The organism is Hydrogenophaga sp. ZJX-1 (assembly GCF_048590325.1).
GTDB lineage: Bacteria > Pseudomonadota > Gammaproteobacteria > Burkholderiales > Burkholderiaceae_C > Hydrogenophaga.
This window is the reverse complement of record NZ_JBMBRA010000007.1, coordinates 166,706-250,000: the sequence shown is the minus strand read 5'-3', so window position 1 is coordinate 250,000 and position 83,295 is coordinate 166,706. Positions and strand designations below refer to the sequence as shown.

General features: G+C 66.4%; 73 protein-coding genes, 1 tRNA gene and 1 pseudogene (2 of these 75 only partly in view). 31 read left to right on the top strand and 44 right to left on the bottom strand.

Features of this window, described 5'->3' with window-relative positions; translation table 11 throughout:
- Window positions 1-1,744: the 5' portion of a SurA N-terminal domain-containing protein gene (locus ACN5W5_RS19935; protein WP_420050195.1), read on the bottom strand. 158 nt of this gene lie to the left of the window's left edge; only the first 1,744 of its 1,902 coding nucleotides appear in the window; it begins with the start codon at window positions 1,742-1,744; its stop codon lies off the left edge, out of view.
- 748 nt (window positions 1,745-2,492) lie between these two features.
- Here ACN5W5_RS19935 and ACN5W5_RS19930 point away from each other — a divergent pair.
- Complete coding sequence (locus ACN5W5_RS19930; protein ID WP_420050194.1) at window positions 2,493-2,894, top strand: GreA/GreB family elongation factor; 402 nt, start codon at window positions 2,493-2,495, stop codon at window positions 2,892-2,894.
- A 75-nt stretch (window positions 2,895-2,969) separates the two neighbouring features.
- The gene (locus ACN5W5_RS19925) at window positions 2,970-3,170 is read left to right on the top strand and encodes a universal stress protein (RefSeq protein WP_420050193.1); all 201 of its coding nucleotides are present in this window, start codon (window positions 2,970-2,972) and stop codon (window positions 3,168-3,170) included.
- A 21-nt stretch (window positions 3,171-3,191) separates the two neighbouring features.
- On the opposite strand, the gene ACN5W5_RS19920 is transcribed toward ACN5W5_RS19925, so the two are convergent.
- The 3 genes from ACN5W5_RS19920 to ACN5W5_RS19910 all read right to left on the bottom strand — a co-directional run bounded on the left by ACN5W5_RS19920 (window position 3,192) and on the right by ACN5W5_RS19910 (window position 5,792).
- Window positions 3,192-4,628, bottom strand: coding sequence for a PLP-dependent aminotransferase family protein (locus tag ACN5W5_RS19920; RefSeq protein WP_420050192.1), 1,437 nt, complete (start codon window positions 4,626-4,628; stop codon window positions 3,192-3,194).
- Window positions 4,629-4,725: 97 nt separating this feature from the next.
- Entirely contained in the window at window positions 4,726-5,406 is a 681-nt protein-coding gene (locus ACN5W5_RS19915) for an LrgB family protein (RefSeq protein WP_420050191.1), read from the bottom strand.
- Window positions 5,406-5,792, bottom strand: coding sequence for a CidA/LrgA family protein (locus tag ACN5W5_RS19910; RefSeq protein ID WP_420050190.1), 387 nt, complete (start codon window positions 5,790-5,792; stop codon window positions 5,406-5,408). Before ACN5W5_RS19910 ends, ACN5W5_RS19915 begins: the two co-directional genes overlap by 1 nt.
- 153 nt (window positions 5,793-5,945) lie before the next feature.
- Between ACN5W5_RS19910 and ACN5W5_RS19905 the strand changes: the two genes are divergently transcribed.
- Both ACN5W5_RS19905 and ccoG read left to right on the top strand, forming a co-directional pair.
- Window positions 5,946-6,605, top strand: coding sequence for a hypothetical protein (locus ACN5W5_RS19905; RefSeq protein ID WP_420050189.1), 660 nt, complete (start codon window positions 5,946-5,948; stop codon window positions 6,603-6,605).
- 17 nt (window positions 6,606-6,622) lie between these two features.
- Entirely contained in the window at window positions 6,623-8,041 is a 1,419-nt protein-coding gene (ccoG, locus tag ACN5W5_RS19900; protein WP_420050188.1) for a cytochrome c oxidase accessory protein CcoG, read from the top strand.
- An 87-nt stretch (window positions 8,042-8,128) separates the two neighbouring features.
- On the opposite strand, the gene ACN5W5_RS19895 is transcribed toward ccoG, so the two are convergent.
- The 4 genes from ACN5W5_RS19895 to ACN5W5_RS19880 all read right to left on the bottom strand — a co-directional run bounded on the left by ACN5W5_RS19895 (window position 8,129) and on the right by ACN5W5_RS19880 (window position 10,778).
- Window positions 8,129-8,204, bottom strand: a tRNA-Val gene (locus ACN5W5_RS19895).
- A gap of 23 nt (window positions 8,205-8,227) precedes the next feature.
- Window positions 8,228-8,500, bottom strand: coding sequence for an HU family DNA-binding protein (locus tag ACN5W5_RS19890; protein ID WP_177139628.1), 273 nt, complete (start codon window positions 8,498-8,500; stop codon window positions 8,228-8,230).
- 288 nt (window positions 8,501-8,788) lie between these two features.
- Entirely contained in the window at window positions 8,789-9,883 is a 1,095-nt protein-coding gene (locus ACN5W5_RS19885) for a tartrate dehydrogenase (RefSeq protein ID WP_420050187.1), read from the bottom strand.
- Between the two features lie 16 nt (window positions 9,884-9,899).
- The gene (locus ACN5W5_RS19880; protein WP_420050186.1) at window positions 9,900-10,778 is read right to left on the bottom strand and encodes an alpha/beta fold hydrolase; all 879 of its coding nucleotides are present in this window, start codon (window positions 10,776-10,778) and stop codon (window positions 9,900-9,902) included.
- Between the two features lie 65 nt (window positions 10,779-10,843).
- On the opposite strand from ACN5W5_RS19880, the gene ACN5W5_RS19875 reads away from it, so the two are divergent.
- The gene (locus ACN5W5_RS19875) at window positions 10,844-11,812 is read left to right on the top strand and encodes a LysR family transcriptional regulator (RefSeq protein ID WP_420050185.1); all 969 of its coding nucleotides are present in this window, start codon (window positions 10,844-10,846) and stop codon (window positions 11,810-11,812) included.
- Here ACN5W5_RS19875 and ACN5W5_RS19870 read toward each other — a convergent pair.
- On the bottom strand, window positions 11,769-12,662 hold the full coding sequence (locus tag ACN5W5_RS19870) for a DMT family transporter (RefSeq protein ID WP_420050184.1): 894 nt from the start codon (window positions 12,660-12,662) through the stop codon (window positions 11,769-11,771). The two genes, ACN5W5_RS19875 and ACN5W5_RS19870, sit on opposite strands and share 44 nt — an antisense overlap.
- A complete protein-coding gene (gene pgsA / locus ACN5W5_RS19865) occupies window positions 12,662-13,231 on the bottom strand; it encodes a CDP-diacylglycerol--glycerol-3-phosphate 3-phosphatidyltransferase (RefSeq protein ID WP_177139618.1) in 570 nt (189 codons plus the stop codon). The genes ACN5W5_RS19870 and pgsA overlap by 1 nt, the downstream gene beginning before the upstream one ends.
- A gap of 217 nt (window positions 13,232-13,448) precedes the next feature.
- Here pgsA and ACN5W5_RS19860 point away from each other — a divergent pair, with 217 nt between their 5' ends.
- The gene (locus ACN5W5_RS19860) at window positions 13,449-15,149 is read left to right on the top strand and encodes an adenylate/guanylate cyclase domain-containing protein (protein WP_420050183.1); all 1,701 of its coding nucleotides are present in this window, start codon (window positions 13,449-13,451) and stop codon (window positions 15,147-15,149) included.
- A 20-nt stretch (window positions 15,150-15,169) separates the two neighbouring features.
- Here the strand turns inward: ACN5W5_RS19860 and uvrC are convergent, their stop codons facing one another.
- Window positions 15,170-17,221: an excinuclease ABC subunit UvrC gene (gene uvrC, locus ACN5W5_RS19855; RefSeq protein ID WP_420050182.1), complete on the bottom strand. Its 2,052-nt coding sequence runs from the start codon at window positions 17,219-17,221 to the stop codon at window positions 15,170-15,172.
- 62 nt (window positions 17,222-17,283) lie between these two features.
- On the opposite strand from uvrC, the gene earP reads away from it, so the two are divergent.
- From earP to ACN5W5_RS19835, 4 genes are all read left to right on the top strand, one after another.
- Window positions 17,284-18,414, top strand: a complete 1,131-nt coding sequence (gene earP, locus ACN5W5_RS19850; RefSeq protein WP_420050181.1) for an elongation factor P maturation arginine rhamnosyltransferase EarP — start codon at window positions 17,284-17,286, stop codon at window positions 18,412-18,414.
- Between the two features lie 149 nt (window positions 18,415-18,563).
- Window positions 18,564-19,118 carry an elongation factor P gene (gene efp, locus ACN5W5_RS19845; protein ID WP_420050180.1) on the top strand — a complete coding sequence of 185 codons (555 nt, stop codon included), beginning with the start codon at window positions 18,564-18,566 and terminating at the stop codon, window positions 19,116-19,118.
- Window positions 19,119-19,182: 64 nt separating this feature from the next.
- Complete coding sequence (locus tag ACN5W5_RS19840) at window positions 19,183-20,061, top strand: AEC family transporter (protein ID WP_420050179.1); 879 nt, start codon at window positions 19,183-19,185, stop codon at window positions 20,059-20,061.
- A 62-nt stretch (window positions 20,062-20,123) separates the two neighbouring features.
- The gene (locus ACN5W5_RS19835) at window positions 20,124-20,996 is read left to right on the top strand and encodes a TIGR00730 family Rossman fold protein (RefSeq protein ID WP_420050178.1); all 873 of its coding nucleotides are present in this window, start codon (window positions 20,124-20,126) and stop codon (window positions 20,994-20,996) included.
- A gap of 111 nt (window positions 20,997-21,107) precedes the next feature.
- On the opposite strand, the gene ACN5W5_RS19830 is transcribed toward ACN5W5_RS19835, so the two are convergent.
- The 3 genes from ACN5W5_RS19830 to ACN5W5_RS19820 form a co-directional block, all read right to left on the bottom strand.
- Window positions 21,108-22,496, bottom strand: a complete 1,389-nt coding sequence (locus tag ACN5W5_RS19830; protein WP_420050177.1) for an efflux transporter outer membrane subunit — start codon at window positions 22,494-22,496, stop codon at window positions 21,108-21,110.
- A gap of 144 nt (window positions 22,497-22,640) precedes the next feature.
- Window positions 22,641-25,787 carry an efflux RND transporter permease subunit gene (locus ACN5W5_RS19825; protein WP_420050176.1) on the bottom strand — a complete coding sequence of 1,049 codons (3,147 nt, stop codon included), beginning with the start codon at window positions 25,785-25,787 and terminating at the stop codon, window positions 22,641-22,643.
- 94 nt (window positions 25,788-25,881) lie between these two features.
- Window positions 25,882-27,159, bottom strand: coding sequence for an efflux RND transporter periplasmic adaptor subunit (locus tag ACN5W5_RS19820; RefSeq protein ID WP_420050175.1), 1,278 nt, complete (start codon window positions 27,157-27,159; stop codon window positions 25,882-25,884).
- A 179-nt stretch (window positions 27,160-27,338) separates the two neighbouring features.
- Between ACN5W5_RS19820 and ACN5W5_RS19815 the strand changes: the two genes are divergently transcribed.
- Window positions 27,339-28,082, top strand: coding sequence for a TetR family transcriptional regulator (locus ACN5W5_RS19815; protein ID WP_420050174.1), 744 nt, complete (start codon window positions 27,339-27,341; stop codon window positions 28,080-28,082).
- On the opposite strand, the pseudogene mnhG reads toward ACN5W5_RS19815, so the two are convergent.
- The 8 genes and pseudogenes from mnhG to rmuC form a co-directional block, all read right to left on the bottom strand.
- Window positions 28,045-28,296 (bottom strand): annotated as a pseudogene (gene mnhG, locus ACN5W5_RS19810) (monovalent cation/H(+) antiporter subunit G); the annotation flags it as partial. The gene ACN5W5_RS19815 and the pseudogene mnhG sit on opposite strands and share 38 nt — an antisense overlap.
- Before the next feature lie 13 nt (window positions 28,297-28,309).
- Window positions 28,310-28,585 (bottom strand): K+/H+ antiporter subunit F, encoded by a 276-nt coding sequence (locus ACN5W5_RS19805; RefSeq protein ID WP_420050173.1) that lies wholly within the window; start codon window positions 28,583-28,585, stop codon window positions 28,310-28,312.
- Entirely contained in the window at window positions 28,582-29,133 is a 552-nt protein-coding gene (locus ACN5W5_RS19800) for a Na+/H+ antiporter subunit E (RefSeq protein WP_420050172.1), read from the bottom strand. The genes ACN5W5_RS19805 and ACN5W5_RS19800 overlap by 4 nt, the downstream gene beginning before the upstream one ends.
- Window positions 29,130-30,806: a monovalent cation/H+ antiporter subunit D gene (locus tag ACN5W5_RS19795; protein WP_420050171.1), complete on the bottom strand. Its 1,677-nt coding sequence runs from the start codon at window positions 30,804-30,806 to the stop codon at window positions 29,130-29,132. Before ACN5W5_RS19795 ends, ACN5W5_RS19800 begins: the two co-directional genes overlap by 4 nt.
- Window positions 30,806-31,186, bottom strand: coding sequence for a Na+/H+ antiporter subunit C (locus ACN5W5_RS19790; protein WP_420050207.1), 381 nt, complete (start codon window positions 31,184-31,186; stop codon window positions 30,806-30,808). Before ACN5W5_RS19790 ends, ACN5W5_RS19795 begins: the two co-directional genes overlap by 1 nt.
- A 5-nt stretch (window positions 31,187-31,191) precedes the next feature.
- On the bottom strand, window positions 31,192-34,032 hold the full coding sequence (locus ACN5W5_RS19785) for a monovalent cation/H+ antiporter subunit A (RefSeq protein ID WP_420050170.1): 2,841 nt from the start codon (window positions 34,030-34,032) through the stop codon (window positions 31,192-31,194).
- An 88-nt stretch (window positions 34,033-34,120) separates the two neighbouring features.
- A complete protein-coding gene (locus tag ACN5W5_RS19780) occupies window positions 34,121-35,281 on the bottom strand; it encodes an MFS transporter (RefSeq protein ID WP_420050206.1) in 1,161 nt (386 codons plus the stop codon).
- An 8-nt stretch (window positions 35,282-35,289) separates the two neighbouring features.
- On the bottom strand, window positions 35,290-36,642 hold the full coding sequence (gene rmuC / locus ACN5W5_RS19775; RefSeq protein WP_420050205.1) for a DNA recombination protein RmuC: 1,353 nt from the start codon (window positions 36,640-36,642) through the stop codon (window positions 35,290-35,292).
- 263 nt (window positions 36,643-36,905) lie between these two features.
- Between rmuC and ACN5W5_RS19770 the strand changes: the two genes are divergently transcribed.
- Window positions 36,906-37,376 (top strand): RidA family protein, encoded by a 471-nt coding sequence (locus tag ACN5W5_RS19770; RefSeq protein WP_177139585.1) that lies wholly within the window; start codon window positions 36,906-36,908, stop codon window positions 37,374-37,376.
- 98 nt (window positions 37,377-37,474) lie between these two features.
- Here ACN5W5_RS19770 and ACN5W5_RS19765 read toward each other — a convergent pair whose 3' ends face one another.
- From ACN5W5_RS19765 to ACN5W5_RS19740, 6 genes are all read right to left on the bottom strand, one after another.
- Window positions 37,475-38,017: a phasin family protein gene (locus ACN5W5_RS19765; protein ID WP_420050169.1), complete on the bottom strand. Its 543-nt coding sequence runs from the start codon at window positions 38,015-38,017 to the stop codon at window positions 37,475-37,477.
- Window positions 38,018-38,199: 182 nt separating this feature from the next.
- Complete coding sequence (locus ACN5W5_RS19760) at window positions 38,200-39,492, bottom strand: alanine racemase (RefSeq protein ID WP_420050168.1); 1,293 nt, start codon at window positions 39,490-39,492, stop codon at window positions 38,200-38,202.
- 26 nt (window positions 39,493-39,518) lie between these two features.
- Window positions 39,519-39,698, bottom strand: coding sequence for a hypothetical protein (locus ACN5W5_RS19755; RefSeq protein WP_420050167.1), 180 nt, complete (start codon window positions 39,696-39,698; stop codon window positions 39,519-39,521).
- Window positions 39,698-42,043, bottom strand: coding sequence for a DNA topoisomerase IV subunit A (gene parC, locus ACN5W5_RS19750; protein ID WP_420050166.1), 2,346 nt, complete (start codon window positions 42,041-42,043; stop codon window positions 39,698-39,700). The genes ACN5W5_RS19755 and parC overlap by 1 nt, the downstream gene beginning before the upstream one ends.
- Window positions 42,044-42,061: 18 nt before the next feature.
- On the bottom strand, window positions 42,062-42,817 hold the full coding sequence (locus tag ACN5W5_RS19745) for a lytic transglycosylase domain-containing protein (protein WP_420050165.1): 756 nt from the start codon (window positions 42,815-42,817) through the stop codon (window positions 42,062-42,064).
- Window positions 42,814-44,784, bottom strand: a complete 1,971-nt coding sequence (locus ACN5W5_RS19740) for a DNA topoisomerase IV subunit B (protein WP_420050164.1) — start codon at window positions 44,782-44,784, stop codon at window positions 42,814-42,816. Before ACN5W5_RS19740 ends, ACN5W5_RS19745 begins: the two co-directional genes overlap by 4 nt.
- Window positions 44,785-44,950: 166 nt before the next feature.
- Here ACN5W5_RS19740 and ACN5W5_RS19735 point away from each other — a divergent pair, with 166 nt between their 5' ends.
- The 5 genes from ACN5W5_RS19735 (at window position 44,951) to bamC (ending at window position 49,029) form a co-directional block, all read left to right on the top strand.
- Window positions 44,951-46,192 (top strand): MFS transporter, encoded by a 1,242-nt coding sequence (locus ACN5W5_RS19735; RefSeq protein WP_420050163.1) that lies wholly within the window; start codon window positions 44,951-44,953, stop codon window positions 46,190-46,192.
- Window positions 46,189-46,317, top strand: coding sequence for a hypothetical protein (locus ACN5W5_RS19730; protein ID WP_420050162.1), 129 nt, complete (start codon window positions 46,189-46,191; stop codon window positions 46,315-46,317). The genes ACN5W5_RS19735 and ACN5W5_RS19730 overlap by 4 nt, the downstream gene beginning before the upstream one ends.
- Window positions 46,317-46,871, top strand: a complete 555-nt coding sequence (locus ACN5W5_RS19725) for a class I SAM-dependent methyltransferase (protein ID WP_420050161.1) — start codon at window positions 46,317-46,319, stop codon at window positions 46,869-46,871. The genes ACN5W5_RS19730 and ACN5W5_RS19725 overlap by 1 nt, the downstream gene beginning before the upstream one ends.
- 83 nt (window positions 46,872-46,954) lie before the next feature.
- Window positions 46,955-47,842: a 4-hydroxy-tetrahydrodipicolinate synthase gene (gene dapA / locus ACN5W5_RS19720; RefSeq protein WP_420050160.1), complete on the top strand. Its 888-nt coding sequence runs from the start codon at window positions 46,955-46,957 to the stop codon at window positions 47,840-47,842.
- A gap of 140 nt (window positions 47,843-47,982) precedes the next feature.
- Window positions 47,983-49,029, top strand: coding sequence for an outer membrane protein assembly factor BamC (gene bamC / locus ACN5W5_RS19715; RefSeq protein ID WP_420050204.1), 1,047 nt, complete (start codon window positions 47,983-47,985; stop codon window positions 49,027-49,029).
- 89 nt (window positions 49,030-49,118) lie between these two features.
- Here bamC and ACN5W5_RS19710 read toward each other — a convergent pair whose 3' ends face one another.
- The 3 genes from ACN5W5_RS19710 to ACN5W5_RS19700 form a co-directional block, all read right to left on the bottom strand.
- A complete protein-coding gene (locus tag ACN5W5_RS19710) occupies window positions 49,119-49,448 on the bottom strand; it encodes a hypothetical protein (protein WP_420050159.1) in 330 nt (109 codons plus the stop codon).
- A gap of 234 nt (window positions 49,449-49,682) precedes the next feature.
- Window positions 49,683-50,204, bottom strand: coding sequence for a hypothetical protein (locus ACN5W5_RS19705; protein ID WP_420050158.1), 522 nt, complete (start codon window positions 50,202-50,204; stop codon window positions 49,683-49,685).
- Window positions 50,205-50,238: 34 nt separating this feature from the next.
- Window positions 50,239-51,393 (bottom strand): JmjC domain-containing protein, encoded by a 1,155-nt coding sequence (locus ACN5W5_RS19700; RefSeq protein ID WP_420050157.1) that lies wholly within the window; start codon window positions 51,391-51,393, stop codon window positions 50,239-50,241.
- Between the two features lie 26 nt (window positions 51,394-51,419).
- Between ACN5W5_RS19700 and ACN5W5_RS19695 the strand changes: the two genes are divergently transcribed.
- Window positions 51,420-51,968: an FKBP-type peptidyl-prolyl cis-trans isomerase gene (locus ACN5W5_RS19695; protein ID WP_420050156.1), complete on the top strand. Its 549-nt coding sequence runs from the start codon at window positions 51,420-51,422 to the stop codon at window positions 51,966-51,968.
- An 85-nt stretch (window positions 51,969-52,053) separates the two neighbouring features.
- Here the strand turns inward: ACN5W5_RS19695 and dut are convergent, their stop codons facing one another.
- The 8 genes from dut to xseB form a co-directional block, all read right to left on the bottom strand.
- Window positions 52,054-52,503 (bottom strand): dUTP diphosphatase, encoded by a 450-nt coding sequence (dut, locus tag ACN5W5_RS19690; RefSeq protein ID WP_420050155.1) that lies wholly within the window; start codon window positions 52,501-52,503, stop codon window positions 52,054-52,056.
- On the bottom strand, window positions 52,503-54,305 hold the full coding sequence (locus tag ACN5W5_RS19685) for a TRAP transporter large permease (protein ID WP_420050154.1): 1,803 nt from the start codon (window positions 54,303-54,305) through the stop codon (window positions 52,503-52,505). The genes dut and ACN5W5_RS19685 overlap by 1 nt, the downstream gene beginning before the upstream one ends.
- Complete coding sequence (locus ACN5W5_RS19680; protein ID WP_420050153.1) at window positions 54,302-54,904, bottom strand: TRAP transporter small permease subunit; 603 nt, start codon at window positions 54,902-54,904, stop codon at window positions 54,302-54,304. The genes ACN5W5_RS19685 and ACN5W5_RS19680 overlap by 4 nt, the downstream gene beginning before the upstream one ends.
- 194 nt (window positions 54,905-55,098) lie before the next feature.
- Complete coding sequence (locus ACN5W5_RS19675; protein ID WP_420050152.1) at window positions 55,099-56,178, bottom strand: TRAP transporter substrate-binding protein; 1,080 nt, start codon at window positions 56,176-56,178, stop codon at window positions 55,099-55,101.
- Window positions 56,179-56,417: 239 nt separating this feature from the next.
- Complete coding sequence (gene folE2, locus ACN5W5_RS19670) at window positions 56,418-57,239, bottom strand: GTP cyclohydrolase FolE2 (RefSeq protein WP_420050151.1); 822 nt, start codon at window positions 57,237-57,239, stop codon at window positions 56,418-56,420.
- A complete protein-coding gene (gene dxs / locus ACN5W5_RS19665) occupies window positions 57,239-59,134 on the bottom strand; it encodes a 1-deoxy-D-xylulose-5-phosphate synthase (protein ID WP_420050150.1) in 1,896 nt (631 codons plus the stop codon). Before dxs ends, folE2 begins: the two co-directional genes overlap by 1 nt.
- Before the next feature lie 36 nt (window positions 59,135-59,170).
- Window positions 59,171-60,064, bottom strand: coding sequence for a polyprenyl synthetase family protein (locus tag ACN5W5_RS19660; RefSeq protein ID WP_420050203.1), 894 nt, complete (start codon window positions 60,062-60,064; stop codon window positions 59,171-59,173).
- Between the two features lie 8 nt (window positions 60,065-60,072).
- Window positions 60,073-60,342: an exodeoxyribonuclease VII small subunit gene (gene xseB / locus ACN5W5_RS19655; RefSeq protein WP_420050149.1), complete on the bottom strand. Its 270-nt coding sequence runs from the start codon at window positions 60,340-60,342 to the stop codon at window positions 60,073-60,075.
- Between the two features lie 358 nt (window positions 60,343-60,700).
- On the opposite strand from xseB, the gene ACN5W5_RS19650 reads away from it, so the two are divergent.
- The 5 genes from ACN5W5_RS19650 to ACN5W5_RS19630 all read left to right on the top strand — a co-directional run bounded on the left by ACN5W5_RS19650 (window position 60,701) and on the right by ACN5W5_RS19630 (window position 68,995).
- Window positions 60,701-61,846, top strand: a complete 1,146-nt coding sequence (locus ACN5W5_RS19650; RefSeq protein ID WP_420050148.1) for an aromatic ring-hydroxylating oxygenase subunit alpha — start codon at window positions 60,701-60,703, stop codon at window positions 61,844-61,846.
- Between the two features lie 104 nt (window positions 61,847-61,950).
- The gene (locus ACN5W5_RS19645; protein ID WP_420050147.1) at window positions 61,951-62,841 is read left to right on the top strand and encodes a DMT family transporter; all 891 of its coding nucleotides are present in this window, start codon (window positions 61,951-61,953) and stop codon (window positions 62,839-62,841) included.
- Window positions 62,842-62,933: 92 nt separating this feature from the next.
- Window positions 62,934-63,815: a sulfurtransferase gene (locus ACN5W5_RS19640; protein ID WP_420050146.1), complete on the top strand. Its 882-nt coding sequence runs from the start codon at window positions 62,934-62,936 to the stop codon at window positions 63,813-63,815.
- A 78-nt stretch (window positions 63,816-63,893) separates the two neighbouring features.
- Window positions 63,894-66,434, top strand: coding sequence for a PAS domain-containing sensor histidine kinase (locus ACN5W5_RS19635; RefSeq protein WP_420050145.1), 2,541 nt, complete (start codon window positions 63,894-63,896; stop codon window positions 66,432-66,434).
- On the top strand, window positions 66,431-68,995 hold the full coding sequence (locus tag ACN5W5_RS19630; protein WP_420050144.1) for a PAS domain-containing sensor histidine kinase: 2,565 nt from the start codon (window positions 66,431-66,433) through the stop codon (window positions 68,993-68,995). The genes ACN5W5_RS19635 and ACN5W5_RS19630 overlap by 4 nt, the downstream gene beginning before the upstream one ends.
- 20 nt (window positions 68,996-69,015) lie before the next feature.
- Here the strand turns inward: ACN5W5_RS19630 and ACN5W5_RS19625 are convergent, their stop codons facing one another.
- Window positions 69,016-69,837 carry a ZIP family metal transporter gene (locus ACN5W5_RS19625; RefSeq protein ID WP_420050143.1) on the bottom strand — a complete coding sequence of 274 codons (822 nt, stop codon included), beginning with the start codon at window positions 69,835-69,837 and terminating at the stop codon, window positions 69,016-69,018.
- Window positions 69,838-69,904: 67 nt separating this feature from the next.
- Window positions 69,905-70,804: a dienelactone hydrolase family protein gene (locus ACN5W5_RS19620; RefSeq protein ID WP_420050142.1), complete on the bottom strand. Its 900-nt coding sequence runs from the start codon at window positions 70,802-70,804 to the stop codon at window positions 69,905-69,907.
- A gap of 187 nt (window positions 70,805-70,991) precedes the next feature.
- Here ACN5W5_RS19620 and ACN5W5_RS19615 point away from each other — a divergent pair, with 187 nt between their 5' ends.
- Complete coding sequence (locus ACN5W5_RS19615) at window positions 70,992-72,548, top strand: alkaline phosphatase D family protein (protein ID WP_420050141.1); 1,557 nt, start codon at window positions 70,992-70,994, stop codon at window positions 72,546-72,548.
- Between the two features lie 10 nt (window positions 72,549-72,558).
- Here ACN5W5_RS19615 and polA read toward each other — a convergent pair whose 3' ends face one another.
- Entirely contained in the window at window positions 72,559-75,390 is a 2,832-nt protein-coding gene (gene polA / locus ACN5W5_RS19610; RefSeq protein WP_420050140.1) for a DNA polymerase I, read from the bottom strand.
- Window positions 75,391-75,460: 70 nt separating this feature from the next.
- Here polA and ACN5W5_RS19605 point away from each other — a divergent pair, with 70 nt between their 5' ends.
- The 6 genes from ACN5W5_RS19605 to ACN5W5_RS19580 all read left to right on the top strand — a co-directional run bounded on the left by ACN5W5_RS19605 (window position 75,461) and on the right by ACN5W5_RS19580 (window position 81,077).
- Window positions 75,461-75,814, top strand: coding sequence for a hypothetical protein (locus tag ACN5W5_RS19605; RefSeq protein ID WP_420050139.1), 354 nt, complete (start codon window positions 75,461-75,463; stop codon window positions 75,812-75,814).
- Between the two features lie 15 nt (window positions 75,815-75,829).
- Window positions 75,830-76,840, top strand: coding sequence for a homoserine kinase (locus ACN5W5_RS19600; RefSeq protein WP_420050138.1), 1,011 nt, complete (start codon window positions 75,830-75,832; stop codon window positions 76,838-76,840).
- 18 nt (window positions 76,841-76,858) lie between these two features.
- Window positions 76,859-77,659 carry a BPSS1780 family membrane protein gene (locus tag ACN5W5_RS19595; protein ID WP_420050137.1) on the top strand — a complete coding sequence of 267 codons (801 nt, stop codon included), beginning with the start codon at window positions 76,859-76,861 and terminating at the stop codon, window positions 77,657-77,659.
- On the top strand, window positions 77,656-78,411 hold the full coding sequence (locus ACN5W5_RS19590) for an iron dicitrate transport regulator FecR (RefSeq protein WP_420050136.1): 756 nt from the start codon (window positions 77,656-77,658) through the stop codon (window positions 78,409-78,411). Before ACN5W5_RS19595 ends, ACN5W5_RS19590 begins: the two co-directional genes overlap by 4 nt.
- A gap of 102 nt (window positions 78,412-78,513) precedes the next feature.
- Window positions 78,514-80,691 carry a PhoX family protein gene (locus tag ACN5W5_RS19585; protein WP_420050202.1) on the top strand — a complete coding sequence of 726 codons (2,178 nt, stop codon included), beginning with the start codon at window positions 78,514-78,516 and terminating at the stop codon, window positions 80,689-80,691.
- A 176-nt stretch (window positions 80,692-80,867) separates the two neighbouring features.
- The gene (locus ACN5W5_RS19580) at window positions 80,868-81,077 is read left to right on the top strand and encodes a hypothetical protein (protein ID WP_420050135.1); all 210 of its coding nucleotides are present in this window, start codon (window positions 80,868-80,870) and stop codon (window positions 81,075-81,077) included.
- Window positions 81,078-81,090: 13 nt separating this feature from the next.
- On the opposite strand, the gene ACN5W5_RS19575 is transcribed toward ACN5W5_RS19580, so the two are convergent.
- A complete protein-coding gene (locus tag ACN5W5_RS19575) occupies window positions 81,091-82,326 on the bottom strand; it encodes a glycosyltransferase family 4 protein (RefSeq protein WP_420050134.1) in 1,236 nt (411 codons plus the stop codon).
- Between the two features lie 164 nt (window positions 82,327-82,490).
- Between ACN5W5_RS19575 and ACN5W5_RS19570 the strand changes: the two genes are divergently transcribed.
- Window positions 82,491-83,096: a hypothetical protein gene (locus tag ACN5W5_RS19570; protein WP_420050133.1), complete on the top strand. Its 606-nt coding sequence runs from the start codon at window positions 82,491-82,493 to the stop codon at window positions 83,094-83,096.
- Between the two features lie 35 nt (window positions 83,097-83,131).
- Here the strand turns inward: ACN5W5_RS19570 and ACN5W5_RS19565 are convergent, their stop codons facing one another.
- Window positions 83,132-83,295 carry the 3' portion of an aminotransferase class III-fold pyridoxal phosphate-dependent enzyme gene (locus tag ACN5W5_RS19565; protein WP_420050132.1) on the bottom strand. The gene runs 1,492 nt beyond the window's last position, so 164 of the gene's 1,656 nt are visible here — the last part of the coding sequence; the start codon falls outside the window, past its right edge — the gene reads right to left on this strand; the stop codon is at window positions 83,132-83,134.

Here is an 83,295-nt window from a genome sequence, read left to right as displayed (position 1 = left end):
CGACCTTCACCACCGCGTAACCCTGATCACCCAGGCTCACACCGGCCCAGGCCGGCAATTGCGCAGGGTCAGCGCTCAGGGCCACCTTGAGCAGCGCTGCAGGCATTCCTTTGGGGTCTTCGCGCGAAATGATCACCGAAGCCGGCATGCCCGAGGCGTCCGCGCCAGCCTTCCAGGCGGCCAGTTGCTTGGCGCCTTCTTCGCTGGCGAGTTCGGCCGCGCGCTGGGCCACCAGGCGAGCGCGCACACTGTCGCGCACTTCGGCCAGGGGCTTGGTGCGGGCAGGGGTGTGACTCACCACGCGTGCTGCGGCCAGCTGACCGGATCCGGTTTCCACCGCTTCGGTGTTGCGCTTGCTTTGCACCGCCTCGGACGCGAAGATGGCATCGAGCATCCGCGGATTGGCCAGCACGCCAGCGTCCGCACCGGGCTGACGCGTCAGCCCCTTGAATGTCTTCACTTCAAGTTTCAGGCGCTCGGCCGCGGGCTGAAGGCTGTCTGCCTGCTCGTAGACCAGGTTGCCGAACGTGTCTGCGGATTCGGCGAACAGCTTTTGCGCCTGTTGCTGTTTGAGATCGGTTTCGATCTGCACGCGCATTTCGTCAAAACTGCGCGGCTTGGGTGCCTTGATATCGGTCAGCTGGATGATGTGAAAACCGAAGTCGGTCTCGACCACGTCGGAGATCGCGCCTTTTTCCAGCGCAAACACCGCGTCTTCAAAGGGCTTGACCATGGCGCCACGCCCGAAATAGTCCAGGTCGCCGCCATTGGCCGCAGAGCCTGGATCTTTCGATTCGGCCTTGGCCACGGCCGCGAAGGTTTGCGGGGCTTTGCGAACCTGTTCGAGCAGCGCCTGCGCACGCTGGCGCACGGCATCTTTTTCTGGCGCAGGCGCTCCCGCGGGCACGCTCAGGAGGATGTGGCTGGCACGGCGCTCTTCGTTGCCCGACAGGCGGGAAACGTTCTGCTCGTAGTACGAGCGCACATCGGCTTCGTTGAGGGTCACAGACTGCTGCAGGGCCGCTGCGTCCAGCACCAGGTATTCCACGTCGGCCTGCTCGGGCGCCTGGAACAGGGCCGGGTTCTCCTGGTAGAAGCGCTCGATGTCGGCATCGGCGGGCTGAACGCGGCTGGCCTGATCGGCAGCGGCAAAGCGCTGCACGCGAACCTCGCGCCGTTCGAAGAAGGCATTGAGCGTCAGCTGGGCCAGATCGGCCGGAACGAAACCGGAACCCGTCACGCCCTGCCCCACCTGCTGTTTCGACAGGTCGGCCCGAACGCTGGCCTCGTACATCTCGGGCGTCATGCCCTGGCGGCCCACGAGCTGCTTGTAGGCCTCGACATCGAGCGTGCCGTCGGCGCGGCGCAGGGCGGCAATGGTCGGGTCTTGCTGCAGCGCGCGGGCCAGGTGCTGGTCGCTGGTGTAGAGCTTGAATTTTTCGGCCGCTGTCACCAGCAGACGGTCACGCACCAGACGCTCCAGCGCGGCGTAGCGAAACTCTTCGCTGTCGAGCAGCTTGGCGTCGAGGGTCGGATTGGCATCGCGCAGGCGCTGCGACTCCACACGATGAGCCTGGTCCCATTCGGCCTGGGTGATGTCCTTGCCGTCAACCGACGCCACCGCCTCACCGCCCGGGTTGGGGTCGGAAAAGCCCTGGACACCGAAGAGGACGAACCCGGGAACGATCAGGATCAGCAAAAAGCCCATGAGGTACTTCTTGTGATTGCGGATGGATTCGAACATGCCTTGAATTCCTGAAACAACAAACGGCAACAGACTCTGCTCTGCCTGCGCCGGCAACAAAAAAGGCGAACCCGGGTTCGCCTTTTCGATGGTGGTGGGTGCTGACGGGTCAAACCGCCGGTCTACGCCTTGCAAGGGGTTATGAAACCCTTAAAAATCAACAACTTACAAGAAAAAACCAGCTTGACTTACCAACTCGCGAAAGGAAGTGACCTCGAATTTTACTCGGATCACGCAAGGGAATGCTCCTCGGCCAGAACCAGCTTCCCGGACAACAGGGTTCTGACCCATCCGCTCTCTGCTGTTATCCCTCATCCCTCATCCCCAGTCATGTGCAGGGGAACACGGAATCCTGCCTGCAGCGTGGAGGTTCTGCGCAGTCTGTCCCGACGATCACGAAAGAGGAGCCGTCAAGTACCGTCGCACCAGCGCACAGTTGTTTGAGAGAGCAGAGAGCACCCGGCTTCGGGATGCAACGTTGCATGACGCTGCGTCTTACAATGGCCGCATGGCTCTCCATCCAACCATCACTGCCCACCCGGCAGCTCGCCTGTGCCTCGCGGCAGGCGGCGCCGTGGCCGGTCGCAAGCTGATGGGCTCGGCGGGACTGCGCCAGCCGGCCGCACATTCTTAAGCCCGGCGATACCCCTTCCTCCTTTTTTGCGCAATCCATCTATCGCCGGGCCCCAGCCCAGCGCGATAGCGGGCGTCGCCTTTTCGCGGCACGCCTGCACCAGTTGGAGTGCACATGCACAAGCCCCAGGATGGTGAGCGACTGCTCACCGAGATCGATTTCGCACGCCTGAACAACCTGCACAGCGAACAACTTCCGCCCGAGCTGGTTGACACCCTCGATTCGCTGGACCTCGTCCCCTCGCGCGAGATCCCGCCCGACATCGTCACGATGTACTCGCAGGTCATCGTCGAAGACCTGGCGTCGAAGAAGCGGCGGAAGCTCACGCTGTGCTACCCGAACGACGCCGAACCGCACCAGGGTTTCATCTCCGTGCTCTCGCCGGTGGGCGCCAGCCTGCTTGGCCAGCGCGTGGGTGCCATCGCCCGCTGGCGAACCCCCAATGGGGATGGGTGCGCGGCCGAGATCGTCACGCTGCTGTTCCAGCCTGAAGCCAGCGGCGACTACACCACCTAGCGGTTCATCACCACCGATCTCACGCTCCGCGTGCCTTGTGCCGCGGCGCGGGCCTTCGTCCGTCCAGGAATTCCCATGCACTTCGACTCCATCCTCGCCGTCTCCGATTTCACGGTGCTGTCCGCGCACGCGCTGGAGCGCACAGCCCTGCTGGCCAGACAACACCAGACCCCACTGCGGCTCGTCCATTTCGCCGACAGCCCGAAGACCTATCTGACCGCCCCCTCGCGCGCCTGGGTCAGCGTGCGCGCCAGCTGGCCAGGCGCCATGGGCTGAGCAGGTCCGCCGGCGGCACCATCACCGGCCCGCCTGCAGATCCACCGCCAGCCGCCCCAGCGTCCTGATCGCCCCGTCAAAACGCACATCGCCCGGATGCCCCACGTTCAACCGCAGGTGGTGGGTGAAGCGGTGGTCGGCCGAGAACAGCACGCCTGGCGCGGTGCTGATGGAGCAGGCGCGCGCGCGGTGGTGCAGCGCCAGGGCGCCCACCTCGGGCGGCAGTTCCAGCCAGAGGAAATACCCGCCTTCTGGCCGGGTGACGCGGGTGCCGGCCGGGAAGTGCCGCTCCACCAGCTTCAGCGCGTGGGCCTGCTGCGTGGCCAGCGCCTCGCGCAAGCGGCGCAGGTGGCGGTCATAGCCCCCCTGGGCCAGGTAGTCGGCCACCGCCAGCTGCGGCGGAATGGCCGTGGCCAGCGAGGTCATCATCTTCAGCCGCTCGACCTGGGGCGCGTAGCGTCCTGCGGCGGCCCAGCCGACGCGGTAGCCGGGTGCCAGGCACTTGGAGAACGACGAGCAGTGCAGCACCCCGCCCTGCTGGTCAAAGGCCTTGGCCGGTGGTGGGCGGCGCGTGCCCGCGTGCAGCTCGCCGTACACATCGTCCTCGATCAGCGGCACGCGGTGCTGCGCCAGCAGCGCCACCAGCGCCTGCCGCCGGGCGGTGGGCATGAGCGCGCCGAGCGGGTTCTGGAACGTGGGCATGAACCAACAAGCCGCCACCGTCTGCCTGGCCAGCAGCTCGCCGAGCGCTTCGATGTCCACGCCCTCCTTCGGGTCGGTGGCCACCTCCACCGCCTTCAGGTGCAGGCGCTCCAGGGCCTGCAGCGCGGCGTAGAACGTGGGCGACTCCACCACCACCACGTCACCCGGCTTAGTGACCGCCTGCAGGCACAGGTTGAGCGCCTCCATGGCGCCGTTGGTGATGATGAGTTCGTTGTCGGCCAGCGCTACGCCCTGCAGCGCGTAGCGCTTGCGCAGCGCCAGGCGCAGGCCCTCGTCGCCCGCGGTCAGCGCACCCGTGATCTGGCTGGCCTTCAGGCGGCGCATGGCGCGCGCACCGCTGCGCGCGAGTTCGTCGAAAGGGAACAGGTGTGGTGCCGGAAAGGCCGAGCCCAGCGGCACCACGTCGGCATCGCGTGTGCTGCCGAGCAGGTCGAACACCAGTTCGCTGATGGCCACCGGCGTGGCTTCGCTGCGCGGTGGCGCCACCTCGGGTCCGGCCCGCACCGGCCGGCGCGTGGCGCGCACAAAAAAACCGGAGCGCGCGCGCGCCTCGATGAGCCCGATCGATTCCAGGTGGCCATAGGCCTGGAACACGGTGGACGGGCTCACGCCGCGCTGCGCGCAGGTGGCCCGCACCGAAGGCAGGCGCTCGCCCGGGCGCAGCAGGCCGCCACGGATCGCCTCGGCCATGTCTTCGGCCAACTGCTGGTAACGGGTCAGGCGCAAGCCGGTCATCTGATCTTCCCAGGTCCAAATTCCTGGGCATGTTACAGCGCAGACGGTCGGACCAGCGCCCCCGGCTCCATCGGACGATCCGACGGGTGCTGCGTGGTCAAAGCCAGCCCGACAGCAGGGCCAGCACCAGTGCGGTGGCGATCCCATTCAGCCCCATGGCCAAGGCCGCGAAAGCCACGCTGCCCGGGTGCGTCTGCAAGACCCGCGCGACGCCGATGGCGTGTGCCACCAGGCCGAGCGTGAAGCTGCTCACGACCTCGCCCTGCGGCCCCTCATCCACGCGCAGCCAGCGCAACAGCGGCCCGGCCAGACAGGTGCCCAGCACGCCGGTGGCCACCACCGCCATGGCCGCCACGGCGGGTACACCACCTGCGCGCTCGGCCGCCAGCATGGCCATGGGCATGGTGGCGGCCTTGGGCGCCAGCGACAGCGCAAAAGCCATCGGCGTGCCCATGAGCCCGCACAGCAGCAGAGTGCCCAGCACCGACGCCAGGCAACCCGCCGCCAGCGCGACGAGCAGGGGTGCGGCCAGCCGCCGCAACAAGGCCGCCTGCCGGTAGAGAGGCACGGCCAGGGCGATGATGGCCGGCCCCGTGAGCCAGCGCAGCACGCGGGTGGCCTCGGCGTACACCGGGTAGCCGCTGTCGGCCAGCGCCAGTGCAGCGAGCACCAGGGCCGTGCCGGTGAGCACGGGCAGGCACAGCAGGTGGTGGCCGCTGCGCCGGTACATCCACAGCGCGGCCAGGTAGGCCGCCAGCGTGATCGCCGACCAGAGCATCAGCGCGACGACCGCCGGATCAGCCGCTGCAGCGTCCAGGCGGTAACGACCAGCGTCAGGGCCGTGACCACCACCGCCACGAGCAGGAACGCTGCGGCGTGTTGTAACAGCACGCCGGCGTACAGGCCCACGGCGGCCACCGACGGAATGAGCAGGAGCATCAGGTGGCGCAGCAACGGCGTGCTCACATCGTCCAGCGCCTGCGGCACCCCGCCCGCCATGAACAAGGCGCCGAGCAGGAGCAGCAGGCCCACCAACGCGCCGGGAACCGGCCAGCCCCACCAGCCCACCACAGCATCGCCGAGCCACTGCAGGCCCACCAGGCCGCTGGCGGCCAGCAAGGCCCGGAAGGTGCGCGGTCCGTCCGACAACAATTTGAACAACATGGGACGAGTATCCCGCGCGAACGCCCGGCGCCACAGATCAGATTCGGGCACTTTCAGACGGGTCAGACCGTCTGGGAAAACGCATCTGATCCGGTCAAATATCAATATATCTGGTTCTTGGCCATCAGATGTCTCGCGGCCACCATACGTTGCATGCGCACTGAACCCCTGGCCGCCGGTCCGACCATCCATGCCAATACCCCGTTTTCCTGCCGCGCCCTGCCGCGGGTGGTGGACACCGGTCTGCTGCGCTGCGCCGTGCCTCCCGCCCTGGGCGGCACGGGCGGAACCCTGCACGACCTGGCTGCGAGAGCCCGGCGCCTGCGCGAGCACGACGCCGAAGCCGCCGACATCCTGCTGGCCCAGCGTCTGGCCATCGAGGCGCTGGTGCGTTCGCGCAACGTGGCCCTGCGTGAGCTGTGGCTGCCCGATCTGCTCGCCGGCCTTCGCGCCGGCACGGTGGCCCTGGACGGCCCGCCGCTGAGCGGCCACGACACGGGCCGCGGCTGGCTGCTGAGAGGTCGATTCGAGCACATCGCCAACCTGCCCTGGGAAGGTTTCTCCCTGGTGGCACCGGCTCACCTGGGCGAGGGTCCGGCGAGCTGGGTGCTGCTGCGCAGCGAGGAGGACGGTCTGTCGGTCGAAGCCCCACAGGCCACGGCCGTCCAGGGTTCGGGCGACGGCCTGCGCACGCTGCACCTGAACCCGGTCTTCTTTCGCGAGGACGAGTGGCTCGGCGGCCCCGAACTGCGCACCCACCTGGCCCCGGTGGCCGCGGCCCTCTCGGGCGGCCAGCCGGGTGTCCCCACCTGAACCCCTTCATCCAGACCATGTCGACCCCCACCCGCACCATCCCCATCGTGTCCGCCGCGTGCGGCCCCTCCGAAGACAAGATCCAGATGCGCTCGATCACGGGCGTGTTCACGCGCTGGCGCTGGGCCATGGTCTGGCTCACGCAGGCGCTGTTCTACGGTCTGCCCTGGCTGACGCTGCACGGACGCCAGGCCGTGCTGTTCGACCTGCAAGCCGACCGCTTTTTCCTGTTCGGCGCTGTGCTGTATCCGCAGGACCTGATCTACCTGGCGGGCCTGCTGGTGATCAGCGCCCTGCTACTGTTCTTTGCCACCACGCTGACCGGGCGCGTCTGGTGCGGCTTCGCCTGTCCGCAGACGGTGTACACCGAGCTGTTCCAGTGGATCGAGCACCGCACGGAAGGCGACCGCCAGGCGCGCCTGCGGCTCGACCGCAGCCCGTGGAACGGCCAGAAGCTGCTGCGGCGCGGCGGTAAACACCTGGCCTGGGCGCTGCTGGCGCTCTGGACCGGCTTCACGCTGGTGGGCTACTTCACACCCATCCGCGAACTGGCCCAGGCGGTGCCACACCAGCTCGGCCCTTGGGAAAGTTTCTGGATCGGCTTCTATGGACTGGCCACCTACGGCAACGCGGGCTTCCTGCGCGAGAGCGTGTGCCAGCACATGTGCCCGTATGGCCGCTTCCAGGGCTCGCTGATGGACGCCAGCACCCTGTACGTGGCCTACGACGAGCGCCGGGGCGAGCCCCGCGCACCGCGCCCCCGCGGCAGCGACCCGGCGCAGCGCGGCAGCGGCGCCTGTGTGGACTGCACCCTCTGCGTGCAGGTGTGCCCGGTGGGCATCGACATCCGCCAGGGCCTGCAGGCGGCCTGCATCAGCTGCGGCCTGTGCATCGACGCCTGCAACCAGGTGATGGACAAGCTGCGCGCGCCACGGGGATTGATCCGTCTGGCGTCGGAGCGCGAGCTGTCCCGCGCAGACACGCCGGCCCTGACGTTGCGCGCGCACCTGGGGCGGCGCAGGGTCATCGTCTACGGCGGTCTGATCACCCTGGCCTCCACGCTGATGGTGCTCAGCTTCATCCACCGCCCCACCCTGCGCCTGAACGCGGTGCGCGACCGCGCGGTGCTGGCGCGCCAGGTCGAGAGCGGCGCGGTCGAGAACGTGTACCGGCTGCAGCTGATGAACGCGAGCGAACGGGCGCGCGATGTGCAGGTGGACGTGGCCGGCGCCGACGGTCTGAGCCTCACCGCCCCCGCGCGCGTGCACCTCGCGGCGGCGGGCGCCCAGATGCAGACGGTGACGCTGCGCTTGTCCCCCGAACAGGCCCGGATGCTGGCCGGCCAGGTGCTGCCGATCCGCATCGGCGTCACCGGGACCGACGGTCATGCCATCGAGCGCGCCGAGACATCGTCCACCTTCATGGTGCCGCGTTGAAACCACCGGAACCCCTGTTCGGCGGGCTCTCGGACAAGAAAAAAGGGCCTGGATTTCTCCAGGCCCTTTTTTCTGTCTGAGTTTCTTTGGTGGGTGCTGACGGGGTCGAACCGCCGACCTACGCCGTGTAAAGGCGCCGCTCTGCCAACTGAGCTAAGCACCCCACCGGAAAACCGGTATGGCGCTTCAGTTCAGCGCATCCTTCAATGCTTTGCCCGGGCGGAACTTCGGCACCTTGGCGGACTTGATCTTGATCTCTTCGCCGGTGCGCGGGTTGCGGCCCTTGCGCGCAGGACGCTTGGTCACGGCAAACGAACCGAAGCCCACCAGAGAAACGGTGCCGCCCTTCTTCAGGGTGGTGCGGATGGCGGTGATGGTGGAGTCCAGTGCACGCGTGGCAGCCGCTTTGGAAATATCGGCGTGCTTGGCGATGTGTTCGACGAGTTCTGTTTTGTTCACAAATAGCCCCTCTTGAAGTGATTGAAATTTCTTGTGGACCGTTCAGCCGCCCTGTTCAGAAGTCTGTCTGACGACGCACTGACTGTATCGCTTGTGTTCGCAATAGCCGGGCAACGAGGTCCGACCGGTGCCCGTGGATTAGACCCATGGGTCAAGTTCCCTGTCAACACGTCAGCCCGCGCGAGTGGCAGCTGGCTGAACGAAAGCGCAGATTCTATGCGCTTTGTCAGAGGTCAATCGGTTGCTTCGTGAAATTTGGCACGCATGCCGGAACGGTCACACACCGTTTCAACCGCGCAGTGCATTTTCGATCGCTCGCCCCACATCGGCGGTGCTCGCGGAGCCCCCCAGATCGGGTGTGCGCGGGCCACCGCTGCCGGGCTGCAACACCGCTTCAATGGCCTGCATCACCGCATCGTGTGCCGCGCGGCAGCCCAGGTGGTCGAGCATCATGGCGCCGCACCAGATCTGGCCAATCGGGTTGGCAATCCCTTTGCCCGCGATGTCGGGCGCCGAGCCGTGCACCGGTTCGAACAGCGAAGGGTGCTGGCGCGTGGGATTGAGGTTGGCACTGGGCGCGATGCCGATGGTGCCGGTGCAGGCCGGGCCCAGGTCGGACAGGATGTCGCCGAACAGGTTGCTGCCCACCACCACGTCGAAAAAATCGGGGCGCTGCACGAAGTGCGCGGTGAGGATGTCGATGTGGAACTTGTCGACCTTCACGTCCGGGTACTGCTTCGCCATCTCGGCCACGCGCTCGTCCCAGTAGGGCATGGTGATCGCGATGCCGTTGGACTTGGTCGCGCTGGTCAGGTGCTTCTTGGGTCGCGAGCGCGCCACTTCGAAGGCGTGACGCAGCACACGGTCCACACCGATGCGGGACATCACCGTTTCCTGCACCACGATCTCGCGCTCGGTGCCGGCGTACATGCGCCCGCCGATGCTGGAGTATTCGCCCTCGGTGTTCTCGCGCACGATCACCATGTCGATCTCGCCAGGCTGGCGCGGGCTGCCGTCGCGACGCACCACCGGCGCGGTCACGCCGGGCATCAAGCGCGCGGGACGGATGTTGACGTACTGGTCGAACTCACGGCGGAACATCAGCAGCGAACCCCAGAGCGAGACGTGGTCGGGCACCTTGTCGGGCCAGCCCACGGCGCCGAAGTAGATCGCGTCGTGCCCACCGATCTGTTCCTTCCAGTCGTCGGGGAGCATCTTGCCGTGCTTCTCGAAATAGTCACAGCTCGAAAAATCGAAGTGGTCGAACCGCAGCGGGATGTTGAACTTCGAGGCCGCGGCTTCCAGCACGCGGATGCCCTCGGGCATGACTTCGGTGCCGATGCCGTCGCCAGCGATGACCGCGATGCGGTGGGTGGTGCTCATGGGTGTCTCCTGAGGGTCAAGGGGTGAAAAAATCGAGGGCCTCGGCGACCACCCGCTCGGGCGACTCCTCGGCGAGGTAGTGGCCGCATGGCAGGGCCTGACCAGCCACCTGTTCTGCGCGCTCGCGCCACAGCGACAACACATCGAAGCAGCGTCCCACGGTGCCGTGTTCGCCCCAGAGCACGCGCAGCGGCTGTGTCAGGCGACGGCCCGCGGCAATGTCCGTTCGGTCGTGATCCAGGTCGATACCCGCGCTGGCGCGGTAGTCCTCGCAAATCGACGTCGCGGTGCCGGGTAGCGCGATGCAGCGCTCGTATTCCGCGAGGGCTTCAGGATCGAACGGCGCCAGACCCGCGTGACGGCTGCCCATCACGCTGCGCACGTAGCGCACAGGGTCGGACGCGATGAGGGCTTCGGGCAACGGCGGCGGCTGGATCAGGAAGAACCAGTGCCAGTAGGCGCGCGCAAAGACCTCATTCGTCTGCGCGTACATGGCCAAGGTGGGCGCGATGTCGAGCAGCATCAGGCACTGCACGGCCTGCGGGTGGTCGGCCGCCAGCCGGTGCGCGACACGGGCACCGCGGTCGTGCGCCAGCACACCGAAACGCTCGAAGCCGTGTTGCGCCATCACGGCCAGTGCGTCGAGCGCCATCTCGCGCTTGCTGTGCGCGGTGTGCCCGGCGTCGGGTTCAGGGCGGGACGAGTCGCCGTAACCGCGCAGGTCCATCAGCACCACGGTGAAACGCTGAGCCAGCGCTGGCGCCACCCGGTGCCACATGGCCTGCGTCTGCGGATGGCCGTGCAGCAACAGCAGCGGCGGTCCTTCGCCGGCCACGCGCGTGTGCAGGTGCACGCCATCGCGCGTCACTGGGTGGGTCTGAAAGCCGTTGAACATGGGCGCAAGCTTATCCCGCATTGGAGCAATAATCTGGCAATTGATTCGTTCTTCAAAGGAAACAATTGGACCGCCCCGATCTCGAACTGGTGCTCGCGGTGCGCCAACACGGCAGCCTGGTGATGGCCGCGCGGGCGCTGCGGGTGGCGCCTTCGGCCGTGACCAAACGCCTGGCCGCGCTGGAGGCCCAACTCGGCCTGCGCCTGTTTCAGCGCACGACCCGCCGCGTGAGCCCCACGGCCGAAGGCGAGACCCTGTGCGAACGCGCCAGCGAGCTGCTGCGCGGCTTCGACGCGCTGGAGGCCGAACTGCGCGAGCGACAGTCCGAACCGGCCGGGCCGATCCGGCTCGCGGCCACCTTCGGCTTCGGCCGCCTGTGGCTGGGCCCGGCGCTGGCCGACTTCCAGGCCCGGCACCCGGCGGTGACGGTCCAGCTGCAGCTGACCGAACAGCTGCCCGACCTGGCGGTGGACGGTTTTGATGGCGCCATCTGGCTGTGGAACGCCCCGGGGCACCGCGCGGCCGAATGGGTGTCGCGCCGGCTCGCCGCCAACCAGCGGGTGCTGGTGGCGGCCCCCGCCTACCTGCAGGCCCATGGCGAGCCGCGCTCGCTGACCGACCTGGCGGCCCACGCCTGCCTGGTGGTGCGCGAAAACGGAGGCGGGCCGGGGCAGCGTTTTGACCACTGGCGGCTGCAGCGCGAGGGTGAGCCCGAGGTGCAGCACACGCCGGTGCGCGGGCCGCTCTCCAGCAACTCGGGCGAGATGGTCCGCGACTGGTGTCTGGCCGGCCACGGCATCATGCTGCGCAGCCTGTGGGACATCGCGCCGCAACTGGAAAGCGGTGCGCTGGTGCGGGTGCTGCGCGACCACGCCATGCCCGACGCCGACATCCACTGGCTCGCGCCCTACCGCGCACAGGTGCCGCGGCGCATCCGTTTGCTGGTGGACTTTCTGGCCGATCGGTTCAAGGACGAACCGTGGCGAAGGGTCAGCGCGCTGGCCGCACCACCAGGCTCACGCCGAAAGCGGTGAGCGCGGTGCCCGCCAGCGTCACGGCGGTGATCGGCTCGGCAAACAGCAGCCAGGCGATCAGCGCCGTGCACGGAGGCACCAGGTACATCAGGCTGGTGACCGAGGCCGCCGCACCGCGCTGGATCAGCATGTACAGCAACGAACTGCCGCCCAGCGTGAGCCCGAGCACCGACCAGGCCATGGCGCCCATCAGTTCGGCGTTCCAGCGCATGCTCTCGGTTTCCACCAGAGCCAGCGGCAGCGTGACCAGCAGCGCCGCCATCAGCTGCACGGTGTTCGCGCTGCGCACGTCGCAGGGCATCACAAAGCGCTTCTGGTAGAGCGTGCCGGCGGTGATGGCAAACAGCGCCATGACGGCGAACGAGAGGTTGAGCCAGGTGGCCTGGTCGCCCGGTCCACCGGCGCCGAACTTGCGCGAGACCACCAGCACCAGACCGGCAAAGCCCAGCAGCAGGCCGACCCACTGGCGACGCGACACATGCTGCCCGCCCACGCTGGTGAGCCATATGGCGGTGAGCACCGGCTGGATACCGACGATCAGAGACGACAGGCCCGAGCCCATGCCCGCCTTCACCGCGGCCCACACACCGCCCAGGTAGCCCGCGTGCATCAGCACACCGGTCACCGCCAGATGCAAAGCCTGGCGCCGGTCGGACGGCCACTTCACGCCAGCGACCACGATCCAGGGCAGGAAACAGAGGATGGACAGTGCGTAGCGCACCGCCAGAAAAGACATGGGCGGCGCGTGCGGCATGCCGTAGCGCGCGACGATGAAACCCGTGCTCCAGATCAGCACGAACACCCAGGGCATGGCGCGCAGCCACGCGTTGTCTCGGATCGCTGGCGTCATCAGCGCGAGCGGGCGCGGATCTCGGGCAGCGCCTTCTGCAGGTAATACACCATGGACCAGATCGTCAGCACCGCCGAGATCCAGATCAGCCAGGTGCCCCACAGGTGGGTGTCGATCACGCCGAACAGCTGGCCATTGAACAGCAGGAACGGAATCGCGGTCATCTGCACCGCCGTCTTGAGTTTGCCCACCATGTGCACCGCGACGCTCTTGGTGGCGCCGATGATGGCCATCCACTCGCGCAGCGACGAAATGGCGATCTCGCGGCCGATGATGATGAGGGCCACGAACACGTCGGCCCGCTCCAGATGCACCAGCACCAGCAGGCTGGCGCAGACCAGGAACTTGTCGGCCACCGGGTCGAGAAATGCACCAAAAGCCGAAGTCTGGTTGAGCCGGCGGGCCAGGTAGCCGTCGGCCCAGTCGGTGGCGGCAAACACCACGAACATCACCGTCGCGATCAGGTTCTGTTCTTTGGCACTCATGCCTTCCAGATAGAACACCCCAATGATCAGCGGGATGGCGACGATGCGCGCCCAGGTCAGCAAGGTGGGAAGGTTGAAAAACATGGAGGGATTATGGAGGGATGTCCGGGCCGCCCGAAAAAGACCGGCTGGCCAGCGCCTGCCGTGAAGGGTCAAGGCCCGCAATGGTTACATTTGTACACTGCTTCAAACACCGGCAAAAACCAGACCAGGGTTTCACCACCGCCCCCCGATCCCGGGGACCCCGTGATCCACGCAGTTTTTGCTGCAAATGCCGTTCCACCCGCCCACCGGTTTTTCCATGAGCAGCCACGAGCCAGCCCGCGTTGCGGGTCCGCGCCACTACACCTTGCGTTTCACGCTGGTGGCCGCCTTCGCCGGCGTCACGCTGCTGGTCGGGTTGATCATCAGCGCCGCCACGACCCATCTGGTGGGCGGCTTCGTGAACGACGAGTTCCGGCTGCGGCTGGCCGACCTGGCGGCCGTCGCCGCCAGCCAGATCGACGTGCCGGCGCACCACCGCTTGCAGCGGGCGGCCGATCAGGACAGCCCGACGTACACGGCCCTGCGCCGGCAGTTGCGCGACATCCGCGATCGCGGCACACACATCCGGTTCGTCTACACCATGCGACAGCGGCCCGACGGACAGGTCGTGTTCGTGGTCGACGGCGAAGAAGATCCCGCTGCATTCAGCCCCCTGGGTGAGGTCTACACCGACGTCGCGCCGGAACTGCTCAGTGCGTTCGCGGCCCGCCCCGGTTCACCCGCGTCTTTTGTGACGGCCCGGTTCTACACCGACGCCTGGGGCACCTGGATGTCGGCTTTTGCCCCCCTGTACCTGCCCGATGGACGCCTCGACGCGGTGCTCGGCATGGACATCTCCGCGCACCGCATCCTGGCGCAAGAACGGCAGCACCAGATCGTGATCTGGGCGGTGTGCGCTGCGTTGATCCTGCTCTTCATGCCCGTGGCCTACGTCATCGCCCAGCGCCTGCGCCGCCCCTTGTCGCAACTCGAAGCCGAGATGATGAAGGTCAAGCAGTTCGATCTCGACAGCGCGCCGACCATCCGCTCCCGCATCATCGAAATCAACGGCATGGTGCAGCAGCTGGAGAACATGAAGTCGGGCCTGCGCTCGTTCCAGAAATACGTGCCCGCCGACCTGGTGCGCCGGCTGATGGCCCGGGGTGTCGATGCCGAGCTGGGCGGAACGCAGCAGGACCTGACGATTTTCATGTCGGATGTGGAAGGGTTCACCGCCATGGCCGAACGCCTCGCACCGGCCGATCTGGTGCACCACCTGGGCGAGTACCTGACCACCGTGACGGGCAGCCTGCTCGAAACCGGGGCCACGGTGGACCAGTACATCGGCGACGCGATCCTGGCTTTCTGGAACGCGCCGGAGCCCACGGCGGACCACGCGCTGCGCGCCTGCCGGGCAGCGCTCGACAGCCAGACACAGACCGCCGGGCTGAACCGGAAGTGGGCCGCCGAAGGGCGGAACGTGGTGTTCAGGACGCGCATCGGCATCAACACGGGCGAAGCGATCGTGGGCAACATCGGCTCTGTCGACCGCATGAGCTACACCATCATCGGCGACCAGGTCAATCTGGTGAGCCGGCTGGAAGCCGCGAACAAGTTCTACGGCACGTCCATCCTGCTGTCGGAAAACACCTTCCAGCAGGTCCACACCGTGTTCGCCACCCGACTGGTGGACCAGGTGATCGCCTACGGCAAGACCGTGTCGATCCGGGTCTACGAACTGCTCGGTGAACATGGCCAGCTGCCGGCCGGGCTGGAGGCCATCGCGCGCAGGTACGAAGCGGCGTTCGGGCACTACGGCGGCCGCGAGTTTGCGCGGGCCGCAGAACTGCTGGAAACCAACCTGAGCGGCGACCTCGCCGACCCACCGTCCCGGGTCCTGCTCGACCGCTGCCGGCAGTTCATGACCCAGCCACCCGCGGCCGACTGGGACGGCAGTTTCGTGCTCACGAGCAAATAAAGCGCCGCCTTCGTGCGGCGTCAGTGCAGTGCGCGGTAGATCGCGTCGGCCAGTTCGCTGGAAACGCCTTCGACCGTGCAGAGGTCGTCCACGCTGGCCGAGGCCACACCGCGCACACCGCCAAAGCGTTGCAGCAGGCGCGCCCGCTTCTTCGGCCCCACGCCCGGGATGTCTTCGAGCCGGCTGCCGCCCGTGCGCACCTTGGCGCGCTGGGCGCGCATGCCGGTGATGGCGAAGCGGTGGGCTTCGTCACGGATCTGGGCGACCAGCATCAGCGCCGCCGAATCGTGGCCCAGGTAGACCTTTTCGCGGCCATCGGCGAACACCAGCTCTTCGAGTCCCACCTTGCGACCCTCGCCTTTCTCCACCCCGACGATCAGCGAGAGGTCCAGGCCGAGCTGCTGGAACACCTCGCGCGCCATGCTGACCTGGCCCTTGCCGCCGTCGATCAGCACCAGATCGGGCATGCGCGGCCCGGTCGGCAGGCCGGAGGTGGCGTCGGTCGCGCCTTCGGCTGCGGGTTCTGAAGCGTCCGTCGTCTCGGCGGGCGCGGCCGCTTCTTCGGATTCCGCACGCAGCGCCTCGGCGATCTTGCCGTAGCGACGCAGCAGCACCTGCCGCATGGCGGCGTAGTCGTCGCCGGGCGTGATGCCGTCGATGTTGTAGCGGCGGTACTGCGCGTTCTGCATCTTGTGGGCCTCGAACACCACACAAGACGCCTGGGTGGATTCACCCGCCGTGTGCGAGATGTCGAAACACTCGATGCGCAGCTCGTCCAGGTTGTCGTCCGGCAGCGCCAGCGCTTCGGCCAGCGCGCGCGTGCGGGCCTGCTGCGAGCCCTCTTCGGCGAGCAGGCGGGCGAGCGCGATGTCGGCGTTCTTCTGCGCCATCTCCAGCCAGATGCGGCGGTGCTCGCGCGGCTGGTGCACGGCGTTGATCCTGGCGCCGATCTGCTCGGTCAGCGCGTCCAGCAGCGGCTTGCCGACCGCGTGGCTGGTCACCAGGGTGTGCGGCATCGCAATGCCCAGGTAGTGCTGGGCGATGAAGGCTTCGAGCACCTGCACCGCCACGCGCTCGACCGGGTCGGCGCTGTGACTGCCCTCTTCCGCCATCAGGCTGTCGATCTGGGTGGCGTCTTCCACATGGGCGGGGAAATACGGCCGGTCGCCGAGGTGGCGGCCGCCGCGGATCATGGCCAGGTTCACGCAGGCGCGCCCGCCCTGCACCTTCACCGCGAGCACGTCCACGTCCTTGTCGGACACGTTGTCCACCGCCTGCTGGTGCAACACCTTGGACAGCGCGCTCATCTGGTTGCGAATCTCGGCCGCCTGCTCGAATTCGAGCTTTTCGGCGTGCGCCATCATGCGGGCCTCCAGTTCGTCCAGCACGGCCTGGGTCTCGCCGCGCAGGAAGCGCTCGGCGGCCGCCACGTCGCGGCCATAGGCCTCGCTGTCGATCAGGTCCACGCAGGGCCCGCTGCAGCGCTTGATCTGGTACAGCAGGCAGGGCCGCGTGCGGTTGGCGAACACGGTGTCTTCGCAGGTGCGCAGCCGGAACACCTTCTGCAGCAGCGTGATCGACTCCTTCACCGCCCAGGCGCTGGGGTACGGACCGTAATAGCTGTGGCGCTTGTCCACCACGCCGCGGTAGTACGCCATGCGCGGGAACACGATGGAGGGCACCGGCCGGGCGCCCGCGGTGCGGAAGGTTTCGCGCGTGCCGGTGATCTTGAGGTAGGGATAACTCTTGTCGTCCCGGAACAGGATGTTGAACTTCGGCGCCAGCGTCTTGATGAGGTTGTTTTCCAGCAGCAGCGCCTCGGCCTCGGAGCGCACCACCGTGGTCTCCATGCGCACGATCTTGCTCACCATGTGGCCGATGCGCGTGCCGTCGTGGTTCTTCTGGAAATAGCTGCTGACGCGCTTCTTCAGGTTGCGCGCCTTGCCCACATAGAGCAACTGACCCTGGGCGTCAAAGTAGCGGTAGACCCCCGGCAGGCCCGGCAGGGCCGCGACTTCGCTGAGCAGTTGTTCGGAATGCGGTGCTTCGGATTCGGATTCGGGACGGGACATGGGCGGTATTGTGAACGGCGCACCAGCCGCCTGCAGCGCTGGCCGGTGGCAAGATCACACCCATGTCGACCAACGATCCTTCCCCACCCAACCCGGACGCCCCTTTGCGCTGGGACATCTTCTGCCAGGTCATCGACAACCTCGGCGACATCGGCGTCTGCTGGCGCTTCTGCGCCGGCCTGGCCGCACGCGGGCACACCGTGCGGCTGTGGATCGACGCGCCGGAGGACCTGCGCTGGATGGTCCCCGGTGCGCTGGAAGGCCGCATCGAGGGCGTGCGGGTGCTGCCGTGGACCGAGCCGCTGTCGCCGGGCCTGCTGGGAGGGCTCGCGCCGGCCGACGTCTGGATCGAAACCTTCGGCTGCCGCCCGCCGCCAGAAGCCCTGGAACACCGGGCTGCTGCCATCGCCGCAGGCGACCCGGCACCGGTGTGGATCAACCTCGAATACCTGAGCGCCGAATCCTACGTGGAGCGCTCGCACCGGCTGCCCTCGCTGGTGTCTGACGGGCCACTGCGCGGCGTGGGCAAGTGGTTTTTCTACCCCGGTTTCACCGCCGCCACCGGTGGCCTGCTGCGGGAGCAAGACCTGCCCGAGCGGCAAGCCGCCTTTGACGCCAGCGCATGGCTCGCTTCGCACGACCTGCCCGACACCGACCAGCCGCGCGCCAGCCTTTTCTGCTACGAACCCGCCGTCCTGCCCGCGCTGCTGCAACAGGCCGGTCAAGACGGCGCCAGCGACTGGCTGGTCACCGCCGGGCGCGCGGCCGATGCCGTGACCGCTGCCCAGGCGCAAGGACTGGACACGGGCCAGGCCTCCCTGTACCGCCTGCCGCGCCTGACCCAGCACGATTACGACCACCTGCTCTGGGCCTGCGACCTCAACTTCGTGCGCGGCGAAGATTCCCTGGTGCGCGCGCTATGGGCCGGACAACCGCTGGTGTGGCACATCTACCCGCAACACGACAACGCCCACCACGCCAAACTGGAGGCCTTTCTGGACTGGCTGCAAGCGCCCGATTCGTTGCGCGCGTTTCACCGCCTCTGGAACGGCATGACCAGCGCCCAACGGGTCTGGCCGGGCTGGAGCGTGGTGGCCACCTGGCGCCCTTGCCTGCTGGCCGCACGCGAGCGCCTGTTGGCCCAACCCGACCTGGTCAGCCAGTTGCTCGATTTCATCGCCGAAAAGCGATAAAATTCAAGGCTTTGCAGAAAACTGGACCACCAGACCCCGGCGGCCGTTTCCTGAGCGCCATCTGCTTAGCCGCACAGATCGCCCCTATCAGCACAGTTCCCGGGTTTGCACCCATGCACGGAACACGCGGCCCAACTGTTGGAAACCTTATGAAAATCGCTCAAGAACTCCGCGCCGGCAACGTCATCATGCACGGCAAGGACCCGATGATCGTCCTGAAAACCGAATACGCCCGTGGCGGCCGCGGTGCAGCCACCGTGCGCCTGAAGCTCAAGGCCCTGCTGAACAACATGGCCACCGAAGTCGTCTGCCGCGCCGACGACAAGATGGACCAGATCATTCTGGACAAGAAGGAGTGCACCTACTCCTACTTCGCCGACCCCATGTACGTCTGCATGGACAGCGAATACAACCAGTACGAAGTCGAAGCCGAAAACATGGGCGACGCCCTGAACTACCTCGAAGACGGCATGGCCGTTGAAGTGGTGTTCTACGACGGCAAGGCCATCTCGGTCGAACTGCCGACCAGCGTCGAGCGCGTGATCACCTGGACCGAACCCGCCGTCAAGGGCGACACGTCCGGCAAGGTGCTCAAGCCCGCCAAGATCGCCACCGGGTTCGAAGTCGCCGTGCCGCTGTTCGTGGCCCAGGACGACAAGATCGAAATCGACACCCGTACCGGTGAATACCGCAAGCGCGTCTGATTCCGATCTGACCACCCGTTGAAAAGGCTCCTGTGGGAGCCTTTTCGCTTTCATCAAGGCCCACATGGACCTCATCACCCGCATCGCCGACGTCATCATCCCGGTGTTCCTGATCGTGGCCATCGGCTATGGTTACGCGCGCCGCCGGCCGCCCGACCTGACGGTGTTCAACCGCATTGCGCTGGACGTGCTGGCACCCGTGCTGGTGTATTCGGCCCTTGCGGCCAAAGACTTTCGCCTCGCCGACCATGTGCCGCTGCTGATCGGCGGCACCGTGCTGATCCTGGGTGGCGGCCTGCTGGCCTGGCCGCTGGCTCGCGCGTTTGGCGCCCAGCCGCGCACCCTGGTGCCGGTGGTGATGTTCAACAACTGCGGCAACATGGGCCTGCCGCTGGCCCTGCTGGCGTTTGGCCCGGCGAACTTCGGCGCTGCGGTGGCGCTGTTCTCGGTCAGCAACCTGTTCCACTTTTCCCTCGGTGCGCGCATCACCAGCCGCCAGGCGCGCACGCGCGACCTGCTCACCAGCCCGCTGATGATCGGCACCGCGCTGGGCTTTCTGAGTGCGCTGACCGATGTGCGCCCGCCCGACGTGTTGCTCTCGGGTCTCAAGCTGCTCGGAGACGCCCTGCTGCCCATGATGCTGTTCGCGCTCGGCGTGCGCCTGACCTCGCTCACCCGCGCGGGTCTGGCACTTGGTTTGCTTGGTGCGCTGGCCCGTCCGCTCATCGGCCTGATCATCGCGATCCCGCTCGCCTGGGTGCTGGGCATCGAAGGTGCCGCGCGCGGCCAGTTGCTGCTGTTTGCGGCCTTGCCACCGGCCGTGATGCAGTTCATGCTGGCCGACCGTTACCACCAGGAACCCGACAAGGTGGCCGCCATGATCATGCTGGGCAATGCGCTGGCCGTGGTCTTCGTGCCGCTGGCACTGGCCCTGGGCCTCTGAGCGCCGGAGTGATCAAGGCGGTAGGACACAATCACTGAAACGAACAACCGAAGGAGCCCCGCATGGAAGCCACCCAAGACCTGAACGAACGTCGTCTGGCCGACGCCTGGGCCGAACTGCAGTCGCACTCCAACAAAGGGCGCCCGCTGAAGGCCGACGCCTACCGCCTGGCTTTCGCCGACCCCGAGTTCCTGCTGCGCCGCGAAACGCGCGGGATCCGCTTCCAGCTGGAAATGCTCAAACCCGATCTCGCACAGCAAGAACTGGGCATAGAAAACACCATCGTGGTCTTTGGCAGCGCGCGCGTGCGCGAACCCGGCATTGCGCAGGAACACCTGGCCACGGCCGAAGCCAGCGGCAACCCAAAGTCGATTGCCAAGGCGCGCGCGCTGTTGCGCAACGCCCGCCACTACGAACAGGCGCGCGAATTCGCCCGCATCGTGGCACGCTACAGCAAGGCCTGTCCGCAGGAAGACCAGCTCTTCATCTGCACCGGTGGCGGTCCCGGCATCATGGAGGCGGCCAACCGCGGCGCGCACGACGAAGCCACGCTCAACGTGGGCCTGAACATCTCGCTGCCGCACGAGCAGTCAGGCAACCCGTACATCACACCCGATCTCAGCTTCAAGTTCCACTACTTCGCGCTGCGAAAGATGCATTTCATGATGCGCGCCAAAGCGCTGGTGGCGTTCCCGGGCGGTTTTGGCACGCTCGACGAGCTGTTCGAGGTGATCACGCTGGTGCAGTGCAAGAAGGCCAAGCCGGTGCCGATCGTGCTGTTCGGCAGCGACTACTGGAAACGCCTGATCAACTTCGACGTGCTGGTCGAAGAAGGCATGATTTCGGCCGAAGACCTGAAGCTGTTCGAGTACGTGGACGATCCCCAGGTGGCGTGGGAATACATCATGAAGTTCTACGACCTGCCAAGCGTTTGACCCCCTGCGCCGCTGTGCGGCTTCCCCCAGGGGGACCACACCAGCGGCCCGGCGGAGCCGGTTCCGTGGTGCGTGCCGGGTCAGGCACTTGGCGCCAGCTGCACCTGCAGATCAATACCCCCCACCGAGCGCCTTGTAGAGGGCGACCTGGTTCTGCTGCTGGGCCAGTCGCGTCTGCGTCAGGGCCTGCTGGGTGCTGAACAGCGAACGCTGCGCATCCAGCACGTCGAGGAAGCTGGCCACGCCGTTGCGGTAGCGCAGCTCCGCCAGGCGGAAGCGCTCGGCCTCGGCCGTGGCCTGGGCCTGCTGGGCGCGCAGTTGCTCACCCAGCGTGGCGCGCCCGGCGAGTGCATCGGCCACTTCGCGGAAAGCCGTCTGGATGGCCTTTTCGTACTGCGCCACCGCCATCTCCCGGCCCACCTGGGCCGTGGCCAGGCCGGCCCGGTTGCGACCCGCATCAAAGATCGGCAGCAAGGCCTGCGGCGCCAGCGAGAAGCCCCAGGAGCCACCCTTGAACAAGCCCGAGAGTTCGCTGCTGGCCGATCCCACGCTGGCGGTGAGCGAGATGCGCGGGAAAAACGCCGCGCGCGCCGCACCGATGTTGGCGTTCGCCGCGATCAGCGTCTGCTCGGCCTGGCGGATGTCCGCCCGACGGGTGAGCAGGTCCGACGGCAGGCCGGCGGGCAGGTCGCGGAACAACGGCTGTGTGGTCACCGCGTCCTTGGCGGGGTCGGCAAGCGCCGCGGGCAACGGCTGACCCACCAGCAGCGTGAGCGCGTTGAGGTCCAGCGCGCGCTGGCGCTGCTGCTGGGCCAGGGCGGACTCGGCCGCCGCGGTCAGCGACTCGGCCTGCCGCAGGTCCAGCGCTGACGTGGCGCCGTTGTCAAAGCGCAGCTTGGTCAGGCGCAACGAATGCTGGCGCGTGGCGAGCGTTCGCTGCGTCAACGCCAGCAGTTCGTCGCTGGCCTGCAGGCTCAGCCAGGTGCTGGCGACCGAGGCCACCAGGCTGGTCTGGGCGGCGTTGCGCGCCTCTTCGCTGGCCAGGTATTGGGCCAGCGCCACTTCCTTCAGACTGGCGAGGCGACCGAAAAAGTCGATTTCCCAGCCACTCATGGCCAACCCCGCGGTGTACAGGCTGGTGATGCTGTCGTCGGTGCTGCTCTGGCGGCTGCCCGTGGCAGCGAGGTTCAGCGTGGGGAACTGGTCGGCGCGGCGAATCTGGTACTGCGCCCGCACCTGCTCGATGTTCAGCGTGGCGACGCGCAGGTCGCGGTTGTTCTTGATCGCCAGACCGATGAGTTCGCGCAGGCGCGCATCGCTCACGAAGTCCGCCCACGCGACCTCGGCGGCCGGCGTCGCCCCGGCCACCGGCGTCACGCCGGACCACTCTGCGGCAACCGGCGCGGCCGGACGCTCGTAGGTGGGGATGAAGGAGCAGCCGGCCAGCGTCAGGACCGCCAGGGCCAGTGCGCTGCGGCGCATATTGAGAGAAGAAATCATGTCAGTGGCTCCAGCGCGTATCGAGAAGGACACGACGCAACGAAAGAAGAAGCGCTATCCAGGGCACCGCCGGGCCGGCTTTGCCGGACGGCCAGTGCCGTCCCCTTGAGGGGGTCGCGCGCAGCGCGGCGGGGGTGTTCCATCTCAATGCACTCCATGGTGTTCGGCTTCTTCGGCTTCCCGACGGTGCTGTCGATCGCTGCCCTTGAACAAGGTGCGCACCACCACAAAAAAGATCGGCACGAACACCACCGCCAGCACGGTGCCCGTGAGCATGCCGCCGATGACGCCGGTTCCGATGGCGCGCTGGCTGGCCGAGCCCGCGCCAGTGGCCAGCGCCAGCGGCAACACACCCAGCGTGAACGCCAGCGAGGTCATGATGATGGGCCGGAACCGGATGTGGGCCGCGGCCAGCGCGGCTTCGATCACGCTCTTGCCCTGCGCCTGCAGGTCCTTGGCAAATTCGATGATCAGGATCGCGTTCTTCGCCGATAGACCGATGATGGTGATCAGGCCCACCTGGAAGTAGACGTCGTTGGAGTAGCCCCGCAGCAGCGTCGACAGCAGCACACCGAGCACACCCAGCGGCACCACCAGCACCACGGCCAGCGGAATTGACCAGCTTTCGTACAGGGCGGCGAGCGCGAGGAACACCGCCAGGATGGCGAAGGCGTAGAGGATCATGGCCTGCGAACCGGCGAGTTTTTCTTCGCGCGACTGGCCGGTCCATTCAAAGCCGAAGCCCTGCGGCAGCTTGCCCGCCAGCGCTTCCATCTCGGCCATGGCCTGGCCGGTGCTCACGCCCGGCGCGGCACTGCCGCTGATGCGCATCGACGGGTAGCCGTTGTAGCGCACGGTCTGCATCGGGCCGGTGATCCAGCGCGTGGTGGCAAAGGCCGACAGCGGAACCGCCTGCGCCTTGCTGTTGAGCACGTTGATGCGCAACAGGTCTTCGGGCTGCATGCGCGCCGTGGCATCGGCCTGCACCACCACCCGCTGCAGGCGACCCGCGTTGGGGAAGTCGTTGACGTAGCTGGAACCCAGCGCGGTACCGATGGCGCCACTGATCGCATCGAATCCGACCCCCAGGGCGTTGGCCTTCTCGCGGTCGATGTCGATCTGCAGCTGCGGCGCGTCTTCCAGACCGTCCGGGCGCACCTGCGTCAGCAGCTTGCTCTGCGAGGCCATGCCCAGCATCTGGTTGCGCGCCGCCAGCAGCGCCTCGCCACCCCGGCCAGCACGGTCCTGCAGCCGGAAGCTGAAGCCCGACGACGCCCCGAGCTCGGGAATGGGCGGCGGGCTCAGCGGGAAGATGAACGCATCGCGGATGCCCGACAGCGCACCGAAGGCGCGGCCAGCCACCGCCTGGGCCGCGCTGCCTTCGCCCGAGCGTTCGGACCAGTCCTTGAGCGTGACAAACGCGAGCGCGGCGTTCTGGCCCTGGCCCGAGAAGCTGAAGCCCAGCACGCCGACCATGCTCTGCACCTCCGGCTGCTGAAGCATGAAGCCTTCGACCTGCTTCATCACAGCCAGCGTGCGCTCCTGCGTCGCACCCGGCGGCAGCTGCACGTTGACCAGCAGCGTGCCCTGGTCTTCGTTGGGCAGGAACGAGGTGGGCAGGCGCATGTAGACCACGACCGCGGCGGCCACGATGGCGACATAGATCAACAGCGTGCGGCCGGCGCGCGGCAGCAGTTTCGCCACGCCACCTTCATAGCCTTTGGCGGTGCGGGAAAAACCGCGGTTGAACCAGCCGAAGAAGCCGGTCTTGGCGTGGGCATGCCCCGCCTCCACCGGCTTGAGCAGCGTGGCACAGAGTGCGGGCGTGAGCGAGAGCGCCATGAAGGCCGAGAAGCCGATGGACATGCCCATCACCGCGGCGAACTGGCGGTAGATGTTGCCCACCGAACCACTGAAAAAGGCCAGTGGCACGAACACGGAGATCAACACCACGGTCACGCCGATGATGGCGCCCGAGATCTGGCCCATGGCCTTGCGCGTGGCCTGCAACGGCGGCAGGCCTTCTTCGCTCATGATGCGTTCGACGTTCTCCACCACCACGATGGCGTCGTCCACCACGATGCCGATCACCAGCACCATGCCGAACATGGTGAGCACGTTGATCGAGAAACCCAGGGCCATCAGACCGGCGAAGGTGCCCAGTAGCGCCACCGGCACCACCAGGGTCGGAATCAGGGTGTAGCGCCAGTTCTGCAGGAACAGGAACATCACCAGGAACACCAGCGCCACCGCTTCGGCCAGCGTCACGGCGACCTGCTGGATGGAGATCTTCACGAAGCGCGAGCTGTCGTAAGGGATGGCCCAGGTCATGCCCGCGGGAAAAAACTTCTCCAGTTCCGCCATCTTCTCGCGCACCGCTTCGGCCGTGGCCAGCGCATTGCCGCTGGGCGAAAGCTGCACACCGATACCGGTGGACGGCTTGCCGTTCAGGCGTGCCGAGGTGGCGTAGGCCTGGGCACCGAGTTCGATGCGGGCGACATCTTTCAGGCGCACGGTGGCGCCATCGCTGCTGGCGCGCAGCACGATGTTGCCGAACTGCTCGACGCTGCCCAGCTGGCCGTTGACCACCACGGTGGCGGCAATGCTCTGGCCCGCCACGTTGGGCAGTGCACCGATCTCACCGGCCGAGACCTGCGCGTTCTGCGCGCGGATGGCGTTCGTCACATCGGCCGCACTCAGGTTGAACCCGAGCAGCTTGGCCGGATCGATCCAGACCCGCATGGCGCGCTCGGTGCCGAACAGCTGGGCCTGGCCCACGCCGGGCAGGCGCTGCAGTTCGGGCACGACGCTGCGCGACGCGTAGTCGCCCAACGCGACCGGGTTCCAGGCCGGGTCGTCGCTGGAGAGGATCGCGAACAGCAGGAAGTTGTTGCGCGCCTTGTCCACCCGCACGCCCTGCTGCGTCACCGCCGAGGGCAGGCGCGGCGTGGCGCGCGAAAGCCGGTTCTGCACGTCCACCTGCGCCAGATCGGCGTTGCTGCCGGGCTCGAAGCTCAGCGTGATGCTGCCGGTGCCGTTGGCCTGGGCCACGGCTTCCATGTAGATCAGGCCCGGCGAGCCGTTCATTTCCTGCTCGATGACCGACAAGACGCTGTCTTCCAGCGTCTTGGCCGAGGCACCGGGGTAGGTGGCGTTGATGACGATGGACGGGGGCGCCACCGGCGGGTACTGCGCGATCGGCAACTGGGTGATGGACACCGCGCCCAGCACCATGATGAAGAGCGCGATCACCCATGCAAAGATGGGCCGGTCGATGAAGAATTTCGCCATATCAGTTTCCGCCGAGCCGCCTCAAGGAGGCTGAAGCCCCCATGGGGGGCAGTGAACACAGTGAACGTGGGGGTCGTGTCATTCCGGGCGCTCCTTACTTCGACGCAGCCGGAGCTTCGGCTGGTGCAGCGGCAGCGGCTGGGGCGGCAGGTGCAGCACCCGGCGCCTGCCAGGGAACGGCCTTGACTGGCGTGCCCGGCGGCATCATCTGCAGCTTCTGGAAGCCGTCCACCATGACCTGCTCACCGGCCTTCAGACCGTCCAGCACGACCCACTGGCCGCCCTGCTGGCCGCCGATCTTCACCGTGCGTTTCTCGATCTTGCCGTCGGCCGCCACGACCTGAACGGTGTCGCCCTGGGCCGAACGCGTGACCGCCTGCTGCGGCAGCGTGATGGCGTCGCGCGCCGTCGCCTGCTCCAGGCGCACGCGCACATACAGGCCTGGCAGCAGAGCGCCGCCGGGGTTGGGCACTTCGGCGCGCAGCGTCACCTGCCCGGTGGCGGAGTCGACCGTAAGGTCCGAGAACAGCAAGCGCCCCGGCTTGGCGTATTCGCTGCCATCTTCCAGCACCACACGCACACTGGCCGCACCGGTACCCGCGTCTTTCAGTTGTCCACTGGCCAGTGCACGTTGCAGCTTCATGGCTTCGGCGGCGGACTGGGTGAAGTTCACAAACAGCGGGTCCACCTGCTGGATCACGGCGAGCGGGGTCGCCTCGCCCTGGCCCACCAGGGCGCCCTCCGTCACCAGGGCGCGACCAATGCGGCCACCGATCGGCGCCGTGACATTCGCGTAACCCAGGTTGATGCCAGCCGTCTGCACAGCAGCCCTGGCCACGGCCACATCGGCCTCGGCGGCTTTCTGGGCGGCTTCAGCGTTCGCGAATTCCTGCTGGCTGATGGCGTTTTCTGCCACCAGCGGCTTGTAGCGGGCAGCCAAGGCCGACGCCTGGGCGAGGTTGGCCTCGGCCCGCGCCAGACCGGCCCGCGCGCTCTGCAGCGTGGCCTGGTAGGGCGCCGCATCAATGCGGAACAGCGCCTGGCCAGCCTTCACGTCGCTGCCTTCCTTGAACAGGCGCTGCTGCAGGATGCCCGCCGCCCGGGCCCGCACCTGTGCCACACGCGAGGCCTCCAGCCGGCCCGGCAACTCCGTCTGCAAGCCCACGTCACCCGGCGCCACCGTGACCACGCCGACTTCGGGAGCCGGCATGCCACCCGGCGGCGCCGCGGCGGGCGCCTCGGCCTTGCCACAGGCGACCAGCAGCACAGCCACCGAGATCACCGACAGGCGGCGGGCCCACGACGCCGAGCGACCGGGAGTCGCCAGCGAGTGGTTGAACAAGACGGGAAGCTGGGGACTCTGTGCAGGCATGGGAATCCTTGGAGACATGAAATCAGGGAGCCGCCTGAAAAAAATCAGCCGGCATGGCCATCGCGGGGATAACCGATGAAGATGAAGGGTCGAAGTATACATACATACTTGAATGTATGTATAGTCGATCAAACACAAGTCCTCATATTCATATGAGGACATTCGACAGGAGACATGACATGGTTCGTCGCACCAAAGCCGATGCCGAGGCCACACGCCACAGCCTGCTCGACGCAGCTGAGCACCTGTTTCAGGAGCGCGGCGTTTCACGCACCTCGCTCAACGACATTGCCGTGGCCGCCGGCACCACCCGAGGTGCCATCTACTGGCACTTCAAGGACAAAGCCGATCTATTCAACGCGATGATGGAACGCGTCACTTTGCCGCTGGAAGAAACCCTCGCCGGCATAGGGAAAAAGGCCTCTGTCCTCGACAACCCGCTGCAACCGCTGCGCGACGCCATTGCGCACGCGCTGCACAAGGCCGCCACCGACGAGCAGACGCGGCGCGTGTTCGAGATCGCGACCCTGCAAGTGGAATACAACGACGAAATGCACGCGGTGCGCGCGCGCCACCTTCAGGGGCGCAACGAGTGCGTGCAGCAGACCGCCAAAGTGTTGCGCTCGGCGGCAGACCAACAGGGCATGACACTCGCCGTCCCGGTGCAGTGCGCAGCGCTGGGGCTGCACGTGATGATCGACGGCCTGATCCAGAACTGGCTGCTCGACACCAAGGCCTTCGACCTCCGGCGTTGCGGCCGGCAGGTGGTCGACACCTACCTGAGCGGCCTGGGCTTCAGTCAGCCCGCCGCTCGGGCACCGCGTCGGGCGGCACCGGTGCACGTGAAGGCAGTTTCAGATGCAGCGCCGCCTGCGCCATCAGGTTCGCCGACACCGGAGCCGTCACAAACAGAAACAGCGTGATCAGCAGCTCGGCGATGCCCGGGCGCCCTTGGCCCACCGACACCAGCATCGACGCGATCAGCACACCGCCCACCCCCAGGGTGGACGCCTTGGTCGGCGCGTGCAGTCGCATGTAGAAATCGGGTAGCCGCACCAGGCCGATCGCGCCCACCAGCAGGAAGAACGACGCGATCACGATCACGGCAGCTGCGGTCCATTCGATGAAGGGATTCATGTGTGGGCTTCCTTCATTCCACCACGTCACCGCGGCTGAGGTAACGCGCCAGACCCACCGTGGAGGCAAAGCCCAGCATCGCCACCAGCAGCGCGCCTTCGAACAGCAGCGCCGTGTTCCAGCGGATGCCCAGCAGCACGATCAACGCCACGGCGTTCATGTAGAGCGTGTCCAGCGCGAGCACGCGATCGGTGGGGGTCGGGCCACGCAGCAGGCGCACCGAGCACAGGAGCACGGCCAGCGTCACCGCCGCGATGCCGATGTTCAGCGCCATGTCGAGCACATTCATGTGGGGCTCCCGGGTTCGAGGTGGAAGGCGCGCAGCAGCGGCGCCTCGTAACGTTGTTTCATCTCGGCGGCCATGGTGGCCGGATTGTCGCAGTTGAGCGCGTGCACCAGGATCACGCCCTGTTCTTCATCGATCAAGGCCGAAACGGTGCCCGGCGTGGTCGTGATGATGCTGGCGAACAGCGCGTTCACCCGGTGGTGCGAGCAGGCCAGCGGCACCGGGATCCAGCCCGGCTGCATGCGGTCCAAGGGCCCGAGCACCAGCTTGGCGACCACGACGTTGGACACCACGATGTCCCACAGCACCACGACCATGAGACGCAAGGCGGTGGGCCAATGCAGCACGCTGGCCTGCGTCAGAAAGGGCCGCAGCAGGCGTGGAACGATCAGCCCGATCAGCACCGCCGAAAGCAGATGCACCCACTCCAGGCTGTGCGAGAGCGCCAGCCAGCTCGCCGCCAGCAGCACCGACAGCACGGGATGCGCAAACCAGCCGCTGGCCGGGTAGCGCTTGGTGCTTTTGTTGACCGTGGGCGTCATCGGACTCATGGAAGTACCTTCGCGGGAGCCGCCTCGACGGCGGGAGTGGCGTTGGCTGGCGCAGCGCGCGAACCGTCGTAGGGGCGGGTCGTGATCGCCTTGGCGCCGCCTTGTGAGCCGAGCACGGCTTCGGCGTAGACAGCGGTGTCCGCCAGCTGCACGGCCGCCGCGTCGGTGTAACGCTTGACCGGCGAGGCCAGCACCGCCAGTGCCACCGTGATTGCCATGAAGGCCCAGGCCGCCGACAGCAGCTTGGCGCTGGCGCCCGACACCACGTCGGCGGCGCCCTCGTCCGGCTGCACGTGCCAGAACACGATCACACCGGCGCGCGCCAGACCCACGATGGTGAAGAAGCCCACGAGCAGCACCACGCTCCAGACCCAGGCCTGCGCAGCGAGCCCGGAAGTGCTCTGCAGGATCATGAGCTTGCCCAGAAATCCCGGCAGCGGCGGCAGACCGGCCGCCGACGCGGCACCGAACAACATCATCATGCCCAGCAGCACCGGCTCGCGCAGGGCCACCGCCGGGCGCAGCTTGTCGCCCGCCTCGCCACGCTGCGCGGCCATGAGCTCCACCAGCAGGAACAGGCCCGCGATCACGATCGTGCTGTGCAGCGTGTAGTACAGCGCGGCCGACAGCGTCTCGGGCGTGAACAGGCCCACACCGGCCAGGATCGTGCCCACCGAAGACACCGTGAGGTAGGCCACCATGCGGCTCATGCTGTGCGCGGCCAGCGCACCGAGCGCACCCAGCACGCTGGTGGTCAGCGCCAGCGGCAGCAGCCAGGCTTGCGCCGCCAGACTGGCTTCGCCCGCCTCGACGCCGAAGATGCCCCAGTGGGTGCGGATGATGCTGTAGACCCCCACTTTGGTCATGATGGCAAACAGCGCCGCCACCGGCGCGCTCGCCGAGGCGTAGGTCCCCGGCAGCCAGAAATACAGCGGCACCAGCGCGGCCTTGAGGCCAAACACCACCAGCAGGATCAACGCCGCGGCGCGCGCGATCAAGGCCGAGTCGCCCGTGAGCTGCGCCACACGCAAGGCCAGATCGGCCATGTTCAGCGTGCCGGTCACGGCGTAGATCATCGCCAACCCGATCAGGAACAGGCCCGATCCCGCCAGGTTGAGCACCACGTAGTGGATGCCCATGCGCACGCGTTCACGCCCCTGGCCGTGCAACAGCAGCACGTAGGACGCGATCAGCAGCACCTCGAAAAACACGAACAGGTTGAACAGGTCGCCGGTCAGGAAGGCGCCACACAGCCCCATGAGCTGGAACTGGAAGATGGCGTGAAAGTGGCGACCACGCTGGTCCCAGCCGCCCGTGGCGTACCAGAGCACGGGCGCCGCCACCAGGTAGGTCAGCAGCACCATCAGGGCCGAGAGCCGGTCGAGCACCAGCACGATGCCAAATGGCGCCGGCCACTCGCCAAGCCGGTAGACCACCAGCTCGCCGTTGCCGGCGCGCCAGACCAGGCCGGCAGCCATCACCGAGCCGAGCAGCACCGAAGCCAGGCTCAGCCGGCGGCGCCAGCGCACGCGCGCGCCGTCGTGCCCGCCGCCCTGCCCCGACATGCCACCAAAGTCACCCACCAACAACAGCCCCATCGCGGTGAACGAAGGCAGCAGCACCGACAGCACCGGTGCGTGCTGCAGCCAGAAAGCGAAGATCGATGCCATCATCAGTTGCGCTCCCCGTGGCGGACCGTGGGCACGGCCGGCGATCGGCCGGGCGCACGGCCAGGTTCGTGGCCGTCCACATGGTCGCTGCCGCTTTCATGGCGGTTGCGCAGTGCCAACTCAATCACGAAACCCGTGGTCGCAAAACCGATCACGATGGCCGTGAGCACCAGGGCCTGCGGCAGCGGGTCGGCCACAGGGCCCTCGCCCACCAGGATGGGCTGGGCGTTGGACCACAGGCGCCCCATCACGAAGATGAACACGTTGACCGCATAGCCGAACAGCGACAGGCCCAGCACCACCGGGAAGCTGCGCCCGCGCAGCATCAGGTAAAGGCCGCAGGCGGTGACGAAACCGATGCCCGTGGCCAGCAGGAATTCCATGCTCATCATGATTGGCCTCCGGCCGTTGCGGTGTGGGCGGAGGACGGCTCGCCTTCACGGCTCACCGATCCCAGCACAGAGATGGTCAGCAGGGTCGAACCCACCACCGTGAGGTAGACCCCGAGGTCGAACAGCGCGGCCGAGGCCAGCGGCAGTTCACCCAACAGCGGCACATGCGGGTGCCCGTGTGCGCTGGTCATGAACGGCCGGCTCCAGAAGAAGGCGCCCGTACCGGTCAGTCCGGCCATCGACAGGCCGGCGCCGATCCAGCGCACGAAGCGGCGGCCGGACTGTGCGCGCAGCATGGCTTCGGCCTTGGCCTGGCCCAGCGCCATGAACTGCAGTACCAGCGCCACCGCCGTGATCAGGCCCGCAATGAAGCCACCGCCCGGCAGGTTGTGGCCGCGCATGAAGATGTAGAGCGTGAACACCAGCGCCAGTGGCAGCACCACCGAAGCCGCCACGCGCAGCAACAGCGGCTGGGCGGCGAAGGTCCAGGGCAGGCCTTGCGGGTCGGTCAGCGGCCGGCGCGTGCGCATGCCGTCCATCAGCGCGAGCACGCCGATGGCCGCGATGCCCAGCACCGTGATCTCGCCGAAGGTGTCGTAGCCGCGGAAGTCAACCAGAATCACGTTGACCACGTTGGTGCCACCGCCCACCGGCAGCGATTTCTCCAGGAAGTACCAAGAGATGGAGTCGTGGTTGCGCGTGAGCAGCACCCAGGCCACCCAGGCCACGCCCGCGCCGCCCGCGAGCGCCAGCACGCCATCGCGCGTGCGGCGCAGCGCCGTCGATTCGCGCGGCGAGTGCTGCGGCAGCAGCGCCAGACCCATCAGCAGCAGCACGGTGGACACCACCTCGACGGAGAGCTGCGTCAGCGCCAGATCGGGCGCCGACAGGCTCACAAAGGTCAACGACGTGACCAGCCCGACCACCCCCACCAGCACCACCGACTGGAAGCGCTGTCGGTGCGTGAACACCAGCGCCAGGCAAGTCGCGACCAGCAGCAGCCACACCGCGATGGCCAGCGGCGATGCGGGCAGCAACTCTCGCGAACCGGCGCCAATACCCTGCCCGACCAGTTGCGACGCCGCCACCACCACCGCTGCGCCCATCAGCCAGACCAGGTAACGCTGCAGCGAGCCGGTTTCCAGGCGAATGGAGATGCGCCCGGCGAGCGCGAACAGGCCGTCGATCAGGCCATCGAAGATCTGCCGCCCGGTGGCCGGGCCAAACCAGGCCTCGGACTCGATGCGGTGCATGCGCTTGCCGATCGCCAGAAAAAAGTACAGGCCGATGCCCGCGGCCAGCGCGATCGCGCTCATCAGCAGCGGCAGGTTGAACCCGTGCCAGATCGCCAGGTGGTATTCGGGCAGCGGCTGGCCCACCAGCGCCGTGGCCGCCACGTGCACCAGCGGCCCGAAGGTGATGGCGGGCAGCAGGCCCACGACGATGCACATCGTCACCAGCAGCATGGCCGGCAGCTTCATGCCCAGCGGCGGTTCGTGCGGGTGCGTGTTCGGCACGTCGCCCAGCTCGCCGTTGAAATAGGTGTCGTGCACGAAACGCAGCGAGTAGGCCACGCTGAACACGCCCGCCAGCGTGACCAGCGCCGGGATCACCCAGGCCCAGACACCCGAGGTGCCCACCACCGCCTCGGTGAAAAACATCTCCTTGGACAGGAAGCCGTTGGTCAGCGGCACGCCCGCCATCGACGCGGCCGCCACCATGGACAGCGTGGCCGTCCAGGGCATGAGCTTCCACAGCCCGCCGAGCTGGCGCATGTCGCGCGAATGCGTCTCGTGGTCCACGATGCCGGCGATCATGAACAGCGAGGCCTTGAAGGTGGCGTGGTTCAACACGTGAAATACCGCCGCCACGGCGGCCAGCGGCGAACCCAGGCCGACCAGGAAAACGATCAGGCCCAGGTGGCTCACGGTGGAATACGCGAGCAGGCCCTTGAGGTCGTGCTTGAACAGCGCGATGAAAGCGGCGAACAGCACGGTCGCCAGACCGGTGGCGGTCACGAGCACCTCGAACCAGCCCGACCCGGCCAGCACCGGGTACATGCGCATCAGCAGGAACACGCCCGCTTTCACCATGGTGGCCGAGTGCAGGTAGGCGGAAACCGGCGTGGGCGCTGCCATGGCGTCGGGCAGCCAGAAGTGGAAAGGGAACTGCGCACTCTTGGTGAAGGCGCCGAGCAGGATCAGCAGCAGCGCCGGCACGAACAGCGGATCGGCCTGGATCATGGCCACGCGGCCCAGCATCTCGCTGAGTTCGTAAGTACCCGCGATCTGCCCCAGCAGCACGAAGCCGCCCAGCATGGCCAGACCGCCCCCCCCGGTCACGGCCAGTGCCTGCCGTGCGCCCGCCCGCGCATCGGCCCGGTGGCTCCAGAAGCCGATCAGCAGGAAAGACGACAGGCTGGTCAGTTCCCAGAACACCACCAGCAGCAGCAGGTTGTCTGACAGCGCCACGCCCAGCATGGCCGCCATGAACAGCATCATCTCGCTGTAGAACTTGCCGGGCGAATCTTTCGGGCTGAGGTAAAAGTGCGCATAGAGCACGATCAGCAGGCCGATGAACAGGATCAGGCCCGCAAACAGCAGCGACAGGCCGTCGAGCCGGAACGTCAGGGTCAGCCCGATCTCGGGGACCCAGGCCCAGGCGTTGCGAACCTCAACGCCCGACATCACGGCGGGCGCATGGCTCAGCAGCAGGGCCAGGCTGGTCGCCGTGACGGCGCCGGCGGCGCATGCGGTCAACAGACGGGACCTAGACCCCAGCCAGAAAGTGGCTGCGGTGCCCAGCAAAAGCGGCAGCAGGACGATCAATAACAGCACGGCTCTTCTTTCAAGTTGGTCTGCAATTCTAGAAGGCTCGCGCGCCCGGCCGCCTGACAGGCGGCCAACCGCGTCTGGCCGCGCGAACTCAGTGCCGTTCGAGGCCGCCCTGGGTCGGGTGCAAGGTCCAGGCCAAATGCGAACCCAGCCCCACCACCGCGCCCACCGCCCAGAACACACCGGCCACGCCCACCACCAGACCGGCCGATCCGAACAGCAGCGGCATTGCCACGCTGGAGCCGTTGATGGCCATGGCGCGCAGGCCCAGCGCTTCGCCATGGCGATGGTGGGGTGTGATCTGGTGCAGCGTGCTCATGATCATGGGCTGCACCGACCCCAACGCGAGCCCCAGCCCGATGGACAAGGCGCCCATGGCCCAGGCCGCGTGCACCAGTGGGTACACCGAAAACAGCAGCGCGGTCGTGACCATGGCCGAGCCGATCACCACCGACTCGCGCAGGTGCGCCGCCAGCCAGGGCATGGCCAGGCGGATCGCCGTGGCCGCGAGGGCGAACGCGCCAAGGATGCTGCCGATCACCGTGGCGCTCAGGTCGCGCTCGTGACCGATCACAGGCACCAGGAAGGTGTGAACGTCCCAGCAAGACGACAACATCCAGTTGATCAGCATGAGCCGCCTGAAGGCTTTTTCGCGCAACAGGTTCCATGACGATCCGCTGGTGTTGCGCAGCGCGGGCGCCACGGGTTCGTGCTCCACCGCATTGCGCACCCAGAACCAGGCCAGCGACGGCAGCAGGGCCAGCAGCAGGTAGGCCGCGCGGAAGCCCCAGGCGTCGATCATCAACCCGGCCGCGAACGGCCCGATGAAGTTGGAGATGGACGGCCCGATCGCCATCCAGCTGAACACCTGCTTGAGTTCGGTGGGGTTCGCGGCCAGCCGCCCCACGTGGCGCTGCAACGCGATCATGGCCAGGCCCGTGGCCGCGCCACACGCCAGCGCCGTCAGGCACAACACGGAAAACACCGGAAAGGCCACCGCCCCAGCAGCGCCCAGCGTCGCCGTGCCGATGGACAGAGCAAACGGCTTCTTGAGCCCGCGCCGGTCGGCGTAGCGCCCGGCGGGCAGCGCCAGGAACACCTGGGCCAGCGCAAACAGTGCCAGCAACATGCCCACCGCCGCAGGGCTGTGGCCCTCACGCAGCGCCATCAGCGGCGAGGCCATGCGAAAGCCGGTCATGCACGCGTGCAGGCTGACCTGCGCCGCGATCAGGCGCGCGAGCCCGGCGCGCAGGCGGGTGCTCAAACCTCCCCGCGGTCGTTGGGGTCGAGCGGCAACAGCGCGGCGGCCTGCTCCTGCGGCAGCGCCTCCACGGTCTTGAGCGCGCGGCTCATGGCGCGGCTGCGCGTCTCGGCGCTGTCCAGCGTGTTGAGCACGGTCTGCGTCTGGGCCTTGACCTTGGACAGCACGTCACCGAACTTGCCGAACTCGGTCTTGACCGCGCCCAGCACCTGCCAGACCTCGCTGCTGCGTTTTTCCAGCGCCAGCGTGCGAAAGCCCATCTGCAGCGAATTGAGCATCGCCATCAGCGTTGTCGGCCCGGCGAGCGTGACGCGGTATTCGCGCTGCAGCACCTCCATCAGACCCGGGCGGCGCAGCACCTCGGCGTAGAGTCCTTCGGTGGGCAAAAACAGGATGGCGAAGTCGGTCGTGTGTGGTGGCTCCAGGTACTTGTCGGCCATGCTCTTGGCTTCGAGCTTGATGCGTTGCTCCAACCCACGCGCTGCCAGCTCGGCGCCCTCCACGTCGGCACGCTGCTGCGCGTCGAGCAGGCGCTCATAGTCTTCGTTCGGAAACTTGGCGTCGATCGGCAACCAGCACGGCGCGCCATCGTCACCGCGACCTGGCAACTTGATCGCGAAGTCCACGGCGTTGCGGCTCCCGGGCCGGGTGGTGACCTGGGTCGCATATTGGTCGGGCGCGAACACCTGCTCCAGCAGCGCGCCGAGCTGGGCTTCGCCAAACATGCCACGGGTCTTCACATTGGTCAGCAGGTGCTTCAGATCGCCCACCCCCTGTGCCAGCGTCTGCATCTCGCCCAGGCCCTTGTGCACCTGCTCCAGCCGGTCGGCCACCTGCTTGAAACTTTCACCCAGACGGGCCTGCAGCGTGCTTTGCAGCTTTTCGTCCACCGTGGCGCGCATCTCGTCGAGCTTGGCGGTGTTGGTCTGCTGCAGCTGCGCAAGCTGGTTTTCCAGCGTGGTGCGGATCTCGGCCAGGCGGCGGGCGTTGCCTTCGCTCATGTCCTGCAGCTGTTTGGTCAGCGTATCACCCAGCGTGCCGCGCAGCTGCATGAGCTGCTGCGCAAAGGCATCGATCTGTGCGTTCTGCGTGCGCGTGGCCTCTGCCGCCTGCTGGCTCATGCCCAGATTGATGGCCTGCAGCTGCTGCGTGAGCGTGTCACCCAGCGTGCCGCGCAGCTGCAGCAGTTGCTGTGCAAAGGCATCGAGCTGGGTGTTCTGCGTGCGCGTGGCTTCGGCGTCCTGCCGGGTGAGCGTTTCCTGGAAGGTGGCCAGGGTCTGCTGGATCTCCTGTCGTCCACCTCGCGCGTTTTCACCGATCTCCCGGCGCAGCTCGCTTTCCAGGCGCTCCATGCGCTGAGCGGTCTGTTGCGCCTGGTTCTGCAAGGTGTTCACCAGCAGTTGACGGTGCGCCATCTCTTCGGGGTCCACCGGCCGACGGCGCAGCAGCAACCACAGAAAGCCCAGCAGGACCGGCACCTGCAACACCACACCCAGCACCATCCAGAACGACACAGTTTCAAACATGGTGACGATTATCGGCGAGCGCCAGACGCCCAAAACCGCACCGCCAGCCCTCTATAGAATGACCCGACCACCTATTCCTGGAGCCTTTCATGAGCGTTTACGACAAGCTTTCCCAACTCGGCATCGAACTGCCTCCCGTGGCCATCCCGGCCGCCGCTTATGTGCCCTTCGTGCAGACCGGCAATCTCATCTTCCTGAGCGGCCACATTGCCAAGAAAGACGGCAAACCCTGGGTTGGCCAGCTCGGCCTGACCACCACCACCGAAGAAGGCAAGCTCGCCGCCCGCGCCATCGCCATCGACCTCATGGGCACACTCGCCGCGGCCTGCCTGGCCGTTGGCAAGACACTCGACGACGTGAAACGCATCGTCAAGGTCATGAGCCTGGTCAACAGCACCGGCACCTTCACCGAACAGCACCTGGTCACCAACGGCTGCAGCGAACTGCTGGGCGAAGTTTTCGGCCCGCAAGCCGGCGCCCACGCCCGCAGTGCGTTTGGCGTGGCGCAGATTCCGATGGGTGCCTGCGTGGAGATCGAACTGATTGCCGAACTGGGGTAGACCTCAGAGCCGTCACTCCGATGGACAAAAAAAAGAGGCTCCCGAAGGAGCCTCTTTTTTTGGAGCGACGGCCCGAAGGCCGCTCACGCCGGGGTCAATCAGACCTTGGAGGCCTTCTTGGCCAGGTCGGTGGCCTGCTTGGAAGCAACGGCAAAGTTGGCCTGGGCGGTTGCAGAAGCTTTCTTGATCGTGGCCTGGGCCGACTCAACCGCTTTCTGGCTCTGGCTCAAGGCGCTCTGGAAAGCAGCCACGGCGGCTTCGGAACCGGCCGGTGCGTTCTTGACCAGCTGGTCCACGGAGGCGCCCAGCGCTTTTTGGGCTTCGGCCACCTTGGCTTCGAACTGCTTGGTGAAATCTTCGCTGCCTTCGGTTGCAATGCTTTGCACGTGCTGGAAGTAAGCGGTCGACTTTTCAGCCATGGGCTGGAAGAAGGCGGCCTGCAGGCTCATGAATTCCTGGGGCGTCTTGACCGACATGACGGCCTTGGCGTGGTTGAAGGACTCGCCCAGGGCGGCTTTGGAAGCGGCCATGTTGAGTTCGACCAGCTTTTCCACGCCGGCGTAAGCCTTCTTGGCGGCGCCTTCGAAGGCGTCCATGTTGGCTTTGTTGGCGGCGATGATCTGTTCAGCGGGGTTGTTCATTTCGGGTTCCTTGAAGTGGAGGGTTGAAGGAGCCGCTCTTGGACATGCCCCGGATCTCCGAGTTATGTTGCAGTGCAGCATGACCGCGATTCTACGGGTAATCCCGAGGATGGCAAGCGTTTTTGCTGCAGTGCAGCAAAATTAGAGGGGAACCCCAAACCAGGGGTGCCAAACACCAGTGCTCAGAACCAGGTCGTGACCGCGTCCACCACGCGGTAGGCATCGTCCACCACCGGCAGCCAGCGCCATTTGTCAAACGTGGTGCAAGGGTGCGAAATACCCGAGGCCACGGTTTCGCCGAGCACGGGCCATTCATCCTCCGGTGCCGAGGCGTCGTAGCGCAGGTAGGCGTGCTGGTCGTTCAGGGCGTCGATGCGCCAGTGGGCGGGAACGCCGCGAGGCGCGCCGCCCTGCCCGTCCGAACGCCAGATGGGCAAGGGCAGATCAAGGTCGTGGGACACGTCGCGCCGCCCCATGCTGAGCAGGGCCTGGCCGGGCTCTGGGCAGCTCTGCACGCAGGCCAGCACTTCCAGTGCGGGCTTCAGGGTTTCACGCAGGTTCAGGCGCTCGGCCACACAGCAGAGGTAACGGGTGTAGCGCTGGTGGTCGTGTGTGAGGTAGCAGCCCGAACGCAACACGCCACGCACCGGCCGGCCCAGGTCGGGTGTGAGCCGCTCGGCCACCAGATCGAAGATGGCGGAGCCACCGGCGCTGAGGATGATTTCTTCATGGGCGAACCAGCCCTGCGCGATGGCTTCGCGGGCGACGGCGTCCACCCGGTCCATCAAGTCGTGCACCGTGGCGCGGTCCCGGGTGTGGTCGCAGGTCGCGGTTGTGCCTTCGTAGCACTCGATGCCGGCGAGCCGGAGCACCGGACTGGCGGCGATGCGCTGCGCGATCTGCCGGGCTTCGTCGGTCGTGCGGCAACCGGTGCGCTGGCCAGCGATGCCCAGCTCCAGCAGCACCTCGAACCGACCCTGGAAACCACGCGCCGAGGCCCAGGCTTCGATGGTGTCCACCTGCCCGGTGGCGTCCACGAGGAACATCGAACGCAACGCAGGCTGCTCGGCATGCAGCAACGCCAGCGCGTCCAGCTCCGCGCGCTGGATCACCTGGTTCGCGATCAGCAGCACCGGCACGCCGTGCCGCGCGCCCACCGCCGCCTGGAACGCGGTGGCGAAGCTGATGCCCCAGGCGCCCGCGTCCAGCTGCATCTGCCAGAGTTCGGGTGACATGCTGGTCTTGCCGTGCGGCGCGAGGTACAGGCCGCGCTGCGCGCAGAAGTCGCGCATCCAGTGCAGGTTGTGCCGCAAGGCGCTCTGTTTGATCACCGCCAGCGGCAGCGCCAGGTCACCGCGCAGCAACTGCCAGTCCTGTTGGGCGATCTGTTCGCGCGGGATCGGCTCCTGGCCGGTGGGGAAACCTTTGAGATGGGGTCCGAAGGGGCGCTGGCTGTGCATGGTGGAAGCTTTCATCTGAGCGGCCGTTCGGCGGGGACAAGTCAGCGCTTGTTCTTGCGCGCCTGTGCTCGGCGCACCTGACGGCTTAGCGAGGCCTGTGCCGCGGCCTCACCGCGGGCCTGGCGGCGCTTTCTCAGCACCGCCGCCATGGCCCGGGAGATGCCGAAAGCGATGGCGAAGCCGACCACGGCCACCACCACCCCGGAGACGCTGAGTTCCATCACTCCACCCGTGTGACGCGGCTGGGCTTGAAGCCCAGGTCGGCTGCCTTGCCCTTGCGGGCGCGGGCAGCGCGGGCGTTGTTCAGGCTGCGGATCTCCAGCGTTTCGTCGCGATCCTTGCCGCCACGGCCGATGCCTTCGATCTTGACGCTGCGGGTGTAGGCCGCGGCGCCGGCGAGCGTGTCCTTGGCCTCGAGGTCGATCAGCATCAGGCCGCGCCCGCCCTTCTCCATCGCCTTGAGTTCGGTGATTTCAAAGGTGAGGATGCGGCCGCCGGTGGACGCGCAGGCCACGTGGGTGGCCGGCAGCAGCGGCTGGCTGCCCGAGGTGCTGGCCACGTGCGAAGGCGCGCAGATGGTCTCGCCCTCCCCCACGCTGATGAAGGCTTTGCCGGCTCGCTGGCGCGACACCAGGTTTTCCACCGTCGCAAGAAAGCCGTAGCCACCGGTGCCGCTGAGCAGCAGCGTGGCGTTGGCGGGGCCGGCAAAGTAGTGCAGCGGTTGGGTGCCCGATTCGAGTTCGATGAGCGTGGTGATGGGCTGACCATCGCCACGCGCGCCGGGCAGGCTGGCCACCGGCACCGAATACACGCGGCCGTTGCTGCCAAACACAATGAGAAGGTCCACCGTGCGGCACTCGAACGTGCCGTACAGGCCATCGCCCGCCTTGAACGCAAAGCTGCCAGCCTCGTGGCCGTGGCCGGTGCGTGCGCGCACCCAGCCCTTGCTGGAGATAACAACCGTGACCGGCTCGTCCACCACCTTGATTTCGGCCACGGCCTTTTTCTCGGTCTGGATCAGCGTGCGGCGTGCGTCCGCAAAGGTCTTGGCGTCGGCCTCGATCTCCTTGACCATCAGGCGCTTCAGGCTGGCCGGGTTGCCCAGGACGTCTTCCAGCTTGCCCTGCTCCTCGCGCAGGTCCTTCAGCTCCTGTTCGATCTTGATGCCTTCGAGGCGCGCCAGCTGGCGCAGGCGGATTTCAAGAATGTCTTCGGCCTGGCGATCGCTGAGCCTGAAGGCTTCAATGAGTGCGGCCTTGGGCTCGTCGCTGTGGCGGATGATGCGGATCACCTCGTCGATGTTCAGCAGCACCAGTTGCCGGCCTTCGAGGATGTGGATGCGGTCGAGCACCTTGTTCAGGCGGTGCTGCGTGCGGCGCACGATGGTGGTCTGGCGGAACTCGATCCACTCGCTCAACATGAGCCGCAGGCTCTTCTGCGTCGGCCGCCCGTCCAGGCCGATCATGGTCAGGTTGATTGGCGACGAACTTTCCAGACTGGTGTGGGCCAGCAGCGCAGTGATGAGTTCCTGCTGCTCGATGCGGCTGCTCTTGGGCTCGAACACCAGGCGCACGGGTGCATCCTTGCTCGATTCGTCGCGCACCACGTCCAGCACCATGAGCATGCTGGCTTTCAGCTGCGTCTGGTCCTGGCTCAGCGCTTTCTTGCCCGCCTTGACCTTGGGGTTGGTGATTTCTTCGATCTCTTCCAGCACGCGCTGGGTGCTCACGCCCGGTGGCAGCTCGTTCACCACGAGTTGCCATTGGCCACGCGCGAGGTCTTCGATCTTCCAGCGCGCGCGCACCTTGAGGCTGCCGCGGCCGCTTCGGTAGGCGTCGGCGATGTCACCGGCCGGGCTGATGATCTGGCCGCCACCCGGGTAATCCGGGCCGGGGATGATGGCGAAGAGTTCTTCGTCGGACAGCTTGGGGGTCTTGATCAGCGCAACGCAGGCGTCGGCCACTTCGCGCAGGTTGTGGCTCGGGATCTCGGTGGCCAGGCCCACGGCGATGCCCGAGGCACCGTTGAGCAGGTTGAACGGCAGGCGCGCGGGCAGCTGCTTCGGCTCTTCAAACGAACCGTCGTAGGTGGGAATGAAGTCCACCGTGCCCTGGTCGATTTCGTCGAGCAGCAGGCCGGTGATCTTGGCCAGGCGCGCTTCGGTGTAGCGCATGGCGGCAGCGCCGTCGCCGTCGCGGCTGCCGAAGTTGCCCTGGCCATCGATCAGCGGGTAGCGCTGCGAGAAGTCTTGCGCCATGCGCACCAGCGCGTCGTACGCGGCGCTGTCGCCGTGCGGGTGGTACTTGCCGAGCACGTCACCGACCACGCGCGCACTCTTGACCGGCTTGGCGGCCGTGTTGCCGCTGTAGCCCAGCCCCATGCGGTCCATGGCGTAGAGGATGCGGCGCTGCACCGGCTTCTGGCCGTCGCACACGTCGGGCAGGGCCCGGCCCTTGACGACAGAGAGCGCGTATTCGAGGTAGGCGCGTTGGGCGTAGGTGGCGAGGTTGTCGGCTTCAGGCTCGCCGGGCAGGCCCAGCGGGAGTTCGGGAGTGAGGATGTCCATGAAGAGGCGGGTTCAGATTCAGAGTTTGGCTGTGGGCAAAGCGCCCTGCCCCGGCATGATGCCGGTAGAAGAGGTGGCCGTTCGCTGGCGCGACAAGGTGCGCGGCGGCAGGAGGTTCTGGTGCAGTTGCGTCACCTTGCGCACGTAGTCGCGGGTTTCGCGGTAGTTGGGGATGCGCCGGCCGGCGCGCATCACCGCGCCCTCGCCCGCGTTGTAGGCGGCGAGCGCGAGTTCGGTTTCGCCGTCAAAGTACTTGAGCAGCCACGCCAGGTAGCTGGCGCCTGCGAGGATGTTGGTGCGCGGATCGGTGAGCCGCTCCTGCAGGGTTTGATGGGGATCCGCCTTGACGCCAAAGCGCCTGGCGGTGTCGGGCATGAGCTGCATCAGACCGACCGCGCCCTTGGGGCTGACCGCGTGGGCATTGAAGCCCGACTCGGTGGCGATCACGGCTTTGAGCAGCTCGTATTCGAGTCCGTAGGCGGTGGCGGCTTCACGGATCAGGTGGCGCACGGCCTTGTACGAGGTGGACACCGCGAACCGGGCCTGCAGCTGCGGCGCGTAGGCGGCACCCGGTGCCATGCCTGGCGGCTTCCTGGCCGCGCGCTGGCCGCCGCGGTAAAACAGTTCGTAGCGGCGATCGACCTGGTGGTCGGCAAAGTGCGACACGCCACGCCGGTCCACAAAACCCCAGATCTCGGCCCAGGCGGGCGCGGACAGCGAGAGCACCAGCGCGACGGCGGTGCCCTGCAGCCAGCGGCGCGCCGTGTGTTTCACACGTCCACCTCGACGGAGTCGCCGTGCAGCTCCATCAGCTCACGGCGCGAAGCGGCCTCGCCCTTGCCCATGAGCTTGGTGATGAGCGCTTCGGTGCCGGCGAAGTCCAGCGAGCCGAGGTTGACCTGCATGAGGCGGCGCGTGTCGGGATTGAGCGTGGTGTCCCAGAGCTGCTCGGCGTTCATCTCGCCCAGGCCTTTGAAGCGGCTGATCTGGCACTTGTCGCGCACCACGCCGTCTTTCTCGGCCTTGTCGAGGATGGCGTGCAGTTCGCCCTCATCCAAGGCGTACTGCTTGATGGCGGGCTTCTTGCCGCGCGCGGGCACGTCCACCCGGAACAGCGGCGGGCGCGCCACGTACACATGGCCTGCCTCGATGAGTTTGGGGAAATGCCGGAAGAACAGCGTGAGCAGCAGCACCTGGATGTGCGAACCGTCCACGTCGGCGTCGCTCAGGATGCAGACCTTGCCATAGCGCAGGCCGCTCATATCCGGGGTGTCCAGCGGGCCATGGGGGTCGATGCCGATGGCGACCGATATGTCGTGGATCTCGTTGTTGGCGAACAGGCGGTCGCGCTCGACCTCCCAGGTGTTGAGCACCTTGCCACGCAGCGGCAGGATGGCCTGGCTTTCCTTGTCACGGCCCATCTTGGCGCTACCGCCGGCCGAGTCGCCCTCGACCAGGAACACCTCGTTGTGCGCCAGGTCCTTGCTCTCGCAGTCGGTCAGCTTGCCGGGCAACACGGCCACGCCCGAACCCTTGCGCTTTTCGACCTTCTGGCCGGCCTTCTGGCGGAACTGCGCGGCCTTGATGGCGAGCTCGGCGAGCTTCTTGCCGTAATCCACATGCTGGTTGAGCCAGAGTTCGAGCGCCGGGCGCACGAAGCTGCCGACCAGCCGCACGGCGTCGCGCGAGTTCAGTCGCTCCTTGATCTGACCCTGGAACTGGGGGTCCAGCACCTTGGCGCTCAGCACATACGAAGCGCGGGCGAACACGTCTTCGGGCAACAGCTTCACGCCCTTGGGCAAGAGCGCGTGCAACTCGATGAAGCCCTTGACCGCCTGAAACAGACCGTCGCGCAGGCCGCTTTCGTGCGTTCCGCCGGCGCTGGTGGGGATCAGGTTGACGTAGCTTTCGCGCACCGGCTGGCCGTCTTCGGTGAAGGCCACGCACCACGCGGCGCCCTCGCCCTCGGCAAAGTTGTCGTCTTTGGCGTCGGCAAAACCTTCGCCTTCGAACAGCGGAATCACCGGTTCGCCGTTGAGGGTCTGCTGCAGGTAGTCGCGCAGACCGCCCTTGTAAAGCCAGGTCTGGGTGTCTCTGGTCTTCTCGTTGACCAGGGTCACCGTCACGCCCGGCATCAGCACCGCCTTGCTGCGCAGCAGGTGCGTCAGCTCGTTCATGGGCAAGACAGCGGACTCGAAATACTTCGCATCGGGCCAGGCGCGCACCGTGGTGCCCTGCTTGCGGTCGCCCTCGCCTTTGGGCGTGATCACCAGTTGTTCGATCACGTCACCGGCCGAGAACGCCAGTTTGGCCACCTGGCCTTCGCGGTAACTGGTGACTTCGAGCCGGGTCGAAAGCGCATTGGTCACGCTCACGCCCACGCCGTGCAGACCACCCGAGAAGCTGTAGGCGCCGCCCTTGCCCTTGTCGAACTTGCCGCCCGCGTGCAGGCGGGTGAAGACGAGTTCGACCACCGGTGCCTTTTCTTCCGGGTGCAGGCCAAACGGGATGCCGCGGCCATCGTCTTCGATGCTCACCGAGCTGTCGGGGTGCAGCGTGACCTTGATTTTTTTGCCGTGACCAGCGAGGGCTTCGTCGGCCGCGTTGTCCAGCACTTCCTGGATGATGTGCAGCGGGTTGTCGGTCCGGGTGTACATGCCCGGGCGCTGTTTGACCGGCTCCAGTCCCTTGAGGACGCGGATGGAGCCTTCGGAGTATTCGTTGGGAGATTGGGTCGCCATGGGTGCGGATTGTAAGCATCCCGCGCCAAACCACTGGATGCAAATACAGAGAAAACACCCGGCATCTCGACCGATTCGAGCTGCGCATCAATGACGGCCACCGATTTCATGACCCCGCGCACCGGGGCGACACCCGGCGAATGCCCGGATTCGCTACAGTCTCGGGATGACTTCGCCACTGGCCACAGCGCCTGCCCCCCGTCTCTCCGCGTTCCAGGTGCTGGCCTGCGGCGCCGCCATCGTCACCCTCTCCATGGGTGTGCGCCACGGCTTTGGCCTGTGGCTGCAGCCCATCACCCAGGATCAGGGCTGGACGCGCGAGAATTTCGCTTTCGCACTGGCCATCCAGAACCTCTCCTGGGGCCTGTTCGGCATCTTTGCCGGCATGGCGGCCGACCGGTTTGGTGCCTTCCGCGTGCTGCTGGGGGGCGCCGTGCTCTACGCGCTGGGGCTGGCCGGCATGGCTCTCTCGCCTACACCGCTCACCTTTGCGCTGACCGCGGGTGTGCTGATCGGCGCGGCCCAGGCCGGCACCACCTACGCCGTGATCTACGGCGTGATCGGGCGGCAGATACCGGCCGAGAAACGATCCTGGGCCATGGGCGTGGCGGCCGCGGCCGGCTCGTTCGGCCAGTTCCTGATGGTGCCCATCGAGGGCTGGCTCATCAGCGCGTTCGGCTGGCAGGAAGCACTGCTGGTCCTTGGCGCTGCGGTGCTGCTGATCATGCCGCTGGCGCTGTTCCTGCGCGAGCCGGGGTTTGTGGGCGGTGTGGCGCCCAAGCGGGACCAGACCATCGTGCAGGCGCTGCGCGAGGCCTTCAGGTACCGCAGCTTCCAGCTGCTGATGGCGGGGTATTTCGTGTGTGGTTTCCAGGTGGTGTTCATCGGCGTGCACATGCCCAGCTACCTGAAAGACAACGGGCTTTCGCCCCAGGTGGCGAGCTATGCGCTGGCGCTCATTGGCCTGTTCAACGTGATCGGCACCTACGCCGCGGGCGCGCTGGGCCAGCGTTTCCCCAAGCGCTACATCCTTTCGTTCATCTACATCGCGCGTGCGGTGGCGATCAGCGTGTTCCTGATCGTGCCGTTGTCGCCGGCCAGTGTGTACGTGTTCGCGGCGGTCATGGGCGTGCTGTGGCTGTCCACCGTGCCGCCGACCAACGCGGTGGTGGCGCAGATCTTTGGCGTGGCGCATTTGTCCATGCTGGGTGGCTTTGTGTTTTTCAGCCACCAGATCGGCAGCTTCATGGGCGTGTGGCTGGGCGGCGTGCTGTACGACCAGACCGGCAGCTACGACATCGTCTGGTACATCTCGATCGCGCTGGGTGTGTTCGCCGCCCTGATCAACCTGCCGGTGCGCGAATCGCCCATCACCCGCGGGCCGCAACGCGTGGGAGCGGCGGCATGAAGCCTTTGGTCGTCAAGGCGCTGGTCTGGACGGTCGTGGGGTTGGCCCTGCTGGGCACGCTGGCGCTCTACAACCGGCCCGACTTCCTGGTGAATCTCGCCGACCAGCTCTGGAGCTGTTTCTGATGCACGGCACGGAAGCGCCTTCGGCCTGGGTGCAGCGTTGGTCGCACCTGGTCCCCGTGAACGGTTCGGTACTGGATGTGGCCTGCGGTCATGGCCGCCACCTGCGCTGGTTCGCGCAGCGCGGCCATCCGGTGACCGGTGTGGACCGCTCGCCAGAAGCCATCGATGCGGTGTCCGGTCTGGGCCGGGCCGTGCTGGCCGACATCGAAAACGGCCCCTGGCCCTTTGCCGGCGAGACATTTGACGCCGTGGTGATCACGAACTACCTCTGGCGCCCGCTGCTGCCGCAGATCGTGGCCAGCGTGGCGCCCGGTGGCGTGCTGATCTACGAGACCTTCGCCGCCGGCAATGAAACTGTGGGCAAGCCCTCACGGCCCGACTTCCTGCTGCAATCCGGCGAGTTGCTGCAGGTCGCAGCCGGCTTGCACGTGGTGGCGTTTGAAGACGGCTTCCTCGACCGGCCCGAACGCTTTGTGCAACGCATCGCGGCGGTGCGAAAACCCCCGGAACCGTCCGCCCTGCCCGCGCGGTATCCGCTGGATGCCACTGGGTAGAATGTCAGATTCGCGCGTCCGCTGACGACAGCCTCCCCGGGAGGGCTTGCACGACCGGCGCCCACCTCTTGAGCAACCAGCTTATGAAAACCATTACCGGCAGCATCGTGGCCTTGGTCACGCCCATGAACACCGACGGCAGCGTGGACTACCCCGCCCTGCGCAAACTGATCGACTGGCACATCACCGAAGGCACCGATTGCATTGGCGTGGTCGGCACCACGGGCGAGTCGCCCACCGTCACCGTCGAGGAGCACTGCGAAATCATCCGCGTCTCGGTGGAGCAGGCGGCCAAACGTGTGCCCATCATGGCGGGCTGCGGTGCCAATTCCACGGCCGAAGCCATCGAGCTGGCGAAGTTCGCGCGCAGCGTCGGCGCCGACTGCCAGCTGCAGGTCGTGCCCTACTACAACAAGCCCACGCAAGAGGGCCAGTACCAGCACTTCAAAGCCATCGCCGAAGCCACCGGCGACCTGCCCATCGTGCTGTACAACGTGCCCGGTCGCAGCGTGGCCGACATGTCGGTCGACACAGCCCTGCGCCTGGCGCAGGTGCCGGGCATCGTCGGTATCAAGGAGGCCACCGGCAACATCGAGCGCGCGCAATGGCTGATCCGGGAAGCACCCGAAGGCTTCGCGATCTACTCCGGTGACGATCCGACCGCCGTGGCGCTGATGCTGTGCGGCGGTCAGGGCAACGTGAGCGTGACGGCGAACATCGCACCGCGCCTGATGCACGAACTCTGCGTGGCCGCCATCGCGGGCGACACCCGCAAGGCCATGGACATCCAGTTGCGCCTGATGCCGGTGCACAAGAACCTGTTCGTCGAAGCCAACCCGATCCCGCTCAAGTGGGCCATGGCCCGCATGGGGCTGTGTTCGGAAACGATGCGCCTGCCGCTCACGCCCATGTCCCGCGCCCTGGAACCCCTGGTCGAAGGGGCGCTCAAAGACAGTGGCCTGATCGATTGAACCTGGCTGCCCGACTTCCCCCTTTTTCCCCGAACCCGAGTCTGCTCATGCAAGTCACTTCAAACTGCCCGACGTCCCTCACGGCAACGCAACGCGCTTCGCGACCACTGGGGCGCATTGGTGTGATCGCCGTGGCCGCCATGCTGGCGAGCGGCTGCACCATGCTGCAGGAAGACAAGATCGACTACAAGAGCGCCCAGCGCGGCAGCACGCTGGACGTGCCACCCGATCTGACACAGCTCAGCCGTGACTCGCGCTACAACGTGCCGGGCACTGCGGTCACCGCCAGCGGCCAGCAGGCGGCCCAGGCGGCGGTCACGCCCGGCATCACGGCGGTGTCTTCGGTGGGCGATGTGCGCATCGAACGTGCGGGCAACCAGCGCTGGCTGGTGGTGAACCGCCCGGCCGAACAGCTGTGGACGCCGGTCGGCGACTTCTGGAAGGAAAACGGCTTCGTGCTGGACCTGGACCAGGAAAAACTCGGCATCATGGAAACCGACTGGGCCGAAAACCGCGCCAAGATTCCACAGGACTTCATCCGTTCGACCATCGGCAAGGTTTTTGACAACCTCTATTCCACCGGCGAACGCGACAAGTTCCGCACCCGCCTCGAACGCAACGCCGCTGGCGGCACCGAAATCTTCATCAGCCACCGCGGTATGGCCGAGGTCTACACCAGCAGCCAGAAAGACCAGACCATATGGCAACCCCGGCCTTCCGATCCGGAGCTGGAGACCGAGTTCCTGCGCCGCCTGATGGTCAAGCTCGGCGTGAGCGAGGCGCAGGCCCAGGCCGTGGCGGCCGCAACGCCCGCGCAGGCCGCCGCCAAGGTGACCCTGCTGGGCCAGCAGCCCGTGGTCCAGCTCGATGACGACTTTGACCGCGCCTGGCGCCGTGTCGGCCTGACGCTGGACCGCACGGGCTTCACTGTCGAAGACCGCGATCGCACCCAGGGTGTCTATTTCGTGCGTTACGTGCCCACGACCGCGGCCGACGCCCAGAAGCCGGGCTTCTTCGGCCGTCTCTTCTCCAGCTCAACCCCCCAGGTCAGGCCCGCCAAATACCGGGTGAAGGTCCAGAGCACTGGCAACAGCAGCACGGTCTCGGTGCTCAACGAACAGGGTCAGCCTGAATCGTCGGCCACCGCCCAGCGCATCGTTCAACTGCTCGCCGACGATCTCAAATAAGCGTCACCCTGTGCCGGCCCGGATGGGAGGCACCCACGAAAAAGCCGCCCGAGGGCGGCTTTTTTCTGGACGGGCAGAACCCGATCAAATTACTGAGCAGGCTTGACTGCGGCCTTGGCGGCGTCGGCGGCAGCTGCAGCTGCGTCCTTGGTGGCGTCGGCAGCAGCAGCGGCGGCGTCCTTGGTGGCGTCTGCTGCGGCAGCGGCAGCGTCCTTGGTGGCATCCGCAGCCGCAGCAGCGGCGTCGGTGGTGGCAGCAGCAGCGTCCTTGGCGGCGTCGGTGGTGGCGGCAGCCGCGTCTTTGGCGGCGTCAACCACAGCGGCTGGCTCAGGGATGGTGACGGCGGCTTCTTCTTTCTTGCCGCAAGCGGTCAGGGTCAAAGCGGCAAGCAGGCTGGCGAGGAGAATGGATGTTTTCATGGCGGTATTCCTGTGGATGAAGATGAACAAACTTCGAATAGTTATGAATCAACCAAAAAAAAACCCGAATACAGGATTCGAGCTCGGTTGACCCAGTCAGACAACCCTTAAAGACCCGGCTTCCAGACTGGAACAGAATAATAGCTGGAAAAAAGCATACGTATTTACCCCTATCATCTTTTTCTTTTTCTCACAGAGATGTGTTGCTTTAGAAGCCACATCCCATACAAAAGCTCACAAACCGAGCGTGGTGGCCGGAAACGACGGGCTGCCCATGTCCCAGCACGTGTCCAGCCGCTCTTTCAAGGCCACGCGCCGTCGAGCATCCACACTGGCCACCACTGTGCAGCGCATCACATCAAGCCGCTCCATGGTCCAGCCGGGTGACCAGATGGCACTGGGCAGCTCGGTGCCCACCAAGCTGGCGCAGGCGTGGGCCTGCACCAGGTGCGACCACGTGACACGCCACTGCACCAGACGGGGATGCAGCTGACGCAACGGTCCGAAGTCCCGCGCCATGAACTGGATGTGGCGCCCGCGCCCGGCCCAGGCCTGCAAGGCATCAATCACCATCCGCTCGCCGAGCGGCCAATCGGCAAAGTCCGGGTCGCTCAGGATGATGTGCGTCCAGCCCTCCCGGGCAGCGCAGACCATGGCCTGTCGCACCAGATCGGCAAAGACCTGCCGGCCTTCCAGCCGCCCCTCCGGCAACGCCTGCTCGGGTGTTCCCGAGCCTGATGCGGACTCTTGACTCATGGCCCCACCTCCGTCAACGCAAAGAATGAACGAATCAATCGGCCGCCACACGGTGCAGCCAGCCGGCTTCAAACCAGTCCTGCAGCAACGCCTGCGCATCGGTGCTGGCGCGTGCGGCCTGGCGGGCATCCAGGCGGCGCTGATCGGCCAGCGTGCGCATCAGGCGCGCATCCGCACCGCCGGCGCGGAAACTTTCCCCGTTGATGAACACGTGGCGATCGTCGTACATCATGCGCGTGCGCCGATCCAGCGCCAAGGGGCCGGGCGTCCAGTCTGACTCGGGTTCTTCGAACCAGACGCGGGGCTTGGGTTCGGTCATCACCTCACCCAGCGCACAAGCCAGCGATTCGCGCTCGGCCAGCAGACGCTGCAGGCCATCGGCCGCAAAAGCCTCCAGCGCGGGCGGCATGGCCGCGGGCGTGGCTGTGGCGGGTTGTGTCGGGTCGCGGTAGAGCGTGGCATCGTCGAACTCTTCGGCCATGCGCTGCAGCAGTTCCCCCGCCAGACCACCCCGTTGCGGCACACGGAAACCGACCGAATAGGTCATGCAGTCATCGCCCACGGCCACACCGTCGTGCGCCCAGCGCGGCGGCAGGTACAACATGTCGCCGGGGTTGAGCAGGTGCTCTTCCTCGGGCTCGAAGTTGCTGAGGATCTTCAGCGGCACGTTCGGCTCCAGCGACAGGTCTTTCTGGCGACCGATGCGCCAGTGGCGCTGGCCGCTGGCCTGCAGCAGGAACACATCGTAGCTGTCAAAGTGCGGCCCGACGCCACCGCCATCGCTGGCCCAGGAAATCATCAGGTCGTCCAGCCGGGCGTCGGGCACGAACCGGAACCGCTGAAGCATCTCGTGAGCCACGTCCAGATGCAGGTCCACTCCCTGCACCAGCAAGGTCCAGCGTTTCTGCTTCAGCGGCGGAAAAGCGGTGCGGGCAAAAGGGCCGTGCCTGAGTTGCCAGCCTGCCGGCTTGCTCACGATCATGCGCGATTCAACGGCTTCTTCGGCGGCCATGGCAAACAGCGCCTGCCGGTTCAGGAACGGCTTGAAATCCGGAAACGCGTTGCGGATCAGCAAAGGTTTTTTTTGCCAATAGCGGCGCATGAATTGCGCGGGCGAGAGTCCGCCGAGCATTTCGCGGGGCATGTCGGGGCTGATGGTTTTGGGGCTGGATGGAGTGGCTTGGGTCATGGGACAATTGTCCGATGAAAACGACGATGAAAATCTCCCCTCAGTGCGTCGTCGCGCTGACGTGGACACTCAAGGACACCCTGGGCGAAGAGCTGGACGTGCTGGAAGAGCCGATCGAGTTCCTGGTGGGCGGCAACGATCTGCTGGCCGGACTCGAAGAGGCGCTGCAGGGCCATGTGGAAGGTGACACGGTGGAGCTGCAGCTCGAACCCCAGCACGCCTTCGGCGACTACGACGATCGCCTGCTCTTTCTGGAGCCGCGCCATCTGTTCCCGGACAACCTCGAAGAAGGCATGGGCTTCGAGGGACTGCCCGAGGGCTGCAACGCTGCTGCGCCGCGCGACCGCCTGTATTTCGTGAGCGACATTTACCCCGATCATGTGGTGATGGATGGCAACCACCCGCTGGCGGGCATCGCCTTGCGCATCCATCTCAAGGTGCATGCCGTGCGCGAAGCACAGATCAGCGAAATCGGTCGTGGCACGCTGGGCGCGGGCTTCTTCCGAATGCAGGTGGACAGCGGCGATGCAGCGTCCGATCCGGACCAACCGGCGGGCAAACCCACGCTCCACTGATCCCGCGAAACGGATCGCCTCCAAAAACGAAAGGGCTGCATGTGCAGCCCTTTCGTTGTTTCAGGTGAAGCCTCACCGCGGCCGGTCAACCCCGGCCCGTTGAGCCATATCCGCCCGCACCGCGTTCGCTGGACACGTCGAAGTCGGCCACCACGTTGAAGTGCGCCTGCACCACCGGCACGATCACCATCTGGGCGATGCGCTCCATGGGTTCGATGGTGAAAGCCACGTCGCTGCGGTTCCAGGCACTCACCATGAGCTGGCCTTGGTAGTCGCTGTCAATCAGGCCCACCAGGTTGCCCAGCACGATGCCGTGCTTGTGGCCCAGGCCCGAGCGCGGCAGGATCATCGCCGCGTATCCCGGATCGGCCAGGTGGATGGCCAACCCGGTGGGCACCAGTTGCCAGGCGTTGGGCGCGAGGGTGAGTGGTGCATCGAGACAGGCCCGCAGGTCCAGCCCGGCGCTGCCCGACGTGGCGTAAGCGGGAAGCTGGTCCGCCATGCGCGGGTCCAGCACTTTCACGTCGATCTGCATCACTCGGCTTTCTTCAACGATTCCTCAAGGGCCTTGGCGGGATCGATCTCTTCATCGGCCGCTGCCCCTTCCGCCGGGGGCTCCAGCCCCTCTTCGGTCGCCGGTGTGTCACCAGCGGGCTTCTCTTCGGCGCCGTAAGGATCGTCAGACTGCAGGTCCTGCATGTTGTTGAGCATGTCCATGACCTCAGCATTGTCCAACTTCACCGCCTTGTCGAGATTGCCAGTCACGATGCCCGGGTTGAACACGATCACCGCGACCATGATGATCTGCAGGATGATGAACGCGATCGAGCCCTTGTAGATCTGCGCGGTGGTCACGGCTGGGATACGCTCGCCCGTGACGACATCGTCGTAGTCGTTGCGCGCGGCCACACTGCGCAGGTAGAACAGCGCAAAACCGAACGGCGGCGTAAGGAACGATGTCTGCAGGTTCATCGCCAGGATGATGCCGAACCAGATCAGGTCGATGCCCAGCTTGTCGGCCACGGGTGCCAGCAGCGGCACCACGATGAAGGCGATCTCGAAGAAATCGATGAACATGCCCAGCACGAACACCAACGCGTTCACGAACAGCAGGAAGCCCAGCTGGCCACCGGGCAACTTGGCGAACAGGTGCTCCACCCAGACGTGGCCATCGGCCGCGTTGAAGGTGAAGCTGAACACGGTCGAGCCGATCAGGATGAACAGCACGAAAATGGCCAGCTTGGTGGTGTTCTCCAGCGCCTGCTTGAGCAGACCGAACGACAGCGTGCGGCGTGCGCCCGCCATGATCAGGGCACCGATGGCGCCCATGGCACCCCCTTCGGTGGGCGTGGCCACGCCCAGGAAGATCGTGCCCAGCACCAGGAAGATCAGCACCAGCGGCGGGATCAGCACGAAGGTGACACGCTCGGTCAGGCGCGAGAGCAGGCCGATGCCAAACAGCTTGTTGACCAGCGCCAGCGCCAGCGCCAGAAAGGCGCTGATGGTCATGGACAGAATGAAGACTTCATCGCCGGGCGCGGGCATTTCGCGCTCCAGCCAGGGGTTCATGATCGACTCATGCACCTGGGACCAGCCGTAGCCCGCCGCAGCACACAGCACCAGCAAGGCCAGCAGTGAGCGGTGGCCACTGGAACCGTTGGGTTCGTTGTAGATGCGCGCTTCGGGAGGCAAGGCGGGCACCCAGGACGGCTTGAACAAAGCCACAACAATGATGAACGCCAGATACAGGCCCACCAGCGCCAGACCGGGAACCAGGGCACCAGCGTACATGTCACCCACCGAGCGACCCAGCTGGTCGGCCAGCACGATCAGCACCAGCGAAGGCGGCAGCGCCTGCGCCAGCGTGCCCGACGCGGTGATGGTGCCGGTGGCGATGGTGCGGTTGTAGCCGTAGCGCAGCATGATGGGCATGGCGATCAGGCCCATGGAGATCACCGAAGCCGCCACCACGCCGGTGGTGGCCGCGAGCAGCGCGCCCACCAGCACCACGGCGATGCCGACACCGCCGCGCAGCGGGCCAAACACCTGACCCACCGTTTCCAGCAGGTCCTCGGCCATCCGGCTGCGCTCCAGGATGATGCCCATGAGCGTGAAGAACGGAATGGCCAGCAGCGTGTCGTTCTGCATGATGCCGAACACGCGCAATGGCAGGGCCTGGAACAGGTTGGAGGGGAACAGCTCCAGCTCCATGCCGATGAAGCCGAAGAACAGGCCCGTCGCGGCCAGGGAGAAAGAGACCGGAAATCCCAACAACAGGAACACCAGCAAACCGGCGAACATCACCGGCACAAAATTGGAAGTGAAAAATTCAATCATGCTGAGGCTCCCGCCTGGCGGGCTTTTTCTTGTTCGGCAATCTCTTGTGCCAGCATCTCGGCCTCACTGGGGCCCGAATGGCTCAGCACGTCCGGTCCTTGACCCATGAGGAAGGCGAAACGTTTGATCAACTCGGAGATGCCTTGCACGAACAGCAGCGCAAAGCCCAGCGGGATCAAGACGTACACCGGCCAGCGGATCAAGCCACCAGCGTTGGAAGACATTTCGCCCGAGACCCAGGCGTTGTAGAACAAGGGCCAGCCCAGCGTGGCCATCATGTAGCACAGGGGGAACAGGAAGATGATGATGCCGCCGACATCGATCCAGTTGCGGGTGCGGTCGGTGAACTTGCTTGAAATGAAGTCGATGCGCACGTGCGCGTTGCGCAGAAAAGCGTAGCCACCACCGAGCATGAACACGGCGGCGAACAGGTACCACTGGATCTCAAGCCAGGCGTTGGAACTCGTGCCGAACACCTTGCGAACAAGGGCGTTGCCCGCACTGATGAGCGTGGCCGCGAGGATGAGCCACATGGCGGATTTACCAATGAGCTCGCTGAGCGCATCGATGAGTCGGGATATCTGGAGTAGGAACGACATGGGAATCCCCGTTTGGATGGGTTGCTTGTGGCAAGCCGGCCAGTTTAGCGAACGTAGCGAACGCGGGGTCTCGGTTCAGAGAGACAAGAGCGAAGAGAAGGCGTGGAATCCGGAGAAAACAGGTGGCACCTGGCCCACCTGACCGCGCAAAAAACCCCGCGAGGGCGGGGTTTTTTGCCGGTCGCTTTCGCCGATTACAGCTTGGCCGACTGCATGTAGCGGTCGAACTGGGCTTCGGTGAAACGGAACCAGAGGTTCTGGTCCTTGCGGAAGGCCGAGTAATCGGCGTAGATCTTCTTCCACTTCGGATTCTTGGCGCTCAGGTCGCTGTACAGCGCCATGGATTCCTTGTAGGCCGCGTCCATCACCGACTTCGGGAAGGCCTGCACCTTGGCGCCACCGGCAACCAGGCGCTTGAGGGCGGCTGGGTTGCGGGCGTCGTACATGGCTTGCATGGTCGTGTGGGCGTTGGCAGCTGCACACTCCACGATCGCCTTGTTCTCAGGCGACAGGGCTTCATAGGCCTTGTTGTTGATGTACAGGGACAGCTGTGCGCCACCCTCCCACCAGCCGGGGTAGTAGTAGTTCTTGGCGACTTTGTAGAAGCCCAGCTTTTCGTCGTCGTACGGACCCACCCACTCGGTGGCATCGATGGTGCCCTTTTCCAGCGACTGGTAGATCTCGCCACCAGGGATGTTTTGTGGCACGCCGCCCATCGCCGTGAAGACCTTGCCGGCAAAGCCACCGATGCGCATCTTCATGCCCTTGATGTCGGCCAGGCTCTTGATTTCCTTGCGGTACCAGCCACCCATCTGGGCACCCGTGTTGCCCATCGGGAAGTTGACGATGTTGTAGTCGCTGTAGAACTCGCGGAACAGCTTGAGGCCATTGCCGTCGTACATCCAGGCGGTCAGCTGGCGGCTGTTGAGGCCGAACGGGATCGCCGTGTCCATGGCGAAGGTTTCGTCCTTGCCGAAGAAGTAGTAGGGAGCGGTGTGGGCGGCTTCCACGGTGCCTTGCTGCACACCATCCACCACGCCGAACGCAGGCATCAGTTCGCCACCTGGGTGCACCGAAACAGTGAATTTGCCGCCCGACATTTCGCCCACCTTCTTGGCGAACACGTCAGCTGCGCCGTAGATGGTGTCCAGCGCTTTGGGGAAGCTGGAAGCCAGACGCCAGCGGATGGTGGCCTGGGCATGCACCGCGGGCGCTGCGCCCGCGGCCAGCACACCGGCAATGCCGGCATGCTTGATGATGGAACGACGATCCATAGTTACAACTCCATTTAGGTGATTTTTTCTCGACCAGCACACACGGTTGTGGTGTTTGGCAAAGGCGCTTAGGCCAGTGGATTGTAAGGAACGCACAGACCCCGCCTTCACGGGTTTTCCCTCGGGAAAAGGCATCAAAGTCCGCTTTGTGACGTGCTTTTCACACACTTGCGGGGGAAATGGAAAACACTTCAAAGTTCGCGTGAAAAATGCTCACGAAACCGCGTGCTTCGGTCAACTCAAACGGTGTTTTTTTTGTCGTGTGCGATCCGTGCATGCACATCGTGCGCGTGAATCGATTCGAAGTTGATGACATCCACGGTGTAGGCCAGCACGCGCGGATCGTCGTTCAGCGCCAGCGCCACGTCGCGCACCAGGTCTTCGACGAACTTGGGATGGGCATATGCCCGCTCGGTGACCCACTTCTCGTCGCTGCGCTTGAGCAGCCCCCAGAGCTCGCACGACGCATGGTCTTCGGCAAAACGCACCAGTTCGCCCCAGGGCACGGCCTCGCCCAACAGCACCTCCAGGCGGATGTGCGAACGCTGGTTGTGTGCTCCGTCTTCGCTGACCTCTTTCGAACACGGGCACAGCGACTTCACCGGCACCGTGGCCACCATGCGCACTTCGGTGCGCCCGCCTTCGCAACGCGCCAGCCAGCCGCCTTCGTATTCGAGCAGGCTTTGCTGACCCGATACCGGGGCCGTCTTGCGGATGAAAAACGGAAAGCTCACCGACAGGCCAGCGCTGTCCGTCTCCAGCAGCGCCATGAGCTCGGGCATGGCCAGCTGCAACCGATCGAAGTCGACCACCTCGACATCAAGCGTGAACGCGTCCAGCCAGGCCAGCAGGCGCGACATGTGGGCGCCTTTCTGCTCGGCCTTCAGTCCCACATGCAGGTCCCAGAGCCCCACGCTGTGTTGCGCCCGGCCCGCCACGTCCAGCACCAGCGGGTAACGCAGGTTCTTCACCCCCACGCGGGCAATCGGCATGGCACGCACATCGTGCCGCCCCTGCACATCGGGCATGGCGGCGCGCACGCCGCTCGACAGATCGCTCATCACGCCACCACTTTCAAGCCCGACATGGTATCGAGCAGGCTGGCGAAACGCGCCCGCACCGAGCGCTCGATGCCCGCCGCGTCCAGCCCCTCTGCGGCCAGCAGCTTCGCCGGATCGCCGTGTTCGGTGAACACATCGGACAGGCCCAGCTGCAGCACGGGGATGGCAAAGCCCTCGGCCTGCAGCGCCTCCAGCACCGCGCTGCCGGCGCCCCCCATGGTGCAGCCTTCTTCGACCGTCACCAGCGCCTGGTGCGTCTGCGCGAGTTCGCGAAGCAGCTCAATGTCCAGCGGTTTGGCCCAGCGCATGTTGGCCACGCTGGCGTCCAGTTGTTCTGCCGCGTCCAGCGCCGGGTAGAGCAGCGATCCAAACGCCAGAATGGCCACGTTGCGACCCGTGCGGCGCATCTCGCCTTTGCCAAAAGGCAGGCCTTCCAGTCCGGCCGGCACCTTCGCGCCCACACCCGCTCCACGCGGGTAACGCACCGCCACCGGGTGGTTCTGGGCGTGAGCCGTGCTGAGCAGTTGCCGGCACTCGGCTTCGTCGGCGGGGCAGGCGATCGACATGTTGGGAATGCAGCGCACAAAGGCGATGTCGTAGGCCCCCGCGTGGGTGGCGCCATCGGCGCCCACCAGACCAGCCCTGTCGAGCGCGAAGACCATGGGCAGGTTCTGCAACGCCACGTCGTGGATGAGTTGGTCGTAAGCGCGCTGCAGGAAGGTCGAATAGATCGCGACCACCGGCTTCATGCCCTCGCAGGCCAGGCCAGCCGCAAAGGTCACGGCGTGTTGCTCGGCAATGCCGACGTCGAAGTAGCGACCGGGGAAGCGGCGTTCGAACTCGACCATGCCCGAACCTTCGCGCATCGCGGGCGTGATGCCCACCAGCTTGGGATCGGCTTCGGCCATGTCGCACAGCCACTGGCCGAACACCTGCGTGAAGGTGGGCTTGGCGGGTGTGGTCGACTTGACCAGGCCCACGGCCGGGTCGAACTTGCCCGGGCCGTGGTACGCCACGGGGTCGGCCTCGGCGAGCTTGTAGCCCTGGCCCTTCTTGGTCACTACGTGCAGGAACTGCGGGCCGCTGTCCTTGTCGAGCAGGTGGCGGATGTTCTCCAGCGTGGGGATCAGCGAGTCCAGGTCGTGACCATCGATGGGGCCGATGTAGTTGAAACCGAATTTTTCGAACAGCGTGGCCGGCACCACCATGCCCTTGGCGTGTTCTTCCAGGCGCTTGGCGAGTTCGAACAGCGGCGGTGCGCCTTTGAGCACCTGCTTGCCCACGTTCTTGGCCGCGGCGTAGAACTGTCCGCTAAGCAACTGGGCCAGGTAGCGGTTGAGCGCACCCACCGGCGGTGAGATCGACATGTCGTTGTCGTTGAGCACCACCAGCAGGCGGCCGTCGGCCACGCCGGCGTTGTTCAACGCTTCGAAGGCCATGCCAGCGGTCATGGCGCCGTCGCCGATGATGGCCACGGAATGGCGGCTCTCGCCCTTCATCTTGGCCGCCATCGCCATGCCAAGCGCGGCCGAGATGCTGGTGGACGAGTGCGCGGTGCCGAAGGTGTCGTATTCGCTTTCGTCGCGGCGCGGGAAACCGCTGATGCCGCCGAGCTGGCGCAGCGTGTTCATCCGGTCGCGCCGGCCGGTGAGGATCTTGTGCGGATAGGTCTGGTGGCCCACGTCCCAGACCAGGCGGTCTTCGGGGGTGTTGAAGACGTAGTGCAGCGCGACGGTGAGTTCCACCGTGCCGAGGTTGGAACTGAGGTGGCCGCCGGTGCGGGCCACGCTGTCGATCACGAAGGCCCGCAGTTCATCGGCCAGCGGATGCAGTTGGGCACGGGAGAGCTGGCGCAGGTCGGCCGGCGATTCAATGGAAGACAGAAGTGAGCTCATGACCATCGTGGAGTGCGGCGCTTGTTGTGGTGGGGCTCAGCTGACGCGCCGTCCGACCCAGTCGGCCAGTGCATGCAAAGTCTCGGTGTGGGAGAGGCCGCTGTTGCGCAGGTCCTCGTGGGCCTCGTCGAGCAGGCGATCGGCGCAGGCCTGGGCCGGCTCCAGCCCCATCAGGGATACAAAAGTCGGCTTGTCGCAGGCGGCATCCTTGCCGGCGGTCTTGCCCAGCGTGGCCGAGTCGGTGGTGACGTCGAGGATGTCGTCCACCACCTGGAACGCCAGGCCCAGACGGTCGCCGTAGCGGCGCAGGCAGGCGAGCGCGTGCCCGCTCGGCTGCCCGGTGGTCGCGCCCATCATCACGCTGGCCTGCAGCAGCGCGCCGGTCTTGCAGCGGTGCATGGCTTCCAGCGCCGGCCGATCCAGCGCGGAACCCACGCTGGCGAGGTCGATCGCCTGCCCTCCGGCCATGCCGGCCGCACCGGCGGCCTGCGCGAGCTGGCGGCACAGTGTGGCCGAGAGGGCGGCGTCGGTGGACCCGTCATCGGGCACCAGCAGCTCAAAGGCCAGCGCCTGCAAGGCGTCACCCGCCAACAAGGCCTGGGCCTCGCCAAACTGAACGTGGACCGTGGGCTTGCCCCGACGCAACACGTCGTTGTCCATGCAGGGCATGTCGTCGTGCACCAGCGAGTAGGCGTGGATCAGTTCGACCGCGCAGGCGGCCCGCAGGGCGGTGCCGGCGTTCCCCTGCACCGCTTCGCAGGCGGCGAGCACCAGCAGCGGGCGCAGGCGCTTGCCGCCATCGAGCACCGCGTAGCGCATGGCCAGCCCGAGGCCCGCCGGCGCGTCGGGCGACACCCAGTCGTTCAGCGCCCGCTCGACGAGCGTCTGCTGCGCCGCGCGCCAAGCCACAAAACCCACCCCGTCGGACATCGCCGCGCTCAAGAGGCGCTCCAGGGTTTGAGCTCGCCGCCTTCGAGCAGCTGGATCTGGTTTTCCACCGCTTCGAGCCGGCTGCGGCAGTAGGACAGCAGTTCGGCGCCGCGCTGGTAGCGCGTGAGCAACTGGTCCAGCGGCAGCTGGCCCGCATCCAGCTGGGACACCAGTTGCTCCAGTTCTTCCAGGGCCGCTTCGTAGCTGACGGCCACGTCGGCAGACGCGGCGGCGCGGCCAGCTGAGCGGGATGACTTGGTGGTGGTGGATGTGGTCATGCGAGCGAGAAAAGAATCGGCTGCGGCCAGAGCTCGAACGGCCCGGACCGGGCATCCCTGAAGGCGGGCAAGCAGAACAACCGCCGACCGACGGATGCACCGCAGCAAGCAGGGATTTTATCCCCCCGCCGAACCGGGACGCCATGAGAGGCAAAGCCCCTTCAGACGGCCCGCCACCGATCGCCCACCGCGGCGCCCCGGCTGAGTGCCCCGGGGTACAATCCTCCCTCCTTTTTCTCCACTGACGGGCCTCATCCGCCCGGAGGGACGCACCACTCCACCCATCCCGCGCGAATTCGTCTGACGAGCACAGCGCTTACCCTGCCCCTTCATAGGGGGAGTCTCTAGGTCAAGACACATGTCTGATTTAAGTCTTCAACTCCAGCAGGCCAGAAGCCAACTCCCGGTTTCCAGCTATTTCGACCAGGCGCTCTACCAGCGCGAACTGGAAACCCTCTTCCAGCGAGGACCCCGCTACGTGGGGCATGCCAACGCGGTGCCCAACGTCGGGGACTACTACGCCCTGCCCCAGGAGGGCGAAGGCCGCGCCCTGGTGCGCACAGCCACCGGCGTGGAGCTGGTGTCCAACGTCTGCCGGCACCGCCAGGCCGTCATGCTCAAGGGGCGCGGCAACCTGGGCGAGAACCGCAGCGGCCACGCCGGTGGCAACATCGTCTGCCCGCTGCACCGCTGGACCTACAACGGCGGCCAGAACACCAGCAACCAGCTGGGCTCGCTGCTTGGCGCCCCGCACTTTGCCCAGGACCCCTGCCTGGATCTCAAGCGGTACCCGCTGCGCGAATGGAACGGCCTGCTGTTCGAAGACAACGGCCGCGACATCGAAGCCGACCTGGCCAACATGGGGCCGCGCGCCGCGCTGAACTTCGACGGCATGGTGCTCGACCATGTGGAACTGCACACCTGCAACTACAACTGGAAGACCTTCATCGAGGTCTATCTGGAGGACTACCACGTCGCGCCCTTCCACCCCGGCCTGGGCAGCTTCGTCACCTGTGATGACCTGCGCTGGGAGTTCAAGCCCGAGTTCTCGGTGCAGACCGTGGGCGCGCAGAATCTGCTGGGCAAGGCCGGCAGCCCGGTCTACCAGCGCTGGCATGAGCAGCTCATGCAGTACCGCCAGGGCGAAGCGCCTTCGCACGGCGCGATCTGGCTGACCTACTACCCGCACATCATGGTCGAGTGGTATCCCCACGTGCTCACCGTCTCGACCTTGTACCCGCTCAGCGTGGACAAGACGATGAACATGGTGGAGTTCTACTACCCCGAAGACATCGCCGCCTTCGAACGCGGTTTCGTCGAGGCGCAGCGCGCCGCCTACATGGAGACCTGCATCGAGGACGACGAGATCGGCGAGCGCATGGACGCCGGGCGCAAGGCCCTGCTGGCCCGCGGCGACAACGAAGTCGGCCCGTACCAGAGCCCGATGGAAGATGGCATGCAGCACTTCCACGAGTGGTACCGGACCCGGATGCGAACGGAGTGAGCATCCGGGCCGCATCGTCCCAGGGCACCGCGGAACCGGCCCTGCCCGGCCGCCTGCGGCGTCCCTCTGGGGGGGTGACGCCGCAGGCGGCGCGGGGAGGTTAAATGCAAGCCCTCTGGATGCTGCTTGCCGCGCTGCTGTTCGCGACCATGGGTGTGTGCATCAAGTTCGCCTCCACCCACTTCAGCAGCTTTGAAATCGTCTGCTACCGCGGCATCGTGGGCGTGTTCTTCATCTACTTCATGACGCGTGTGCGCGGCGTGTCGTTGCGCACTCAGGTACCCATGATGCACGTCTGGCGCAGCGTGGTCGGCGTGACCGCGCTGACCACCTGGTTCTTCGCCATCGCTGCGCTGCCCCTGGCCACCGCCATGACGCTGAACTACATGAGCAGTGTCTGGATCGCGGCCTTCCTGCTGGGCGGCGCGCTGTTGACGCAGGGCCGCAATGCACCGATCCGCCAGCAGGCGCCGCTGTTCCTGGCCGTGCTCGCCGGCTTCGGTGGCGTGGCCATGATGCTGCGCCCCACGCTCCAGCCGGACCAGGTCATGGGCGCGTTGCTGGGGCTGCTCTCGGGCATCTTCTCGGCCTTCGCCTACCTGCAGGTGGCCGCGCTCTCACGCGCTGGCGAGCCCGAGAGCCGCACGGTGTTCTATTTCTCGGCCGGCGCCGTGCTGGTGGGCGCCATCGGCATGCTGCTCACCGGCGCCAACACCTGGCACTGGCCCAGCGCCCTGTGGCTATTGCCCATCGGGCTGCTGGCCGTGCTGGGCCAGCTGTGCATGACGCGCGCCTACGCCAGCGGCGCCACCCTGGTGGTGGCCAATCTGCAGTACTCGGGCATCGTCTTTGCCGGCATCTACAGCCTCACCATCTTTGGCGACCAGTTGCCGCTGATCGGCTGGCTGGGCATGGGTCTGATCGTCGTCAGTGGCATCACCGCCACGGCCCTGCGCGCACGCGCCATTCCCAACGCACCCGCCGAAGACCACTGACACCCGGGCGCCGGCGTTCGACAGCGGGCGCTGCCGGCAGCAAAAAGCGCCTTGTGTGGAGTCGGCTGGTGCAATCCCGCACAATGGGTTGCATGTACACCACCCTCATCACCCCCAACGAGCTGCGCGCCCTGCAGGCCACAGCGGTGCCGCTCCAGCTGTTTGACTGCAGCTTCGAACTCACCAACCCGGACGCCGGCGTGGCCCAGTTCAACGAAGCCCACATCCCGGGGGCCCTCCACGCCCATCTGGACCACCACCTGAGCAGCCAGTCCCCGGACGACCGCGCCAGCGGCGGGCGCCATCCCCTGCCCTCGCGCGAAACCTTTTCGGCCTGGCTGGACCGGATCGGCCTGACCGCCGACACACAAGCCGTCGTCTACGACCGCCAGGGCGCCAACTACAGCGGCCGCCTCTGGTGGATGCTGAAATGGTGCGGACACGAAGCCGTCGCCGTGCTCGATGGCGGCCTGCAAGCCTGGCTCGCGTCAGGCGGTCCCGCTGAAACCGGTCCTGGCGCGACGCGCAGCCCGGCAGCTCCCGGCGGCTTCGCCCTGCGCGCCCCGCTCACCCGCCTGGTTGACACCAGGGTCATCGCCAGCCGGCTGGGTGACCCGTCGCTCACCGTGGTCGATGCCCGCGCCGCCGCCCGGTTCCGCGGCGAAGTGGAGCCGCTGGACCCGGTGGCCGGACACATTCCGGGCGCACTCAACCGCCCCTTCGTCGACAACATCACTGCCGACGGCTGCTTCAAACCTGCCGAACAGTTGCGCGCAGAATTCACGCAACTGCTGGCCGGGCGCGATCCGTCCAGCGTCGTCCACCATTGCGGCAGCGGCGTGAGCGCCATCCCCAACCTGCTGGGCATGGAAATCGCCGGGCTGGGCCGCAGCGCGCTGTACGCAGGAAGCTGGAGCGAGTGGTGCAACACGCCGGGCCTGCCTTGTGCACGAAGTCAAGTTTCCGGCGGCTGAGCCGAAGATACGAGAAGACCTGAACTGGATATGAACCCGCAGCCAGCGCCCCCTTGACGCGCCTGCGACCGCTACAACGTGAAAGAACCCGCTCCTCCATCCGCGGTCGAACCTGAGTCCGCCATCCGCAAAACGACGCTGAAAGCGATCGCCCTGCTGATCGGCGTGGCCGCCACCCTGCTCACGCCAATGGTGTACCTGAGCAGCACCAATCCACTGGAAACCTGGGCCACCGTGCTGGTTGCGGGCATCGGCTGGGGGTCCTACCTTTTTGTGCGCTTGGGCTACACCACCTACATGCCGCACCTGACGGTGTATTCGGTGCTGACGGCGGCCAGTCTGGCGGTACTGGCTTTTGGATCGGTGCGCACGGCGGCGGGTTTCCTGTTTGTGGCGGCCGTGGCTGGCGCCGGCATATTTCTGGGCCGAGCTGCGTTGATCGGTTCGGTGGTCTACAGCGTGGTTTCGCTGGGCGCGCTGACGCTGGCCGAGACGCGGGGCTGGCTGCACACACCCAACTTCACCGTCGACACCAAGGTCTGGCTCACCCATTCAGCGGTGCTGGTCGTCGTGGCCATCCTGGTCTTCTACAGCCGCAAGCGCGCCAACATCGCCCTGGACCAGAAGATGGAAGAGCTGCAACTGCGCAAACGCACCGAGCACGAGCGCGACCGCAGCATGGAGCGGTTCGCCCGCATCTTCCGCACCAGCCCCAGCCCGATGCTGGCGCAGTCGGCCCACAGCGGTGCCATCCTCGACGTGAATCCAGCGTTCGAACGCTGCTACGGCTACACCCGCGAACAGGTGCTCGGCCGCATGGACGCCTTCCTCTGGGCCGAACCCGAACAGCGTGCCAGCTACCTGGAGCGACTGTTTTCCCAGCGCCGCACCGACCAGGAACGCGTGACCGGTCTGCGTGCCGACGGCAGCCATTTCGAGGCCCTGATCTCCAGCGAGATGGGGGACGACCCGCAGGACCGGCTGATCATCACCACCGTGGCCGACATCACCGCGCAGAACGAAGCCATCCAGCGCCTGCGCCGCTCCGAAGAGCGGTTCGCCAAGGCGTTCAACTTCAGCCCGCTGAAGATGACAATCACGCGGCTGAGCGACGGCACGTTCCTGGAAGTGAACCAGGCCAGAGATCCGGTACAGGGACTGAACAAAGAAGACCTCCTGGGCAAATCCACGCTGGAAACGGACGGCTGGCTGAGTCCGGCGGATCGCCAGGCTTTTGTGGAGCGCATTCAGCGGGAAGGCCATCTGAGCGGCTACGAAACCCGCATGCGACACGCCGATGGCCAGGTGATCGACGCCAGGATGTGGGCCGAGCTGATCGAGATCGACGGCGAGGAATGCATCCTGTCCTGCTTCGTCAACACCACCGAAGAGAAGCGCCGCGAAGCCCAGTTGCTCACACTCACCCGCGGCATGGCCGGCCCCGGCGGCGACGCGCTGTTCCAGGCGCTCACCATGCACATGGCGCAGGCCATCGGGGCCGACATGGTCACCGTCGGCGAGCTTCACCCGGATCGGGACGTGCACACCCTGTCGGTGTGGAAAGACGGCGCCGCCAGCCAGAACTTCAGCTTTCCGCTCGACAAGGCACCTTGTGGCGACGCGATGCAGCAGACCGACCTTTGCGTGCACCTGGAAGGGGTCGCCGAACGGTATCCGGGCGATCAGGCCCTGATTGATCAGGGTTTTCAGGCCTATGTCGGTCAGTCGCTGCGCGACGAAGACGGCACGGCCATCGGTCTGCTCAACGCACTCTGGCGTCGCCCGATCCAGCTGCGGGCCGACACCCGGGCACTGATCGCCATCTTTGCCAGCCGTGCCACGGCCGAACTCATCCGCCTGCGGCGCGACCGCGAAATCCTGCACCTGAATTCGACGCTGGAGCTGCGCGTGCGTGAGCGCACGGCCGATCTGGAAAAGCTCAACGCCGAACTCGACTCGTTCGCCTACTCGGTGTCACACGACCTCAAGTCGCCATTGCGCGCCATCGACGGCTTCACCCGGCTGCTCACCGAGCAACTGCAAGGGCGCCTGCAGACCGACGAACAACAGTTGTTCGAGCGCGTGCTCGCCGCCACCAGCCGCATGGGCTTGCTGATCGCGGATCTGCTGGCGCTGGCCCGGGTCAGCCAGGGCACCCTGCACCGGTCACGGACCGACCTCAGCACCCTGGCCGAAACCGTGCTGCGTCTCGAACAGGAAAAGCACCCCGAACGGGTGCTTCGCTGGCGCATCACGCCGGGCCTGGTCTGCCTCTGCGATGCCCGCCTGACGCGCACCGTGCTGGACAACCTGCTCGGAAACGCGGTGAAGTACAGCCGTGACCGGGCCGACTCACTGATCGAATTCGGCCAGCACAACGCCGACGGCGACCCGCCCTTCGCCTTCTATGTCCGCGACAACGGCGTCGGCTTCAACATGCAGTACGCCGACAAACTCTTCAAACCCTTCCAGCGACTGCACATGCCCAGCCAGTTCGAGGGCACCGGCATTGGCCTGGCCACGGTGCGGCGCATCGTCGAGCGCCACAGTGGCAGCATTCGCGCCGAATCCGTCCCGGGCGCGGGCGCGGTGTTTGTGTTCACGCTCAGCGCCCCATGACCCGATCCGAACAGGACGATCCCCTCGGCCCTCGCGAACCCCGGTTCCTGCTGGAAGTGCAGCAGAGGGCTCTGGGCGCCCTGCTGCTGGCGCTCAGCCTGGCGGCACCGCTGGTGACCCTGGGATTGCTCCAGCGCGAAGGCTTCAGCGCCTTGATGGGGGTCGGTGCAGCGCTGACCGTGTTCGTCTGGTTGGCCGCACTCAACTTCCGCCTGGGCCATGTGCGGCTGGCGGCCCACATCCTGATTTTTGCCATCCTCGCGGCCTCGATCCTGGGGGTGATTGCCCACGGCACCGTGCGCAGCGCCGCGGTGCTGGTGATGTTCGCCGGGGTGGTGGGTGCGGGGTCGTTCCTGCCGCGCAGCACCATGGTGGTCGCTGCCGTGCTCAGCCTGCTGGCCCTGGCCGTGCTCAACTGGCTGGAGTTCCAGGGGCTGCTGCACCAACCCGACCTGCGGACCGGCTGGGCACTCTGGATCACGCAGAGCGCGGTGCTGCTGAGCGTGCTGGTGAGCGTCTTCCACAACCGCTACCGCACGCGCGAAGCCTTCATCAGCCAGGAGGCCGCACTCGAGCGCGCCGCCCTGGTCGAAGTCGAGCTGCGCGCCAGCGAAGGCCGGTTCATGGGTGTATTCCGCAACAACCCGGCCGCTACCTTGGTACAACGCATGGACACGCGCGAAGTACTCGACGCCAACGAAGCCTTTGTGCGCATGTTTGGTTACCCACGCGATGTGCTGGTGGGCCAGCCACCCCCGCTGATGTGGGTTCGCAGCGCCGACCAGCTCATCTTCCGCCAGGCCCTGGGCGCCACAGGCCGGGTGCATGGCATGCGATCCCAAGGGCTGCGCAGGGACGGCGGCTCGTTTGAGATGCTGGTCTATTCGGAGTTCATGACCGAAGGGCCCGAACAACTGGTCATTTCCATGGTGCTCGACGTCGGCACCGAAGAAGCCTCGCGTCGGGAACTCAAGCAGTCCGAAGAGCGTTTCTCCAAGGCCTTTCACTTCAGCCCCATCGGCATGACCATCACACGCCTGTCCGACGGCCGCTTCATGGAAGTGAACCCGGCCAACGAACGGGTGCTGGGCTACACCCAGGCCGATTTTCAGAACCGCACGGCGCTCGAAGCGGGCGTCTGGGTCAACGACAAGGACCGCAACGACTACGTCAACACCCTGCGGCGCGACGGTCGGCACCTGGGCTACGAGACCCGCATGCGCAACAAGCAGGGAGAGATCGTGCCGGTGCGGGTCTGGTCCGAGATCATCGAGATCGACGGTGAGTCCTGCGCGCTCGCGTTCACGCTCAACATCCGGGCCGAGAAGGCGCGCGAAGCCATACTGCTCAACGTGGCGGAGGGCGTCTCGGGCGAAACCGGCCAGGCCTTTTTCCATTCGCTGGTTGACCACCTCGCCCGGGCCATCGGTGCCGACGGCGTGCTGGTGGGAGAGATCGTGGGCGAGCAGCAACTCGACACATTGGCTTTGCATGGGTTCGGCCAGTCGCAGCCCCGTGCGCGCTACTCCCTGGACAACACCGCCTGCGGAGAAACCCTGTTCCAGACCGGGCTCTTCATCTGCAGCGATGGCGCCTCGGAGCGCTTCAACCTGCTGCCCCCGTTCCGCGACGCGGGCGTGCGTGCGCTCGCCGGCATGGCCCTGCGTGACCCCGATGGCAGCGCCATCGGCCTGCTGACCGCCGCCTGGCGCAGCCCGCTGGACATGGACAGCAACACCCGTGCGTTGATCGCGATCTTCGCCAGCCGCTGCAGCGCCGAACTGGTTCGTCTGCGCCGCGACCGCGAGATCGAAAAGCTGCACGAAACCCTGGAACAGCGCGTCGAGCAGCGCACCGCCCAGCTCGAATACCTCAACCGCGAACTGGACACCTTCGCCTACACCGTCTCACACGACCTGAAATCACCCCTGCGCTCCATCGACGGCTTCACTCATCTGCTGCGCGAGCAGATGGAAGCGCGGCTGCAACCCGACGACCGCGAGCTGTTCGGGCGGGTCGAGCAGTCCGTGCAGCGCATGAACAGCCTGATCAACGACCTGCTGGCGCTGGCCCGCGTCAGCCAGGGCACGCTGCAGCGCATGAACACCAACCTTGGAGAGCTTGCTCAGGACGTGCTTCGCCAGGAACGGCACCGCGACCCCACCCGCACGGTCGTGGTGGACATTGGCCCCGGACTGGTGGCCGATTGCGACGCGCGCATGGCGCACATCGTGCTCGAAAACCTGCTGGGCAATGCCTGGAAGTACACGCGCCAGCAGCCCGCGGCACGCATCGAGTTCGGCCAGGCCATTGATCAGGCCGGGCCGGCACCGGTGTTCTTCATTCGGGACAACGGGGCGGGCTTCGACATGGCGCGGGCCGACCGCCTGTTCAAGCCCTTCACCCGCCTGCACTCATCGCGCGAATTCGAAGGCAGCGGCATCGGCCTGGCCACGGTGCGCCGCATACTGGAGCGTCATGGTGGCCACATCCGGGCCGAGGCTGCGGTCGGGCAAGGCGCCTGCTTCTGGTTCTCGTTCGGAACCCCCACAGTCGACTGAGCACAGCCGCCCGCGGCGCTTCAGTGGCCGTGCGCCAGACTGCTGACCAGCGTCACCAGCGCGATGCCCGCCAGCAGCCAGGCCACCTGTGCCGCCGTCTCGCGCAGGCCCAGGCGTTTCTGCAGCTGCGGGATCAGGTCGGCCAGGGCGACGTAGACAAAGCTGCTCGACGCCGCCACCAGGAAATACGGCAGGAAGTCTTCCAGCTGCGCCAGCAGGAAATAGCCCACCAAACCGCCCAGCGCCGTCACCGTGCCCGCCAGCGATACCTTCGCCAGCGCCGCACGCTGCGTGCCCGAGGTGTGGCGCAGCACCACCAGATCGCCCATGTGGTGCGGCACTTCGTGCGCCAGCACCGCCACCGCCGTGACCACGCCCAGCCGCATGTCTGCCATGAAGGCCGACGCGATCAGGATGCCGTCGCCAAAGGCGTGCACGCTGTCCCCGGCCAGCACCGCCCAGCCGCCGGAGCGCGGGGCGTGGTGATCGTGGCCATGGCCGTGGTCGTGCCCGTGGTGGGCATGGTCGTGGCCTTCGTGACCCTCCTCGTGCCCCGCGTCGTGGTGGTGCTCATGGCCGTGGTGCCAGAGCTCGGCCTTGTCCAGCAGGAAGAAAAACACCAGCCCCGCCAACAGCACGGCAAACAGCTCCTGCGCGCCCGCCTCGCTCTCGAACGCCTCCGGCAGCAGGTGCATGAAGGCCGTGGCCATCAGCGCTCCGGCCGCCAGGCTCAGCATGTGCTGGGTGAAGCGCGCCAGCATGGCGAAGCTCAGCGCAGCGGCCAGCCAGACACTGCCCACGCCGGCAGCCACGGTTCCCAACAGGATTGCGATCAGGGTCATCTTGAATCAGAAGTCACAAAAAAAGGGCCGCAACCGCGGCCCTCTGGCTCGGAAAAGCGGGCAAGGATCAGGCCACGCCGTGCTGCTTGAACCAGGCCGTCGCGCGTTTCCAGCCATCTTCGGCCGGCTCCTTGCGGAAGCTCGGGCGGTAGTCGGCGTGAAACGCGTGCGGCGCATCGGGGTACACCACGAAAGTCGAGGCCTTGGCCGCGGCGTTTCCCGCTGCCAGAACCGTCTTCATCTTATCAATCGTGTCAAGGGGGATGCCGGTATCGGCCCCGCCATACAGGCCCAGCACCGGCCCGTGCAGCCCCGCGGCCACGTCTACCGGGTGCTTCGGGTTGAGTTCGCTGGCCTGCCCGACCAGCCGGCCGTACCAGGCCACCGCCGCCTTGACCGAAGGGTTGTGCGCCGCGTACAGCCAGACATGGCGCCCGCCCCAGCAAAAGCCCGTCACGCCCAGCTTGCGGGTGTCGCCGCCGTTGGCCGCCGCCCACTTCACCGTCGCGTCCAGATCGCCCATCACCTGCGCATCGGGCACCTTGGACACCACCTCGGCGATCAGCTTGGCGATCTCGCCATAACCCTGCGCGTCACCCTGGCGCACAAACAGCTCGGGCGCAATTGCCAGGTATCCGGCCCGGGCAAAGCGGCGCGCGGTGTCGGCGATGTATTCGTGCACGCCAAAAATCTCCGACAGCACCAGCACCACCGGCAGCCCGGTCTTTCCCGCGGGCGCGGCGCGGTAGGCCGGCATCTGGAAACCGTTGACGTCGATCATCACCTCGCCCGCCGTCAGGCCGTCGGCCGGCGTCTTGATCGCCGTCTGCGCCATGATGGGCAGCGCCGCGGCGGCATAGCCCACGCCCAGGGCGGCCTTGAGGGCGGTTCGGCGCGTGGCGGTTGTGCCCACGTCGTGCGCATCGAGCAGCGCCCGGCTGTCGGTGATGAGATCTGCATTCAGCATGTTGTTCTCCGGTTGGGGTTGTCGTCGGCCTGACCCCTGCAGCGGACCGGCTGAGGGTGTCAGCCTGTCCTGATCGTCCGCTTGGCGATTGGTTCACGATCGGTTGCAATTGGTCCGTTGCCGGCTCGCGGCGCGCTGACCACAATGCGCCCAACCAACACCACGCCACAAGGCAGAGGGAGGCCACATGCTACAGCTCGGTCCGGTGCTGCAGTTTCTGGGTTGCCAGAATCACACATGGGGTATCGGTGTGCTCGTCGTCACCGATGCCGGCGACCCACCGCCAGCCCTCCATCTACACGCGCCAGCCCAGGTCGTCGCCCCGGTGCAGACGGCCGTGCCCGGCCTTTCGGCCACCGCCTGGCGCTTCGACGTCGCCGTGCCACAGACCGCGGCCGCGCAGACCGTGAACTACCTGCTGGATGGCCAGAGCCACAGCTTCCACGTGCCCGGCGCGGACGCCATGCCCAGCATGGCCTATGTGTCGTGCAACGGCTTCTCGGACCCTCGCGCCAAAAAGGGCCTGCAGCAGCCCAACGCCCTCTGGTCGCGCCTGGGCCGCCTGCACAACCAGATCGACCGGGTCGACAGCACCCGCTTCGGCCCGCTGCACCTGCTGCTCATGGGCGGCGACCAGATCTACAGCGACGACATGTGGGTCAAGCTGCCCGAGCTGCAGGCGTGGTCTGAACTGCCCTGGCCCCAGCGCATCGCCGCCCCGTTCACCGCCAGCCTGCGCAATGCGCTGGCCGCACACTTCTCCCGTCTCTACCTGGACCGCTGGAGCCCGCCCGAAGTGGCCGCACTGCTCGCCAGTGTGCCCACCGTGATGATGTGGGACGACCACGACATCATGGACGGCTGGGGCTCGCACCCCGCCGAGCTGCACGACTGCCCGGTTTTTCAGGGCATCTTTGCCGTGGCCAGCAGCGCGTTCGGACTCTTCCAGCGGCAGATGATGGGCGCGCCGTCGCCCGCCACCCTGCCCGGCCAGACGGCCCACAGCAGCGGTTACCGCATCGGTCCGGCGGGCCTGCTGGTGCTCGACATGCGCAGCGAACGCCGGCCCCGCGGTGGCGACCCGAGCGCCAGCGGTGGCCTGCTGCGCGCCGAACAGGTGGTCAGCGAAGCCAGCTGGCGCGCCATTTACCGGTGGCTCGACGCGCAAGCGGCGGCCGGCGACATGAAGCACCTCTTCGTCATGAGCAGCATCCCCGTGGTGCACCCCAGCTTCGAGCTGCTGGAGAAACTGCTCGGCATCTTCCCCGGGCAGCAGGAGCTGGAAGACGACCTGCGCGACCACTGGACCAGCCCGCCCCACAAGGCCGAGCGCCTGCGCCTCGTGCACCGGCTGCTCGCGGCCAGCGCAAGCGGCACGCGAGTAACCCTGCTCTCAGGCGATGTGCACGTGGCCGCCGTGGGCGTGATCGAATCCGACCGCGCCGACGTGCCTGCCAACGCCCGCGTCATCAACCAGCTCACCTCCAGCGGCATCGTGCACCCGCCTCCGCCGGGTGTGGTCTTGTATTTCCTGGAACAGGCCTGCCAGATGGTGGAAACCATCGACCGCGGCATCACGGGCGCCATGTACGAGTTCCCCACCACCCGCCACCGCATGATCGGCTGCCGCAATTTCATGACCCTGCAGCCCGACGCCCCGGGCCAGGCCAACCGCTTCTGGATCAACTGGTGGGCCGAGGGGGAGGCGCACCCCTACACGAAGGTGGTGCATCCGGTGAAGTGAACAGGCTGGCTCAGTGCGCCTGATCCCAGTTCGCCCCCACGCCCACCTCCGCCAGCAGCGGCACCTTGAGCGCGGCCACGCCGGCCATCAGGCGCGGGATCTCGGTCTTGAGCCAGTCGACCTCGGCCTCGGGCACTTCGAACACCAGTTCGTCGTGCACCTGCATGATCATCTTGGTGCTGCGCTGCTGCTCGTCCAGCGCTTTCTGCACCGCCACCATGGCCAGCTTGATGAGGTCGGCTGCGGTGCCTTGCATGGGGGCGTTGATGGCCTGGCGCTCCAGCGCGGCGAGCTTGGCGCCCTTGGCGTTGCGAATGTCGGGCAGCACCAGCTTGCGGCCGAACACGGTTTCGACGTACCCGTTCTGTTTGGCCAGGGCGCGGGTGTCGTCCATGTACTGTTTGACGCCCGAGAAGCGCGCGAAGTAGCGGTCGATGTAGGTCTTGGCCGCCGCGTTCTCGATGCCCAGCGACTTGGCCAGGCCGAAGGTGCCCATGCCGTAGATGAGGCCGAAGTTGATGGTCTTGGCGTAGCGGCGCTGTTCGTTGCTGACTTCGGCGGGCGTGATGCCGAACACCTCGGCAGCGGTGGCGCGGTGCACGTCTTCACCGGCCTGAAAGGCACGCAGCAAGGCCGCATCGCCGCTCAGGTGGGCCATGATGCGCAGCTCGATCTGTGAGTAGTCGGCGCTGGCGATGACGCTGCCAGCGGGCGCCACGAAGGCTTCGCGCACCTTGCGGCCTTCGGCGGTGCGGATGGGGATGTTCTGCAGGTTGGGATCGTTGCTGGAGAGGCGTCCGGTCACGGCCACGGCCTGCGCGTAGTGCGTGTGCACGCGACCGGTGCGCGGGTTGGCGAGCTGGGCCAGTTTGTCGGTGTAGGTGCCCTTGAGCTTGCTGAGCCCCCGGTGTTCCAGGATCTTGGCGGGCAGCGGATAGTCTTCGGCGAGCTTTTCCAGCACCTCTTCGTCGGTGCTGCGCGCGCCGGTGGCGGTTTTTTTGATGACCGGCAGGCCGAGTTTGTCGAAGAAGATTTCGCCGAGCTGCTTGGGGCTGGCCAGGTTGAAGGGCTGGCCCGCAATGCCATACGCCTCCTGCTCCAACGCGAAGATGCGTTGGCCCAGCTCATGGCTCTGTTTGGCCAGCGTGGGCGCGTCGATCAGCACGCCGTTGCGCTCGATGCGGTAGAGCGTTTCGCTGCTGGCGATTTCGAGTTCGTAGATGAACTTGAGCTTCGCATCGGCTTCGAGCTGCGGCCAGAGTGCGCGGTGCACGTCCAGCGTCTGGTCGCTGTCCTCGCAGGAGTATTCGGACGCCTTGGCCACATCGACCTGGGCAAACGGGATCTGGTGCGCGCCCTTGCCGCACAGGTCTTCGTAGCTGATGCCACTGCGGCCCAGGTGGCGCTCGGCCAGACTGGCCAGGCCGTGCGGTTTGTGCACTTCGAGCACGTAGCTCTGCAGCATGGTGTCGTGCGCGTAGCCCTGCACCTCGATGCCGTGGTTGGCGAACACATGGCGGTCGTACTTGATGTGTTGGCCGAGCTTGTGTTTCTTCGGGTTCTCCAGCCAGGGCTTGAGCTTCGCCAGCACCTCGTCGAACGGGAGCTGTTCGGGCGCGTCGGGGCCGGCGTGTTTGAGCGGGATGTAGGCGGCTTCGCCGGGTGTCACGCTGAAGCTGATGCCGACGATCTGGGCCACCATCTCGTCGAGCGAGGTGGTTTCGGTGTCCACGGCCACGAGATCGGCGGCTTCCAACCTGGCGAGCCAGGTGTCGAAGAGGTCCCAGGTGAGGATGGTGTCGTAGGCGAGGCTGCTGCTGGCAGGGGCTGCGGACGTTTCGCTGGCCTCGGCTGGATCGGCCTCGCTGAAGAGGTCGTTGGTGGGCGCGCCCCTCGACCCGGCCCTCTCCCCAGAGGGGCGTGGGGTTGAAGATGGGCTTTCGTCGCCGCCCAGCGCCTTCGCCAGGCCTTTGAAGCCGTAGGTTTCGTAGAAGGTCTTGAGTGGTTCGGTCTGGGGCTGGCCGATGCGGATGGCGTCGAGCGCGGGCATGTCGGGCACCCAGCCGTTGAGGTCGCAGTCGGTCTTGATGGTCAGCAGTTGGCGGCCGGTGGGCAGCCAGTCAAGCGCCTTGCGCAGCTTCTCGCCCAACGCGCCCTTGATCTGGTCGGCCTGCGCCACCAGGGCGTCCACCGAACCGTATTCCTGCAACAGCTTCACGGCGGTCTTGGGGCCCACACCCTGCACACCGGGCACGTTGTCGACCTGGTCGCCCACCAGCATCTGGTAATCCAGCATCAGGCGGGCAGGCACGCCGAATTCGGCCTCCACCCCGGCCAGATCGCGCACCTTGCCGCTCATGGTGTCGATGATGGCGATGTGTTCGTTCACCAGCTGGGCGAGGTCCTTGTCGCCGCTGGAGATGATCACGTTGATGCCCTGGCGGGCCGCCGTCACGGCCAGGGTACCGATCACGTCGTCGGCCTCGACGCCGGGCACGTCGAGCACCGGCCAGCCCATCAGGCGCACCACCTCGTGAATGGGAGCGATCTGGCTGCGCAGGTCGTCGGGCATGGGGCTGCGCTGGGCCTTGTATTCGGGGTAGATGGCGTCGCGGAAGGTCGGGCCTTTGGCATCGAACACGCAGGCGCCGTACACGGCGGGGTGGTCTTTGAGCAGCTTCTGCACCATGTTGATCATGATGCGGATGGCGCCGGTCTTGAGCTCCGTGCCGTCGGGCAGGGTGGTGCTCATGGCGTCACCACCGGCAAAGAAGGCGCGGTAGAGGTAACTGGAACCATCGACCAGCAACAGGGTGGGGGTGGGCGTTTTTTCGTCGGACATGGGGCGATTGTGGGGGAATCTCCACAGCCCGGGCCGACGCGCGGCGCCACCCGACTGCCTACAATGGGGCATGCGCCATACCACCACCTTCCTGTTCCGCCTGTCAGTGCCGGCTCTCGCCCTGACCCTTGCCTTGCCCGCGCTCGCCCAGGCCCCTGCGCCAGCCGCCGAAGCGGCGGCGGTCGTGCCTGCCGAATCCGGCCCGCCGGCGAGCGGCGCGCGCATCGAGCGCATCACCCACGAAGACGGGCTTTCGCGCATCGACGAGCTGCGCGTGGGCGGCCAGACCCGCAGCATCGCCGTGCAGCCCAAGAACGGTGCGCCCGGCTACGAGATCACGCCTGTGCCGGGTGGCGCAGACCTCACCGATGAACAAAACAAAGGCTCCACGGGCAAGAGCCGCTGGCGCATCCTCAACTTCTGATCGCCCATATTTTTCATGGCCGTTTACACCGAAGTCCCGTTTGACGAGGCGGCAGCGCTGCTGCGCGCGCTGAACCTGGGCGAACTCACCGAGCTGCGTGGCATCCACGGCGGCATCGAAAACACCAACTATTTCGTCACCACCGAGCGCGAGGGCCAGCAGGAGACCCACGTGCTCACGGTGTTCGAGCGCCTGGGGTTCGAGCAGCTGCCGTATTACCTGCACTTCATGAAGCACCTGGCGGGCAAAGGCATCCCGGTGCCCGAACCCGCCGCCGACGCGCAGGGGGAGATCCTGCACAGGCTGCAGGGCAAACCGGCCGCCGTGGTCAACAAGCTGCGCGGCCACAGCGAGCTGTCGCCCACGGAGTCGCATTGCCGGGCGGTCGGCGACATGCTCGCGCGCCTGCACCTGGCCGGGCGCGATTTCGGCATGAGCCAGCCCAACCTGCGCGGCCTGCCATGGTGGAACGAAACCGTGCCGGTGGTGCTGCCGCACCTGAGCGCGAGCCAGAGTGCCCTGATCCGCACCGAACTGGCCTACCAGAACCACGTGGCGGCCCTGCCGGCGTATGCCGCCCTGCCCCGCGGCCCGGTGCACGCCGACCTGTTCCGCGACAACGTGATGTTTGAAGACGGTGAACTCACCGGCTTTTTTGACTTCTATTTCGCCGGCAACGACAGCTTTTTGTTCGATCTGGCTGTCTGCCTCAACGACTGGTGCGTCCGCCACAGCGCGGACGACAGCGACGGCCAGCACGACGCCGCCCTGGCACAGGCCATGGTGTCGGCCTACCAGGCGGTGCGCCCCCTGAACGCTGCGGAACGTTGCCTGCTGCCTGCCATGCTGCGCGCTGGCGCGCTGCGTTTCTGGCTCTCGCGCCTGTGGGACTGGCACCTGCCGCGCGATGCCAGCATGCTCAAGCCCCACGATCCGACCCACTTCGAGCGCGTGCTGCGTGAACGGGTGGGCCTGGCGCCCGACCTGCTGGCCTCGCTGCTGGAAGAACACAGCCTGGCCGCCTGAGCCCGACCCAACCCCCGAATGAAACTACGCAACGTTCCCGCAGGCACCGGCCTGCAATGGGTGAAACTGGGCATCCAGACCTTTTTTCGCCAGCCCCTGGCCCTCTCGGGCCTGTTTTTCATGTTCATGGCCGCGGTTTCGGTGCTGTCGATCATCCCGGTTCTGGGTACCGCCTTGTCGGCCGTGCTCACGCCCGCGGCCAACCTGGGCCTGATGGCGGCCAGCCGAGAAGCCTCGGCCGGGCGCTTCCCCATGCCGTCCACGCTGGTCAGCGCGTTTCGCGGCAACCGCGAACAGAAGCGCGCCATGCTGGTGCTGGGATCGATGTACGCGGGTTGCCTGCTGCTGGTGCTGGCCACGGCCACGCTGCTCGGCCCCGCGGCGCCGGTGGGCGAGGTCGAGACCAGCGTCACCCCTCAAATGATGCAGGAGCTGCTGGGCAGTCCGGGCCTGTGGTTTGCCCTGCTGGTGTACATCCCGGTGCTCATGATGTTCTGGCACGCGCCGGCGCTGGTGCACTGGCACGGCGTGAGCCCGGGCAAAAGCCTGTTTTTCAGCGCCCTGGCCTGCTGGCAAAACAAGGGCGCCCTGCTGGTTTTCGCCATCGGCTGGATGGGCGTTTTCCTGCTCTCCGGGCTGGTGATCAGTTTCCTGGGCTCGGTGTTGGGCGGCGCCCAGGCGCTCAACATCATCATGTACCCGGCCGTGCTGTTCGTGGCTTCGATGTTCTACGCCTCGGTCTATTTCACTTTCCGCGACAGCTTTGACACCGGCGCCGAGCCCGAACAACTGCCCTCAACCACCGGAGACCCGACATGACTCAGCACACCCTGCTTGGCCGCCATGAAGACGAGATACTGTGGTTCCAGCGCCGCGAAGCCCTGGCCGCGGCGGGCGCCTGGCTGGCCCTCGGGGGCGCGGGTGCCGCGCAGGCTCAGGCGCGCAGCAATGTGGTCGATCTGCTGGGCGACGTGCTGCTCAACGGGCAGCGCATGTCGCGGCAACACACGGTGCAGACCGGTGACCAGATCCAGACCGGCCCGGGCTCGCGGCTGCTGTTCGTGGTCGGCAATGCGGCCTTTCATGTGCGGCAGAACTCGCGCCTGGAGGTCGGGCGCGGCGCCACGCTCAACACCGTGAGCCTGCTGCGCCTGCTCACCGGAGCGGTGGTCAGCGTGTTCGGACGTTCGGCCAGCCGCAGCATCGTCACGCCCACGCTCACCGCCGGCATCCGCGGCACCGGCGTCTACACCGAAGTCATGCCCGACCAGCGCAGCTACTTCTGCAACTGCTACGGCACGGTCGACGTGAGCGCCCGTGGCGACAGGACGCTCTCGGTGTCGAGCTACCACCAGTCGTTCTGGGGTGAGGTGGAGCCGAAGAACGGTCGACTGCTCACGCCGGCCCAGGCGATCAACCACAGCGACGAGGAACTCGAGTTTCTCGGCCAGCTGCTGGGCCAGCAGACCGCCTGGCAGGTCGCTGGCAAGAAGGGTGTGAAGGACGGCAAGGGCTACATGGAAGACCGTCCCGGGCAGATGCACCCGGCGATGGGGCCGCTACCGCGTTGATAGCGCGCTGAAGCGGCCAGGTGGGGCCAACTGCCACACCACTGTCACGCGGGTTTCACACAAACCGGGGATGCTAGGCCCCGTTTGTTCAACCTACGAGGCATTCCATTGAAAACCGACATCTCCCGCGCCGCCGACTTCTTCAACGAAGAAGACTCCAACCACACGGCCAACCCCCAGTTCGACCAGGTGCTTGACACCCGCCTCAGCCGCCGTGGCCTGCTGCGCGGCGCGGCCGGTGCCGCTGGCGCTGGCGTGCTGGGCGCATCGGCCCTGAGCGGCTGCGCCACCGCGGGCGGTACCACCGGCCCCGCACTCACCAGCCTGGGCTTCAAGCCCGTGGCCAAGAGCCTGGCCGACAAGGTGGTCGTGCCCGAGGGCTACACCGCACAGATCCTCTACGCGCTGGGCGACCCGCTGGCCGCTGGCGTGCCGGCCTTCAAGAACGATGGCACCGACACCGCTTTCGAACAGCGCGCGGGCGACCACCACGACGGTATGGAGTGGTTCGGTCTGGACGCGTCGGGCCAGCCCTCGAACAGCTTCAACAGCCGCGGCCTGCTGGCCATGAACCACGAAGCCACCACGGACGAAAAGCTCTCCTCGTTCTTCATCCACGCCAACGGCGGCACCGCCTCCCTGCCCCGCCCGGCCGCCGAAGTGGACAAGGAACTGGCGATCCACGGCCTGTCCGTGGTCGAGGTGATGTCCAACGGCAAGCAGTGGACCACCCGGCAAGGCTCCGCCTTCAACCGCCGCGTCACCACCCTGACGCCCGCCACCCTGCACGGCCCGGCGCGCGGCAGCGAGCACCTGGTGACGAAATTCAGCACCGACGCCACGCTGTGCCGCGGCACGCTCAACAACTGCGGCACCGGCAAGACGCCCTGGGGCAGCTTCGTCAGCGGTGAAGAGAACTGGTACGGCTACTTCTTCCGCGACGCGCAGGACGACGACCGCCGCAAGAAGGACAAGCAGGTCCAGGCGCTCAAGCGCTACGGCCGCAAGGCAGGCGCTGCCAGCCGCCACGGCTGGGAAAGCGCCGGTGCGCAGGAGCAGTACGTGCGCTGGAACAATGGCGCCCTGGCCGCCAGCGCGAAAGAGGACTACCGCAACGAGATGAACACGTTCGGCTACGTGGTCGAGATGGACCCCTACGACAAGAGCCAGCCGGTTCGCAAGCGCACCGGTCTGGGCCGCTTCGCCCACGAGAGCGTGGCCTTCGCCAAGCCGGTGGCGGGCCAGCCCATCGTCGCCTACATGGGCGACGACGCGCGCGGCGAGTACATCTACAAGTTCGTCTCCGACGCCAAGTGGGACCCGAAAGACGCCAGCCCGGCCAACCGCCTGGCCGCCGGTGACAAGTACCTCGACAAGGGCACGCTGTTCGCTGCGCGCTTCAAGGACAACGGCAGCGGCGAGTGGCTGGAACTGTCGATGAACAACCCGGTGATCGCCGGCAGCTCGTACTTCGAATTCAAGTCCAACGCCGACGTGGCCATCTTCACCCGCCTGGCGGCCGATGCCGTGGGCGCCACCAAGATGGACCGCCCGGAATGGAACGGCGTGCACCCGCGTACCGGCGAGGTCTATTTCACCCTCACCAACAACAGCAACCGCAGTGCCGCCACGGCCGATGCGGTCAACCCGCGCGTCTACACCGACATGAAGGGCAGCAAGGAGCAGAAGGGCAACGTCAACGGCCACATCGTGCGCCTCGCCGACGCGACGCCTGCGGGCTCGTCGTTCAAGTGGGACATTTACGTGTTCGGCGCTGAAGCCGGCGCCGACAAGTCGACCGTCAACTTGTCGAACCTGACCGACGACAACGACATGTCCTCGCCTGACGGTCTGGTGTTCAGCCCGGCCACCGGCGTCTGCTGGATCCAGACCGACGACGGCGCCTTCACCGACAAGACCAACTGCATGATGCTCGCCGCCATCCCCGGCAAGGTCGGCGATGGCGGTGCACGCACCGTGAAACACGGCGACAAGCAGGTCACCACCTACGTAGGCAAGACCCCGACGCCCGCCACGCTGGCGCGCTTCCTGGTCGGCCCCAAGGGCTGTGAGATCACCGGCTGGTGCGAGACGCCGGACGGCCGCGCGATGTTCATCAACATCCAGCACCCGGGCGAAAGCACGGCGATGGCCGATGTGAACGACCCGGCCAAGTACCAGAGCCAGTGGCCCGCCAACGCCGGCTACGGCGCCGGCAAACGCCCGCGCTCGGCCACCATCGTGATCACGAAGAACGACGGCGGCGTGCTCGGCACCTGATCCCGCTTCGCTCCACACCACAACCCGGCTTCGGCCGGGTTTTTTGACGGCTGTGCGTGCGACACCTCGTAACAACAGCAGCACCTCGTGACGGGCCGCGCGCACGGCGCAGCACTATGCTGAACGCATCGCTTTGCTGTCGCCAATGCGTTTGGTGATGCACACAAGGAGCCACCATGCCGAACGGTACCTACCGCATCGAAAGTGAACGTCCGATTGTGAACGCCCTCCTGCACGTGGTCATGGGAAAGAGCTGCATGCTTGGGAATGGAGAGCTTGCGGTGGTGGTGGCGGCCAAGAGCCAGACGATCCCACCCGGCCAGGAGATTCGGGTCGTGCACGTACCGACTGGCGAAATCGTGTTCCGGAAATCGGAAGGCGGTTGAGTCAACGCGTTGTTCAGTGCACGGGCACCGGCGGACCGGCCGGCATGGTGCGCCCGACATGGCGGGCCATGACACCCGTGAAGACCGCCTCGACCTGCGCCGCGATCTGCTGCCAGTCCAGCTGTACGACCTGCTGCCGCGCGCGGGTGCTGGCCTGGGTGATGTGCTGGGACTGCGCGGCCAGTTCGCGGGCGAGTGCGACGTAGGCTGACGCATCACCGGCCGGGGCCATCCAGCCAGTGACGCGGGGTTCCAGCCACTCGGCCGCCGCCGCTGTGTCGAAGGCCAGCACCGGCAAACCGCTGGACAGCGCTTCGAGCGTGACGTTGCCAAAGGTTTCGGTCAGGCTGGGAAACAGGCACAGGTCGGCCGAGGCGTAACACGCGGCCAGCGCGTCCTGCCGCAACTGCCCCACGAACACCGCCGAGGGGCAGCGCTGCTGCAGCGCTTCGCGCTGCGGCCCATCGCCCACGAACACCAGCCGCACATCGCGGTGCACCGTCGTCATCGCCTCGAAGGCGCGGATCGCGATCAACAGGTTCTTCTCGGCTGCGAGCCGGCCCACCACCAGCAGCACCAGGCTGGCTTCGTCGGCGTCCCACTGGGCGCGCAGTTCGCTGCTGCGGCGCTCGGGCCGGAACAGCTGCGTGTCCACGCCGCGCGCGACCACGCGCGTGTTTTCGAAACCGCTGGAAATCAGCTCGGCGCACAGCGCGCGCGTGGGCACCATGGTGCACTGCGTGAGGTTGTGGAACTTGCGCAGGTAGGCCACGATGGGTTTCTTCAGCCAGCCCAGGCCGTAGTGCTGGCTGTAGCTGTGGAAGTTGGTGCGGAAGTCGGAGGTCACGGGCAGGCGCAGGTGGCGCGCGGCCTGCAGCGCCGACCAGCCCAGCGGGCCTTCGGTGGCGATGTGCACGAGGTCCGGCCGTTGCAGCGCCCAGGCCGAGATCAGGGCCTTCTTGCCCGGCAGGCCGAGCTTGAGCTGCGGGTAGCGCGGGATCGGCATGCCGCGCATCAGCACCTCTTCGAACCCGGCGTCGTGTGCGCCCAGGTCGGCCCGGGTCTGGCGCGGGCGCACGAGCTGCACCTGGTGGTTGCGTTCACACAGGCCCTGCACCAGTCGCGCCAGCGTGAGCGCCACGCCGTTGACTTCGGGTGGCCAGGTCTCGGTGACCACGGCCAGGCGCAGCGAAGGCCGGGCGGCCGGGAATTCCTGCACGAGGATGTTCTGTGAGGCGAGGTGGTTCATGCCGCCATCTTCTGCAGCTTGCACAACAGGCATGTGACAAAACGGCTCGCGCCAATGACAGCCCCGTGCCCGCGCGATGACAAAGCGCCCCTGTCACCGGCCTTTCATCGAGTCTGCACATCATCTCGCCACCCCTTGTCCATTTCCCCCAACAGGAGACCCATGTGACGACTTTCTTCGAGGCCCTCGACATCCAGCGCCAGGACGACCACCGCTACTACCACCACCACCGCATCAACCAGGCGCTGCATTTCGTCAGCGCGATCAGTTTCCTCGTGGCCTACGCGTGGTTGCTGATCGACCCGGTGGTTTCGGCGCTGATCGCCTGGCTGGTTTCCATGGCCACGCGACAGGCGGGCCACTTTTTCTTCGAACCCAAAGGCTACGACCACATCAACGAGGCCTCGCACGAACACAAGGAAGCCATCAAGGTGGGCTACAACCTGCGCCGCAAGATCGTGTTGATGGCCTTGTGGGTCGCGGCGCCGGTGGCGCTGCTGCTCTCGCCCAGCCTGCTGGGCCTGATCGAGCCGCACAGCGACTGGACCGGTTATGCGCGCGACGTCGGCGCGGCCTGGCTGGTGATCGGGGTGGGTGGCCTGCTGTTTCGCACCGTGCACCTGTTCTTCATCCGCGACGTGCTGACCGGCCTGGTGTGGATGACCAAGATCCTGACCGACCCCTTCCACGACATCGCGCTGTACCACAAGGCCCCGCTGCAGCTGCTGCGTGGCGAGTTGCTCGACCCGGCCTACCACGGCCGCGGCTGATTCGTCACCCGCCGCGACCGCCACCCTTGACACGCTCAGACCTGGCGCCCGAGCAGCGTGCCGAGCACCTCGCGCAGGATGCCGCGGCGGATGTCCTTGTTGCTCAGCCCTTCAACCGGCACCCACCAGCCCTGCGCCCGCATGTCGCGCCCGGCGAGCACGAAGCGCTGCAGCACCTGCTCGAAGTCGGCATCGCTGA

Excerpts from the sequence above, each read along its gene's own strand:
- ACN5W5_RS19930 (WP_420050194.1), top strand. The coding sequence starts at position 2,493 with ATGCACAAGCCCCAGGATGGTGAGCGACTGCTCACCGAGATCGATTTC.
- ACN5W5_RS19925 (WP_420050193.1), top strand. The coding sequence starts at position 2,970 with ATGCACTTCGACTCCATCCTCGCCGTCTCCGATTTCACGGTGCTGTCC.
- ACN5W5_RS19920 (WP_420050192.1), bottom strand. The coding sequence starts at position 4,628 with ATGACCGGCTTGCGCCTGACCCGTTACCAGCAGTTGGCCGAAGACATG.
- ACN5W5_RS19915 (WP_420050191.1), bottom strand. The coding sequence starts at position 5,406 with ATGCTCTGGTCGGCGATCACGCTGGCGGCCTACCTGGCCGCGCTGTGG.
- ACN5W5_RS19910 (WP_420050190.1), bottom strand. The coding sequence starts at position 5,792 with ATGTTGTTCAAATTGTTGTCGGACGGACCGCGCACCTTCCGGGCCTTG.
- ACN5W5_RS19905 (WP_420050189.1), top strand. The coding sequence starts at position 5,946 with ATGCGCACTGAACCCCTGGCCGCCGGTCCGACCATCCATGCCAATACC.
- ccoG (WP_420050188.1), top strand. The coding sequence starts at position 6,623 with ATGTCGACCCCCACCCGCACCATCCCCATCGTGTCCGCCGCGTGCGGC.
- ACN5W5_RS19885 (WP_420050187.1), bottom strand. The coding sequence starts at position 9,883 with ATGAGCACCACCCACCGCATCGCGGTCATCGCTGGCGACGGCATCGGC.
- ACN5W5_RS19880 (WP_420050186.1), bottom strand. The coding sequence starts at position 10,778 with ATGTTCAACGGCTTTCAGACCCACCCAGTGACGCGCGATGGCGTGCAC.
- ACN5W5_RS19870 (WP_420050184.1), bottom strand. The coding sequence starts at position 12,662 with ATGACGCCAGCGATCCGAGACAACGCGTGGCTGCGCGCCATGCCCTGG.
- pgsA (WP_177139618.1), bottom strand. The coding sequence starts at position 13,231 with ATGTTTTTCAACCTTCCCACCTTGCTGACCTGGGCGCGCATCGTCGCC.
- ACN5W5_RS19860 (WP_420050183.1), top strand. The coding sequence starts at position 13,449 with ATGAGCAGCCACGAGCCAGCCCGCGTTGCGGGTCCGCGCCACTACACC.
- uvrC (WP_420050182.1), bottom strand. The coding sequence starts at position 17,221 with ATGTCCCGTCCCGAATCCGAATCCGAAGCACCGCATTCCGAACAACTG.
- earP (WP_420050181.1), top strand. The coding sequence starts at position 17,284 with ATGTCGACCAACGATCCTTCCCCACCCAACCCGGACGCCCCTTTGCGC.
- efp (WP_420050180.1), top strand. The coding sequence starts at position 18,564 with ATGAAAATCGCTCAAGAACTCCGCGCCGGCAACGTCATCATGCACGGC.
- ACN5W5_RS19840 (WP_420050179.1), top strand. The coding sequence starts at position 19,183 with ATGGACCTCATCACCCGCATCGCCGACGTCATCATCCCGGTGTTCCTG.
- ACN5W5_RS19835 (WP_420050178.1), top strand. The coding sequence starts at position 20,124 with ATGGAAGCCACCCAAGACCTGAACGAACGTCGTCTGGCCGACGCCTGG.
- ACN5W5_RS19830 (WP_420050177.1), bottom strand. The coding sequence starts at position 22,496 with ATGATTTCTTCTCTCAATATGCGCCGCAGCGCACTGGCCCTGGCGGTC.
- ACN5W5_RS19825 (WP_420050176.1), bottom strand. The coding sequence starts at position 25,787 with ATGGCGAAATTCTTCATCGACCGGCCCATCTTTGCATGGGTGATCGCG.
- ACN5W5_RS19820 (WP_420050175.1), bottom strand. The coding sequence starts at position 27,159 with ATGCCTGCACAGAGTCCCCAGCTTCCCGTCTTGTTCAACCACTCGCTG.
- ACN5W5_RS19815 (WP_420050174.1), top strand. The coding sequence starts at position 27,339 with ATGGTTCGTCGCACCAAAGCCGATGCCGAGGCCACACGCCACAGCCTG.
- ACN5W5_RS19805 (WP_420050173.1), bottom strand. The coding sequence starts at position 28,585 with ATGAATGTGCTCGACATGGCGCTGAACATCGGCATCGCGGCGGTGACG.
- ACN5W5_RS19800 (WP_420050172.1), bottom strand. The coding sequence starts at position 29,133 with ATGAGTCCGATGACGCCCACGGTCAACAAAAGCACCAAGCGCTACCCG.
- ACN5W5_RS19795 (WP_420050171.1), bottom strand. The coding sequence starts at position 30,806 with ATGATGGCATCGATCTTCGCTTTCTGGCTGCAGCACGCACCGGTGCTG.
- ACN5W5_RS19790 (WP_420050207.1), bottom strand. The coding sequence starts at position 31,186 with ATGGAATTCCTGCTGGCCACGGGCATCGGTTTCGTCACCGCCTGCGGC.
- rmuC (WP_420050205.1), bottom strand. The coding sequence starts at position 36,642 with ATGGAGCGCCTGGAAAGCGAGCTGCGCCGGGAGATCGGTGAAAACGCG.
- ACN5W5_RS19770 (WP_177139585.1), top strand. The coding sequence starts at position 36,906 with ATGAGCGTTTACGACAAGCTTTCCCAACTCGGCATCGAACTGCCTCCC.
- ACN5W5_RS19765 (WP_420050169.1), bottom strand. The coding sequence starts at position 38,017 with ATGAACAACCCCGCTGAACAGATCATCGCCGCCAACAAAGCCAACATG.
- ACN5W5_RS19760 (WP_420050168.1), bottom strand. The coding sequence starts at position 39,492 with ATGAAAGCTTCCACCATGCACAGCCAGCGCCCCTTCGGACCCCATCTC.
- ACN5W5_RS19755 (WP_420050167.1), bottom strand. The coding sequence starts at position 39,698 with ATGGAACTCAGCGTCTCCGGGGTGGTGGTGGCCGTGGTCGGCTTCGCC.
- parC (WP_420050166.1), bottom strand. The coding sequence starts at position 42,043 with ATGGACATCCTCACTCCCGAACTCCCGCTGGGCCTGCCCGGCGAGCCT.
- ACN5W5_RS19740 (WP_420050164.1), bottom strand. The coding sequence starts at position 44,784 with ATGGCGACCCAATCTCCCAACGAATACTCCGAAGGCTCCATCCGCGTC.
- ACN5W5_RS19735 (WP_420050163.1), top strand. The coding sequence starts at position 44,951 with ATGACTTCGCCACTGGCCACAGCGCCTGCCCCCCGTCTCTCCGCGTTC.
- ACN5W5_RS19730 (WP_420050162.1), top strand. The coding sequence starts at position 46,189 with ATGAAGCCTTTGGTCGTCAAGGCGCTGGTCTGGACGGTCGTGGGGTTG.
- ACN5W5_RS19725 (WP_420050161.1), top strand. The coding sequence starts at position 46,317 with ATGCACGGCACGGAAGCGCCTTCGGCCTGGGTGCAGCGTTGGTCGCAC.
- dapA (WP_420050160.1), top strand. The coding sequence starts at position 46,955 with ATGAAAACCATTACCGGCAGCATCGTGGCCTTGGTCACGCCCATGAAC.
- bamC (WP_420050204.1), top strand. The coding sequence starts at position 47,983 with ATGCTGGCGAGCGGCTGCACCATGCTGCAGGAAGACAAGATCGACTAC.
- ACN5W5_RS19710 (WP_420050159.1), bottom strand. The coding sequence starts at position 49,448 with ATGAAAACATCCATTCTCCTCGCCAGCCTGCTTGCCGCTTTGACCCTG.
- ACN5W5_RS19705 (WP_420050158.1), bottom strand. The coding sequence starts at position 50,204 with ATGAGTCAAGAGTCCGCATCAGGCTCGGGAACACCCGAGCAGGCGTTG.
- ACN5W5_RS19700 (WP_420050157.1), bottom strand. The coding sequence starts at position 51,393 with ATGACCCAAGCCACTCCATCCAGCCCCAAAACCATCAGCCCCGACATG.
- ACN5W5_RS19695 (WP_420050156.1), top strand. The coding sequence starts at position 51,420 with ATGAAAATCTCCCCTCAGTGCGTCGTCGCGCTGACGTGGACACTCAAG.
- dut (WP_420050155.1), bottom strand. The coding sequence starts at position 52,503 with ATGCAGATCGACGTGAAAGTGCTGGACCCGCGCATGGCGGACCAGCTT.
- ACN5W5_RS19685 (WP_420050154.1), bottom strand. The coding sequence starts at position 54,305 with ATGATTGAATTTTTCACTTCCAATTTTGTGCCGGTGATGTTCGCCGGT.
- ACN5W5_RS19680 (WP_420050153.1), bottom strand. The coding sequence starts at position 54,904 with ATGTCGTTCCTACTCCAGATATCCCGACTCATCGATGCGCTCAGCGAG.
- ACN5W5_RS19675 (WP_420050152.1), bottom strand. The coding sequence starts at position 56,178 with ATGGATCGTCGTTCCATCATCAAGCATGCCGGCATTGCCGGTGTGCTG.
- folE2 (WP_420050151.1), bottom strand. The coding sequence starts at position 57,239 with ATGAGCGATCTGTCGAGCGGCGTGCGCGCCGCCATGCCCGATGTGCAG.
- dxs (WP_420050150.1), bottom strand. The coding sequence starts at position 59,134 with ATGAGCTCACTTCTGTCTTCCATTGAATCGCCGGCCGACCTGCGCCAG.
- ACN5W5_RS19660 (WP_420050203.1), bottom strand. The coding sequence starts at position 60,064 with ATGTCCGACGGGGTGGGTTTTGTGGCTTGGCGCGCGGCGCAGCAGACG.
- xseB (WP_420050149.1), bottom strand. The coding sequence starts at position 60,342 with ATGACCACATCCACCACCACCAAGTCATCCCGCTCAGCTGGCCGCGCC.
- ACN5W5_RS19650 (WP_420050148.1), top strand. The coding sequence starts at position 60,701 with ATGTCTGATTTAAGTCTTCAACTCCAGCAGGCCAGAAGCCAACTCCCG.
- ACN5W5_RS19645 (WP_420050147.1), top strand. The coding sequence starts at position 61,951 with ATGCAAGCCCTCTGGATGCTGCTTGCCGCGCTGCTGTTCGCGACCATG.
- ACN5W5_RS19640 (WP_420050146.1), top strand. The coding sequence starts at position 62,934 with ATGTACACCACCCTCATCACCCCCAACGAGCTGCGCGCCCTGCAGGCC.
- ACN5W5_RS19630 (WP_420050144.1), top strand. The coding sequence starts at position 66,431 with ATGACCCGATCCGAACAGGACGATCCCCTCGGCCCTCGCGAACCCCGG.
- ACN5W5_RS19625 (WP_420050143.1), bottom strand. The coding sequence starts at position 69,837 with ATGACCCTGATCGCAATCCTGTTGGGAACCGTGGCTGCCGGCGTGGGC.
- ACN5W5_RS19620 (WP_420050142.1), bottom strand. The coding sequence starts at position 70,804 with ATGCTGAATGCAGATCTCATCACCGACAGCCGGGCGCTGCTCGATGCG.
- ACN5W5_RS19615 (WP_420050141.1), top strand. The coding sequence starts at position 70,992 with ATGCTACAGCTCGGTCCGGTGCTGCAGTTTCTGGGTTGCCAGAATCAC.
- polA (WP_420050140.1), bottom strand. The coding sequence starts at position 75,390 with ATGTCCGACGAAAAAACGCCCACCCCCACCCTGTTGCTGGTCGATGGT.
- ACN5W5_RS19605 (WP_420050139.1), top strand. The coding sequence starts at position 75,461 with ATGCGCCATACCACCACCTTCCTGTTCCGCCTGTCAGTGCCGGCTCTC.
- ACN5W5_RS19600 (WP_420050138.1), top strand. The coding sequence starts at position 75,830 with ATGGCCGTTTACACCGAAGTCCCGTTTGACGAGGCGGCAGCGCTGCTG.
- ACN5W5_RS19595 (WP_420050137.1), top strand. The coding sequence starts at position 76,859 with ATGAAACTACGCAACGTTCCCGCAGGCACCGGCCTGCAATGGGTGAAA.
- ACN5W5_RS19590 (WP_420050136.1), top strand. The coding sequence starts at position 77,656 with ATGACTCAGCACACCCTGCTTGGCCGCCATGAAGACGAGATACTGTGG.
- ACN5W5_RS19580 (WP_420050135.1), top strand. The coding sequence starts at position 80,868 with ATGCCGAACGGTACCTACCGCATCGAAAGTGAACGTCCGATTGTGAAC.
- ACN5W5_RS19575 (WP_420050134.1), bottom strand. The coding sequence starts at position 82,326 with ATGAACCACCTCGCCTCACAGAACATCCTCGTGCAGGAATTCCCGGCC.